Raw genomic sequence first — 100,217 nt, 5'->3', positions numbered from 1 at the left:
GCCGTCGACGCCGATGCCGGCCGACGACTGGAAGTTACGGACCGCGGTATTCGTGCTACGGCCGAAAACGCCGTCCGCCTTGATGTCCGCGCCCGCGGCCTTGAGCAGGTTCTGGAGGCTCACGACCGCATTGCCGCGAGAACCCGGGCGAAGCTTCGGAGTGCCGTTCACCGCGGTGGGGTTGTTCGCCACGAGAGCTGAGCGGGTGCGGGCACCGACAACGCCGTCCACACCGATGCCAGCCGACGACTGGAACGTGACAACCGCATTGCGGGTCTTGCGGCCAAAGGAACCGTCAACGTTGATGCTTGCACCGTGGTGGTTGAGAAGCGACTGAAGTGCCTGAACATGCTTGCCGCCGCTTCCGGTGCGCAGCGGGCTCGTGCCGAGCGCAGAGATGGACGGAAGCTTGGTGCCTGCCTGTGAAACGGGGCCGCGATGCGTGGAAGGTGCAGCATCGGCGGGAGCGAGCCCGAGGCCGGTGGCGGCGGTTGCTGCAACGGCGGTGAGGGCGGCAGCGCCAACGGCACCCTTGGAGACAGGGGCGAGGAGGCTGCTGTAGTCGATGACGGCGGGGCCTTCGGCACGGTGTGTGCCGCGCTGTGCAGTACGAAGCATAGAGAGCAACTTTCCTACCCTCGCGATTGGTGTCCGCACCAATTCCCGCCACAGGGTGCACATCGAGGAAGCTCCCCCCCGAAGTGACGGGAAGCGATCGCGGGGGGCAAGTCACGTGCATGACTCGCGCTCCACATTAGGTGAGGGGTAGGGGGCTCGGGGACTCTCAGGAATCAATCAGAAGCCCAAATTTGCCAAACCTTTACCGATAATTGGCCAAAGTAATGCCGTGGTGGCTTTTCAAAAAAACTCCATCATGGTAGTTACATCGATGTAATTTCGTGGCGTGTATTCGTGCTAAAGGTGCTCGACTAAGGACATGAGGAAACTCGAAATGGGGAAAGAAAAAACCCCCGCCGAAGCGGAGGCTTTTGCTGGTGGTCGGGGTGACAGGATTTGAACCTGCGACCTCTTCGTCCCGAACGAAGCGCGCTACCAAGCTGCGCCACACCCCGAAAATTTCGCGAAAACCTTGAAAGGCTCGCGAACCTCATCAACTATAGCGCCTTCGCGCGTCATGAAGCGAATCGATGTGGCGTGATCGCCACCACCGTGCCGAGCGCCGAGCTCTAGGTCAGGCGAGGCCTGAGGGTGAGGAGCGTGACCTCCGGCCGGTTTGCAAAACGCATGTTGTAGAAGGGGCTCGCTCCAATACCGCCACTGACGTGCAGCGGAACGCCTCGATGGAAACTGAGTCCTTTTGCCTGTGAACGGTGAAGATCGCAATTCGTCACGATCGCGCCAAAATACGGAAGCGCAAGCTGGCCACCGTGAGTGTGCCCCGCGAAAATGAGGTCGCCCCCATCGTCGACAAACTGGTCAAGCACGCGCTTATAGGGCGCATGGGTGACGCCAATCTTGACGGAAGGCCGGGTGCCCCTGGCAGCACACGCCGGATCGACCGGGGGAAACTCGTCGTGCTCAAGGTGAGGGTCATCGACCCCGACAACCTCCACGTCGCAGCCCGGAAGCTCGATGAGGGCTCGAGCGTTCGAAACATTCGTCCATCCGCCAGCGGTCAATTTCGCGACGAGCCGTTCGACCTCGAGCGGCTCATTCTGAACGCCGTCACGGAAGTTCTTTGGCCTGGGATCGCGAAGGAGGTAGCGGAAAATGTTTCGCTTCCCCGCTGCGTATTTGTCGTTGGAGCCGAGGGCCAAAAGCCCCGGGCGTTCGAGGAGAGGCGCGATATCGCGTGCGATGGCATCGATAGCATCTTCGCTGGCCACGTTGTCGCCGGTATTGACGACGAGGTCGGGCTCAAGCGAAGCGAGGCTTCGCAAAAATTCACGCTTCTTCGTTTGCTCTGGAAGCAAGTGTGCATCCGACATATGGAGCACGCGGATTGGCTGAGCCCCGGAAGGGAGAACGTGCAGGTCGAGTGCGCGGATTTCGAAAAGGTTAATCTCGATGTGGCGGGCCCACACGTGGGCTGCCGCAGCGGTTCCGACGGCTGCAAGCGCGCCGGCGCCGCCAATGAGAGCGAGTGGCTTCGCGCTAGTCACCGGGGTAGAACTCCTCGTACTCGGTGTAGTCGTCATAATCAGGATCGCCAGGGTAGACGTAAATATAGCCGTCGCTATCGGGGACGCGCTCTTTCACCGGCGCCGTTTCCGCACGCGCAGCATTGGTGTCACTATTTCCCTGGTTAGTGTCATTCCCGTTTCCCTGGTTGGTGTCATTCCCGTCAGGCTGCGCGGGAGCTGGAGTTTTCGGGGCCTGCGGCTGCTCCGTTGGACCCTCTTCGCTTGAGCCCCCGGAATCCCGCGTTGGCGGGGCGGATTGGACGCCCTGGGGCTTCGGCGGGAACGGAAGCGAGGGAAGCCCCTCGTGGGCTTTGATCATGAACTCTTGCCACGTGGGAAGCGAGACCGTACTGCCCCACACGTTGCCTACGAGGCGCTGCCCATCGACCTTCACGCCGGTGGGCCGACGGTTGGAGGTGGGGTTGCCGAACCACACCGCGGTGGAGAGGTTCTTCGTGAAGCCTACGTACCACGTGTGATACTGCTTCCCCGAGGTTCCGGTCTTACCGCCGGCATCGTGCCCGGGGATCGTCTTGCCCTTGCCCGTACCCTTCGGGTCCGAAAGCCCCTGCATGAGGGTCCATGCCACGGCGTTCGCAACCTCGGGCTTGATGGCTTGAGTGCATTCCGAGCTCGTGAACGGAAGCTCCTTGCCGTTGCGGTCAATCACCGCTTCAATCGGCTGCGGCTTACAGTACTTACCTTCGGCCGCAAACGCGGCGTATGCAGCGGCCATGCTCACGGCGGGGATGTTAATCTCGCCGATGACCTGCGATGCCGGGGAGAGGTTCGTTCCGAACATATCGTTAACGGACTTTTCCTTGAGCTTCGGGTCCGCGTCGTCCCAGTTACCCGGGACCGCGCCGAGGGTACGCGCGGTATCAGCGATGTTGCACAGATCGGTGCGCAGCGCGATGTTGGCGTACGCCGTGTTGATCGAGAACTTGGTGGCGTCGAGAACGCTCATGGAGCCGTGGATGTCTCGACCGGCGTCCTTAAGACGCCACCCCGTGCCCGAGCGCCAGCGACCTTTCTTGAGGCAGTGCGCCGGGAAGTTGTTGAACGTGTTCGAGCCGCGCGGCACGGAGTTCCAGATCGAGCCGCCGTCGCTCAAGAATGTCGTGAGAACGAATGGCTTGAAGGTCGAGCCCACAGGGAAGCCGTTTCCGCCGCCAAGATAGCTGGGGGCCGTGTAGTTGAGTGAAGTCTCGCCGGGCTTAGCGTCCTTGTAGGGGTTGAAGGTGCGGTTTTGTGCCATGACCCGCACCTTGCCCGAGCCTGGCTCGACGCTCACGATCGCGTGACCGAATCCCGACTCGGAATCCGCGGGAACCTTGCGGTTGACGATGTCTTGGGCGATCTTCTGGCGGGCGGGATCGAGGGTCGTTTTGATCGTGAGACCGCCGCCATAGAGGAGCCTGCGGCGTTCCTCTTTAGTCTTGCCGAACTTCGGGTCGCGCATGAGCGTGCGCGTGACGTAATCGCAGAAGAAGCCGTTGCCTCCGGCGGTCGAGCAACCCGCGCGTGCGTCGGTAATCTTGAGCATGTCCTCGATCGGCTGCTCTTTGGAGGTTTCGTATTCCTCCTTGTTGATGTAGCCAAGCTGGTACATGTCGTAGAGCACTTGGTTGCGCCGTTTGAGGGCGTTTTTCGGATGCTTGACCGGGTCGTTTCCGTTCGGGGAGTTGGTGATGCCGGCAAGCAGGGCTGCTTCGCCCGGCGTCAAATCTTCCGCGCTCTTGGAGAAGTAGTGCTGGGCTGCGGTCTCGACCCCATACTGAGAAGGTCCGAACTGCGCTACGTTGAGATAGCCGTTGAGGATTTCGTCCTTGCTCCACTTTTTCTCGAGGGAGATGGCGATCTTGGCCTCGCGGAGTTTCCTAATGAGCGAGGATTCGGTCGCTGCCTTAATCGCCTCGTCATCGCCGCGCTGGAATGCGTCCATGAGCAGAGCGTTCTTCACGTACTGCTGGGTGAGCGTCGATCCGCCCTGAAGGCTCTTTCCGGAAAGGTTGGAGACGAGGGCGCGGAACGTTCCCTGCGGGTCGAACCCGTTGTGCTGGTAGAAGCGGCGGTCCTCGACCGCCACTACGGCGTGCTGAAGATCTTCGTCGATCTTGTCGAGCGGCACCATGACGCGGTTCTCGGAGTAGAAGGTCGCGAGCAGGCTGCCATCGGCCGCCTCGATGCGTGAGGCCTCGTTGAGGGGCGCGACGTCGAGCTCACTCGGGAGGGAGTTAAAGAGGTTCGCGCCATCTTTCGCGGCGGCCGACATCGCGGTCACGACAGGAAGGAAGAAGGCGGCAAGCAGCACGCCGGCGAGAAGACACACGGCGAGCAAGCCGCCCACGCCCGTGACGGCTTGGGTGAGAGTGGTGGTCGGTTCGTTCGAATTCGACCGAACCATTGGCTCCTGCTGAGACTGAGGCATGTCCACACCCTACTAAGGCGGGCGCCCAAAGGGCAGTATCGCGCGTGTGAAAGTTGTGGGGAGACCTCGAATTGGGGGTCGCGTCACACTTTTATTAGTATGGAGTCACGCCAAAATTCGAAGTGAGTCAATCCGGGAGGTGCGGCAGTGAGCGTGGGCAGCGTTGACACGATTCACGACACGCGGCATTGGGCGGCCCAAGGGGCGTGTGCGAGCCTCAATCCCGAAGAATTTTTCGTGCAGGGTGCCGATCAACACAAGGCCAAAGTGGTGTGCCGTTCATGCCCCGTGCTCAACCAGTGCCTTGCCGACGCGCTCGACAACCGCATTGAATTCGGTGTGTGGGGCGGCATGACGGAACGCGAACGGCGCCGCCTCCTTCGCGAACACCCGGGAGTCACATCGTGGCTGCCCGTGCTCGAGAACCGGAAAGGTTCAAGCGCCCCCCGCTAAGCTGGGTGCATGGCTACGATTCACAAGTGGGAATACCTCACGACACCGCTGCTGATCCACAACACCAAGGCGATCCTGGACAATTTCGGCTCCGATGGTTGGGAGCTTGTCCAAGTCATCCAAGGGCCGCAAGGGCCCGAATCTCTCGTTGCTTATTTCAAGCGACCCATCACCGAAGGAGCCTGATTTTCTATGAGTACCGTCGAACAAAAGCTTAGCGAGCGCGGCCTTTCCCTCCCAGAGGTGGCAAAGCCCGTTGCCGCCTATGTTCCCGCCGTTGTGACCGGGAATTTCGTGCAGACTTCCGGCCAGCTGCCGCTAGTGGGCGGCAAGCTCGAGGTGACCGGCAAAGTGGGTGCCGAGGTTGAGGCTGAGGAAGCGAAGAAGGAAGCTGAGAAGGCCACCCTCAATGCCCTGGCCGCGATCAAGGCTGAGATCGGGGATCTCGACCGCATCACGCGCGTCATCAAGGTGACGGGTTATGTCGCGTCGGCTCCCGACTTCACTGCCCAGCCCGGCGTTATCAATGGCGCGAGCGAGCTGCTCGGTGACGTCCTCGGTGAGGCTGGTTCGCATTCGCGCGCGGCCGTCGGCGTTGCGGCTCTTCCGCTCGATGCATCCGTTGAGGTGGATCTTCTCGTGGAGTTCCGCTAGTCATGCAGCGCGAGCCCGATTCTTCCGGCGTGCACCTTTCGTGGGTGCTCGCTCCGAATGCAGGGCCGCGAACGCTTGATGGCACGCGCACGTACATCTTTACTGCGGGGCGCACCGTGTGGATCGTCGATCCCGGTCCCGCAGCGCGTGCACATGCGCAAGCTGTCGTCGACGCGGTGGTCGCTACCGGCGCCCGCCGCGTCGGCGGCATCATTGTGACGCATCATCACGAAGGGCACACTGGCGCGACGTCGATGGTGCGGCGAGCCCTTAGTTCCGCAACCGGCATCACCGTTCCCCTGTGGGCTGCGGAACCCGCCCTGGTACCCGGCGCGGCGCCGGTTCCGAGCGAGATTTCTCTCGACGGGCGCGTCGTGGCCGATGTTCTCCATCTCCCGGGGCACACCGCCGATTCGATCGGCCTACTCCTCGAAGGCGGAGAATTCCTCACGGGAGACACGCTCCTCGGTGGGGCGCCAAGTGTGGTGGGCGAGGACTGCACGCTCCACGAGTACCTCCAGTGCCTCAACATCATTCGCGTGATGTGCATGGACGGCCGCATTTCGGGCCTCTATCCCGGTCACGGTGACCCGATCGAGGCTCCTCACGAGGCGCTCGTTGCGTCGCAAGAGGCGCTCGCGTACTGGCGCGAACGGCTCGAGCGCGTAAGGCAGGTGCGCGAGCGCGGGGTTCTTACGGTGCGACGCATGTGCAACGAGATCTACGGAGGCGAGCTCGCTGCGTTGAAAGACGATGGCGCGAGCGCGGACGATGTCGCGTTTTACCGCGAAGGCGCTGAGCGCAACATTCGCGCGGCGCTCGAATACATCACGGGCACGGACCGGTAGGAGCGAAAAGACGAACACCGAGCTGCCCAAGGGGCGCGCCAGATAGCACGAAGGGAGCGACCCGCGAGTGGGGCCGCTCCCTTCGTGCTGTCTGTGCCGTGTGGCAGTGAATGCTTAGCGTGCGCGGCGGCGCAGACGCTCGATGTCGAGGAGCAGCACTGCGCGGGCCTCGAGGCGAATCCAGTTGCGGTGTGCGAAGTCGGCAAGCGCCTTGTTCACGGTTTCACGCGAAGCGCCAACGAGCTGCGCGAGCTCTTCCTGCGTAAGGCCGTGGGAGACCATGATGCCCTCGTCGCTCTGGCGGCCGAAGCGCTGAGCGAGGTCGAGCAGGTTCTTGGCGACGCGACCGGGGACGTCCGCGAACACGAGGTCCGCGAGCGAGTCGTTGGTCTTGCGCAGGCGGCGTGCAAGCGAAGCGAGGAGGTGGCGGGCCACCTCGGGGCGCTGCGCGAGAACGCGGTACAGATCCTGCTGGGAGAGGGAGTAGAGGGTCGTCTCGGCGACAGCGGTTGCCGTGGCATTACGCGGGGCCGGATCGAAGAGGGAAAGCTCGCCGAGGGTTTCGCCCGGGCCGAGCACGGCGAGGAGGTTTTCACGGCCATCACCCGAAGCGTGGCCAACCTTGATCTTGCCGCTCGCGATGATGAACAGGCGGTCGCCCTGATCGCCTTCGCGGAACACGACGGAGCCTCGGTGGAAATCCTCCTGAGTCATCGAGTCAAGGACAGCCTGCTTGCCGTCGTCATCGAGCGCGGCAAAAAGCGGTGCTGAACGAACGATGTTCTCGTCCACGGTTCCTCCTGGGGTTGCGCTGGTGTAGCGGAAAATTGTGGGGTGTGCGACGTGCACACGCGTGCTCCTTAACAGTAATACCTGATCTGTGACGGGGCCCAGGGAATTCCCGAAACTGCCCGTGCTATTTCTGCTTGGCTGGACACACGTGCACAATGGCAGCATGAATTCGGGACTCAAGGACCACGCTGTGCCCGCGGTAAAGCGCGTTGATGAGGAACTCGCAAAGCTCTACCCCGACGCGCGTTGCGAGCTCAATTTTTCGAGTGCCTTTGAACTGCTAGTCGCGACGGTTCTCTCGGCACAGACCACCGATGCGCGAGTGAATTCTGTGACTGCGGAATTGTTCAAGCGCTGGCCGAGTCCAGAGGTCATGGCGTGCGCCCCCGAAGCAGAGGTTGAGGCCGTTGTGCGTCCGCTCGGAATGGCTGGAAGGCGCACCGCCCACGTGCGGGAGCTTTCTGCACGCCTAGCTGCGAACTTCGGAGGCGAAGTCCCCGATGACCAAAAGGCGCTCGAATCCCTTGCGGGCGTTGGTCGCAAAACCGCCCATGTGGTGCGCGGAACGTGGTTCGGCCACTCGCTACTCACGGTCGATACCCACGTGGGCCGGCTCGCGCGCAGGCTCGGCTGGAGCGAGAGTTCCGCTCCGCGGACGGTGGAGGAAGACGTGGTGGCGCGCGCTGGGGCCGACGGTTGCCAGGTTCCCGTCGACCTCACGATGCTGTCGCACCGGCTGATCTTTCACGGGCGGAATCTATGTACGGCACGAAAACCCGCGTGTGGCGAGTGCCCACTCGCGGCCCTCGAGGTTCCGTGCCCGAGCGCCTTTCGGGACTAGCCGGAAGGAGCAACAAAAAGCCAAGAGACGGCGGGGTGAAGCCGACGTCGGACACCGCGCCGCGGGTGCCCGCGTGAGCCGAGCGGGGAGGGTGACCCAGGCCGCGGATCTTTCGTCCAGCGAAGGGCGCACGATAGAATGGAGCCTGTTTCATGCGCGTGAGCGCTCGAGAGTAAAGGCAGGAATCACTGTGCCGAACGGCAAGGTCAAATTCTTTGACGCTGAAAAGGGCTTTGGCTTCCTCGTAAGCGAGGATGGCCAGAGCGTGTACGTGCACGCGTCGACCCTCCCCGAGGGGGTTCAGCAGCTCCGTAAAGGCCAGCGCGTCGAGTTCGACATGGTCGACGGCAGCCGCGGCCCCCAGGCGCTGACGGTACGCCTCCTTGATCCTGCACCCAGCATCGCCCGTGCGCGTCGGGTCAAGCCGGAAGACATGGCCGTTATGGTCGAGGACCTCATCCAGCTTCTCGACGGCGCCTCGAACGGGCTCCGCCACGGTCGTTATCCCGATAGGGGCCACGCGCAGAAGGTTGCGGCCGTCTTGCGCGCCGTCGCCGACAACTTTGAGGCGTAGTCGATGACTTCTACCGCTCCCGCGAAGGCGCGCACGCGCGCCCCGAAACTCGATGCCGTTTGTGCGGCGGCGATCGAACAGGCTGCCGCCGCCGTGATCGAGGTTGCCGAGCCCGATCAGGTCGGCGCGCACGTACGCGCCGAAGCGAGCGGCGAGCGCCTTGTCACGCACTTTTTTGAGGCCACGATGCCCGGTTACGCGGGGTGGACCTGGATCGCGGTGCTTGCGCGCGCCCCGCGCGCGAAGGTCGCGACCGTCTGCGAGACCGCGCTCATTCCGGGCGAGGATTCCCTTCTCGCACCCGAGTGGGAGCCGTGGGCGGAGCGTCTTCGCCCCGGTGATGTCGGGGAAAACGACGTCCTGCCCTACAGCGCCGACGACTCTCGCCTGGAGCACGGTTACGAACAGACCGACGACGAAGAAGCCGATCGAGTGGCCATGTGGGAGCTCGGCCTCGGTCGCAAGCGAGTGCTGTCGCGCGAGGGCCGCGAAGACGCCGCAAAACGCTGGATGAGTGGCAATTTCGGCCCGCGCGAGGTCAGCAAGCGCGGCCGCAAAGGCACCGTGAAGGCCCAGTGCCGCTCGTGTGGCTTCCTCTCCCTGCTCAACGGTTCGCTGCGCCAGGAATTCGGTATTTGCACGAATGAGTGGTCGCCTGCCGATGGGCGCGTAGTGTCGCTACAGTACGGCTGCGGCGCGCATTCCGAGACCGACGCCGAGAAGCAGAACATCGCGGGGGACCTGCCCGAGAAGGTTCTCGACGAAGAAGCCGTCGACTACGAAGATCGCTTCGAGGAAAAGTCGATCATCGACGAGGCTCTTTTGAAGAAGGAGCAGGAGAAACTCGCGGCGAAAAAGGCCAGCGAAGAGAAGTAGCGTCTCCTAGCGGGCGGCGACGACCGAGGCGAGCAGCGCCTCAAGTGCGAGCTGTGGTGGCACGTTCATGCCCACCCGTTTGCGGGCCGTCCCCACGGCATCGAGTAGAGCGAGCGTGGTCTGCGCCGAGTGCACGCGCGTGCGCTCGGTCAGCTCCCGCTCGATGCCGGGATTGACGAGCGTCGCACCCGTGTCGAGTTGGAGTGCGAGAACGTCCCTGAACACCGAGTGAATGTCGAGCAGAAAGCGGTCGATGACGTCGCGCACGAGGCGGGTCGCGCGTCGCTTCGCCTCGTCGTCGAGGGCCTTGACCTGGGCGCGTAGTGCCGGAGGGATGCGCCCGCCGGGTTCGATGCCTGCTCCGCGCATGAATGCTTCGCGCTCGCGGGCGCTCGTCTCGTCCGCTTCGGCGTGCGCCTCGGTTTCGGCGCGTTCGATGAGAGCCTTCGCGAAGGCGATCGCGTGCCCAACACTCGTGAGGGCGAGAAGCCTTCGCGCAGACTCTTCGCGTTCCTCGAGGGTTTCGGGGTGCAGGCCGTAGCGGCGGGCGATCCCGATATGCCCCTGCGCGCTCGCCGCGGCTCGATGCGCGAGTTCGGGTGCAATGCCATCGCGGTTGATGAGGAGCGTCGCGACAGCGTCCGCTGGTGGCACCTGGAGGTTCACCACTCTGCAGCGTGAGCGAATCGTCTGTGCGAGATCCTGCGGCGAGGGAACGCACAGCAGCCACACGGTTCGCGGCGGCGGTTCCTCGATGGCTTTAAGGAGCACGTTGAACGTGCCCGGGCTCATGCGGTCGGCATCCTCGATGATGAGAACGCGGTGGCGCCCTGATGCCGGTGCGCGCTGCGCAGTCGCCACGAGCTCACGAACGTCGTCCTTCGAGATCGTGAGCGTCTCGGTACGCACGGCGGTCACGTCCCCGTGGGTTCCCGCGAGAACGGTGCGGCACGGCTGGCACTGTCCGCAGCCAACACCCTCACGCGGGGCGTCACACAGGAGACTCGCCGCGAACGCACGCGCGATGCTTGAGCGACCCGATCCCGGCGGGCCGGCGATGAGCCACGCCTGGGCGAGAGAGCCGCCCGGTGAGGCAGCGCGCGAGAGCTGTGCGACCGCGGCGGATTGGCCAACGACCGTGTCGTAGACGTTCACAGGAGCGAATCCGGGGTCGTGGTGCCCTCGACCGGGTGTTCAGCGGCGCCCGTGAGGGTGTGGGCATTGACGCGAACCCAATCGGCGAAACGTTGCGTGATCTCCGCGTGGACGTCCTCGACAGACCGTGAGGCGTCGATGACGATCCACCGCTCGGGCTCGCGCCGCGCGAGATCGAGGAAAGCCGCGCGCACGGCCTCGTGGAACTCGCGGCCCTCCCGTTCGAGACGGTCCAGGGACGCGGCTTCGCGTCGCTGTGCGAGGGTCTCGGGCGAGACGTCGAGGAGAATGGTGAGGTGGGGAAGCAGCCCTTCGGTGGCCCACATCGACAGCTCGTACACGTCGTGTGGGTTCAGTGCGCGGCCTGCGCCCTGGTAGGCGACGGAGGAGTCGAGGTATCGATCGGCGATCACGATCCCGCCCGAGGCGAGCGCCGGACGTACGACGCTCTCGACGTGGTGGGCGCGATCAGCGGCGTAGAGCAGTGCTTCGGCACGATCGGAAACGTGATCCGAATGGAGGATCAGCTCCCTGATCTGGGCACCGAGCGGGCTCCCGCCCGGCTCTTTCGTCACGGTGACGTCAGCACCCGCAAACGGGGAGCCCTCGCCACGAAGCCACTTTTCGAGCAGCGGGATCTGCGTGCTTTTGCCGCCGCCGTCGCCGCCCTCGAACGTGACGAAAAGGCCCGTTTCCGACGGTGAGGCTGAGGCGGTCGTCAGAGGCGTACGCGGTGCAGTGGAATCGATGCTCGACATGACGCCATTGTCTCAGGTGAGGATGAATGCGCCCCTATTTTGCCTCGCTCGGGTAGCGCACACCGACAATCTCACGTACACGATCCATGACCTCGAGGACCGCGAGCGTGTCGCGCGCACCCCATCGCGGTGATTCGAGAAGGCCGGCGCGAATGTTGCGCGCCGCCTCCGCGATTTCGAAGGCCATGCCGTAATTGCCGCCATCGGGATGAGCAGGCAGGGAGTAGGGTAGCGAGTCCTCGTACGTGAACCGCTCGGTCACGTCCTTGCCGTTTTCCCCCGCTTCGAACTGGGTCACGGTAAAGGAATTCGGAACGAAGAACCACGAGTCCACGTCGATTTTGCCGCGCGTGCCGAGTACGTGCGCCTCGACTGAACTGCGCGCACCAAGCCCCGTCTGCACGGCGTATACGGTGCGGCCCGAGAGGCCCGAGATCGAGACCATCTCGTCGACCCCCGTTGCGGTGAGGGTTCCCGTCGCGTGCACCTGCGTGGGCGATCCCGCGGCCCAGTGCGCAAACGCGAGCGGGTATACGCCGAGGTCAAGGAGTGCCCCGCCGCCAAGTTCCGGGGCATACAGCCGGTGCTCGGGGTCGAAGGGGAAATACTGGCAGTGATCGGCGATTACCGCGGTGACCTCGCCAATCACGCCGGATTCGATGACCTGGCGGATGACGTCGTAGTGCGGCATGAAGCACGACCACATCGCTTCCTGCACGTATGCGCCCGTGCGTCGAGCAGTCTCGAAAAGCTCGCGCGCCTGGGCGGCGTTGAGCGTCATCGGTTTTTCGATCACGACGGGAATGCCAGCCTCGACGACCTTTGTCGCAAGCGCGAAATGCTGAGCGTGAGGCGAAGCGACATACACGACCTCAAGGCCCTCGTGGGCGAGGAAATCGTCAACACTCGCATAGGCGTGGGCGAGGCCGGCGTCGGATTCGAAATCCTCCGCGAAAGCCTGCGCGCGCTCGAGCGAACGCGAGCACACGGCGGTGAGGCGGGAAGCGGTCGCCGCGTGCATCGTACCGATGAAGTTCCTGGCAATCCCGCCGGGGGCGATCACACCCCAGCGGAGGCCCGGCGCCTTGGCGGGATCGGGAACGGACGTCGTGGGCAGCGTCAACGGTGCAGTCATGACACCACCGTACGCGAGCCGCCGCTACTTTTTCGTGGACTTCGCCCGCGAGCTGGACTTTCGCGTCGTTTTCCGCTTTGCAGGGCCCTTCGCGCGCTTCTCCGCAAGACGCTCGACGGCGCGCTCGTGAGTCATCGTCTCGGGCGACTCATCCTTGCGAAGCGTGACGTTCGTCGTGCCGTCGGTGATGTACATGCCGAAACGACCGTCTTTGATCACGATCGGTTTCTCGCTCGTAGGATCCACGCCAAGTTCCGCGATCGGGGGTTTTGCCGCCGCGCGCCCGCGCCGCTTGGGCTGGGCGTAAAGTGCGAGGGCCTCTTCCTCGGTGATCGTGAACAGCTGTGCTTCGGTTTCGAGCGAGCGCGAATCCGTGCCCTTCTTGAGGTACGGGCCATAGCGGCCATTCTGCGCGGTGATCTCGACGCCCTCCGCGTCCTTGCCGACGACACGGGGGAGCGAGAGGAGTTTGAGGGCGTCCTCGAGGGTCACGGTCGCAAGGTCCATGTCCTTGAACAGCGAAGCCGTGCGGGGTTTCGGCTGTTTCGTTTTCGGGAGGGCCTTTGTGGCCTCATCAAGCTCGAGGTTTTCCGTGACGTAGGGGCCGTAGCGACCGTCCTTTGCGAGGATTTCAAAGCCCGAATCGGGGTCGCGGCCAAGCACGCGACCGTCGTCCTTTGCGCGTGCCATGAGCTCTTCGGCCTTCTCGAGCGTGAGCTCATCCGGTGCGAGATCGGCGGGAACATTCGCTCGCTGAGGCGTATCGGAACCCTCGACCGCCCTTTCGATGTAGGGGCCGTACTGGCCCATGCGAAGGTCGATGCCGTTGCCGATCGGGACGGTGTTGATCGCGCGCGCGTCGATATCGCCGAGGTTGTCGAGGGTCGCCTTGAGACCGTCCTCGGCGGGGGTGTCGAACGAACCGGACTTGCCGTAGTAGAAGTCGCTCAGCCAGTGCACGCGGTCCGTGTTACCCGCGGCGATTCGGTCGAGCCCCGCTTCCATATCGGCCGTGAACTCGTAATCGACGAGCGTCCCGAAGTGCTCCTCGAGAAGCTTCACGACGCTGAACGCGAGCCAGCTCGGCACGAGGGCCGAGCCCTTCTTTTCGACGTAGCCGCGATCCTGGATCACGGAGATCGTCGCCGCGTAGGTCGAGGGGCGGCCGATCCCGCGCTCCTCGAGTGCGCGCACGAGTGACGCCTCTGTGTAGCGCGGCGGTGGCGTTGTTTCGTGACCGTTCGGCGTGTACTGAGCGGCCGTGAGCTGCTGCCCCTCCTTCATTTGGGGCAGGCGCTTGTCCTTGTCATCGTGTTCCGCATACCGCGACTGGTCGCGGCCTTCCTCGTAGGCCGCGAGGAAACCGCGGAACGTAATGATCGTGCCCGAGGCGCCGAACTGGGCGGTGCGCCCCTTGCCTTCAACATCGAGCGTGACCGACGTGGTCGTTCCCTTGGCGTCGGCCATTTGAGACGCCACGGTGCGCTTCCAGATCAGTTCGTACAGGCGGAACTCGTCGCCACTGAGCTGGCGAGATACCTGCGCGGGTGTGCGGAAGTTCGAACCCGCCGGGCGAATTGCCTCGTGGGCTTCCTGCGCACCCTGCGACTTGTTCGTGTACACGCGAGGGCGATCCGGAACGTACTCCGCACCGTACATTTCCTGGATCTGTGCGCGGCTCGCGCGAATCGCCTCACCGGACAGCACCACGGAGTCGGTACGCATGTAGGTGATGTAGCCGTTTTCGTAGAGCCGCTGCGCGGTCGACATCGTGTGGCGGGCACCCATGCGCAGTTTTCGGCTCGCCTCCTGCTGGAGGGAGCTCGTCGTGAAGGGGGCGGCGGGCCGCCGCGTGTAAGGCTTGGACTCGAGATTTCCGACGGTGGCCTTCGCTCCGTCGAGGGCGTCGATGAGAAGTCGCGCGCTTTCTTCGGTCAGAACGGTGACGTTTCCCTTGAGGCTCTTTTTGAGTTCGCCCGTATCGGTAAAGTCACGCCCCGTGGCGACCCGCTGGCCGTCGAGGGTGCGTAGCTGCGCGGTGAAGGCGGGGGTGTCGACGCTTCGATTCTCCAGTTCAGAGGTGATGAACTCGCCCGTCACATCCCAGTACGAAGCGGCCTTGAACGCCATGCGCTCGCGCTCGCGGTCGACGACGAGGCGTGTCGCCACCGACTGGACGCGGCCTGCGCTCGTGCCGCGGCGAACCTTGCGCCACAGCACGGGGGAGAGCTCGTAGCCGACGAGTCGGTCGAGAATACGGCGGGTTTCCTGGGCATCGACGAGCGGCATGTCGAGCTCGCGCGTCTCGGTGAGCGCCTTTTGGATGGCTTCCTTCGTGATCTCGTGGAACACCATCCGGTAAACGGGAAGCGACTTCTTGGGTTTCAGTGCCTCGAGGAGGTGCCAGGCAATCGCTTCACCCTCGCGGTCCTCATCGGTTGCGAGGTAGAGAGCATCGGCCTCTTTGAGGAGCTTCTTGAGCTCGGAGACAGTCTTTTTCTTGTCGGGATTGACGACGTAGTAGGGCTCGAAGCCTTCTTCGACGTTGACGGCGAAGCGGCCGTAGGGGCCCTTCTTCATGTCGGCGGGCAGCTCTTTGGGCAGGGGAAGGTCACGAATGTGTCCCACTGACGCGGCGACCGTGAAGTCGTCCCCGAGGTATTTCCCGATGGTCTTTGCCTTCGCGGGGGACTCGACGATCACGAGGTTGCGAGCGCTCACTCGATGTACTTCCTTACTGCGGTGTGTGCGTGGCGGGGGTGTGTCCCCGCGTGGTTTACCCTGCCCCGTACGGTAGCACTAGGCGGGGTTTGGCTGCTCAACGATGTGGAGAAACCCCCATTCGACGAGGACGCGGAGTGTGCGGTTGATGCTCGCGCGTGCGCCCGCGATTTCAGCGCCTTGATCGGCGGCTTCGAGAAGTGAGGCGTAGGCCGTGAGGAAAATATCGAGCGGGTATTCCCCGGTGAGGGGGCCGACGATGGCCGCGGTGTGGGTGTCGATCTGAATGGTGCGGCCGAAGCCGCCGCCCTGAACGAGGTCGATCACCATGGGGTCGTCGTCGCCGGGCGTGTAGTGGCGCCGCTCGATGACGTCATCGGCGCGTGCGAGTGTGAGCGAGGCGAAGGCCTCGTCGTCGAGCTGCGCGAGGCGCGTGCGCGCGCGAAGCATTTCGGCATAGCGGGGGCCGAGAGGGCCCGCTCCCGTCGTTTCGACGTGGGTGAAGTCGACGAAGCGCTTTTCTCCCTCGCGCGGTTGCGCGAGGAGCACGTGGCCGAAACCGATGCCGCGGACATCGCGCGAGGCGAAGTCGTCGAGCCACGCGTGGGTCATCGGTTCCCAACGCTCGTCGCGGTCGGTGACGCCTCCGTCGCGAAGCCAGGTCGAGGCGTAGGAGGCCGGGTCCTCGATGTCGCGCTGGACGACGAGTGCGCTCGCACTCGAGTTCGCGAGCCACGTGCGTGGGCGCGCATCCCATTCGGAGCCGCGGGTGATCTCCCAGTTCGCCAGCATGGCGGCGACGCCGCCGGGGGCGAGGTAGGCATCGATCTCGGCGAGGAGGTTCGCGACGAGTGCGTCGCCTTCTGCTCCGCCGTCGCGATACGTCCAGGTCTCCGCATCCTTCACACGGGGTGTGATGACGAACGGAGGGTTGGAGACGATGAGATCGAAAGTCTCGCCCGCGACAGGTTCGAGCATTGAACCCTGGCGCGTTTCGATCGTGTGTCCTTCGGGCAGCGTTTCGCGATTGAGGGCGACGTTGAACTCGGTGATTGCGAGAGCGCGTTCGGAGATATCGGTCGCGACAACGCACCGGGCGTGACGCGCAGCGTGGAGCGCCTGAATGCCGCACCCCGTGCCGAGGTCGAGCGCGCGGGCGACCTCGTCGCGAGGCGTGATCGAGATGAGCGTTGAAGTCGCCCCGCCGATGCCAAGCACGTGTTCACCGTCGAGCGCGCGGCCAGTCGCGAGTTCCCCGAGATCGGAAACGATCCACCAGAGGATCTCGCCGAAATCATCGGTGGCCTGATATGGGCGAAGATCGACGGTCGCGGCGAAGGCGGAGGTGGCGTCGGAACCCGTCCCTTCTGCTGGCGCCACGAGGCCGAGGGCGAGAAGCCCGTCCGTACCGAGGTTAGGGAGGGCGCGGTCGAGTTCGGCGCGCGTGGCGGTGCGGCCGAGCGTGAAGAGGCGCATGAGAGTCGCGGCCGCATTGCCCTGATCGGCGAGCGGATCAAGTTCGCGACGTGCGGGCAGCGGATTTTCGCGTTCGAGAGCTGTGCGAGCGGGAGCGCTCAGGAGATCCTCGATTCCATCCGCCGTGTATTGCGCGTGAGCGAGATCCGCGCGCAGAACCGCGAGAAGATCGGTATCGGGCGTGGGCGTCGGGAAAAGCTCGGTGGTGTGGCCTTGCGTGCTCATGCCTACCATTGTTGCCTACGACGCGAACAGATCGAACATGAGTGGAGGCGGCACGTGAGGAGCGAGGCTTTCGATGCCGAACGGGCGCTCGCGCGCCTCACTACGCCCCCGCATCGCACTGACTCCCTCCGGCATATCGAGCGCCGGCCCGCTCGCGAGGCACGCTTCGCTGAGTGGCCGAGATGGACAAACCCCTCACTACGCGCCTACCTCGAAGACAGCGGGATCGAACGCCCGTGGTGGCACCAGGTTGAGGCCGCCGAGTTTGCGCACGCGGGTCGCGACACGGTCATCGCTACCTCTACCGCTTCGGGAAAATCGCTCGGTTATCTCTTGCCCGCGCTGACCGATATCCAGGCACGCCGAGAGGATCCGTCGGCCCGGCGCGCGAGCGCCCTCTACATCGCCCCCACAAAAGCGCTTGCCTACGACCAGTACACGTCGATCTGCCGGCTTGCGGACGGGGCCGGCCTCGGGGACGTACGCGCCGCCGTATTCGACGGCGACACCCCGACCGAACAGCGTCGCTGGGTGCGCCGCCACGCAAATTTTGTGCTCACAAACCCCGACATGCTGCATTACGGGATCCTTCCCGGTCACGAGCACTGGATTCCGTTCTTTCGAACGCTGCGATACATCATCATCGACGAATGCCACGTCTACCGTGGCGTGTTTGGGGCACACGTTTCCATGCTGATGCGACGCCTCGCCCGCATCGCCGAGTACTACCGCGCACGGCCCACCTTCGTGCTCGCGTCGGCAACCTCGGCGAGCCCGGAGGTGAGCGCTTCCCGGCTCGTGGGTAGGAACGTCACGGCTGTCACCGAGGACGGTTCGCCGAAAAACCCCCTCACGATTGCGCTGTGGGAGCCGGGAATCGCCGATCTCGACGAGGGCGAGGACGCGCGCGAGGCCGCGCGCAGGGCGAAAGAGGAGCGCGAGCAGGCGGAAAAGGCCGGGGTGAAAGCCCACGTGGAGGTCCGACGGCGGCCTGCCCCCACCGAGGCCGGCGCTCTACTCGGTGACCTCGTATGCGAGGGGGCGCAGTCGCTCGTCTTTACTCGCTCGCGGCGTTCGAGCGAGCTCGTCGCGAAGGGGGCGCAGCGCGCCGTCAACGCTGCCGCGGAAGCGACCGGATCCGCCATGCTTGCCGATCGGGCCACGCGCATCGCCGCCTATCGCGGCGGCTATCTTCCCGAGGAGCGCCGCGCACTCGAGGCCGCGCTTCGTTCGGGACAGCTTCTCGGCCTCGCCTCGACCAACGCCCTCGAGCTTGGCATCGACATCTCCGGTCTCGATGCCGTGCTCGTGACGGGGTGGCCGGGGACGCGCGCGTCCCTGTGGCAACAGTTCGGGCGCGCGGGCCGGGCCCACGGAACTCAGTCGCGCGAGGCGCTTGCAATGTTTATTGCGCGCGAGGATCCCCTCGACACGTACGTTGTGCGTCACCCCGAGATGATCCTCGAAGCCGACGTCGAGGCCGCTGTGTTTGACCCCTCCAATCCGTATGTGATGACTCCTCATTTGTGTTCCGCCGCTGCGGAGATTCCCATTCGCGACGGCGAGGAGGAGCTTTTCGGGCCCACGAGCCGGGAGCTTCTCGAGAACCTTGCCGGGAGGGGAATCCTTAGGCGTCGCCCTCACGGGTGGTACTGGACCCTTGACGAGCGCCCCCACGACCTCACCGATTTACGTGGAAGTGGAGGTGAGAGCGTGCGGATCGTCGATCAGGCGAGCGGGCAGCTGATCGGCACGGTCGATGCCGCGAGCGCTCACCAGCACGTCCACGACGGCGCCGTCTATCTCCACCAGGGAGTCTCGTACGTCGTGAACCACCTCGATGTCGAGAACGCCGTCGCGATGGTGCGTCGGGAGAGCCCGCAGCACACCACCCAGCCGCAAGAGACCTCGTCGATCAGCGTGCGCCAGGTCGAGCGCAGCGAACGGTGGGGTGACATCGCCGTGTGCTTCGGGCAGGTCGAGGTCACCGACCAGGTCACCGGTTACCAGGTGCGCGACATCTACACCTCCGCCGTGCTCGGCGAACACCCACTCGATCTGCCCGCGCGCACCCTCGTCACCAAGGCCGTGTGGTTCGAGATCCCCGCAGACGTCCTCCACGCATGGAGCCTCGAGGAAGCCGATTTCCCTGGCGCCCTCCATGCGGCCGAACACGCACAGATCGCGATGCTTCCCCTCCTTGCCACGTGCGACCGCTGGGACATTGGCGGCGTGTCTACCGCCCTGCACGCCGATACCGAAAAGCCCACGATCTTCGTGTACGACGGCGCTCAGGGCGGCGCCGGCTTCGCGGAGCGCGCCTACGAGAGCGCCTCCGCATGGGTTCGCGCGACCGCCGACATGATCGAGGCATGCGGATGCGAGGCGGGCTGCCCCGCATGCGTCGTCTCTCCGAAGTGCGGCAACGGCAACGAGCCCCTCAGCAAGAAGGGCGCCCTCACGGTTCTGCGGGAGCTGGGCCGGCACGTGCCAACTTGGTGAGAGGTCCAAGGGTCGTCATTTTCAATGTCGCTCGATACGCGAGAGCCGCACCTCTGTGCCTGTAAAAGTGCCCCTGCTCAGATGATGAAATTTTTTGATGTGAATATTTGAGTTTTCGCAGGTGATCGTCACTATCTGACTATGCTTTTAAAGCGCGGGTCACCGGTTGACTCGCGTCGACGTGAAGGTGGATGACAGTGTTTGGTATGCGTTCTCGACTCCGTAGGGTTGCTGGTGGGCGTTCGTCGGTTGTGGATCCCAATCTTGATCGGGCCGCTCTCACGGCACGAGCCGGGGAGGTGCCGGAGAAGGAAAGCGTCGCCATCGCCCGCCATCTCGCAAGGCTGAGGAATTTCCGAGCAGCTTCTGACGTGATCTTGAAAACTGATCTCGAGAGGCTGTCTTTACTGGATCAGTGTTTTGCCGGAACGACCCTGCTGCAGTCCCATCACGGTCTCGTCTCGGATGAGCTTCTGGTTGAGCGCCTCGAAACTCTCGGTGCTCAAACGCTGCAACCGGCTGAGGCAGTGAGGCTCGCGGAGTGGGGCCAGCTTTCAGGGCTGCCTGTTGAAGAAAAGCTGAATGTCCTCGACAAAATGCGGATCAATCGCACGAACTCTGACGCTGCCGCGAGCGCTCAGAGGGACTTGCGTTTTCGCGCCTTTCGGTTGCGTGCAGACGCATTAGAAGACGTCGACGTGCTCGCATTTTTTGAGGGAGAGGACGAAGACCCTCTCCAGAGAAAAGACAATCTTCGCTATGTCACGGCGCTAATCACTCACGGGCACGCCGACACGGCCCGAGTTCTGGTGGAGACGCAATTAAGTCGGCACGGACTGGCGGACCGTGCAGTTCTCGAAGCAGCGATGCGTTTTGACTCCGGTTCGCTACTCGACGACCTCTCTGCAGTCCCTGCTGCGCATCGGGCCGCCCCGGGGGTACTCGCTCTCGCTCATGATTTGCGGTCAGAGGGTGAGTCCTACGAGGCCCTATTTCAATCGTGCCGCAACGCGACCGCTGCGGCGTTCCCCTCCGCGAATGTCTATCAGAAAGACGCGCTTTTGCGTGTACTGACTGTGAAAGACCTCCTCCCCGAGTTAGATTTCCTGGTGCCGGATCTGCGTGGAGTCCCTGACACCGTTCTTGGCGCTCGTTGCGGCCGTGGCCTCATCGCTATGGAGAAGGGTGCGAATCAGGACTCCGCAGACCTCTTGCGTTCGGTACTCCGTGAAGATCCAGGATTCACCGCTGCCGCAACCGGGTTACGATTCGTTCTCGCTAGGCTAGATAACGACGAAGACGTCATTGGGCTGCGAAACGAGGTCGGCTACGGAGCGGCTAGCGCCGGCAGGGCGGGCGTTCGCACAGGCGATCGGGACCAAGCCACATCTCTTCTGCTCACAGGTGATTACCTGAAGAGCTGGAGAGTCCGCCGGACAGCGCCGCAGTGGCGGATTCTTAAGCGAGAGCTCGGTAGCCGTTTTTTAAACTACGAGGAGCTGCCGGAGAAGCCTGGATCTTCGCTCTTTCTCATCGCGGATGATGGCGTAGGTGACGAGATCCGTGGTGCGCAGTACCTTGGTGCGCTTGCTGAGCGGTTCGACGTGACCGCTACTTGTGACCCCCGTTTACGTACACTGTTGGAGCGAAGTTTCCCGACGATTCGCTTCGTTGACGTTCCTCGCAGAATCAGGGGCACGTTGAACCCCATCTATGACGGCAGGTATTCCGATTTCATTCTCGCGAGCCATCTTCCAGCGCATTGCGATCCGTACGTCAAGGCTGCTGATTATGTGACCTTTGGTCAAAACCTCACCTTTAACCGCTTTGCTGGTGTCCTGCCCAGGCTAGATACCGGCGTCTACCTCATTCCTGACCCAACTCGAGTAGTACCGCGCAGCCAGGAAAAACTTAAGGTCGGGCTTGTGTGGAAGAGCCATCTTGCAAGCGCCTCCAGAAAAATGATGTACCTCGGTGTCGAACAGCTGACTCCGCTGTTAGACGTCCCAAGTGTCGAATTTTGGTCTGTGCAACATGCCTCCAATGCTGAGGAGGCAGCATTCTGCGAAGAGCACGGGATTCGCCAAATTGAGAATGTGGACCTTTTTGATGACTTCGAGGGTCTTGCGGGGCATCTGTCATCGATGGATCTTGTGATCGGTATCAGTACCGTGCCGATGGAGCTTGCTGCCGCTGTAGGAACACCCACATGGCTTCTCGGCTTCTCGCCGGAAAACTATTACTACCGGACCGCTGGCGGCGAGACGGAAATTGATCAGCTCTCCCGCAACTCCACTGTTATTGCGCCACGCTGGATCGATTTCAGCTCCTCATACGACGAATGCGTGGAACAGGTGATGGTGGAGTGCCGAAAGCGCTTGGAGCGTTTCACCCATGATCGGGTTGACGGAATTAAATAAGAGCAGTCGTTCGGCTGGGGGCAGTACTTGTGTAGGTCTCCGGGCGATACCAGCGCGCTCACGGTTCTGCGGGAGCTGGGCCGGCACGTGCCGCTTCGGTGAGCAACTGGTTGCCGAGTAGCGGCACGTGCACTCTTACGGTGACCGTCACGTGCGCCTCAAGCCCGCTCACGTTGCAGCTCTGAAGAAGGGCGCCGTGCCGTTCGGCGACCTCCAAAGCGATCTCGCAGGCCCCGCTCGTGGCGCCGCCGCCGGCCAGTGCATCCGCAGCCGAGAGCGCGGAGAGTTCAGCGGCTGAGGCGGCAAGGGAGCGACCGTGGTGGACGATCCCGAGCCCCACGAGGACCGTGAGGATCGCCGAGACAATTGCGATCGCTCCGAGCGCGGTGGCTGTTGCGTTACCGCGCTCCTCGCAAAACCCCGCCCTCACGGCCCGTTCCTTACGAGGTGTGGTTCGAGGCGCGTGTGGGCACTCGCCTCGAGCGGAAATGTGGCCCCGAGGATTGGCCCGCCGACGTGCCACGTTGCGTGTGCTTCCACGGTGACCCACTCACCGCTCGTGCTCACGGTGAACGTGGCCTCCTTGCCGCTTACAACTTTCGCTTTTGCGACCGCGGTATTTGGGTCAGCCGAAATCATCATTTCGCGTGCGGCGGTACGTGCCCCCTCCGCGAGACGCGCGTGGCTGATGAACAGGCCGCCCAGTGACATGACCAGTGCGAGGAGGGCGAAGACGGCGATGAGGACCACCGCCGTCTCCGCCGTGGCCGCACCGGAATCCGCACGAAGCGCACGCCTCAAGGTGCGCGTACGTGTCTCGGCTTCCGGTGTCATGCTCAGCCCGCCGAGTGGAGGGCGCCCTGAATGAGGCTCGTAAGGATGCCCTGCATCTCGCCGCTCGTGAGCACGGCGAACAACAGCGCGGCAAAGGCGCACGCGGCGACGATCGTCACCGCATATTCCGCGGTTGTCGCGCCAGTGTCATCCGCGAGGATGTCGCGGGTTCGTAGTTCCGTCTTTTCTGTCGTGTGGTTGTCGATCATTGATGTATCCCCCTTCAAGGATGTGTGTGGTGCTGCACGCGGCGGATGCCGCGCGCCTACGGCCACAGTTGGCCGAAGTGTGTGGTGACGAGATCCGTGATGATCGGGACGATGCCGAGTAGCACGAACGCCGGCAGAATCGTGAGGCCGGTGGGGAGCACGAGGCGCACCGAGAGTCGCGCGGCGGCTTCATCGACCTGGCGCAACCGCGCACGGCGACGGTCGCGAGTGACGGCCGTCAGGATCGGCGCGAGACGCGCTCCCGTCGAGTGAGAGAGACTTGCCGCACTCGTGAGTGCTGAAAGGTCTCCCTCGAGCCTCGATAGTGCCTCGGCGGGGGCCATGCCTCGAGCGAGAGCATGGCCGGCCTCGAGGAGCGCGGGCCCCGGCTGCGTGTTTTCAAGGGCTTCGCCCACGCGCGTGCACGCCGATGCGAGTGGGATCCCAGAGTGCACAACACTCGCGATCAAATCGATCACGATCAACGGATCGATGTCCGCGCCCTCTCCGCGCGCTGCGGCGAGCATGCGGTTCATCCACGCGAAACCGGCCGCGGTGAGTACGATTCCGGCCGCGAGCATGAGAAATCCATGCGGCGACGCCAGGAGCACGCGCAAAGGATTCGCCCCCATTGCATACCCGAGAGCGATAGCGAAAAGCGGCAGCGCCATGAGCACTCGGGCCGTCGTCTTTGCGCCCGCGAAGGCTGCTGTGCGTGCCCTGGTGGCGTCGGAAGAATCGCGAAGTCCACCGGAGAGTGAGGTGAGTAGACCGGAAAGCGGAGCCCCCGTGCTCTCGCACATGACGTGGCACAAAACGACCGCGCGCACCGCCTCGCGAGGCGCGTTGAGGACCCCGTTCATGCGCTGCACCAGTGCGGGAGGAATGCGCGCCATAGTTTCGGCAAAATGCTTTTCCCGAGGCGTGGATGTGGCATCTGCGACGGCGGCCCACGCCTGCGGTGCCGTCACCCCCGCGCCGAGAGCCATCGCCACGTGGTCGAGAAGGCCGGCGAGCGCATCGTCCGATAGTCGAGCGTGGCCTTTCACCTCGCACCCCCGTGCCCGAGGCGTGCCTCAAGCGCATCGAAGGCGGGAAAGCGCCGCTCACGGGTCCCAAAACTGACTGCGGGCACGCATTCGAGCCGCCCATCCTTCCCGCGCTGTAGGAGGGAAATGGTTGAGAGGGCACGTCCCTCGCGCGAACGGTGCATGTGGAGAACGACCGTGATTGCCGAGAGTGCTTGCGATGCAAGCGCAAGTGGATCGAGGCCGGCGAGCGCACCGAGGGCCTCAAGCCTCGCGGGGACATCCGCCGCCGTATTCGCGTGGAGCGTTCCGCACCCGCCCTCGTGCCCCGTATTGAGTGCCTGGAGGAGCTCGCGGATGTCTGCGCCTCGGCATTCGCCGACGATGATCCGATCGGGCCGCATGCGCAGGCACTGCCTGATGAGGGTCGCGAGGCTGATCTCTCCCATGCCCTCCGCATTAGCGTGGCGCGCCTGAAGGTGCACGACGTGGGGATGAGCGGGTCGAAGCTCGGTGGAGTCTTCGACGATAATGATGCGCTCGCGGGGATCGACGGCGCCGAGCATCGCGCCGAGCAGGGTCGTCTTTCCGCTTCCGGTTCCGCCACTCACGAGGAAGGATAGGCGCGCGCGAATGATTGCATCGACGAGAGCGCGGCCCGTGGCCGTCAGCGTTCCCGAGTTCTCGAGGTCATCGAGGCAATAGGGGAGGGTGGCGGCGCGCCTAAGGCTGATGCTCGCTCCGCCCACAGATAGTGGCGGCAGCATTCCGTGGAAGCGAAGGTTTCCGGGCAGCTGCGCGTCAGCCCACGGCATCGCGTCATCGAGCCGGCGGTTGCCGAGTGAGGCGAGCCTGGTCGCGAGGGCCCGCGCATCGTGCGCGGAAAGAGTAAGGCTCGTACGCTCGAGACCGTTGAGTGAATCGATCCACACGCTGCCGTCGGGGTTGACGAGGATGTCACTGACACCGTCGGTCGCGAGATCATGGAGCGGGCCGAGACCCTCGAGATGATGCCGCACCTGATCGGTGAGATCGAGGAGGCTCGCGCGGTCGAGGATGAGCCCGTGCGAGTGAGCGACGCGCGCGATGCGGCGCGCATCGATTTCCCCCGGTTCTTCGCGAAGCGATTCATGAATTCCGGTGAGGAGCTCGTCGCTGAGAATCATGCCCTACCCCCGCCCATTCCGGAATCGGCGAGCTTTGCGAGAAAACGTTTGCAGGCGGCTTCGATGCCCTTGCGGTCTCGATCAAGACCGGGAACGAAGCCCTCGCGGGCACTTCGGTACTCGAGCACGATGGGCGCGCCGAGCTGCTCGGCCACGTCGCGCGCCCGATAGCTCTCGCCGCGCCGGCGCGTACGTAGAGCGATGCCGATGCGGGTGCGCGGATGCACCCCGCGAAGCACATCGAGGGTTCGCGCCGTCGCGGCGAGTGCGTGTTCGCTCGGATGGACCGAGACGAGAGTGATGTCGGGACTCACGTGCGGTTCGATCCCCGCTCCGAGCGGCGCGTCGAGAACAAGAGTGCCGGGTGCATTCGCAAGACTCGCGATGACCTGGGGATTCACGGATTCCTCTCGCGTTCCCGAAAAGGTGAGCAGGCGGTAGCCGTCGATGAGAGGAAGAGCGTCGAGGAGCACCTCGGCATCCGTCGTGCCACTTGCCGCTCCCAGATCACTCCACCGCGCGCCCGCCACGTGCCGGGCCTGCACGAGCGTGTCGATTCCGCCGCCGAAGGGATCGGCATCGACGAGTGTCGCGGGCATGTTTCGGCTTGATGATGCGAGGGCGAGAGCGATCGCGAGAGACGTCGACCCTGCGCCTCCATGTCCCGAAAGGCACGCGATCACACGGCTTCGGCCGCTGCTCGTGGCGAGAGAGGAAAGGTCGCTAATAAGCTCCGAGGATTCCTCCGGAAGAAAACGAAGTGAGCGCGCTCCGTGGGCAAGCGCTTGCTGGTAATCACGCTGTTCGGGCTCGTTCTCGCACACGGCGAAGAGGGGGAGTGCTGGGTATGCCTCCGCTGCGCTAGCGAGGAGCGACGTCTCGCACACGACTGCACGCACGTGCCCGCGAGGCGTTTTCGCCGTGGCGACGTCGAAGCCGGCCGCTTGAACGCGGTCGCGCACGAGGGTTTCAAGCTCGCCGCTGTTGCCGAGCCACGCGATCGTGGCGCTCGCATGTTCGTGCGGGGAGGGCGGAGCGTCAAGCGGAATGCGGCTCACGAAGGTCGAGGGATCGCGACGACCATGCTCAACTCGGGGAAATACGTGTGTCATGGCTCCATGTTTTGCCGCTCCCGGGGCCCATTCCAGTGCCCGGTCATTCTTGGGGGTAGAGGCGGATTGTGGGGTCAGACCGGAGGCGAAAAACACGAAGCGAAATGGGGGGTTGCGTGGCTCACATCGAGTGTGTAAAGTGGGGGACATCACAAGCAAGGGAATGATTCGAAACCCACGTGCGAGTGGTCCTCGTTCGGACCGGTGCGGATTCGCCGAAAGCGGATGCCACACCACCAGGTGCACGCTTGATCCCGGATCGGCCCCGGGGAGGCGCTCGAAAGGGCGCCTCCTTTTTGGCCCGGATCCCATCCCCCGCACACGCCTCTTCTTTGCTGATCATCGCCGCGCCCATTAATGAAGGAGGAACGCGCCTATGCTCGAAACAACGCTCAAGCGCCCATCACCACCCTCCGTTCCCGGCGCCGAAGCGGGCTGGCACATTGACCCCACGACCCTGCGCCCCGTGATCGATGACGTCGAGGCGTTCGATCGGGAATTTGCCCACGACGACGCGCACGACATTATTCGAGCGCTCTGGAGCGGCGATCCCGTGACGGCGCTCGAGAGGTGTGAGGGCAGGCTCGCTAAGGAACCTTCATCGGTGCGCTTACGCGCGATTTCGGCTGATTGCCACCGGGATCTTGGCGAAACCGATCGAGCGATCGCTGAGTACCGTGTGCTGCTCGAAGAGTGCCGCGGCACCTCGTGGGAGGCCGTTCTCCACCAGCACCTCGGGAAGGCGCTATTCGCGGCTGGCCACTACGACCTTGCCCTGAATGCCTTCGCGCAGGCATACGAGATGCGCGTGTTCACGGGGGCTGATCCGAGTCTCATTGATTCGAGTATGGCGGCGATGTCACGCACGCAGCACATGCTCGAGATCCAGCATCGCGCGCGGCGCCGCCGCTAGACCCAACCGTCTGGCTATTTCCGACGCCTGCCGGCGCTCAGGCGCTCCCTAGAGCTCAACGTCGACGATCACGGGTGCGTGATCGCTCGTGGATTTCTGCGCCCGTTCGGCAAGGTCGATCATCGCCCCGGTTGTTGCCGCGCGCACTGCGGGCGAGCCAAACATGAAGTCAATGCGCATACCCTGCTTCTTCGCGAACTTGAGGCCCTTGTAGTCCCAGTACGTGTAGGTCCCGGGGGCATCGAGCCAGTCGCGTGTGAGGTCGGCGTAGCCCGCGTTCTCGAGCGCCGCGATGGCGTCACGCTCGGGCCCGCTCACGTGGGTTTTCCCCTCGAATGCCGCCATGTCCCAAACGTCGGCGTCGGTGGGAGCGACGTTGAAGTCACCTGCGAAGAGGGTCGCCGAGTCTTCGCCGGGCGCTTCGCCCGGCCCGCCGACATCGAGGCGCGAGGCCGCGTAATTGCGCACGGCCTCGAGCCACGCGAGTTTGTACGGATAGTGCGGGTTGTCGAGTTCTCGCCCGTTCGGGACGTAGAGGCTCCACAGCTCAAGAGGTGCGCAGTCGCTCGAGGCGTCTCCCACGACGGCCCCAATGGCGCGGGCCTCCACGACCCCATCATCCCCTTCGCCCCAGGCGGGAATCGAGGGGATCTCGCGGTGCACCTCGCGAAGGCCCACGCGCGAGGCGATTGCGACGCCGTTCCACTGGTTAAAGCCGTGGGCGGCGACTTCGAATCCGCGCTCGGTGAGCTCGCTGAGGTCGAGCTGCTCGGGTTTGGCTTTGATCTCCTGAAGTGCAATGACGTCGATATTGCGGGCATCGATCACCTCGAGGAGGCGGGGCATCCGTGCGCGAAGGGAATTGATGTTCCAGGTGGCAATTCGCATGCGTCCATCCTATGGGTGCGTGAAGGTTCGCGTGGATACGCTTAAGGCATGACTCTCGCGCTCATCACCGGCTCAACCTCCGGCCTCGGCCTCGAATTTGCGTGGCAGCTCGCAGGCAGCGGTCACGACCTCGTGCTCGTGGCGCGAAACGAGGATCGCCTCGCGGCAGTGGCCGCGCAGATTGAGGCGGTGTCTGGCACTCGCGTCAGCATTCTCCCGGCGGATATTTCGGTCCAGGCCGATGTGGAGCGCGTGGCCCGCCGCCTGCTCGACCCCGTTGATCCCATTGGTTTGCTCGTCAATAACACCGGGCATTCGGTGCGCGCCTCGTTTCTTGAAGGAGAGATCGAGGAGTTTCTCGAAGAGGTCGATTTCGATGTGCGCGCGACCCTGATCCTTGCACACGCAGCGGCGACGGCGATGACACGTAAGGGCGCCGGGGCGATCCTCAACGTCTCGTCGATGGCGGGATTCACCGCGACAAACCTCTCGGCGGCGGCGAAGAGCTGGGTCGTTATTTTTACGGAGTACCTCGCGCAGGAACTCGAAGGAACGGGCGTGAGCGCGACCGTGCTGATCCCGGGTTTCGTGCACACCGAGAGCCACCACAACGCCGCCGTCAACATGGAGGGCGCGCCGCGCGTGACGTGGCTAAAGGCCCCGTTCGTCGTGCAGCATGCCCTCAAAGACGTGGCGGCGGGAGAGGTCGTCTCGGTGCCATCGCTGGCCTACAACCCCGAAGCGCTCGGGCGGGCGACGCCGGGGGCGCTCAGGCGTGCACTCCAAAGTGAGGCGATTGCGCATGCGATGAGTAAGGCGCGTATGCGTAAGGTCGAGCGGGCTGCAGCGCGCAGATCGATGTTCGATCGATTGCTGCGCAAACGTCGGGACTGAACCCACGCCTGAAGGCGGAGAAAACGCCCCGACGGCGCCGGGATTGTTACGGCTGCTCAACCGCGAACGTGTCGCACGCCTTGTAGGTGCCCTCGTTGTAGCCCTTCACGAACCAGTTGCGACGTTGCGCTGAGGAGCCGTGCGTCCACGTGTCAGGCATGACCTGCCCGCCCGTCACTTCGCCCTGAATGTGGTCGTCGCCCACGGCGCTCGCGGCGCTGAGCGCATCGTCGACGTCCTTGTCGGTGAGGGGTTCGAGCATCGTCGTGCCGTTATCGTCGACCGTTGTCGCGGCGTGGTGAGCCCACATGCCGGCGTAGCAGTCCGCCTGAAGCTCAAGTCGCACCTGATCCGAGTCGGGGCCCGTTCCCGAACGATCGATTGCATTCATGGTGCCGTCGAGGCGTTGAATGTGATGACCGTATTCGTGCGCGACAACGTAGGCCTTCGCGAGCTGACCGCTGCTCGCCCCGAAGCGCGAGCTGAGCTGCTGGTAGAACGAGGTGTCGACGTAGATCGTGGAGTCGGCGGGGCAATAGAACGGGCCCGTCGCAGAGGTGGCGGGCCCGCAGCCCGTGTTAACCGAGTCGGTGAACACAACCGCCTGTGGTTCCTGAAACTTGAAACCGGCATTCTTAGCCTGGCCTTCCCACAGGGAGTCGGCGGACTCGACGGTGGCCTGCACGAGGCAGTCGTCGTTGTCGTTTGCGTCGGCGCCGGTTTGGCATTCCTCGAGAACGGTGCCCTGCTGAGGCTGCTGTGCACTTGGGGCGGGGCCGGCGCCGCCACCAAGCAGCATCGACGGATCGACTCCGAGGAAGAGCAAGACGATCACGAGGACGAGCGTGCCGAGGCCACCGCCACCGAGGGCGATTGCGCCTCCGCGGCGCATGCCGCCCCCGCCGCCGGAGCTGCGGCGGGTGTTGTCGGAGCGGATCTCGGAATTGGGGTTGAAGGTCATGCCGCCAATCTACCGTTTCATGCCGGATTTTCCCCGGGGTTTGCGACCCGGAGGCGACGTGGCGATGTGATTCAGCGTCTAACCTTTAGACTGGTTACGGTTCCGTAGCCTGCGGTTCCGTATCCGACGCGAAAGCACCTGTTTATGCCCACCTCTTTGCGCGAATACACGAGCCCGCTGCTTGTCGAGTCGAACGATAGTGAGCGCCTCACCGACCTCTTCGTGAAACGGGATGCCGAGGCCCCCGAGCACATCGCCTTCCAGGTCCCTGCCGGCACCGATGCTGCGGGAGCGACCGTGTGGAGCGACGTGACCACGCGGGAGTTCTTCGATTCCGCTCGCGCCCTGGCGCGTCATTTCATCGCTGCAGGCGTGAGGCCGGGTGACGCGATTTCGATCATGGGGCCCACGCGCTACGAATGGGTACTCGCCGACGTCGCTGCGCTGTGGGCGGGTGCGGTCGTCGTGCCGATCTACGATACGAGCGCCCCGGCCCAGGTGGAGGCGATCGTCGAAGACGCGGGGGTTACGCGCGCCATTGCCGGCACCGCGCAGCAAGCCGAGTCGCTCACGCATGCCCTTGGCGGGGCGGATCGCGTGTGGACGATGGAAGAAGTGAGCGGCTACGAATGCGTGAGCGCGCTCGCGGCACGCGACCCCGAAACACGGGTGAGCGAGGCTGATCTTGAGCGTGCGCGCACCTCCCGCACTCTCGAGGACGTCGCCACGATCGTCTACACGTCGGGAACGACGAGCGACCCGAAGGGCGTGCAGCTCACGCATGGCAATTTCGTGGCGCAGCTGCAAAACATTGGCGTCTCCCACGGGGAGGTGCTCAACGAGCACGGGTCAACGATCCTTTTTCTCCCGCTTTCGCACGTGCTCGCGCGCGGCGTGCAACTCATTTGCCTTGCGCTCGGGATGCGCGTCGCCCACCTCTCTGATACGTCACGCGTCATCCCCACCTTCGCGGAGATCCGCCCGACGTTCGTCATGGTCGTTCCGCGCGTGCTCGAAAAAATCCTTAACGCGGTCGCCGCGCAGGCCGATAAAAAGCATGTGGGGCGCCTGTGGAAGGACGCGCGTGAAACAGCCGTGCGGATCGGCATGATTGGGGAAGGTTTTCACGAGAGGGAACGGCCGAAGCTTCCGTTCCGCCTCGCGGCGAAGCGTGCGCTTTACGAGCGCGTCTTCTATCGAACCATTCGCACGCTTTTGGGTGGGAACATTCAGTACATCCTGTGCGGCGGCGCGAAACTTCACCCCTCGCTTGCGCTCGCTTTTCGCGGCTTCGGTATCCCGATCATCGAGGGGTATGGCCTCACGGAGACGACCGCCCCGATCGCCGCGAACCGCCCAGGTGATCTTACGGCGGGCAGCGTGGGTGTCCCCGTTCCCGGCACGACGATCCGCATCAGCGAGGAAGGTGAGGTGCTTGCGAAGGGGCCCGGGGTCTCGCCTGGATACCGCAATCCCGAGCACACGGCGGCGGCATATTCCGATGGTTTCTTGCGCACCGGTGATCTGGGAAGTCTCGATAGTTCCGGCCGCCTCACGCTGAGCGGACGCTCGAAGGATGTCATCGTGACCTCCGGCGGTAAGACGATCGAGCCCGCCGGCTGGGAGGGCGCCGTCGAACAGCATCCGAGCGTGGCGTACGCGGTCGCCGTCGGCGATGATCGTCCCTACCTCACGGCGCTTCTCATCGAGCACACGGAGGACGGCGAGGTCTTGGGTGACGACATCGAGATCATTGAAAATCCCAAGCTCATCGCGGAAATCCTGCCCTATCTCGAGAACGCGAACCTCGATGTGTCGCGCACGGAGCGCATCAAGAAGTTTGCGCTCGTGCGGGCGAATCTCGCGGACCCGAACCTAGTGACGCCTTCGCTCAAACTGCGTCGCGCGGCCTTCCTCGAGAAGGCGAAAGCGGCGATCGAGGAGCTTTATGAGAAGGCGCCGAAGGCGTCGATTCACGAGATCGTGAAGCGTGAGATCGTCGAAAAGGCCTCGGAGATCAAGGCGAAAAGGGCGGACAAGCCGGAAAAGAGTGATTCCCCTGGTGAGTAGTGCCAGCTAAGGGGTAGTACGTACACTTGGACGGCCGAACATGCGCTTCGGCCCGCGCACGAAAAGAAGGGTTTTTCCGTGAACGTTGTTGAATGGGCGATCAGCATCATGAGCTCGATGGGGGGCTTCGGCGTGATGCTCCTGCTGCTGCTCGAATGCGTGTTTCCGCCGATCCCCTCGGAAGTGATCCTTCCGCTTGCGGGCGTAACCGCGGGAACGGGCGAACACTCGTTCTGGGTGTTGCTGATCTGGTCGGTGATCGGCTCGACGCTGGGCGCCTACATCCTTTACGGACTCGGGCGAATTCTCGGTCCCGAGCGCACGCGCGCCCTGTTCATCAAGCTCCCGCTTATCAACGTCGAGGATTACGAAAAGACGAACACCTGGGTCGACAAGCACGGGATGCAGGGCGTTTTCTTCGGGCGTTTCATTCCGGGCATCCGCTCGCTCATCTCGATTCCCGCGGGCATGTTTGCGATGAAACTCCCCATGTTCACATTGCTGACGGCCCTGGGAAGCGCGATATGGAACTCGATCTTCCTCGCGTTCGGCTACTTCCTTGGCACGCAATGGCACGTGATCGAGCCTTACACGGACATCTTCTCGAAGGTCTGCTACGTGCTCGTCATCCTCGTGGTGCTCTACTTCTTCGTGAAGCTCGTTCGCCGTGAGCGCCGCCGCAAGAGCCTCGGCCTTCCCGACCCAGACGACGCCGTCAAATAATGTCTGGCGAGCGCGAAGTCGGCGTGGGGCCCTGGCAGGGGGACTGGCCGAAGGAACCTCACTACGATCCGGCACTGCTTGAAGCAGGCGACCGTCGGAACGTTCCCGACCGATACCGGTACTGGCGCCGCGAAGCGATTATCGCGGACCTCGACGCCCACTACCGCAACGGCCTGCACGTCGCGATCGAGAACATCGACCACGACTTCAATATCGGCTCGATCGTGCGCACCGCGAACGCGTTCGGGGTCGCAGCCTTCCACATCGTTGGAAAGAAGCGGTGGAATCGACGCGGAGCGATGGTCACGGATCGATACCAGCACGAGTTTCACCACGCGAGGCCCGAAGACTTCCTTCAGTGGGCTCGCGACAACGATCGCGCGGTCGTCGCGGTCGATATCGTCCCCGGCGCCGTCCCTCTCGAACACACGCGCTTGCCGAAAAACGCCGTGCTCGTGTTCGGCGAAGAAGGCGGGGGAGTGTCGAAGCCGCTTATCGATGCGGCTGCGCTCACGGTCGCGATTTCTCAGTTCGGCAGCACGCGCTCGATCAACGTCGGGCACGCCGCCGCGATCGTCATGCACACGTGGGTGAGTCAGCACGTCGAGATTCCGCGCGAACTCACGCTGTAGCTGCGGGAGCGACGAGGCCCGTCAGAGATGTTTCTGACCTGGGAAGTAGGGTGAAAGGGCAACGGCGCAAACCGCTGAACACCCGATCCATGGTTAGGAGCACACCATGAGCATTACCGTGAAAGCCCTGCAAAAAACCGGCCCGGATCAGCCCTTCAAGGTCGTCGCCATCGAGCGTCGTGAGCCACAGGGGACCGACGTCCTCATCGACATTAAGGCCGCCGGCGTGTGCCACAGCGATATCCACACGATTCGCAATGAATGGGGGCCCGCGAAGTTCCCACTCGCCGTGGGCCACGAGATCGCGGGAGTGGTCGAGGCCGTCGGCCCCGACGTCACGAAGTACAAGGTCGGCGACCGCGTTGGTGTCGGCTGCCTCGTCGGGTCGTGTGGCGAGTGCGAGCAGTGCAACAAGGGTTTCGAGAACAACTGCCTGAACGGCGCGATCGGCACCTACAACGCGATCGATGAAGATGGAACGGTCACTCAGGGCGGCTACTCGCAAAAGGTCACCGTGCGCGAGCGTTTCGTGTGCCGCATTCCCGACTCACTCGACTTTGATGTGGCCGCACCGCTTCTGTGCGCAGGTATCACGACGTACTCACCACTCGCGACGTGGGAGGTAGGCGAAGGACAGAAGGTCGCGGTCGCGGGTCTCGGCGGGCTCGGCCACATGGGCGTGCAGATTGCCGCGGCGAAGGGCGCCGAGGTGAGCGTCATTTCTCGCTCGCGTAAAAAGGAAGAGGACGCCCTCGCGCTTGGCGCGAAGGAACTCCTCGCCACCGGGGAGGACGAGAACTTCTTCGAGACCCACAAGGGCAAGTTCGATTTCATCCTCAACACGATCAGCGCCGAGTTCGACCTCCCGGGCTTCATGGATCTGCTCAAGCCGGGCGGAAAAATGGTGCTCGTCGGTCTTCCTCCCGAGGGCATGCCGATCCCCAGCCGTGCCCTCACGGGCGGCCGCAAGGTCCTCGCAGGCTCGAACATTGGTGGGCTCCCCGAGACCCAGGAGATGCTCGACTTCTGTGGAGAGCACAACATCGGCGCGAAGATCGAGGTCATCGGCGTGAACGACGCTGATGCGGCCTACGATCGCGTCGTCAAGGGGGATGTGCACTTCCGTTTCGTCATCGATACCTCGACGTTCGACGACGCAGAGGTTGAGGAGGCCTGAGCCCCGCTCAGTCTTCGCCGATTTCCACGAGTCCCGACTCGTAGGCCGCCACGACGATCTGCGTGCGGTCGCGGAGGCATAGTTTTTGCAGGATGTGGGACACGTGGGTTTTCACGGTGGGCTCCGCGAGAAACATCGTGGAGCCCACTTCGGCATTAGAGAACCCTTTCGCGATGAGTTTCGCGACCTCGCGCTCGCGATCCGTGAGGGCAGCGATGGCCTTGGTGAGGGCGGGATCGGTCCGACGCTGGCTGCGCGAAAGTGCCCCAAAATCTTCAATGACTTTCCGCGTGATGGAGGGGGAGAGGAGGGCCCCACCGCGGTAGACCTTCCGCACGGCATCGACGAGTTCCTCGACTTCGGCGTCCTTGAGCAAGAAACCGCTCGCGCCTCCCTTGAGGGCCGTGAACACGTAGTCGTCGGCGTCGAATGTGGTGAGGATGATGATGCGCGGCGCGGGATCGAGGCCAGCGCGGAAGATTTCCTCCATCGCGGCGAGCCCGTCGAGGTTCGGCATGCGGATGTCCATGAGGATGATGTCGGGCCGATTCTTGAGCGCGGCGTCGATGGCTTCGCGGCCGTCGGCGGCGGTGGCGACGACGTCGATGTCTGCTTGCGCTGCGAGGAGTGCCTCGAAGCCGGCGCGCACCATGGGCTGGTCGTCAGCGATGATGACGCGGATGGGGGAGTTCTGGCTCATGTCTTAAGCCTAGGTCACAGGGCGCGCCCTCACGCGAATAACGGCTCATCCATAAGTATTGCCGTGATCAAGACCGGGGAGTGATGCCGAGTTCTGTCGGGGCCTCTACGGTTAACCCATGGCAGAAGTGGGAGAGAACGCGCCCGGCGCGCACACGGTCGCGCCGTGGTCGAAAGCGCCGCTCAAAGCGCACGCTAAGCAACTGGGACGCGACTTCCTCTACGTGTTCCCAAGTCTCGTGCTTGGCCTTCTCGTGGGTGGCGCGCTCTTTACACTCGGCTTTCTCAGCGTCTTTGCGCTTGCCTTCCTCCTCATCGGTCTTCTGTTCTTGCCGGGCATCCTGCTCGCGGGCGGCTTCGCTGCTGACCTCACGAGAGTCCGCTCCAATGTGTGGAGCGGTGAGAAGGCACTTCGCCCCCGCACGAAAGTCCCCGAGTTCCACTCGTTCGCCGAGTACTTCCGTCTCCTCGGAAACCTGCGACTGTGGCTCGACTTCATCAGCGAGGCCCTCGTTCTTAACACCGTGCGCGTGACTGCCGCGATGGTCCTGGGTGCCCAGGCTATTTTCACGCTTCTTTGCGGTCTATTCTTCCCGTTCGTCACGCTCATCGATTTCACGTACGAGTCGGGAATGGCCAGTTTTGTTGTGCATAGGTTCAACCCAACCGTGGGCCTCGAGCCATACGCGCGCACACTCGCCTTAGTTGACTCAGCACTCTATGTAGGCCTTGGCCTCGTGCTCCTCGCCCTGTTTCCCTTCACCGTGCACATTGCCGCGCGTCTTGAGAACGGCCTCGTGCGCGAGATTCTCGAGGGGGACTCCTTCGCGACGATCAGCTTCAAGGGATGGGCGACTGCGGTGATCGCGGTCATCGCGCCGATGCGCATCGCCATTTCGGGTGACGGTGCCCTGTGGGAGCACATCGTGCCGCGGTACCTTCCCTTCGGCCTGTTCACGATCCCGGTCGCGGGGCTGTCCTTTTCTTTGCTCGCGCTCACCTGGACGCTCGCGTTTATCTTCCTCGTGCGGCGGCCGAAGCTCGGCTCCGTGCTCGCATGCGTCTCGTTTGTGGTGTCCTACGGCGGGATCATCACGCTCACCATCGTGAAGTTCAATGGCCAGGTGGTCATGCCCGGCACGGAGGTTCCGGTTCTACTCGCCGGGCTCGCCCTCTTCACCCTGAGCCTTCACCGGAACGTCAAGCACAGCACCGGAGTGTTCGGCGCCTTTAGCGTGATCGCGCTGACGGGAACGATTGCGAGGTGCGTGGTGACGCACGGGCGTGCCTCCACCTCCGTGGACTTCATCCAGTGGAGCTTCCTCATTTTGGGCGTCATGCTCGTCATGTGGATCGTCGCGGCGGCCTTCGGATACGGGCTTCGCTGGCTCGCCGATTCAGCTCGCGACGTCTCGCGTGAGCGGGCGGCACGCCGCGATGCCGAAGAGCGCCAAGAGCGCGCCTTCGCCGAAAGCGCCGAGCTCAGCGAGAGAGCCCGCATCGCGCGCGAAATGCACGACGTGGTCGCCCACTCGATGTCGGTCATCAGCGTCCAAGCGCAGACCGCTCCCTACCGCCTCGCAGAATCACAACTCGACGAGGCGACACGCGCCGAATTCGCCTCGATCGCTGCGACTTCTCGCAACGCCCTTCAAGAAATGCGTGCCCTCCTCACGATGCTGCGCGGAACCGGTAGCGAAGAGGATGCCGCGAGGGCCCCGCAGCCCGAGCTCAAGGATCTCCCCGCGCTCGTGCAACGCTCGCGCGATGCCGGCGCCCACGTGAGCCTCACCGTGCCAGAGGCGGGCATCCCCGCAGTCCCCGCAACCGTCGGACTCGCCCTTTACCGCGCCGCCCAGGAGGGACTCGCCAACGCGCTCAGGCACGCACCCGGAAGCGACATTCACATCACGCTCATGACGAGTGAACATGTCACCGGCATCGACGTCGTCAATACCGCACCGCCCGAGGACTTCGAGCCTGCGCCCGGCTCCGGAATGGGGCTGCGCGGCGTTCGCGAGAGGGCCAACGCGCTCGGCGGCACCGTGAATGCGGGGGCGCATGCCGACGGTTCCTACAGCCTCATCGTGCGAATTCCGCACGCCGGAACGTGGGCACCCGTCGGATAGCCCACGCGCCAGTGACCACTCGTGTGTCCCAGATCTCACGTTTTGTGCTGGGAGTGGCCCGTCCCCGAGCGTCCCGAACGACGTGTGGAAGAATGAAAGGGCAAACGCAACGTGGATCTGCGAGGTACACGGGTGCCCGCGATCCCCACTCGAAGGAGCACACATGCCTGTTGCAACCCCGGAACAGTTCAACGAAATGATCGACCGCGCGAAGGAAGGCAAGTTCGCCTACCCCGCGATCAACGTGTCGAGCTCGCAGACTGCGATTGCCGCACTCCAGGGCTTCGTCGAAGCCGAGTCTGACGGCATCATTCAGGTGTCCGTCGGCGGCGCCGAGTACCTCTCCGGTTCGACCGTGAAGAACCGCGTTCGCGGCTCGATCGCTCTTGCGAAGTTCATCCACGAGGTTGCCGAGGACTACAACATCACGGTTGGCGTTCACACCGACCACTGCGCGAAGGAAAACCTTCCCACCTGGGTTGAGCCCCTCATTGAATGGGACCTCAACGAGCGCGTCAACAAGGGCCTGAACCCGCTGTTCACCTCCCACATGTGGGACGGCTCGGCCGTTCCGGTCGACGAGAACCTTGAGATCGCCAAGCGCCTCCTCGAGAAGACCGTGGAAGCGAAGAAGATCCTCGAGATCGAGGTTGGCGTCGTCGGCGGCGAGGAAGACGGCTACTCGGCGGACGTCGACGAGTCGAAGCTCTTCTCGACCCCTGAAGACGGCCTCAAGACCGCTGAAGCCCTCGGCCTCGGCGAAAACGGCCGCTACATCACCGCCCTCACCTTCGGTAACGTGCACGGCGTGTACAAGCCGGGCAACGTTCGCCTCACCCCGTCGATCCTCCTCGACATCCAGAAGGCCGTTGGCGAGAAGTACGGCAAGGACATGCCGTTCGACCTCGTGATGCACGGTGGCTCGGGCTCGACCCTCGAAGAGATCCAGGAAGCTGTCGACAACGGCGTCATCAAGATGAACGTTGACACCGACACCCAGTACGCCTTCTCGCGCCCCGTTGCGGGCCACATGCTCGAGAACTACGAGGGCGTCCTCAAGATCGATGGCGAGGTCGGCAACAAGAAGATGTACGACCCGCGTTCGTGGGGCAAGAAGGCCGAGGCCGGCATGGCAAAGCGCGTCGTCGAGGCGTGTGAGAACCTCCGCTCGGCTGGTCACAAGATGTGATCCTCGCCTGAGGTAGCGAAAGCGCCCCTCCCCGAATCGCGGGAGGGGCGCTTTCGTATCCCAGGTGTTTAAAGGCGGGTGCTCAGATCACGCGTGAGTCGCCAGTCGTGACGATCTCCTTGCCGAAGGGGAAGCAGGTGATGGGGATGAGCTTGAGGTTTGCCCACGCGAGCGGAAGGCCGATGATCGTCACGGCCTGTGCAAGCGCGGTCGCGACATGGCCTGCCGCAAGCCACAGGCCCGCGATGAGGAACCACACGACGTTGCCGAGGGTTCCCACCGCGCCAAGGGGCCGCACCTGCACGGCTTCGCGACCGAACGGGAAGATCACGTAATTCGCGATGCGGAAGCTCGCCACGCCAAACGGAATCGTGACGATGAAGATGCACGCGATGATGCCCGCGAGGATGTATCCGAGCCACAGCCAAAGGCCGGCGGTAATAACCCAAATGATGTTGAGAATGACGTTGATGATGGTGCGCATACCACCAACGTACTCCCCGAAAAGGAAGAGTGCGAGGGCCGTCCGGGCCAGAGCGCTACGGCATTAGCGAGCGCCGTCCGTAGCCTCGAGCGCAACCCACGGATCCGGCTCGTGAGTGAAACGATTGCGAAGGTCGCGACGCACGATTTCAATACTCCACATCCAGATGATGTGGCCGAAGAACTCGCTCACGTGCTCCTGCCACGGCTGATCCCACGGCGCGGGCACCGTGCCGAGTGCAGGCATGAGCAGAACGTGGAAAACGACGTGGATGACGATGCCGAACGCTGCACCCTGCCACAGAGTGATCTTGGGGAAACGCTCGGCAACAACGCAATAGAGAACCGCGAAGACAATCGCAAAGCTGAAGTGGACGATGAAACTCATGATTGGCAGGCCATTGCCATTGAAATGAACGAGCGTGTGGGTGAAGTCCTCGCTGAGTCCCAGTTGCTGTAGGAGCTGCTGCGGCGGGTTGGTGGCGTTGCGCTCGGGTGTGCGCGGAGGGAAAGGCACCTCCCAGCCAAACTTCACGATTGCGGAGAACAGGCCGCCGATGAGGCCCACGAGGAGGGCGGTCGCGTAGCGGCGGCGAGAAGGATCTGTGGTCGAAGGAAGTGCCATGATTGCCTTTCGAATGTGGCCCGACGGTTGCCAGGCCACCGTCGGACTCAAAAGCGCACCCTGGGCGCGCGCCCTTTACCCTAGCCACCCATGCGCCCGGTAGGGAGGTCGAAAGTCCGCACGCCGTGAACCTCCGCGGATCAGCCACGGAAGCGGTCTCACAATGTGGGGGAAGCGCCCTTCGCCCTCGCATCGAGAGCCCGCGCGACTAGACTAGATCCGTTTTCAGCGATCCGGAGGGCGAGGAAGGCGGAGCACGCGTGTCACAGTCGCAGGGCCTCTTGAGAGGAACGCCGTGGAAAGCGATCGTGCTCTTCTCGGTGCCGCTTTTGATCGGCAACGTCGTGCAGCAGCTCTACCAGTTCGTCGATGCGATGGTCGTCGGCCGCCACCTCGGGGTCCTCGCTCTTGCCTCGGTGGGTGCGAGCATGAGTCTTCTGTTCCTCATCACGGGGTTTGCGTGGGGCATGACGAGTGGTTTCGCGATCCCCGTCGCGCAAGCGTTCGGCGCGAACGACATCAAGGGGCTCAGGCGTTCGGTCGCGGCCGGAGCGATTCTCTCTGGCGCCACGAGCCTCCTCATGACGCTCGTCGGCACTATTTTCATTCGCCCGCTGCTTCAGCTCATGAAAACCCCGCCAGAGCTCATCGAGGACGCCGCGACGTTTGGGTTCTGGAGCTTTCTGTTCATGTTCACGCTCGTGTTCTTCAACTTCCTCGCGGCGATTATCCGCGCGGTGGGGGACTCGCGCACACCTCTCGTGTTTCTCGCGATTGCGTGCCTTCTCAACGTCGCCCTCGTGATCGTCTTTGTGGCGGTGCTCGACTGGGGTATTGCCGGCGCGGCGTTCGCCACGGCGGTCTCGCAGCTCACATCGGTGCTTCTCTGCGTCACCTGGGTGCGGTGGCGCATCCCCGTGCTGCACATGAGCCTCGACGACTGGAAAGTGACGATGCCTGAGCTGCGAGAGCATTTGAACCTGGGCCTTCCGCTCGGCTTCCAGACCTCGGTGATTGCGATCGGCACGATCGCCGTCCAGGTGCGCCTCAACGACCTCGGTCCCAACGCGGTCGCTGCTTTCACCGCGGCAGGAAGGGTCGATGGCATCGCCGTCACCTTCCTCGCGTCCCTCGGGCTCGCAACCTCGACCTTCGTCGCGCAGAACTACGGTGCGCGCCAGATCGATCGCGTCAAGCACGGTGTGCGGCAATCGCTCGTCGTGAGCATCATCGTGTCGATCGCGATCGGCCTTGCCCTGTTCCTCCTCGGCGCAGTGTTCGTCGAGCTCTTCATCGGGAATGAACAGCCCGTGGTGCTCAACCTTGCCCATGACGCCCTCAAGATCTACTCCGTGGCCTATTGGACCCTTGGAGTGCTGTTCGTGGTGCGCGGCGCGCTTCAGGGACTCGGTCATATGAAGCCTCCGTTCTACTCGGGCATCGCCGAGCTCGTCATGCGCGTCTTCACCGCCGTTGTGCTCGGCGCTCTTTTTGGCTTCATCGGTGTTGCGTGGGGCGCGCCGCTCGCATGGATCGGGTCGATCGCGCTGCTCATTCCCTCCTACATTGTCATTAGCCGAAAGCTTGATGAACGCACCTACCGCTCAGGGCCGCGCACCGAAGAGATTGAGGTTCTCTCCGCGCCGTTGCTCGCCGAGAAAGGCGTCGTGGCCGACCCGACGATCCTTCAGGGCGAAAGCTTCGAGGACGTGCGCACGGGCCCGATCCCGATCGTCCGTGACCGCGGTGAAACCGGTCAGTTCCCCGCTCTTGACGAGACCTATGTCCTCACGGACGACCAATCCGCATCCGAGAATCCGGAGGATGAACAGCGGTAGAACCACGAGTGACGCAAGAGTGAGTTTCTGCCAGGTTTGATGGTGCATACTTGCCTGTGCCCCGCGCGGGAAGAGTGCCCGCTGCCGAGCAGGAAGGTTCACCGTGTCCGCACAAGGCCGCACATTGACACCGCTCGTCGAGATCATCGACGAGATGCTGCTTATTTCGCGCCGAATCCAGGCTCTCGACGTTGACATTCCTGGCATGCGAGGGCTCTCAACGGTCGAAGCGATGATCCTTCGACATATCGGCCGGACCCCGGGTATTACGCCGGGAAAGGTGGCCGAAGACATCATCCTGCGGCCATCAAACGCGAGCGCCGCGATCCGCGACCTCGAGAGCAACGGGCTCGTCGGCCGCGTGCCAGACATGGTTGATCGCCGCTCCAACCACCTGTTCATCACCGAAAAGGGCGAGCGAGCCGTCGCAGCTATGCACGAGGCATGGGAACAGTACTACTCGGGAACGCTCGCTGCCGATGACGTTGAGGACGCCCGCGCCCTCGTGCGTGCGATGGGTGAGCGGGTGCGCGCCACGATGACGGGCGAGGACGCCGAAGAGGAAGGGGCCTAGCGCGAGCCTCGCCCCTGCGCGTTACCCATGACCTGGCGCAACGCGGGAAGAACATCGGCAAGGAATACGCCTGCCATGACGAAACCGATGATCTGAAGCATGATCGTGAAAGGCCCCACGCCGCGCCCGGATCCTGTGACGACACCGATCACGAGCGCGCCAGCGGTCATGAGCGCCCAGAACGTCTTCGTCCGCTTAAAAGCTGCGTCGTAAGCCCTCGCTGGGAAACGCAGGGCATTCACGAGTGCCCACGCCTCGATCGCCACAAAAGCGATGGCGAGGGCGAGCGACAGGTAGTACGCGATGGTGTAGGTAATCACGGATTCATTCTACGGTCGGGATCGGTGCGGTCGGTGATGAGAAGCTCGAGCGCTTCGGTCGAGGCGGGAGGCTCAACCGCCTTCATTTCGCGCGTAATGGGGCGCGGGCCCACGATATCCGCGTCGGCGACGACGATGAGGGACGGCAGGAAGCGGCGCGCGTCAGAGCTCGGAAGGCCGGTCGCCTCGAGGAGATCGACCGCGAGGGCACGCAGCTGAATGACGAGGGAGATCCCCTCAAAATGGCCGAGGCGCCCGACGGTCCCCTCCGCCGTAGCGAGCAGAGTTTCGGGAGTGAGATGCGCGCAAAAGAGGCGAAGCTTGCGCCGAGCCTTCGTGAAGTCCGCCTCCGTGTCGACACCGGCCTGGATCTCGTCGATGGCGTCGACTGCCGCGGTGAAGGCCTCGGCCAGATTTGGAAACGTGTGGGGCTGCGTGACACGCAAGAATTCGGCCTCTCGTCGCGCGATCACGCGGGCGTTGCGCATGGCGCGGTCGCTTCCCACAAGCAGGTGCTGCACGCGGTTGACGTGCTCGTGATGGCGGTGGAGGGTCGGCGAGTAACTCGTGAGCTCATTAGCCGTTTCGTTCGCGAGGGTCCAGGCATCGGTGTGAAGCTGCGATGTGTTCCTGAGGTGCGTGAGCGCCTTTGTCGCGAGCCGCGTGTCGCCTATGCGCGCCGCCTCTGCGAGCTGCGTGAGAGTGTCTTTGAGCTCGATAAAGAAACTATCGGCAGCCTTTCGCTGCTCCCGGCGAGGGTCGCGTGAGAACGCGATGTGGACGACAAGCCCGAGCGAGATGCCCGTAATCGCATCGAGTGCTCGCCCCTGCGGTGTCATGGTCGGGGTTTGCGGCAAAAGCAGCACGATCATCGACTGGATTCCCACCTGGATCGAGAAGATGACGCTGGCCTTGATAAAGCGCGAGAACATCAGCGACACGAGGAGTGTGACGAAGAGTTGCCATGTGCCCGAGCCAATGAAGAGGCGGGCGATTTCGCCGAGGATGATCCCCGTGAACACGCCCGTGCTCATGTCGATGCTTTTGCGGATTTTCGTTTCGAGCGTGAGCCCGATGATGAGGAAAGCGGTGATGCCGGCGTAGAACGGCGCGACGTGGCCCCACAGATGCTGCGAGAGCCAAAAGGCGGCCGAGGCAGTGAATGCCGCAAGCAGAATCTGCCAGGCGCCGTCGCGGGCGCGGTTAGCACCCGAGCGCGCCCATTTTCGATACCGGGACTCCTTCACTCCTTCACCCTCCTCGCGGGGGCGACGGGTTCGCGAAGGCGCAGCTCAAGAAGCTTATCGATCTCGAACCACTCCCCGTCACGACCGCCGCGGCCCACGATGAGAGGAGCGCTCTTTGGCTCGAGCGTCGCCCCTTTGAGACGCGTGAGGAGGTCGCCCGGGGCTGAAAGGATGTAGTAGTTGCCGTCGGTATCGATCCCGACCGTGCGATCCGACTTCAGGTACCAACCGACGTGAGTGGTTTTCACGGGACGCGAGCCCTTGTAGGGGAGTGCTCGCAGGGGGTGCGGTTCGATCCCGGCATCGCGCAGGCGTGCAATCCCGTCGCGGATGATCGCCGTGGCCTTCTCGTGCTCCTCGCGCTCGGCTCGGCGCAAGTTACGTTCCTGGACCTCGAAGATCTCTGCTTTGCGGGACTTCCACTCCTCGTCCACGTGGGACTCCTTTTGACTATCGGCGAAGCTGCGCCGTTTTCGGGCGTTGGCCGTGGTCGCGTTCGGCAACGATCGTGACTTGCGAGGCGTCGAGCCGCACGGTTGCCTCACCGACCTCGAAGGCAACGATGAGGGCGGCATCGTGGGGGACCGCGCGCTTGAGAACAGCCAGTGCAACCGGCCCTTCGTCGGCATGGAGCGCACTCGAGGTGAGCTCTCCCACCTTCTTGGATCCGAAGAAGACGTCCGCTCCAACGGGGGCGGGCATGTCCTGAGAGCCGTCAAGGTGGAGGCGCACGAGCCTCCGGGGCGGCTGACCAAGATTGAGAACCTTCGCGACCGTCTCTTGGCCACGATAGCAGCCCTTAGCCGTGTGAATGGCGGTGCGCAAAAGATCGAGCTCATGCGGGATCGTTTTTTCATCGACCTCCCGCACGAGACGAGGGCGATGATTCACGATGCGCAGCGCCTCCGCTGCCCACAGTCCCGCGAAGAGTTCGGGTTTTCTCAGTGGCGCGTCCGGCTTGCGAAGCTCGGCGTCGCTCACGAGCGACAGCCGCCAAGGCTCGGGAAACTCCGGATCGGGACCATAGGCCACACCGCCGACAGCGACCTTAGGCCAGTGCTGGATCCACACGGCAGCGGGGGCGGGCGCCTCGCCGCAGACGTCCGCAAGCGGAGCGCACGATCCGAGCACGTGGAGGTCGTCGCGGTCGACGAGGTCGATACGGTTGGCGAACGTCATGAGCTCGAGGTACGCGCGAAGACGCTCGCGCGTGCCCGGATCGGTGATGAGGAAGAATGAGTCGCCGCCAGTTGCCACCTGCATGAATGCTTCCACTCGCCCCTGTGGGCTGAGCACGCATGCCTCGAATGAGTCGCCCTCGGCGCGATCGGTAAATACCTGGGAGGTCACGGTCGTGAGCCACGGGGCGCGATCTTCACCTCGCACTTCGAGAACCTCGAAGTGGCCAAGATCGACGATGGCCCTGCCCGCTACAAGCCGCCGCTGCTCACGCAGGGGAGCACCGTAGTGCGCGGGGACCGCGGCATCGGGCCCGGTCTCCTCGTGGATCGCGCGAAAACTGATGAGGGGAGCGGGGCTCACGCCTCTGCCTTACCTTCATCGGCGGCACGGTCGAGCTCGACCGAAAGATACGGGCGCAGCGACGCGGGGGAGGAGCCGACCTCTTGAAGCCACATGAGGCGCCCGCCCACGAGCCCAAACATGCGCGCACCGTGAGAATCGGCGCCGTTTGCCCCACCGAGGTCTTGGGTCGCGAGCTGGATGCGCGGGCCGCGCACCTCTCCCGCCCAGTGTTCTGCGGGCGTGAGGCCAAATGCGCCTCGGCGCTGCATGGTCAGGCTCACGCCGTGAGACAGATAGCTCTCGGGGCTTCCGGGCTTCGCGTTTTGCGCGGCCTCTTCGTCCTGGCCGGGAAGCACTCCCGTCGTGCGCCACGTGCCCTTTTCCTCAAGGAGAAGCTCGCGCACAAGCTCGGTCGCGTTCGTTGATTGGGAGGCGTCGGGCCCTTCCTCACCCTTCTCGTAGAACGCCGTTGTTGGCGGTTCGGGAGCAGGCGAGTCGAGAACCCACGTGCGCATCGACCATGCGAGCCCACCGGAGGAATCCGGGGCCACGGTGAGACGCTGCTCGATCGCGCGACCGACCTCGTCGCCGTTTTCTCCCCTGAGCTGTACGGCGCCGGTGCCCTCCCAGGCGCCCACGAGCCACGCGAGCGGGTAGAGCGACGGGTCGAGATTCTCATCGATGACGATGGGCACAAGAACTCCCTACTGACTAGTGGTGAAAGAACACGTCATTAACGTTTCGCGCGGTGGGCGTATTCCCCGGTACGCACATCCCTACGCGGTGGGGATGACGGTGAGTCCGAGGTCGGCGGGGACGTAACTGATGGCGACCTCGAGGAACAGTAGCGCGAGGATGCCCGTAAGGGCGATTGGCGCGATGGCGACGGCGAGGGACTGGCGCGGATCAGACGCCCCGATCACGCGTGAGAGCAGGAAAAACACAAAGAGCGCAGCGATGCACAGCACCGCCCCCGCGAGTGCCGACATCGCAATGATCGATAGGGGGTAGTGAAGAGCCCACCCGAGGAAGCCGGAGGTGAGTGCACCAAGCGCGATCGCGCCGCTGACACGCGCCGGGGCGAGAAGCGGAAGCGCGAGGAACAGGGTGCCGAGCGCGAGTCCCATCGTCATAGCAAGGAGGAATCCGACGGTTGCGGGCCCGTTCGTCGAGGCGAGGGACCAGCATTTCAGCCAGATGACGGTGAGGGTCGTGATGAGGGCGCCGCTTGCCGTTCCCGAAATGGACAGCGTGAGGCGTGAGCGCTCGCGGCGAAGCATTTCGTGGGCGAAACTCAGAAGGAGTGAAACGGCGATGACGATGACGAGCTTCGATGCGAGGCCCGTCGTGCCGAAGATAAGTGCGAGGGCGAGCGAGCCCAGGCCTGCGAGGGCCATGATGATCGCGCTGCCCGTTCGACTCGGGAGTTCGAGCAGGCGCGGCCAGCTCACGCACATGAGCACAACGAAAAGAGCGAGGATGCCGGCGAGGGTCTCGCCGCTGTAGACGGGAAGGGCCATGGCGGCGGCGAGTGCGAGTGCACACGCGCCCGTGAGGGGTGCTCGCTCACTCGGTGTCATGCTTCAACCAATCATTTCTATGGATTACGCCTCATGGAAGTCTACGGTCCCGCGTGCGCCAAACGCACATAGGAGGGGCGTACTACACTTGGGGAGGCCCTGAGCTGTCGTTTCGAGGAGAGTCAATCCCGTGGCACGCGAACAATCCCCGATCCTCGCGGCAGGAGCGCTCGTTTGGCGTGAAAAGCGCGGTAAGCTGCAGGTTCTTCTCGTGCATCGGCCGAAGTACGCAGACTGGTCGATTCCGAAGGGGAAGCTTGAGGCGGGCGAGTCCTTCGTCGCGGCGGCGATTCGCGAAGTGGAGGAGGAGACCGGGTACCGGATCCGTCTTGACCGCCCTCTTCCGACGGTTGACTACCGCACGAACGGCCGACCGAAAACGGTGCGGTACTGGGTAGCGCGGGTTCGCGCCCAGGCGGGCCCGGGCCCTAAGAATCCCAAGGAGATCGATAAGGTCGAGTGGGTCGAGGCATCAAAAGCTCTGGGAATTCTGACGCGCAAATCCGATCGAGACCTCCTCACCCGCCTTCTTGATTTCGCGAAGGAGGGTGAGCTCGATACGACGCCGGTGATCGTCCAGCGTCACGCCGCCGCGCAGTCGCGTGCGAAGTGGCGCAAGGGGGATGAGAGAACGAGGCCGCTCAGGCGCAAGGGACGCAAGCAGGCGGCGGCGCTGCCCCCACTACTTGGCGCGTACGCCCCGAAGACCGTCGTGACCTCGCCTTGGCGTCGCTGCCTCGAAACGATCGAGCCGTTTGCGCACGAGGGTGGGATTGACATCGTTGAGAAACCCGAGCTCACCGAACACGCGCATGAGAAGCGGCCGGCGCGTGCTGCCGCGGTCATGGAGCGAGCGATTGCCGAAGCGGCACGTACCGTCGTCTGTACTCACAGACCCGTGCTGCCGACCATTATTGCGGCTGCGAAGCACGCGTGCACGAAGGAGGCGCGGGGGAAGCTCCCTCGCGAGAACCCGTACCTCGCGCCGGGGGAGATGCTCGTGTTGCACACGAGTGAACGCGGTCGCATCGTTGATGTGGAAAGGCACCTTCCCAACATCGGTTAGAGCCCATGACAGCGGTGATGTGCCCCACGTTGAACGGGCGCAATTAGTGGCAAAGGATGCCTCTGAGCAGGGAAAAGTCTGTTATACGAGACGCCTGGCTGAAAATTCTCGCATGAGTTCACCGTTTGTTCACCTAGGAATACTCGCGGCGTCACTTGGGGCTTCTACGTTCGTTGTGTCCACCTACGACCCGTATCCCAGGCTTAGCAGCCTCGAAAGGACACTCGTGAACCTCAAGAAGAAGTTCGTTTCCGCAACCGCCCTCGGCCTCGCAGGCGCCTTCGCTCTCGCAGCGTGCGGTGGCGACTCCTCCGACAAAGGCAAGAGCGAAGGCACCAAGGGCTCGTCGAGCGCATCCGGTGACGTCTCGGGCACCCTCGCAGGCGCCGGCGCTTCCTCGATGGAAGACGCACAGGGCGCGTTCATCGGTGGCTTCATGGCTCAGAACTCGGGCGCCACGGTGACCTACGACGCTGTTGGCTCGGGTAAGGGTCGCGAGCAGTTCCTCGCTTCCGCCACCAACTTCGCCGGCTCGGATGCCTACCTCAAGGATGAAGAGGTTGCCAAGTCGAAGGATCGTTGCTTCGGCGGCGAGGCTTTCGACATCCCCGTCTACATCTCCCCGATCGCGGTTGTCTACAAGCTCGACGGCGTGAAGGACCTCCAGCTCTCGCCCGACACCCTCGCGAAGATCTTCGCTGGCGACATCAAGAAGTGGAACGACGAGGCCATCAAGGCTGACAACCCCAACGTTGAGCTCCCTGACCTCGACATCGTTCCGGTGCACCGCTCGGACAAGTCGGGCACCACCGAGAACTTCACCGAGTACCTCGCTGCCGCCGCCCCCGATTCGTGGAAGCACGGCGCTATCGAGACCTGGTTCGAGGATGGCGGCCAGTCGGGTGAGAAGACCTCGGGCCTTATCAACACCGTTCAGGGCGGCAACGGCACCATCGGTTACGCCGACGCCTCGAAGGCTGGCGACCTCGGCACCGCCAAGATCAAGGTCGGCGACGAGTACGTCGGCTACAGCGCTGATGCTGCTGCCAAGGCCGTTGAGGTTTCGCCGAAGGTTGAGGGCCGTAGCGAGAACGACATCGCCCTCGAACTCGCTCGCGACACCAAGGAAGCCGGCTCGTACCCGATCGTCCTCGTGTCCTACATGGTCATGTGCGACACCTACGAGAAGAAGGAAGATGCCGATCTCGTCAAGGCTTACGCTTCCTACGTGATCTCGGAGCAGGGCCAGAACGACGCTGCTCAGGCTGCCGGCTCGGCCCCCCTCTCGGCTAAGCTCCGCGAGGACGCCCAGAAGTCGATCGACGCCATCAAGGCTAAGTGATCCGCAGCTGACGCCTAAGGCGTAACGGTGCGCCGCCGAGCCCACCAGGGTCGGCGGCGCACCTGTCGTTCAGTCCATTCTTTCCATCCCCTACCGTCAGGAGCGTGCGCGTGAGCACAGCGGCTGCCGAAAACAGCACACCCGCCAAGGGCGCCCCCGAACCTCCGGGCAACGAGAAGAAGGCGAGCTTCAAGAGCTCGGGTGCGCGTCCAGGCGACGCAATTTTCTCGTCGTTGAGTGTCGGGTCTGGCCTCATCATTTTTGCCGTGCTCGCGGCAATCTTCATCTTCCTTCTTATTCAGTCGCTCCCGGCGATTGAGAACTGGAATGCGATCCCCACCAACTCGGGCAAGCAGAACCTCCTTGAGTTCGTCGGCCCACTGGTGTTCGGCACGGTGCTCGCCTCACTTCTGGCGCTGATTATTGCCGCCCCGATCGCTATCGGGATTGCGCTCTTCATCTCCCACTACGCGCCACGCAAGCTCGCGATGCCAATCGGATACGTGATCGACCTCCTTGCCGCGGTGCCGTCGGTTGTCTTCGGTCTGTGGGGTGGCGTGTGGCTCGTGCCGCTCATGCAGCCGCTCTACACGTTCCTCAATACCAGCCCATTGACGAGCTGGATCCCGTTCTTTCAGGGCAACCCGCACGCCCCGATGCGTAACGTCATGACCGCCGCGATCGTCCTCGCCGTCATGATCCTTCCGATCATCACTGCCGTGAGTCGCGAGGTCTTTCTCCAGACCCCGGGTCTCCAGGAAGAAGCCGCGATTGGACTCGGCGCCACGAAGTGGGAAATGGTGCGCATGGTCGTCCTTCCCTTCGGGCGCAACGGCGTCGTATCGGCGTGCATGCTCGGCCTCGGCCGCGCACTCGGTGAAACCATGGCTGTGCTCATGGTGCTCAGCCCCGGCTACACCTATTCGCTCCACCTCCTTGAGGTCGGTAGGCACATGACGATCGCCTCGTTCATCGCCTCGCAGAATGCCGAATCCACCGGCATTGACATGGCAAAGCTCATTTTCGCGGGTCTCGTCCTGTTCCTCATCACGTTCGTCATCAACGCGCTCGCCCGCTGGATCGTGGCCGCTAGCGCACGTAAGAAGTAGGGGGATCAGAAATGAGTGAAGCAACCGCAACCCTCAATGCCTCCAACCCCGGCCCGAAGGGCAAGAGAAGCTCGAGCTTCCTGAACGCTGGCGAGCGCCGCTTGCCCTGGTGGCACATGGTGCTCACGGGCGTCGTCGCCCTCGTACTCGTCTCGATCCTCCTGCTTGTCACGAACTCCTTCACCCTTCCGGCCGTCATCGTCCTGGGCTTCTTCGCCCACCTCGTGATTGGCTACATCTACTCGCGAGTGCGCGAGGGTGAGCGATGGGCGAAGGATCGCCTCATGACGCTCATTCTCATTGGCGCCTTCGCCACCGCGATGATCCCGCTCGTGTCCCTCCTGCTCGAGGTGCTCTCGAAAGGTGGGCCGCGCCTGCTCACGCCGGGCTTCCTCACGGGAGACATGCAGGGCTTCAATGGCGGCGCTGACGGCGGTGGCATTCTCCACGCCATCGTCGGAACGCTCATCATTACTCTCGGGGCGTCGATCATCTCGATCCCCATCGGCCTTCTGACCGCCATCTTCCTCGTGGAGTACGCCCAGACCGGGTGGCGGAAGACCCTCGGCAAAGGCATTACCTTCCTCGTCGACGTTATGACGGGTGTCCCGTCGATCGTCGCGGGCCTGTTCACGCTCGCGCTTTTCACGACGCTCACGGGCGAGGCCGGCCTGCGTATGGGTGCCATGGGTTCCGTTGCCCTGTCGGTTCTTATGATCCCGACCGTCGTTCGATCGAGCGAAGAAATGATTCGTCTCGTTCCCCTCGAACTGCGCGAAGCCGCCTACGCCCTCGGCGTACCGAAGTGGCTTACGATCGTTCGCGTCGTGCTCCGTACCGCGATCGCCGGTCTCGCCACTGGCGTTACCCTCGCTATCGCTCGTGTCATCGGCGAAACAGCGCCGCTCATGTTCACGATCGGCGTGGTCCAGATGCTGAACCCCAACCCGTTCAAGGACCGCATGATGGCGCTGCCCACCTACATCAACCAGCAGTACAGCTTCGGCCATGCTGTGTGCGGCAAGTCTGGCGAGAAGGTCCTCAACTACTTCACGCGTGAAGAATTCGCGTGTAATCCCGATATCAACTATCAGAGGGCGTGGGCTGCTGCGCTGACGCTCATCATTATCGTGATGGTGCTGAATATTTTCGCCCGCCTCGTTTCCCACTACTTCTCGCCGAAGACCGGCCGCTAAGCCCTCACAGGCTGATCTTTGAAAGGATCTCAGATGTCACAGAGCATTGACGTGAAGAACCTCAACGTCTATTACGGCGACTTCCTGGCCGTCGAGGACGTCAACGTCAAGATTGATTCCCGTAGCGTCACCGCCCTCATCGGCCCCTCCGGCTGCGGCAAGTCCACCTTCCTGCGCACCCTCAACCGCATGCACGAGGTCATTCCCGGTGCATACGCCGAGGGCGAGGTCAACATCGGTGGCGAGAACATTTACGGCCCCGGTATCGACCCCGTGAACGTTCGTCGCCGCGTCGGCATGGTCTTCCAGAAGGCGAACCCGTTCCCGACGATGTCGATCGCCGAGAACGTTCTCGCGGGCGCCAAGCTCAACAACAAGCGCCTCTCGAAGAGCGAGGCCGATCAGCTCGTTGAAGAGTCACTTCGCGGCGCGAACCTTTGGGAAGAGGTCAAGAACCGCCTCAACAAGCCCGGCGGTGGCCTCTCCGGTGGCCAGCAGCAGCGCCTGTGCATTGCCCGCACGATCGCCGTGAAGCCGGACATTGTTCTTATGGACGAGCCGTGCTCGGCGCTCGACCCGATCTCGACTCTCGCGGTCGAGGATCTCATTCATCAGCTCAAGTCTGAGTACACGATCGTCATCGTGACTCACAACATGCAGCAGGCCTCGCGTGTGTCCGACAAGACCGGCTTCTTCAACATTGCCGGCACAGGTACCCCGGGCAAGCTCATCGAGTTCGATGAAACGACCAAGATCTTCAACAACCCAGCGATGGAAGAAACCGAGCGTTACATCTCCGGTAAGTTCGGCTGATCGGCACGCCCCACATGGGGCGCCACTCGCAACGCAAGGCGCGGTGACGGGGTAACCCCGGGCCGCGCCTTTCGCCTACCCGGCGTATCGCGCCGAAAGTATGAGGGCTGATCCGTCTGGGGGCGGAATCGACGCGGCGCATCGTCGCGAAACATCCTCCCAGCGACAGGGATGAATGGTCCCGAGGGTCGATGCGTGAGCGCCCGCCTCCGCGAGAGCGTAGAGGCATGACAACACCACACAATATTCAGCCTTCCTCTACTGTCCAGCCAGCCGTCGGAACCGTCCCCGGCGCTCGCCCGATCGTCCTTTCTGCGCGCAACCTCGCGCTTGCCTATGACGCGCATACTCACGCCCTGAGAGGCGTGGATCTTGATATCTACTCTGGTCAAAGTCTCGCCATTATGGGGCCGTCGGGCTGCGGCAAGTCGACGCTGCTGCACTGCCTCGCAGGCATTCTCGCGCCGACGGGCGGCCGGGTTCTTTACGGCGAGCGCGATCTGCGCGACATGCGCGATGCTGCACGAACGAAACTGCGCCGCACCGATTTCGGTTTCGTGTTCCAGGATGGCCAGCTGCTCCCTGAACTGAGTGCCCTCGAGAACGTGATGCTCCCGCGGATGCTTGCGGGCGTCTCGCGGCGGAAGGCAAAGGGAATGGCGAAGCATTGGCTCGCCGCGCTTGGGCTTTCGGGGCTCGAGGAACGCCGGCCCGGTCAGCTCTCGGGCGGCCAGGCGCAGCGTGTCGCTATTGCCCGTGCCCTTGCGGGGGAGCCATCGGTTGTGTACGCCGATGAGCCCACCGGGGCGCTCGATCAGCAGACCGGCCAGGAGGTTCTCCATCTGCTCCTGCAGGCGACCGCTGATGCCGGTAGCGCGCTCGTGATGGTGACACACGACGAGGGCGTTGCGGCTGCGTGTGCGCGCACGATCGTGATGCGCGACGGCCAGATCGAACGGGAGGTTGCCCGATGAGCGCCCTGCTCATGCTTGTGCGGGGGAGACGATCTCTCGCGAACGCCCTCCCGGTGATCGCGTTCGCGGCGGCGACGGCGATCGTGTGCACGGTTCTTGCGGGCACGGGCGCTTTCTATGGGCGGCTGGGTCCGAGCGGTTTTGAAGCGACAGATCCATCGGCGTCGCCCGAAGCACAGATCACACCGCTGCTGGTGATCTGTGCGGTCTTCGCGTGCGTGCTGCTCGTCCCGAACGCGATCGCCCTCGGTGGGGCGGCGGCTCGACTGTCCCTCGCGCGCCGCGAAAAAGACTTGGCTGCGGTTCGGCTCGTTGGGGGCACGCGCGCGCAGGTGGCGGGGGTCGCGGTGTCCGACGTCGCCTGGCAGTCCGTCGTAGGTGCGGTGATCGGCGTAGCCTGTCACATTGCACTCGCGTGGCCGCTTTCGCATCTCGATTTCGGGATCCGGAAATTTACGGCTGCGGAGCTCATCTTGCCGTGGTGGGCTCTCGTTCTTACCCCTTGTGCTCTTGCACTGTTTGCCTCGGTCTCCGCGTCGATCACCCTCACGGGGGTTGCCTTGAGTCCCCTCGGAATTGCCCGAGGTGCGCACAAGATGCGCATGTCGGTCATGCGCCTTCTCGTATGGGTGTTGAGCATCATTGTGTTCTTCGCGGTGGCGCAATTCCTTCCCCGCATCCAGGGCGTGTCGCTCGGCGCTGTGATCGTGGCGGTGGTGTTGACCGTGGGAATAATGGTCTTCTCCGTGAATCTCGCTGGTCCGTTTATCGTGTGGGTCATCGCGCGCATCGTTGCGTCCCTCGCGCCGACACCGAGTCTCCTCGTGGGGGCGCGGCGTCTGTGCGCCGATCCGCGCGCGGGCTGGAGGGCGGTCTCGGGCGTGACGATTGCGCTTGTCGTTTCCGGCTTTGCCTCGATTGTGACTTCGCTGCCGAGCGTGGATGAGTCCTCGCGGCTCATGAACCAGGCGATCTTGACGGGTGCTGTGCTGACGGTGGGGATCGCGACGGTGCTCGCGGCTGTGAGTACCGGTGTCACCCACACCGCGCGAGTGATCGATCAGGCGTCGAGGTACCGCTCCCAGCACGTTGCTGGCGCGAGTATCAGCCAGCTGCACCGTGCACGAATCGCGGAGATTGCGATTCCCGTCGCGATCTCCCTCGCGGTCTCCGTGTTCATGGCGGCGCTCGTTCTTTTCTCGCTCATGGGCTCGGCAGCATCGGATCCTCTTGTCGCAGTGGGGTTCGTCGTGAGCGTCGTGGCCGCACTCGGGCTCGTGTCGGCGTCGGCCCTCGTGAGCTCCCCGCTCGTGGCCCGGGCGGCGCGCGCCCGCGTGCGCGCAGCCGGCTGAAACCTGCCGTGGGCGAAAATGAGCACCGGCACGTCGGAACTTCCCGAAGTGCCGGTGCTTGTGGTCAACACGGAGCGAATCCCTCTAGGCTGAACGCATGGATTTCGAAACCGTTGACCCGCTGAGCGTCCCCGAGGGCGCCCTCCTTTTCGACATACGTGAGCAGGATGAGTGGGACGCGGGGCACGCGCCAAGCGCTCGCCATCTCCCCGCGAGTAGCCTCGCCGCACATCTCGATGAGCTCTTTGTGGAGGATGACGAGGGAGGCGAGCGGGACATTTACCTCGTGTGCCGCTCGGGTGGGCGCTCCTCGCAGGTCGCTCAGTGGCTCGCCATGCAGGGAATCGAGGCGATCAATGTGGGCGGTGGAATGGATGCGTGGCTCATGCAGGGGCTGCCCGTTGTCACCGATGAGGGGGAACCCGGGCGCGTGCTTTAGCCCCGAGTGTTCCGAGGGCAGGCCTCCTCGAGGCGAACGTGACACAGTGGGGTTATGACGAATTCGAAGCCCCGCATCCTGATCACGGGCGCGACGCGCGGCATCGGCCGCGCAACCGCCTTCGCGCTCAAAGACTTCGCCCACCTCGTGCTCGTGGGCCGCGACGAAAAGGCGCTCGAAGCGCTCGTCGCCGAGCTACCGTCGGCCGAATATGTCCTGGCGGACCTTTCCGACTCGCAGAAGATTATCGACGGCATGCACGAGGCTCGCGAGAGCGGCGCCCTCGGAACAGGCAGCGGCGGGCTTGACGGCGCCGTGCTGAGCGCGGGCGTTCTCGCCGGCGACACGGTCGAAAACACCAAGCCGGGCGACTGGGAGTTCGCTCTCCACATGAACGTGACAGCGCAGGCCGTTCTCACCGCCCAGATCCTCCCGGAGCTTCGCGAGGCGCGCGGCACAATCGTGTTCGTGAACTCCGGCTCAGGCTTCACGTCGAAGCCCGGCAACGCCGTGTACTCCGCGACGAAGTTCGCCCTTCGTGCCCTTTCCGATTCGCTCCGCGAGGAGGAACGCGAGAGAGGTGTGCGCGTCGTATCGCTCCACCCGGGGCGCGTCGCGACCGACATGCAACGCGAACTGCGCGCCTACGAGGGTGGCGAATATGTGGAGAGCGACTACATGAAGCCCGAAACGATCGGCGAGGCCGTGCGCTACGCGCTCACGGCCCCGCCCGAGGCGAACGTCGACGTGCTCTCCATCCGCCCGCGCTAGTGGCTCATCTCGAAGTCATCCACGCTGAGTGTCGCGCGCCCCGCCTCGAGGCGCGCGACGGGCACGCGGAACGGTGAGCACGAGACGTAGTCGAGCCCGAGCCAGTTGAAGAAGTGAATCGAGCTCGGGTCTCCACCGTGCTCGCCGCACACGCCGACGTGGAGGTCCGGGTTGACGGCGCGGCCGCGTTCGGTGCCGATGCGTACGAGTTCACCGACGCCGAATTGGTCGATCGACTCGAACGGGCTCGTGAGGAGGATGCCGTGCTCCTTGTAGGTGAAGAAGAAGCCGGCCTCGACGTCGTCGCGTGAAAAGCCCCACGTGGTTTGCGTGAGATCGTTCGTGCCGAAACTGAAGAATTCGGCTTCTTCGGCGATCTCGTCGGCACGAAGGGCTGCGCGCGGCAGTTCGATCATCGAACCGATCACGGTGGTGAGCTTGAGGCCCGTTTCCTGCGTGACCGCGTCGCGAACGGCGAAAATTTCCTTCTTGATCTCACGCAGCTCACGCACGGAGCTTACGAGCGGGATCATGATCTCGACCTGCGGATTCAGTCCCTCGGCGCGGGCCTGTGCCTCGGCCTCGAGGATCGCGCGGGTCTGCATGCCGAAGAGGCCGGGGATAGAAAGCCCGAGCCGCACACCGCGAAGGCCGAGCATCGGGTTCTGCTCGTGCAGGCGCTTCACGGCCTCGAGCACTTTGATCTCGTGATCGTTGTGCTCGCCGCGCTCTTCAGCCTTCGCGATCCGCACCGAGAGTTCGGTGAGGTCGGGGAGGAACTCGTGCAGCGGCGGATCGAGGAGGCGCACGGTCATGGGCAGGCCGTCCATCTCGCGGATCATCTCGAGGAAGTCTCCGCGCTGGAGGGGCAGGAGCGCGGTGAGCGCTTCCTCGCGTTCCTCGGGGCTTGCGGCGAGGATGAGGTTCTCGACGAGCGTGCGGCGGTCGCCGAGGAACATGTGTTCGGTGCGCGTAAGCCCGATGCCCTGGGCCCCCATGCGGCGTGCCCGTGCGGCGTCCTCGGGGGTGTCGGCGTTGGCACGGACGAGGAGAGCGCGTTCGCGATCGGCGATGCGCATGAGCCGGTCGACGCTTGCCACGAGCTCTGCTTCTCCTTCGTCGAGGCTCTCGAGCGGCTTACCGGTAGCGCCTTCCAGGCTTGCACCGGATTCGAAGTAGGCGGCGACGGCACTCGGCTGCACGGGGACCTCTCCGAGGAATACTTCACCGCTTGTGCCATCAATCGACACGAGATCCCCGTCGCGCAGCACCACTTCACCATCGACGCGTACTTCGCGGGCGGCCTCATCGACGGTGAACGCCTCGACACCGCACACGCACGTGCGGCCGAGGCCGCGGGCAACGACGGCCGCGTGGGAGGTCTTCCCGCCGCGTGCCGTGAGCACGCCTTCGGCGGTGATCATGCCCGCGAGGTCGTCGGGGTTGGTCTCGCGGCGCACGAGGATCGACCGCGTGCCCTCTTTAGCGCGCGCGAGCACGTCCGCGGTGGTAAAGGCGACGTGACCGGTAGCGGCCCCCGGGGAGGCGTTCATGCCGCGGGCGAGGAGTACGCGCTCGGAATGAGAATCGAAGGCGGGGAACATGAGGCGCGAGAGTTGGTCACCGGTCACGCGCATGAGCGCCTCGTTCTCGGTGATCGCTCCCTCGTCGAGGAGGGCGGTGGCGATGCGGAACGCGGCAGCGGCGGTGCGCTTACCCACGCGGGTTTGAAGCATCCATAGCTTGCCCGATTCGACCGTGAACTCGATATCGCACAGGTCGCGATAGTGTCGCTCGAGCTTTTCCATGATGCCCACGAGCTCGCGATAGTTCTCGGGAAGCAGGTTCTCCATATCGGGAAGGCTCAGCGTGTTGCGAATGCCCGCAACGACGTCTTCGCCCTGAGCGTTGAGGAGGAAGTCGCCATACACGCCGCGAGCGCCCGTCGCGGGGTCGCGCGTGAAGGCGACACCGGTCGCGCTCTGGTCATCGAGGTTCCCGAAAACCATCGAACACACGTTGACGGCGGTGCCGAGGTCGTGGGGGATGCGCTCGGTGTTGCGGTACACGATCGCGCGCGGCGAATTCCACGAGTCGAACACCGCGTGGATACTCATGGTGAGCTGCGTGAACGGGTCCTGAGGGAAGGGCGAGCCGGATTCTTGCTCGATGATCTCTTTAAAACTCGCGACGACCCGCTCGAGGTCGCCTTCCGAAAGCTCGACATCGCTCGCGGCTCCCGCAGCCGACTTAGCGTCGTCGAGAACCGCCTCGAACAGTTCGGCATCGATATCGAGCACGGTACGCCCGAACATCTGCAGAAGGCGTCGGTACGAGTCGAGCGCGAATCGCCGTGAATGCGAGAGCTCCGCGAGCCCCTCGAGCGTCTCGTCGTTGAGGCCGACGTTCAGAACCGTCTCCATCATGCCGGGCATCGAGACCTTCGCGCCCGAGCGCACGCTCACGAGCAGGGGGTTCTTCGGATCGCCGAACGTGCGCCCGAGTTCCTTCTCGACACTCGCGAGTTCGCGTTTGACCTGGTCGGCAAGCACGCTCGGCTCATGGCCGTAGCGCATGTAGTACCGGCAGGCGTCGGTCGTGATCGTAAAGCCTGGTGGTACGGGAAGCCCAAGCTGGGTCATTTCGGCGAGATTCGCGCCTTTACCACCGAGCAGGTCGACCTGCTCGCGCGAGCCGGCGCTGAAAGGGTATACGTACTGATCACTCATAGCGGACCGTCCTCAAACACATCATTGTGGGGCTGGGGTGGCACCATTGTGCGCCCGGGTGAGCCAGAGCGCGAGGACTTTAGGGCGCGCGGAATCCGGTGGGCCGGAATTTTGGGTCCGACGGTTACCGGCAACCGTCGGACCCTTTACATCAGGCGTTTGACGGCCGTGAGCACCTCGGTGAGTTTGGCGTCGATGACGGCGGGGGAGCCGTCGGCGGCCGCATCGCGCACGCAGTGGCGTACGTGGTCCTCGACGAGCTCGAGCGAAACCGACTCAAGGGCGCGCTTGACGGCACTGACTTGCGTGAGGACGTCGATGCAGTACGTGTCGTCCTCAAGCATGCGCTGGAGTCCCCGCACCTGCCCCTCGATGCGCCTCAGGCGGCGTACGTAGGCGTCCTTGTCGGCGTGATAGCCAGGCGTGGTCCCGTGCGGGGTCGAGCAGCAGTCGTTCATGCGCAGATCAGCCCTCGAGGTAGTCGACAAGCGAGGAGGCGAGCCCCACGTAGGTCGCGGGGGTAAGAGCGAGGAGTCGCTCGCGCTCCTTCTCGGGCAGGCCGAGCGACGTGATGAACTCTCGCATCGCGTCGCCGTCGACGCGCTTGCCGCGCGTGAGTTCCTTGAGGCGTTCATACGGTGAATCCATACCCTCGACCCCCTGAATGCCGAGGGTACGCATGACGGATTGGACGGCTTCCCCGAGGACCTCCCAGTTGGCGTCAAGATCGCGTGCCATCTGCTCGGCGTCGGTATCGAGGCCGGCGAGCCCGCGCTTGAGGTTAGAGATCGCAAGGAGCGAGTGCCCGAAGGCGGGCGCGATGTTGCGCTGCGTTGTCGAATCAGTGAGGTCGCGCTGAAGGCGCGAGGTCACGAGGGTCTGGGCGAGGACGTCGAAGAGCGCCCCCGAGATCTCGAGATTGGCTTCGGCGTTTTCGAAACGGATCGGGTTCACCTTGTGCGGCATGGTGGAGCTTCCCGTGCCGCCCTGGGCGCTCAGGCGCTGGCGGAAGTAGCCGAGCGAGATGTAAGTCCACATGTCGGTCGCGAGGTTGTGCAGGATCCGGCCCGCACGCGCGACATCAGAATAGATCTCTGCTTGCCAGTCGTGGCTCTCGATTTGGGTCGTGAGCGGGTTCCACGTGAGGCCGAGGTGCTCCACGAAGCTCTTCGCGATCGCGGGCCAGTCGGTGTCGGGTACGGAGATGACGTGGGCGGCCCACGTGCCGGTCGCACCGTTGATCTTTCCGAGGATCTCGTCGCCCCTCAGACGCGCGATCTGGCGCTCGAGGCGGTAGGCAAACACGGCGAGTTCCTTGCCGAGGGTCGTGGGGGTCGCCGCTTGGCCGTGGGTGCGGCTCAGCATGGGGATGTCGGCGCATTCGCGTGCAAGCTGTGCGATGTCGGCCGTCAGGTCCGTGAGCGCGGGCAGCCACACGTCGTGAAGGGCGCCCTTGACCATGAGGGCGTAGGAGAGGTTGTTGATGTCTTCGCTCGTGCAGTAAATGTGCACGATTTCGGCGAGGGGCTCGAGGCTCGTGCCCGCGAGGCGGCGTTTGATGTAGTACTCGACGGCCTTGACGTCGTGCACGGTTTCACGTTCGATCTCGGCGTGCTCGGCGATGCCCTCGGCGCCGAAGTCCTCGGGAATTCGGCGAAGGAGCGCGCGCTCGTCGTCCGTGAGCGCGCGAAGGCCGGGAATCGCACCCTGGTCGAGGAGGTGGATCATCCATTCGGTCTCAACGACGATGCGGGTCCGGTTGAGGGCTGCTTCGCTGAGGTGGTCCACGAGCGGGGCGACCTGGGCGCGGTAGCGTCCATCGAGTGGGGTGAGCGGGAGGGCGGGGTCAATGTCACTAAGGCGCATGCTGCCATTTTGGCACGGACCGCGCGTGAGTGCCCCCGGCACGTACCATTCGTGCATGGCCGAAAACATTCACGTGCGCGCAACCCTCGAGTCAATTCCCTCGTACGTTCCGGGCAAACCGGCGCCGGCGGACGCCTTTAAGGTGAGCTCAAACGAATCGCCTTTCGCGCCTCTCGCGCAGATCCGCGAGGCGCTCGAGAGGGAGCTCGCCGGTCTCAACCGCTATCCCGATATGTCCGCGACCCGGCTTCGCGAGGCCCTCGCTGCCCTCCACGGTGTCGTGCCGGCCCAGATCCACGTCTCAACGGGTGCCTCGGCCGTCCTCGGCGACCTCGTGCGAGCGCTCGCCGACCAGGGGGATGAGGTGGTCTTCCCGTGGCGTAGCTTCGAGGCCTACCCGATCCTCGTCCAATCTCATGGCGCGAAAGCCGTCCCGGTCCCTCTCAACGCGCGCTACGAGCACGATCTTGAGGCGATGGCCTCGTGCGTCACCTCGCGCACGCGCCTGATCCTGTTGTGCTCGCCGAATAATCCGACGGGAACGGTGCTCGGAACTGCCGAGCTCGAGGCGTTTCTCGAGTCCGTACCCGATACCGTCACGGTCGCGCTCGATGAGGCCTACATCGAGTTCGCGGATCCTGACGTGCGCGCGGACTCGGCGAGCCTTTTCGAGCGCTTCGCAAACCTCGTGCGCGTGCGCACGTTTTCGAAGGTTCACGGCATCGCGGGACTCAGGCTCGGCTACGCGATCGCCCACCCGCGGCTCGCGGGTGCGCTGAATAAGGTCGCGATTCCATTCGGCGCCTCGAGCCTCGCGCAGGTAGCGGCGTGTGCGGCACTCGAGGAGCCCGCGTGCAGCGAACTCGAGCGGCGAGTCTCGTGGATCCGTGCGGAGCGCGCGCGAGTCGAGAGTGCGCTCGCGGGCCTCGAGCGTGGCTGCGCGTACGTGCCTTCGCACGGCAACTTCGTGTACCTCCCGCTTGGACAGCGCACGGGCGAGTTCGTGGAGTTTGCGCTTGAGCGCGGCCTCGTGGTGCGTGGCTATGGGTCCGACGGTTGCCGGATCACAATTGCGGAGGAAGCCGCGAACTCGCGCCTAATCGATGTCGTGAAGGAGTGGGGGACCAGACAGGCTGAAACCTACGCCACCGTAGGTTAGGCTTGGGACCGTGAGTGTTTTCCAGACAGCGATACCGACCCCCGCCTCGAGTGAACCGACGCTCCAGCTTCTTTCGCCCGATGGCACGCGCACGCCACACGATGAGCTCGATGCCGCGCTCGCGCACCTCGACTTCGACGACCTGCGCGGTTTTTACCGTGACATGGTGATCGTTCGCGCCGCTGACCACGAGGCAACCTCCCTCCAGCGCCAGGGGCAGCTCGGCCTGTGGGCGAGCGCCGTGGGCCAGGAGGCCGCGCAAATCGGTGCTGGGCACGCGGCCCGTGCGCACGACTACCTCGTCCCGACCTATCGCGAACACGGCGTCGCGTGGGCACGCGGGATCGAGCCGTGGAAGCTTCTCGAGGTATGGCGCGGAATCAACCATTGCGGCTGGGACCCGCGCGAGCTCATGACCCACCCGTACATGATCGTGCTCGGCGCTCAAGCCCCCCAGGCTGTTGGCTATGCCATGGGTATTACACGTGACGGCGCATGCGGCACGGGCGACCCGGAGGTCGACACCGCGGTTCTCGCGCTCTTCGGCGATGGCGCGAGCTCCGAGGGCGAGGTGTCCGAGGCTTTCACGTGGGCCGCGAGCTTCGAGGCGCCGATCGTGTTTCTCACGCAAAACAACCAGTGGGCGATCTCGACCGCAACGAGCGTACAAACGCGCGTACCGCTCGCGCAGCGCAGCCGCGGCTGGGGCATTCCCTCGGTTCGCGTGGATGGCAACGACGTGCTCGCGAGCTACGCCGTGAGCCGCCTTGCGCTCGATGCCGCGCGTGGAGGGCAGGGGCCACACTTCATCGAAGCTCTCACTTACCGTATGAACGCGCACACGACGAGCGATGAGCCGCGCATCTACCGCGGCGAAGACGAGGAGAAGCAGTGGGCTGCGCTCGATCCGATCGCGCGGTTTGAGGCGTACTTGCGGCGCGAGGACCAGCTCGACGACGCATTCGTGTCGCGCTGCGAGGAAGAGGGGCACGATCTGTCGATGAGCCTTCATCACCACATCCACGCGCTCGAGGATCCGGATCCGGTCCAGATTTTCGATCACGTGTACGTTGACGAGCATCCTCTCGTGGCAGAAGAGCGCGCCGAGTACATTCGCTATATCGAACAGTTCGAAGAGGAGGGCGAGGGCAAGTGAGCGTCGAAAAGCTTCCGATCGCCCGAGCGATCAACCTGGGGATCCGCGATGCGATGCGTGCGGACGACAAGGTCATGCTCATGGGCGAGGACGTTGCTCGTCTCGGCGGCGTGTTCCGCGTGACGCAGGGGCTGCTCGACGAATTCGGTGCACTGCGTGTCGTGGACACGCCGCTCGGCGAGGCCGGAATCGTCGGCACTGCGGTCGGACTCGCCTATCGCGGCTACCGGCCAATCTGCGAGATCCAGTTCGACGGTTTCGTCTTTCCCGCCTACAACCAGATCACAACTCAGCTTGCGAAGACTCACTACCGCACCGAGGGGCGCGTGCGCATGCCCGTCGTTGTCCGCATTCCCTACGGAGGGGGCATCGGTGCGGTTGAGCACCATTCGGAGAGCCCCGAGGCGCTCTTTGCTCACACCGCTGGCCTGCGAATCCTTACCCCGTCGAACGCGAATGACGCCTACTGGCTGACGCGCCAGGCGATCGAATCCGACGATCCCGTCATCATGTTCGAACCCAAGCGCCGCTACTGGGTCAAGGGCGAGGTCGACACCGACAACCGCCCCGCCCTCAAGCACTACGAGGCGAATGTCGTGCGTGAGGGTGCGGATCTTACGCTCGTGTCGTGGGGTCCGACGGTTCCCGTGGCTCTCGAGGCTGCCCAGGCGGCAGAAGAGGATGGCCTGTCGCTCGAAGTGATCGACCTGCGAAGCCTCAACCCGATCGATTTCGACTGCATTCAGCGCTCCGTGACGAAGACGGGCCGGCTCGTCATCGTGCACGAGGCGCCCGTGTTTGGCGGCCTCGGAGGAGAAATCGCGGCGCGCATGACCGAACGCTGCTTCTATCACCTGGAGGCGCCCGTGATGCGCGTGGGCGGATACCACACGCCGTACCCGCCGGCGCGCATGGAGCACGCCTACCTCCCCGACCTCGAGCGCGTGCTCGACGCCGTTGACCGTTGCCTCGATTACTGATTCACCGAGCACTGATTCACCCCGAAAGGTTCCCTCATGAGCAGCATCACCCAGATTTGCCTCACCGACCCCGGCGAGGGCCTCACCGAGGCTGAGATCATCGAGATCAAGGTCAAGGAGGGGGACCGGGTCGAGATCAACGACCCGGTCGTGACGGTCGAGACGGCCAAGAGCGCGGTCGAGCTTCCCTCGCACGTCGCAGGCATCGTCGCCAAGGTGCACGTGAAGGAAGGCGACGAGCTCAACGTGGGCGAGCCCATGTTTGATATTGAGATCGATCCGGAGGCTGGGCAGGCGTCGGAACCCGACGCTCCCGAAAAGGCCGATGCTTCCGAAAAGCCCGAGGAGACCGAACCGAAAACCCTGGTGGGCTACGGCGCGCGCGAGACGCCCACACCGCGTCGCAAGAAGCGTGCGATCGCGCAGAGCGGTGCGGAACCGCAGGTCCCGATCGATCGCATCCTCGCGAAGCCACCCGTTCGCAAGCTCGCGAAGGATCTTGGCGTTGCCCTCCACGACGTGCTCGCGACTGGGCGCGGCGGAGTTGTGACTCGCCAGGACGTGATCGCGGCTTCCCAGCGCTCGCTCGACGGCGCCCCCGAGCAGGCGGGCAGCTACTTCCCGAGCGAGGAGAAGCAGGCGCCCGACAACCTCGCCGGCCACATGAAGACCCCGAAGAGCCAACCGTTCCCCGGCGTGACGAGCGACGAGGAGACGACGCGCGTCCCGATCCGCAGCGTGCGTAAGCGCACCGCGGAGGCGATGGTGAGCTCGGCGTTCACGGCCCCCCACGTCACGGTGTTTAACGAGGTCGATATGACCGAGACCCTCGAGCTTCTCGACACGCTCAAGAAGAGCCGCGAGTGGAAAGACGTCAAGATCTCCCCGCTCGTCGTGCTGGCGAAGGCGCTGCTCGTGGCGATCCGCCGCAATCCCGAGGTGAACGCGTCGTGGGACGAGGACAACCAAGAGATTGTCTATAAGCACTTCGTCAACCTCGGTATTGCCGCGGCAACCCCGCGCGGCCTCATCGTGCCGAACATCAAGGATGCGCATCTGCTCACGCTGCGCGAGCTAGCGGTGAGCATCAACGATCTCGCCCAGACGGCACGCGCGGGCCAGACGCCGCTTTCGGCAACTCGCAACGGCACGATTACGATCACGAACTTTGGCGTGTTTGGCATTGATTCGGGCACCCCGATTCTCAATCCCGGCGAATCCGTCATCCTCGGCTTCGGTGCGATCAAAGACAAGCCGTGGGTCGTCGATGGCGAGATTGTCCCGCGCAAGGTGTGTTCGCTGGCCTTGAGCTTCGACCATCGCCTGATCGATGGCGCGCTCGGCTCCGAGCTTCTTCGCGACGTTTCTGCGGTTCTCGAAAACCCGAGCCTCGGGCTTGTTTGGGGCTGACGTACGCTAGAGCGGTGATGGACGACCAAGAAAGGCGCGAACGCCTCCGCCGCGAAGACCCGCTCATGCGCACGGCCGAGTTTTCGGCCGTCACGAGCTCTGAGACGACCGCGATTCGCGCCGTGCGCGTGCCGCCCAAAGCCCTTCCTTTCCGCAGGGGATTGTGGTGGGTGGCACTCGGCGGCGCTATCGGCGCGGTTATACGTTACGCCCTCGCCGTCATCCTCCCCACGACGACGACGCTCACGCTCGTTGATCTCCCGTGGGGAACACTCGCTGCCAACATCCTCGGTTGCCTGATCCTCGGGGCGCTCACCGGGTACTGGGATGAGAACCCTCCGAAATACGCGCAGCTCCAGCTCGTGCTCGGCACGGGCTTTTGCGGTGGATTCACGACGATGAGTACGTTCACGGGGGAGATTGCCGCGATCATTGGAGCGGGCTTTCCCCTCGAGGCCTTCAAGTACGTGACCGCGAGCGTCCTCGTGTGTGTGCTTGCGGTCGTGGGTGGGTTGCTTGCCGGCGCTCGCGTGGGCGCGATGAGTGCACGCGAGCATATCGAAAGGGGTGAGGAGTCATGATGACCGCGTTGATCGTCGCGTTCGGTGCCGCCGTCGGCTCCGTCGTGCGGTACGGACTCACGTTCATCCCGGCCCTCACGCGCCCCTCGGGTCCCGATCAGGAACCTTCTCCCATCCCGTGGCCGACGTTCGTCGCGAACGTCATCGCCTCATTTCTTCTCGCGATTGTGTTGCGCCGCCTCGGTGGCAGCACCGACTTCGTGTCCGCGAGCTTTGCGGCGCTCTTCGGCACGGGCTTTTGCGGGGCACTCTCGACCATGTCGACCTTCATGCTCGAAGTTGTGAAGCTCGTGCGGTCGCGTGCGACGGTGACCGCCCTTGGCTACTATGCGCTCAGCCTCGGGTCGGCGCTCGCGGCGTTCTGGCTCGGCATCGTGGTGACCGCGTGAGCCGTGCGCACTCGCGCGCGGTGCTCGCCGCGCTCATTATCGCTCTCGTCGCCCTCGCGGGCGGCACAGCTCTAGCGCTGGCCGGTGCCCGCTACGCGGCGGGCGACGCAGAGATTCTCCTCGTCAACGCTGGCCGCGCGACCGAGGCCCTGCTTCCCGTAAGCGCAGCTCTTGCCGCGGTCGCGGGTGCGCTCACGCTCGGCGGGTCGATTCTTGCGGGGTGGCTGCTCGATACTTCGCCGGACAGTGGTGCGTGGTCGGCTCGCGCACGAGCGCGCGCCATGACAATCGCATTCACGAGCGCTATCGTGTGGACGCTCCTGCTCGTTGTGCAGTTCATTCTCGCGTACTCGCTCTCGTCTGGGCAGCCGCTCTTTTCCGCACATTTCGGCTCCGACATCGGCGTGTTTGCCGCGAGCGACCTCGGAGTCTGGAGCATGACCGCGATCGTCGCTGCGGCCCTCGCAAGCGCGGTCGGGGTCTCGGGGACAAGCGCGCGCACGGCGCGCGCAACGACGCTCACGGCCCTCGGGGCGATCGTCGCCAAGGGGATGACGGGGCACGCCGCGGGAAGTGTGAGCCACGAGAGCGCGACGAGTTCCATGTTCTTCCACCTTTTGGCGTTTTCGGCCTGGGTGGGGCCGCTACTCGTGCTCCAGTTTCTTCCCGCCCTTGAGCCGGGAGACGAGCCTGCAATGCGCCGCACGATCGGGCGCTTCTCCTCGCTCGCCCTCGTCGCGTGGATCGCCCTCGCGGTCTCTGGACTCCTCGCGATCCTCGCGCGCCTGAGCGCCATCAGTGAACTCCTCACCCATCCATACGGCCAGCTGGGCCTTGCCAAGGCGCTGTTGCTCCTCGCGCTCGGTGCGTGCGGTTATGCTCAGCGCCGCGTCCTCGCCCGGCGCACCACGCTCGGCCGCTCCGGCTTCCGCGAACTGGCGCTCTTTGAAATTCTCCTCATGGGTGCGGCGATTGGGTTGGCCGCGGCGATGTCGAGCGCGCCACCACCCGCACAAAACATTCCGCCGCCCGCCACCCCCGCGGGGATCCTCACGACCTATGCGCTCCCGCCCGATCCGCGCAGCCTTGCAGTGCTTGCGCAGGTGAGGCCCGATATTTTTGCGATAGGCGCCTCGATCCTCGCGCTCACGTGGCTTTTCATGCGCGGCATTGCCTGCGGAGTAAGCGCCACTGAGCGTCGCTGGCGGATCCTTGCGCTCGTCTTCTACCCGCTCCTCGCCTCGAGCGCACTTGCGGTCTATTCCCGCGTGCTGTTCAGCGCGCACCTCGCGCTCGCGCTTGCGCTTGCGATACTGCCCGGAAGCGCTCTTGGAATGGGGGTGGACGATGCCGCGCTCGCGAAGGTTCGGGGTGTGCTCAGCAAGCGTCGGGCCCTCGCGTTTGCCCTTTCGCTGGTGCCAGCGCTCACCCTCGCGTGCGCCTACCTCATCCCGGCGCTCATGCGGCGGCTTCTCGAATCCCACCCGGCGAACCTCGGGCTTGATCTCGCGATGATCGCGTGCGGCGCCCTGCTCGTCGTACTTGTACGCGCAGGGCAGAGGTGGGCCTTTGGAACCGGACTCGCGGGGATTGTCCTTGTTCTCGCCGTCATGGCACTCACGCCGTACGCGATCGCACCGAGCTGGTTTGGCGCGACCGGCCGCACGTGGCTCGCCGATACGCTCCGCGACCAGCATTGCGGCGCGAGCGTCGCCGGAGTCATCATCGTGCTCTACGGCGCCGCGGTTTTCGCCGCTTTAGCCCTTACTTCTCGAAAATCGCGCGCGCGGTCGACAGGCGCGCCAGCAGGCGTTCGCGGTCGGTGAGCGGGAGACGAATCGGCTGATCCTCGGGCAGTGAGTCGAGTGCGTTCTGCTCGGCCCACGGCGAAAGCTCCGCGATGCGCGTCGAACGGGTGGCGGTGCGCACGCGCGAGGCAACCCCTGAGAATGCGCCGCGAAGCCCCTTTTCGCTCGAGCGGGGAGCGGTGCGGCGCACGTCGGCGTCGGCGCGAGACTTGAGCTTTTCAAAGCGTGCGAGAGCGGGTGAGGCCGCGCCGGTCTCGATTTCCTCGAGGAATTCCTTCGTGGCATAGGCCGCGATGTCGGCCTGTTGCGTGAGGATCGGTGTGATGCCGCCAAGCACGCGCACCTGGCCAAGGACGGCGAGGTCGCGGCGCGAACGCGGGAAGGCGCCAAGGAAAAGGTCGCTCGTGTATTCGGGATCGAGGTAGTCGGCTCCAGGCTCGTAACCGGTCGCGAACACGATCAGCTCGAAGCGGTCAAACGGCAAGTGAGCCGGGTCCTGAAGGATTTCGATACGGCGGTCGTTGACGAGTGTGAGGAACGAATCCGACACGATCGGTTCATCCTCCATGACCGAGACCTCGGGCTTGGGAAGCCCCACGTTTTCGGGGCGGCCGATCGCGCGCTCGATGAGCGTTTCGGCGACCGTGTCATTAAAGGCTCGGCCGAGGAAGGTCGGCTCGAGGCGGGCAAGGGAATCGCCCGCGAACGGACCCCACGTGCGCGGAACGACCCAGTGCGCTTCGGTGGGATGAAGGGCCACGCGACGGTTCGCCTTCGCGAGCTCGACGGCGATGTCGGCCGCTTCTTGACCGCCACCGATCACGAGTACGTTCTTTTCAGTGGTGTCGTCGCCGCCCAGGAAGTTCTTCGAGTGGATTGTGCGAACGCCGGACTCGCGAGCCTCGTGCCACAGCGGCGGCAGGAAGGGGCGCTGCGAAACCCCGTGGGCCGCGATGATCGCCGTGTACGGGCGCACCTCGCCCGAGGAGAAATCTACTTCCCACTCGCCCTCGCCGAACGAGCGGATGCTGCGCACAGCTTTGTTGGGTTCAAACCGTTCCGTGAGGCCGTGATGGGAGGCGTAGGCGCGAAGGTAGGTCGCGTATTCGTCGGTCGAGGGGAACGAGGGGAAGCTGACGGGCATGCGAAGATCCTCGAACTGCGTATGCGACTTCGAGGTGGCAAGCTTCATGTTCGGCCAGGTCGGGGCGTCCTCGTTAGCGATGTTCCACACGCCACCCACGTGGTTTTGCGCATCCACAAGGTCGAAATCCACCCCGAGGGAAGAGAGGGCGGCAGCGGCCGCGAGACCCGAGGGGCCGGCTCCGATCACGAGAACGGATCCGCGTGTGAGTGCAGTCATGGCGGGGGTTTGCCTTCCAAGGACGACGCAAGATTAACGTTCCACATGTTAGGGCGCTCGCGTGCAAAAAAGCTGTGATGGGAACGGTCTCCTTTCAGGGCCGCTGCGTATGGTGGGGGCACTATGAGCGACTATCAAGAGCCTCTCTCGCCCGGTCTCGCACCCTTCCGTGAAACCTTCGGCACGTTCACCCCCGAAGCGATTGTTTTTGACTGCGATGGCGTTCTCCTCAACACGCAAAGCCTGTGGGAAGAAACCCAGGTCGAATACCTCGAGGCCCGGTCCCTCGCGATGGAGGAGGCGCGTCGTCGTTGGCTCGTGGGCCGTGACGTGATCGACGTCGTCGTCGCGATCGCGGAGCTCACGGGGGAGAAGCCCGAAGACGTTGGCGAAAGTCTCAAGCGGAGCTACTTTGCAAAGCTTGCCGAAGACATCCCCGTGCTTCCGGGCGCAGCGGAACTGCTGAAGGCCGCGAGTTCGCGGATCCCCGTTGCCGTGGCATCTAACAGCAACCGCGCCCCGCTCCTGAGCGAACTTGCCGACGTCGGCCTCCTGCCGTATGTCGATCACGTCGTCTCCCTCGACGACGTTGCAAACCCCAAGCCCGCCCCCGACATCTACGTGCGCGCGTGCGAACTGCTCGGCGTCGCCCCCGAGCGAGCCCTCGCGATTGAGGATTCGGAAACGGGCGCGCAGGCCGCCGCAGCCGCCGGATGCCGACTCATCGTTGCCCCTACGATTCCCGGGCAGCGACCCGAAGGCGAGCTTGAGATCGCTGCGATCGGCGACCCGGGGCTGCGCGAATGGGTAGCGACGTGGCCCGACCGCCGCGGTGGTTATTCGCCCGTGTACAACGCGCTCGGTCTCGTGCGCCACGAGATTCCCGACGCGATCGTCACCGACTGCGACGGCCTCCTCCTCGACACCGAGGCGCTATGGACCGAGACGCAGCTCAAGGTCTTGTACGACGCGGGCGTGACGCCAACCGAAGAGGACCTCGGCGCGCTCATGGGCACGACCCTCGAACAGACCGCCGAAATTCTCGGCGACATGACGGACCAGGATCCGGCTCGCGTCGAGCAGATCGTGACCGACGACTTCCAGTCGCGACTCGGAGTCAATGTGCCGACCATGCCGGGCGCACGCGAATTCCTCGAACTTGCCGCGACCAAGGTGCCGATCGCGGTCGCCTCGAACTCGTGGCACGAGATTCTCGAGAAGAAACTCACGGCCGCTGGGCTCCTCGGGTATTTTGAGAGCCTTCAAAGCTCGAGTACCGTCGGAAACCCCAAGCCCGCCCCGGACATGTACGAGGCTGGCGCGAAAGCCCTCGGGTGTGAGCCCTCGCGGTGCCTCGCCTTCGAGGATTCCCCCCTTGGGGCGCGCGCGGCGAAAGCGGCGGGTATGACCCTCATTGGGATTCCCTCGACGGGGCAACCGATCGACGTCGCCGACGTAACGCTCTCCTCGTTGAGCGATCCCGACCTCCTCGCGTGGGTGAAGAGCTGGCCGAACCGAAAGCAGGACTGACATGACGAGCGAGAACTTTCGCGAAAATGCACGCCCCCACGCGTCCGAGTTGCTCGGCCGTTCCTGGCTTAACACCGGTGGGGTCGAGCTAAGCCTCGAGGATCTTCGCGGCAAGATCGTGGTCCTCGATTTTTGGACGTTCTGTTGCGTGAACTGTCTGCACGTGCTCGACGAGCTGCGACCGCTCGAGGAGAAGTGGTCCCAAGAGATTGTCGTGATCGGTGTGCACTCGCCGAAATTCTCGTTCGAGCGCGACCACGACGCCCTCGTCGCCAACATCGAACGCTACGGCGTCGAACATCCCGTTCTCGACGACCCCGACCTACGCACGTGGAGCGAGTACGGCGCGAAGGCCTGGCCGACCCTCATGGTCCTCGACACGCACGGGCGCATCGCCGCGTCGATGTCGGGCGAAGGCCACGCGGCGAATCTCGACTCGACCATCGCGCGGCTCGTGAGCGAGGGGGAGTCCGACGGCACCCTCGTGCGCGGCGATGCCCCTATTGTTCTCGAGCAGTCCGGACTCCACACACTGCGTTTCCCCTCGAAAGGCGGGCTTTTGCCCGACGGTCGCATCGTCGTGAGCGACGCGGGGCAAAACCGTATCGTCGTGTTCGAAGCCGACGGCGTGAGCGTCGATGAGGTGATCGGCACGGGTGTGCGCGGCTGGGCCGACGGTGACGCGGCCGAGGCGCAGTTCTCGCAGCCGAACGGCATCGCGGTTCTTCCACCCGAAGTTGCCGACCAGGTGGGCTACGACCTCGTGATTGCCGATACCGGCAATCACCGCCTGCGCGGTGTGCAGCTCGGCAGGCGTCGGCTCCTGCGCCCCCGGATCGAAAGCCACGTGTTCACCCTCGCCGGGAACGGCGAGCAGTGGATGCAGGGGCAGAGCCTTCCCACGGGGGTTGGCACTCCGATCCAGTTCGCCCTCTCGACACCGTGGGATGTCGAATGGGACGACGTATCCGGGCAGATCATCATCGCGATGGCGGGAATCCACCAGATGTGGACCTACCGGCCGGCGGCGCTCAACGACGACGGCGAGTTCGTTGACGAAGGCGCGCTCGCGGTTCTCGCGGGAACGACCCAGGAGGGCCTCGTAGACGGCGCTCTCGTGCGCTCGTGGTGGGCGCAGCCCTCGGGTGTCACGGTCGACGCCAACGGGACCGTGTTCGTTGCCGACGCCGAAACGAGTGCGGTGCGCGTGATTGCCGCGGATCGCAGCGAGGTCACGACTCTCGTGGGAGAGGGCCTCTTCGATTTTGGTCACGTCGACGGTCCTCTCGACAAGGCCCGCCTGCAGCACCCCCTCGGCATTACGGTCCTTGCCGATGGCCGCCTCGCGGTCGCCGATACCTATAACGGCGCGGTGCGGATCATCGACCCGATTCACGACTCGGTCGTCACCGTTGCGACCGGACTTTCGGAGCCGAGCGACCTCATCGTCGTCGACCCGATCGATGGGCTCGCGCAGCTCATCGTCGTTGAATCCGGCGCGCACAAGCTCACGTGGGTGTCCATTTCGCCCGCTGCCGAGCAGATCATCGACGAGGGCCCGCAGCAGACCGAACGCCCCGCGACCGCGGTCTCGAACGCCGGCCCACTCACGGTCACCGTCGCGTTTACGCCGCCCGAGGGGCACAAGCTCGACGACTCCTTCGGCCCGGCAGTCCAGGTGAGCGTCTCGACGACGCCACCGGCGATGCTCGTGAGCGGAGGCGGGACCTCGAGCGAACTCGAGCGCGAGATTGAGCTCGACCCGAACTACAGCGAAGGCGTCATTCACGTCAGTGCGCGCGCTGCCTCGTGCGACGCCGACCCGAGCGTAGAGTTCCCCGCGTGCCACATGCACCAGCAAGACTGGGGCGTGCCGATCACGCTGACCGAGGAGGGCACGCGCGCGCTCGTCCTCTCGCTTCTCGCATGAGCGCCTTCGCCTTGGGGGCCGACACCGCATGGATGCTCGTTGCGGCCGGGGTCCTCTCGCTCGTAGCCCTCGCCCACCCGTGGTTATGGATCGCGCGCGGTAGAGCCGGCGTCGATGATCGCGCGCCGCGGATCGGCACGCTCGTGACGGCCGCATCGCATTCGGCCCTGTGGGGCGGGTTCGGCGCGGGAATCCTCGTGGCCCTTGCGCCCGGCGATGCCGGTGATCGGGTGTTGCGCGGCGGTTCCGTTTTCTTCGGCAGCATCCTCGCGGTCGCCGTGGCGGCCCTCGGGGCGCTGCTCGTCGCACGGGCGAATGTCGATGGCCCCGATCCGGACGCCACTGATGAACCGCGAAAGCCACGCCTTTCTGCGGCGAGAGCTCTGCCCGGGAGCGTGCGTGGAATCGGCGTGGGCGCCGCAACGCTCATGCTCATTGCCCTCATCGTGGTGAAGCATGCCGATGCGGGGCCGCTCCTCCTCCTTGTCGCGCTCGGCCTCGCGATCGGTGGGGCGTCGCTGCGCTCGGGCGTGGCGCTCTCCTCACTGGGGGAGACCGGTGCACGGATTGACGTTGGCACGCTTGAGCAGTCCCGAGACCGGGACGATCTCCCACTCGAGCCCCTGTCACCGCCGCTCGCGCGCGGTCCGCTGCGCGCGGTCGATTCCGCTGCGCTCGCGGCTCTCCTCGCGGGCGCCGTCATGACGCTCGGTGCGCCCATCGTGGGACTCGCCGGTCTCGTTTCCGCCATTGTGCTGGCGTGCGGTGCGCTCGTCGCCCTGATTGGCTCTGCGTTTGTGCCCGCCGGATCGACGCGCTCCTCGCGCTTCGTGAGCGCCGGGCTCACGGGGATCATTCCGCTCGCTCTCGTCGGCTCTGTGCTCTCCCTGTGGCTGCCCACTCGCTACGCGAATCTCCGCATGGCCGAAGTGGGGCTCGGAAACTTCAACGACCCCTTGCTCGTGTCGCTCTTCGTCGACTCGGATACCCAGCAGGCACCCGCGTCCGTCGCGCGCGACGAGGTCGAACCTCTGATCGAGAAAATCGCTGCGCAGTTCTCCGGCTTCTACGCAAACGTGGGCGACGCCCCCGAAGCGCAAAGCGTTGCCGACACGATCATGCTGCACGCGATCAACCCCTCGTTCGTGACGGGCCTCGCGCTCGTCATTGGAGGCGCACTCGCCCTCCTTGCGGGCCTTGCGATCGTGTGGCCGCACGTGCGAACCGAGACCGCCATGGGAGCAGGCCCTTCCCGCGGGATAGTTGCCGCTCGCTTTGGGCGCATCAGCCCGTCGTCGGTGGGTCTCGGCTCCAGTCGCGCACTCGCGCTGCTCGCCATTGCCGCTTTGCTCGGTATCGCAGCGGCGTGGGGCCTCGCGACTGCCGCCGCCGGCATTGCCTACCTCGGCTACTACCTTCTCGCGCTCGCCGCGGCAGGAGCCGCGGCTGTGTGGGGCGGCTTCTCGGCGATCGCGGGCGCCGGGTATTCTCGCGAAACCGCCGTTTCGGTGCGCGACGGTGACGCCACGGAGCAGTCCTCTCACGAGGCGCTCGCGGGCTCTCTTCTCGCGCTGCTCTCGAGTGCGGCTGCCCTCCCGCTCGTGGCACCGATTGCGGGAGCGATGCGCGCGGCGCCGCAGCAGGGTGTGCTGTGGGCCGACAGGCAGCTACGCGTGTTGAGCGTTGATTCGCCAACGGTCGTTCTTGGTTTCGCGTTCGGTGTTGTGGCCGTTCTGGCCGTGGTCGCGTTCATCGCGACGCCCACGCGCGCTGTTCTTGCCAATGCCGTGACCGAGGCGCGCATTGCGCTCGCCGAACAGTCGAGCGCTCGAGGTTCATCCGACGGCCCCGATGATTGTGGCGACGAGGTGCTCTTTGAGGGGCTCGAGAGCGCGCTTCGGCGCACGTCAGCGATCGTGGTGATGTGTGCGTTGCTCGCTCCGGCCGTATGTGGCTTCGGGATCGGAGCGGCATCGCTGCCCGCCTTCGCCGTCGGTGTTGTGGTGGCTTCCGGTGTAGTTGCGGCGGCTGCGCACATGCGCGTCGCCTCAAGTGAAGCGGCCCTCGCGCGGGTTGAGTCAGGGGGGGCCGGTGGCACCGCGTCGCTTGCCTACTCGTCTGTGCTCACCGAAGTATCGGAGGCCCGGGCTCGGGTGGCGCTCACGTCTTCGCTTGCCGGCGCGTCTGGCTTCGGTGCCATCGCGGTGCTCATGACGCTCGCGGCCGCTCCCGCAGTCGTCTCCCTCACGGGGGATGAGGCCACGCATCCTCTCGTGCGGGTCATCATCGTGGTTGCCGCGCTCATGGTGCTGGTCGTGCCGATCGTGCTTTCGCGAGGGCTCGAGCAGGTCGACCTCGCCGACAATCTGCGAGATGCGACTGATCGGGATGACCAGGATTCCCGCGCCTCGACCACGGTGCGCGAGAAGACCTCGAGTGCGCAGGCACAGTCGAAGAAACGGGCGGCGCAATCCAAGCGAAACTCGGATGCCCGCGAGGAAAATCGGCCCGAATCCAACGATCTTGTCGACGACATTTTCGGCGAGTCTGAAGTCTCGAAGAAGAAGCGTGGGCGCAAAAGGAAGTAGGGATAAAGGGCGGTTTCCAGCGTAAGTCCCACCTCGACGTTCTTGTTGAGGCGCGAGCGTCGACGTGAGCTTCCCGTGCTCCAAAAGTACCGGTGCTGGGTGCTCAAGAGATCTTTCCTCTCAAGCGCCCAGCACCGGTTTTCCTCACTGTGATGAGCTCAATGTTGTGAGTATCGCTCTATTGCCATTCGGCCTTGGCGGGATCGACTCCGTGTTTTCGAGCGTTCTCGTCGATCGCGAGCTTGAGCCATTCCGCCATGCCCGATTGACGCGCCTCAAACCTTTCGCGAAAGCGGGCGTCCTCAACGTACCCTTTCGCGATCAGAACATGCTTGGCAGGCGTGACGTCGTACCAGGTCAGTGCTCTGCGGTACTCATCTGCGAGGCTAATAGCTTCGGCACTTCGCGGATCTACATCACGCTGAATAGCTGCGGCGATTTTCTCTTCGACAGCATCGATTCGAGCCTTGTCACGCTCCAGGTCTTCAGCTGTTTGGGATTCTTGGTATTGACGAGATGTTGCCCAGTCCTCGGTGTGCCCCCATTTGTTTTTCGCTTCGTCGTCCCATTCGGGATTCCAATCCTTTCCCAGGATTTCTGCGCGTTGTTCGGGGGTAATTTTCTCTCCCATATCAATCCTTTCGATCAGTGAATCTACTGCCCGCAGCATGCGGTGCAGGTGATCGACTTTGCCCAGCAGTGCTTCGCGTTGCTGAACGAGCCGTTCCCGCTCCGAAGCGACCTCATAAGCCGTTCCAGCACGTGCATCAGTCATCCCACGACTCAATCCTTGTGCGGCGAGGAGGTCGCGAACCTCTGCGAGCGACATCCCGGTTTCCCGGTAGATGAGCACCGCGTGGAGACGTTCGAGATCTCGCTCGCTGTAGAGGCGATACCCCGCCCGGGACCGTGCGCTTGGACTTACCAAAGCGATTTCGTCCCAGTAGTGAAGAGTTCGCACGCTCACCCCAATGAGCGCGGCTGTTTCGCCAACGGAGAGGTCTTGATGCGAGCTTTGGTTCGGTTCAGGAGTGTTCGGCATGTCGTTCACGCTACCGATCCTGGTGCCTCACGTGACGTGAGGGTCAAGTCCTTTTCGCGGTGGCGAACCCGCGAGATCGGTTCCGAATTCGTAAAGCTAGTCGAGCAGCCCCTCTTCGCGCGCCCGCGCGAGCGCCGCCGTCCGGCTCGACACCCCAAGCTTTCCGTAGAGCCGCGCGAGGTGAGTCTTGATGGTGGTGGGGGAGAGGAATAGTTCTTCGCTAATCTCGCGATTGCTCAAACCGCGGTCGAGCGCATTGAGCACGTCCCTTTCCCGGCCCGTGAGCGTGATGCGGTCCTTGCGCATCTCGCGCAGGAGCTTGCCCGCGACGACGGGCGCGAGCACCACCTCGCCGCTTGCGGCACGCTGCACCGCGCTCGTGAGGTCGGCTGGCGCGGAGTCTTTCAAGAGGTAGCCTTGGGCGCCGGCCTCGACGGCGGCGAGAATCTCCGAATCGTCGTCATAGTTCGTGAGCACGAGAATCCGCGGGTGATCCCCGCGGGAGCGGATCTCTCGAATCGCCTGCACGCCGCTCATGCCGCCGTCGGCGAATCGAAGATCCATCGTTACGAGATCCACGTCACCCTCGCTTGCTCTTCTGACTGCCTCTTCAGCGCTGGGGACTTCGGCGACGACGGTGAAGTCCTCGTGGCTTTCGAACACGGCGCGCAGCCCCGCGCGCACAACGGGGTGGTCGTCGGCGATGAGGATCGAGATCATGCGTGCGCTCCTTGAAGGGTTGGAGAGGTGGAGTGGGTAGCGTCCTGGGACTCGGGGGCGGGTTTCACGAGGCTGGAGCGGGCTCGGTCAGGGCCGACGGTTCCTGCGCCACTGGGATCGCCACGCTTACGAGCGTGCCGTCGCCGGGCGAGGCGATGATCGCGGCGTTTCCGCCGAGTTCTCGCGACCTCTTCACGACGAAACCGAGGCCGTAGCCGCCGCTGTCGCAGCGCGGGCCGAGCAGCGCCTCGTCCACGTCGAAGCCGCGGCCGTCGTCTTCGATATCGACATGCAGCTCGCCACCGTCAGCGTAGGCGCGAACCTCGATGCGTGAGGCGCGTGCGTGGTCGAGGGCGTTGGCGAGCGACGATTGGACAATACGCACGAGACTCGTTGCTGTCGTCATGTCGAGCTCCGGCAGGTCGTGAGAGACGTGGCATTCGATGACCGGGGCTGCTTCACCGGGAACGGCGACCACTCTGGACCGAGCGGTGTCAACAACACGGGTGAGAGCCGTCTCGAGGCGCGCGGGTCCCGATTCGTGTGGCGTGAGGTGGGAGATCGCGCTGCGAAGCTCGCTCAGGGCTTCCGAGGTGGCGTCGGAAGCGGAACGTACGTGATCGAGCGCAAGTGGTACCTCACCCGAACCGAGTGCCTCGTCTGCGAGCCCGAGTCGCAAGATGACGCTCGAGAGTGACTGGGCCGTGGTGTCGTGAAGGTCGCGACCAAGCCGCTCGCGCTCGGTTATGCGTGCTTTTTCGCGTTCGGATTCGACGAGCTTGTCTTGGGCGCTTCGGAGTTGCGCGATGACGGTATTTTTCTGGAGCGCCTCGGAGCGCATAGCGCGATACATGTGCATGAACGCGAGCATGAGCACGGCGATGAGCAGTGGCCCTACGACCGTGCCCGTCGAGGCGCCATGGTGGAAAACCTGCCCGGCGATCGTAAAAGCAGTAAGGCCGAGCGTTACGAAAGCTCCGGTGTGCTCAGGCAGAAGCCACTGGGCGATGCCGATAAGTGCAAAGAGGAAGTAGGTCGCGTGGGGTGTTTCTGCAATGACCATCGCCCATGCCGAGGCGAGCACTGCCACGTACACGAGGGGGCGCCACGAAAAAACTGATGATGGCTCCGCACTAATGTCGCCAACGCGCACGAGCCACGCGCCGCCTCCGAGCATCACAAAGAGCGTCACGAGGCTGAAGATCACGACGCTCGTGGTGTGTGGCGCCGCAGTGAGAGTGCTTTCGAAGACGGGGATCGCAAGGAGAACACATGCGAGTGCGGCTGCCCCCACGACGTGTGAGGTGCGGGCTGAAGTGGGCATGTCTTCGATCCTAATTCCCGCACCCGAAGAGCTGTTCCTCCAAAAGGATGAACGAAGTGGGTACCGGCAGGAGGTACCGGGGGAGAGCCGCTGATCGGCACAGTGGAGACATCATCAATCGTGCATAAGGAGTTCGCCTCATGTTTCTTGCCATCCGCGACCTACGCTTCGCGAAGGGACGTTTCTCCCTCATCGTCGCTGTCGTGTCCCTCATGACGTTCCTCGTGACATTCCTGGCCGGCCTCACGGGCGGCCTCGCGATGCAGAACATCTCGGCGATTCTCTCGTTGAATCCCGACAAGGTCGTCCTGTCGGTCGACGATGGCGAGCAGGAGCAATTCGCGAACTCGACCATCACCGAGGAGCAGTACACAGCCTGGGCTGACAAGGCCGGAAAGGACGCCGTCACCCCGCTCGGCATTTCGAGTGCGCTGCTCGATACAGGTGAGAAGACCGAGTCGGTGGTCCTCATGGCCGAGCCGTTCGGCCAGGACGACCGCGTCCCCGAGGCCGGCAAGCTCGTGCTTAGCGAGACCACTGCCGAATCCCTCGGAGTGAAAGCCGGCGACACCCTCGACGTTTCGGGGGAGACCCTCACGGTCTCACGCGTGCTCAAGGATAAGTTCCATTCACACCGCCCGGTCGCCTTCGCTGACCTGACCACGTGGCACGACTACCTCGAGCGCACCCATCAGCCGCAGGATTACGCGACCGCACTTCTCGTGGGGGAGGGAGGGTCCGACGCTTCCTCGGCTCTCACTGATTCCGAGGTCAAGACCCTCGATAGCGATCAGTCCACGACCACGAAGTCGCTTCTCCCGTCGCTTCTCGCGATTGGCTCGTTCCGCTCAGAAATCGGCTCGCTCGCGATGATGATCGCTCTCCTCGTCGTGATCTCGACGCTCGTGATCGGCGTGTTCTTCCTCGTGTGGTCGATGCAGCGTCAGCGCGATATCGCCGTGCTCAAGGCGATCGGCGCGCGCACGAGCTGGCTCGCGAGCGACTCGCTGTGGCAGGCGCTCATCGTGCTCGGCATCGGTTCGCTCATCGGCGTTGGTCTCACCGCTGGCCTGGGTGTTCTCGTCGCCAACGCGATGCCGTTTGTCATGAACGTGGCGACGCTCGTGGGCGTCCCCATCCTCATGCTTCTCGCGGGTCTCGTGGGCTCGCTCGTGTCGGTCCGCACGATCACGAAGGTGGATCCGACGAAGGCCCTGCAAGCGTCTGCGGCCTAGCCACTCCGGAAGACTCCGCGCCCCTCACACTTTGATGAAAAGGACAAAGCCATGCTGAACCTCAACGACATCACCCTCACCTACCCCGATGGTGGCTCGACCGTCACCGCAATCAACCACGCGAACCTCGCCGTGAACCCCGGTGAGTTCGCTGCAGTGACCGGCCCCTCCGGTTCGGGCAAGTCGAGCCTGCTGTCGGTCGCCGCGACCCTCACGAGCCCCGATTCGGGAAGCGTGACAATCGCCGGTATCGAAACAACAACGCTTAACCAAAAGCACAAAAGCGAGGTGCGCCGCGACCACATCGGCATCGTGTTTCAGTCGCCGAACCTCATCCCATCGCTCACCGTTGCCGAGCAGCTCGAGATCGTCGCACGTCTCGGTGCGGGCACCTTGAAGCGCGTATCGAAGAAGGAACGCCAAGAGCGCATCGAGGCGGCCCTCGATGCCGTGGGCATGCTCGACCGCGCCCATCACCGCCCGGGAGCTCTCTCCGGTGGTCAGCGCCAGAGGGTCAACATTGCCCGCGCGATCATCCACCAACCCGAGGTTCTGCTCGTGGATGAGCCGACGAGTGCCCTCGACCAGGAGCGCTCCAAAGCGATCATCGAACTGCTCGCGGAGACCACCCGTAAGCGCGACCTCGCGACCGTCGTTGTGACCCACGCGCAAGAGCAGCTCGACGAGTTCGATTCTGTTTATCGCATGGTGGACGGCGTTCTTTCGCGCGAGCGAAACTGAATTCCCGAGGGTTTGTGGGGGTTATTCCGGTCGTGAAGGCTGGGATAACCCCCACAACGTCTATGCAATTCGGTGAAAGTGGAGCGGGTGACGGGAATCGAACCCGCGCTGTCAGCTTGGGAAGCTGAAGTTCTACCATTGAACTACACCCGCGAATGTGCCTCCCTAGTGTAGCCGCCGCGCGGCGCACCTCCAAACCGGCGTGAGGGAAGCGACCACGCGTTAAGATAGAGGCGTGCTTCTCAGTGATCGTGATATTCGCGCGGAAATCGAGGCGGGCCGCATCGGCATCGCCCCCTTTGGTGACGAGTTTATTCAGCCCGCGTCAGTGGACGTGCGGATCGATCGATTCTTTCGCCTCTTCGATAACCACAAGTACGCGATGATCGACCCTGCGAAGGAGCAGGCAGAGCTTACGCGCCTCGTGGAGGTGGCCCCGGATCAGCCCTACATGCTGCATCCGGGCGAATTCGTGCTCGCGTCGACGTATGAGACGGTGAGCCTTCCCAACGACATTGCGGCGCGCCTCGAGGGGAAGTCGAGCCTCGGCCGCCTCGGGCTGCTCACGCACTCCACTGCGGGCTTTATCGACCCCGGGTTTGAAGGGCACATCACCCTCGAGCTCTCGAATATGGCAACCCTCCCGGTCGCGCTGTGGCCGGGCATGAAGATCGGCCAGCTGTGTTTCTTCCGGCTTAGTAGCGAGGCAGAAAGCCCGTACGGCTCGGAGGGGAACCTCAACAGGTACAGGGGTCAAAGGGGGCCGACGGCTTCCCGCTCCTACATGAACTTTCACCGCACGCAGATCCCCGCAACCCCCTTGGAGGAGACCCCGTGACGCACACCCTTGTTCTCGACCGGAGCTACGGGCTCGACGATCTCTTCGCGCTCACGCTCAACCGTTACCCGCTCGCGCGGAAGAAGAAGAAAACGATCCGGGTCAGTGACACGACTTCGCTTGTGTGGAACCCTTCGGCGAACGAAGCAACGATCGAGGTTCCCATGCATCGCGATGGCGGACCTTCGGAGATTCCCGATGGATTCGGCTTCGATACGGCCTTCCCGAACGGTGCCCCCGCCGGTGAGGAGCGCGAGATTCTCGAGTTCGCACTCAACGCGGTGCGTCGCCTCGGTGGGAAAGTCGTGACCGACACTGGCCACGAGCTCGCCCCGCATCAGTTCATGCAGCCGAGCCTCCACGTGATTGCCGCGTATGAGCTCGCGCCGAAGGACCTGCTCGAGATCGTGCAGAAAATCGTGAAGGAGTCGGAGCTTGTGGGAGAGGGCGAGGGCTTCCCGTACATGATCTCGGCCCCGATTTTCGCGCACGCCGACCTCGTGGTCGAAGCAACGACGCTCGAGGAAGACATCCCCGCGATTGAGCACGTCGAATGGGTCAAGGAAGGCGCGGCGCTGTACACGGTGGCCTATCGCCCCGACGATCCCTCGAGCCTCGTTGCCGAAAACCCGGAGAAGCCGCAAATTCGTGAATGGCGTGAGGCTTACCTCGGGTGCAGCGCCGTGGCGCGCGCAATTTGGGACGAGACCGGCGGGTTCGTGCTCGACTACGAGAATTTCCTCGTGAACCCGAACGAGCTCTTCTAACAGCCTTCGCCAAGCACTTCACGCGAGCGAGGGTCTGGTTGACGCTGGAGGCGTGCATCCCGTGACGTGGGATGAACGTATGGCGAGCCCTGCTCGGTTGATAGAGTTAAGCGTCCCCGCACCGTAGTCACGAGGACGGAACCACCTGCATGATTATCGCCATCGCCGCGCATTTCGCGATGGCACTTGCGGCGCCCTTTTTCGTGAAGTGGTGGAAACAAAGAGCATTTCTACCGATCGCTCTCGTTCCCGCGGGAACCGCCGCGTATCTGCTTGCGCACTCACCCGCCGCCCTCGCTGAGGCGCCCCTCGTCGAGTCCCACCCGTGGATTCCCCAGTTCGGCATCACTCTGAGCTTCGCACTCGACCCACTCGCGTGGCTGTTCGTCCTCATCGTTTCGGGTATCGGAACGGTCATCATGCTGTACTGCTCGCGGTACTTCAAGGAAACGGAGCCGTCGCTCGCGCGTTTCGCGGGTGTGTTCACGGCGTTCTCCGGAGCGATGCTCGGGCTCGTGCTCGCCGACGACGCGATGATGCTGTTCGTGTTCTGGGAGCTCACGACCGTGTTCTCCTACCTGCTCATCGGCCACTACGTCACGAAGCAGGCCTCGCGCCGCGCAGCGATTAACGCGCTCATTTCTACGACTGCGGGCGGCCTCGCCCTCATGGTGGGACTCATCATGCTCGGCGTTGAGGCAGGCAGCATGAGGATCTCCGAGATCCTCACGTCGCCCGCGTTCGCCGCAGTCTCCCCGTACCTCGTTGTGGCCCTCGTGCTCGTGCTCATCGGAGCGGCAACGAAATCGGCACTTGCCCCCGGGCACTTCTGGCTCCCCGGTGCAATGGCCGCCCCCACGCCCGTGTCGGCGTATCTTCACGCCGCGGCGATGGTGAAGGGGGGAATCTATGTTCTCTTGAGGTTCGCCCCGCTCCTGGCAACCGTCGGACCCCTCACGATTACAGTTTCCGCGCTCGGTGCCGCGACGATGCTGCTCGGTGGGTGGCGCGCCCTCAGACAAACCGATATCAAGCTGCTGCTCGCGTACGGCACCGTGTCCCAGCTCGGATTCATGGCGTCGATCGCGGCTGTCGCAACGCGCGAGGCGGTGTTTGCCGCAGCCATGCTCACCCTCGCACACGCGCTCTTCAAGGCGCCGTTGTTTATGAGCGTCGGCGTCGTAGACAAGTGCTACGGCACTCGCGACCTGCGCGAACTCAGCGGAGTGTTCAAGGACCTGCCGATCATCGGGATCGTCGCCTTCGTGAGCGCGGCCTCTATGGCGGCGATGCCGCCGCTATTTGGATTCGTCGCAAAGGAAGCGGTGTTCTACACCTTCGCCGAGGGTGAGCCGTGGGCTCGTGCGATCCTCGCGGCGACCGTCGCTGGGTCCGTACTGACAGTCGCGTATTCCTGCCGCTTTTTCTTCCACGTGTTTCCCGGTAAGGGCGGGGCACCGCACAAGCAACCCACGCTGCGATTCCAGCTCATCCCAGCGATCGTCGCGGCCGCGAGCCTTTCCGCTCTCGCGCTCACTCCCCAGCTTGAGGTACTCGCGACGCTCATCGCGGGCGGCCCCGGCGCCGCCGTGGGGGAGGTCGGTCACCTCGCCGTCGTTCCCGATCACGTGTCGCTTCCGCTCATCTGTTCGCTCCTCGCACTTACCCTCGGTGCTGCCCTCGCGGTGTGGCACGCCCCGTTTGAGCGCTTCCAGAAGGCCGTGAGCCCCCAGCGCACGGCGCTTGGGCGATGGTGCGATGCGGAGCGCCTGTTCCGCGCTTCCATGCGCCAGGTGGACTCGCTCGCCGTGCGCACAACCGCCTTCTTCCAGCGCGGCTCGCTCCCGGTGCACCTCGGCGCGATCTTCCTCGTGTTCGTCGTGATGCTCGGTGGCGCACTCGGCTTCACCGGTAAGCTCCCGGACACGGTCGTCCTGTTCGCACATCCCGCAGAGTTTGCCGTGGTCGGCTTCACGGCGCTCGCAGCGCTCGGCGCGGCGCGCGCCCGTCGCCGGCTGAGGGCCGCGCTTCTGATTTCCGGCACGGGCTTCGGCGCTGCGCTCCTGTTCATGATGTACGGCGCCCCCGATGTCGCCGCGACCCAGCTTTTCGTCGAGACGATGATGACCGTCGTGCTAATCCTCGTGCTGCGACGCCTGCCCGCGCACTTCTCGATTCGCCCGCGCCGCTTCGACCAAGTCGCGCGCTGGTCAATCGCCATCTGCACGGCCATCGTGATCGTCACCGTCTTCGCGTATGCGGCGGGAGCGCGCCTCACCGCCCCGGTCGGCCCCGAGCTCATCGAGGCCGGTTACGAGATCGGCAAGGGGCACAACGCGGTCAACGTCACCCTCGTCGACGCGCGTGTGTGGGACACGATGGGGGAGATCGCCGTAGTCCTCGTCGTTGCCTCGGGAATCGCCTCCCTCATCTTCGTGCAAAAGCGTGAGCAGCAGATCGTGCGCGTAGGGGACCTCGAGGGAGAGCTCTCGATCTGGCGACGAACGTCCGACGCCTCCATCCCCGAAAATACGCTCCGGTTCCACGACGAGAGCGGGGACCTCGAGGGCAATCGCGGCTCCACGTGGCTCCTCGCGAGCCGCACCCTCGCGCCCGAACGCCGAATGGTCGTCCTCGAAGTCATCACGCGCCTCACGTTCCCGATGCTCATGGTGCTGAGCGTCTACCTGCTGTGTGCAGGCCATAATTTCCCCGGTGGCGGATTCGCCGGTGGCCTGGTTGCGGGTCTCGCGATCACGCTTCGCTATCTCGCCGGCGGCCGCTACGAACTTAACGAGGCCGCGCCCGTGCAGGCCGGGGCGCTTCTTGGCATTGGCATGGTGCTCGCCCTTTTCACGGGCATCTCACCGCTCCTCTTCGGCGGCACGGTGTTCCAAAGCTACGTGTGGATCGGGCACCTCCCCGTTCTCGGCGAGATCGAACTCGCGAGCGCACTCATCTTCGATATCGGCGTGTACCTGATCGTCGTGGGCCTCGCCCTCGACGTCTTGCGCACTCTCGGCGAGCAGATCGACCGGCATCAGGAGGCGGAACTCGATGCACGTTAGCCTCCTCATTCTCCTTCTCGCGGCAGTCTTGATCGCGAGCGGAATCTACATGCTGCTCGAACGCACCCTCTCGCGCATCATCATGGGCGCGGTCCTCGCGGGCAACGGCATCAACCTGCTGTTTCTCCTCGCGATCGGGACCCCCGGAACGCCGCCATTTGAAGGCTCGGGCGCGCTTGAGGCCATGAGCGACCCGCTGCCCATGGCGATGGTGCTCACCGCGATCGTCATCTCTCTCGCCCTCACGGGCTTCGGCATGGCGCTCTCCTACCGCTCGTGGCAACTATTCGGCCACGACGAGGTTCCCGACGACGTCGAGGACCTCCGCGTCGCCGACCGCTCGCGCAGGCTCGTCGAACGTCACCGCCACGAAGTCATCGAGAAGGTCGGATTCGAAGCCGACGAGCGACGCAAGGAACGCGAACACGCGCGCTTGGAGGAAGAGGCCGAAAAGGCACGCGCGAACGCGCGCGAGGATGCGGACGACGATATTTCCGACGACTTTACGTCCGACGAAGAAGTCGAACAGAGCCCGACAGAAAGCGACAGCGACGAGGAGGAGACGCCATGAGCCCCGAGATTCTCCTCGCCGCGCCCGTGATGCTTCCGCTCCTCGGCGCCGCCGTCGCCCTGCTCACGCGTCACCGCGCTGGACTCCAACTCATCGTCACGATCGGCACCCTCAGCGTCAACCTCGTGACCGCGGCGCTCCTCATGTACTGGATCAACGAGAACAGCATCCTCGTGCTCCAGATTGGCAAATGGACGCCCACGCTCGGCATCGTGCTCGTTGCCGACAGACTCACGGGCCTCATGCTTTTAGTCTCGTCCTTCGTGACCCTCGCCGTGCTCATCTACGCGAGCGCCCAAACGATCTCCGAGCACATCGAATCCACCCCCATTGCGATCTTCCACCCCTCCTACCTCCTGCTCGTCGCGGGCGTCTCAAACGCGTTCCTCGCGGGCGACCTCTTCAACATGTACGTGGGCTTCGAGATCCTGCTCGCCGCGTCATTCGTGCTGCTGACGCTCGGGGGATCCGCAAGCAGGGTTCGAGCCGCGACGACATACGTGATCGTGTCGATGGTGAGCTCCATGCTGTTTCTCGTGGGGATCGCCAGTTGCTATGCGGCCGTCGGAACCGTGAACCTCGCGGAGATTGCCGCGCGCATGGACCACGTGGACCACCACGTGCGCCTGCTCATCGAGTTCGTGCTGCTGATCGCCTTTGGGCTCAAAGCAGCGATCTTCCCGCTGTCAGCCTGGCTGCCCGACTCCTACCCGACGGCGCCCGCCCCCGTGACGGCCGTGTTCGCGGGACTGCTGACCAAGGTGGGGATCTACGCGATCATCCGTCTCGAAACCCTCATGTTCCCCGAGTCGGAGATCTCGACCGTCCTCCTGGTCGCGGCCGGTTTGAGCCTCGTGATCGGCATCCTCGGGGCTATCGCCCAAACTGACCTCAAGCGTGTGCTGTCGTTCACGCTCGTCAGTCACATGGGCTACATGATGTTCGGCATCGGGATTTCTTCGCAAATCTCCATGACGGCAACCGTGTTCTACGTTGCCCACCACATCACCGTGCAGTCCACGCTGTTCCTCGCGGCTGGACTCATCGAGCACGTGGGAGGAACAACGAATCTCGCGAAGCTCGGTGGGCTCGCGAAGGCCGCGCCGTGGCTCGCGATCCTCTTCTTCGTGCCGGCCATGAACCTCGCGGGTGTGCCGCCGCTCAGCGGGTTCATCGGGAAAGTTGGTCTCATTATTGGCGGTATTCACCGCGGGAGCGCACTCGCGTGGATACTCGTTGCGCTGAGTGTGATCACCTCGCTTCTGACCATGTACGCGATCGCGAAGGTGTGGAACCGCGCGTTCTGGCAGGAAACTCCCGAGCAGATCGTGGTGGAGAAGCCCGTCACACCGCTGCTCATGAGCGGTTCGACCGCGGCGCTCGTCGCGTTCTCACTCGCCCTCACCGTGTTCGCCGGGCCCCTCATTGCGTACAGCGAAACGGCCGCGTCCTCGCTGCTTGAGCGAGCCCCCTACGTGAGTGCAGTGCTCGGTGACGACGCTGCCGATCGCCTCGTGTACAACATCGACGACGCCGGTGGAGGGCAGGTGGCGCCCGAATGACCCGCTTCACCGATCGAATCCGTGACCTTCCTTCGCACACGCTCGGCATCCTCGGAGGTGCCCTCACGTGGTGCCTCCTGTGGGGAGAATTCAGTGTCCTGAGCGTCCTCGGCGGACTCCTCCTCGGCGCCCTCATCTACGTTATTTTCCCCGCGCCACCGCTGAGCCGCGAAGTCACCCTACACCCCGTAAGCGCGCTCGTGTTTCTCGCCGTTTTCGCGAAAGACCTCGTCGCGGGCAGCATCCAGGTGGCGCGCTTCGCGCTGCGCCCCTCCGGTAGCCCGGGCTCGAGCGTGATCGCCGTGCAGCTACGGTCACGAAGCGACCTGTTCCTGTCGTTCACGGGTATTCTCGCAACCCTCATTCCCGGCTCGGTTGTCGTCGAGGCGCAGCGCGCCACGGGAACCCTGTTCTTCCATGCGATCGGCGTGACCACGAAAGAGCAGATCAAGGCGCAGCACGAGAGCATTCTTCGCCAAGAAGAACGTTTGCTGCGGGCCTTCGCCGCGCGCGACATCCTCGAAAGCGCCGGATACGGGATGAGAAGGAGGCACGGCTGATGTTCGAGACGATTCTGCTCTGCGCCGCGATCGCGCTCGGCCTGATCTCGATCCCGATCGTCTACCGGATGATCGTGGGCCCCACCGTTCTCGACCGCGCCGTCGCGCTCGACATGCTCGTTGTGCAAGTCATCATGGGGCTCGCGCTCTACTCGGCATGGACCGCAACGACCTTCGCGATTATCCCCGCCCTCGCCCTCTCGGCGACGGCCTTCATTGGCACGCTCGCGCTCGCCCGTTTCGTGGCCCGCGCCGACGTCCCGGAGCGAAAGGACGCCGAGCAGTGAGCATCCCCGAGATTATCGGCTCGATTCTCATCGTGATCGGCGTGATCGTCGCCGCGATCGCGATGGTTGGCCTCATTCGCTTCAACGACGTTCTCTCGCGCATGCACGCCGCGTCCAAACCTCAAACTCTCGGTCTGGTGCTCGTGCTTGCGGGGGCGGCGATTGCCTCGCAGTCGTTGGCAATCGCGGGCATGCTGGCCCTCGTGCTCGCCGCTCAATTCCTGACCATGACAGCCTCGAGCGCGATGCTGGGTCGAGCCGCATTCCGCCGCGGCTTCCTCCTAGGAAGCGACTACGCCTTCGACGAACTCACGCCGCGACTGTCGATCGGTGGCGAAGGCGACGACGATGACGACGGCTTCATCGATCCTGAGGCGGACGCCCACCCCGATACCAAGACCGAGAACGCCCTCCCCTCGAACGTTCTCACGCACACGATGGGGCTTGAACTCGCCGGCCTCAAGGAATACTTCGACGAGGAAGAAGTCAGCGAAGGCGACGAGAGCGACGCCGGTGCACACCCCCGCACGGGAGAGTACGGCGGGAAACAGTAGCGCCAGTAGGGCGGTAAAGGTTCCGACGGTTGCCGGGTTAACGAGGGAGCGGGGGCGGCCCGGTGGCCACCCCCGCTCCCTTACGCGTGGGAGTCGATAGTCCCTTAGAAGAGGCCGATCGCGTTGCCGTCCTCATCGACGCCCATGCGCAGAGCCGCGGGCTCCTTCGGCAGGCCGGGCATGGTCATGACCGAACCGGTGAGAGCAACGACGAACCCTGCGCCGAGGCGGGGGATGAGGTCACGAACGTGGAGCACGTGGCCCTCGGGCGCGCCGAGCTTGGTCGGGTCGTCGCTGAACGAGTACTGGGTCTTCGCCATGCAGACGGGAAGCTTGTCCCAGCCGTTCTTCTTGAGGCGGCGAAGCGCAGCGGGGGCACCGTCGACGTACTGGACTTCGGAAGCACCGTAGACCTCTTTGGCGATGGTCTCGATGGCGTTTTCGACGCCGTCTTCGGTCTCGTAGAGGTGGTGGAAGTCGCCGGCCTCTTCGATCGCGGCGAGCACCTGGTCGGCGAGGTCGAGAGCGCCTTCGCCGCCCTTGGCCCACACCTCGGAGAGGGCTGCCTTGTAACCGTTCTCCTTGGCCCAGTCGAGAACGGCGTTGAGCTCGGTCTCGGTGTCCGACGGGAAGCGGTTGAGGGCGATCACGGGCTCGAGGCCGAACTTGCGGATGTTCTCGAGGTGCTTGCGGAGGTTCGAGGTGCCCTCGAGGGCTGCCTCGACGTTCTCGGTTTCGAGGTCGTCCTTCTTGACGCCGCCGTGCATCTTGAGCGCGCGTACGGTTGCGACGAGCACGACCGCGTCAGGCGAGAAACCGCCGAAGCGCGACTTGATGTCGAGGAACTTCTCGCCGCCGAGGTCCGAGCCGAAGCCGGCCTCGGTCACGGCGATCTCACCGAGCTCGCGGGCGAGGTTCGTCGCGATGATCGAGTTGCAGCCGTGCGCGATGTTGGCGAACGGGCCACCGTGAACGAGGGCGGGGGTTCCGCCGAGGGTCTGCACGAGGTTCGGGTTGAGGGCGTCCTTGAGGAGCATCGTGATGGCGCCTTCGACCTTGAGGTCGGCGACGGTCACGGGCTTGCGATCGAACGTGTAGCCAACGACGATGCGCGAGATGCGCTCCTGGAGGTCCGCGAGGTCCGTCGCGAGGCAGAGGATCGCCATGATCTCCGAGGCAACGACGATGTCGAAGCCGTCTTCGCGTGGCATGCCCTGGGCGGGGCCGCCGAGGCCGACGACGATCGAGCGAAGTTCGCGGTCGTTGACGTCGAGGACGCGCTTCCACTGGATGCGGCGCGGGTCAATGTTGAGGGGGTTGCCCTGGTGAATCGAGTTGTCGATGAGGGCCGCGAGGGTGTTGTTGGCGATCTGGATTGCGTGGAAGTCGCCCGTGAAGTGGAGGTTGATGTCTTCCATGGGGACGACCTGGGCGTAGCCGCCGCCGGTCGCGCCACCCTTGACGCCCATGACCGGGCCGAGGGACGGCTCACGCAGGGCCACGACGGTCTTCTTGCCCTTGAGGGAGAAGGCGTCGGAAAGGCCGACGGTCGTTGTCGACTTGCCTTCACCGGCGGGGGTGGGCGAGAGGGCCGAGACGAGCACGAGCTTCGCCTTCGGCTTGTCGCTATTGCGGTCGATCTTCTTCATGTCGACCTTGGCCTTGGTCCAGCCGTAGGGGATGAGGGCGTCGTCGGGAATACCGGCGGCCTCGGCGATCTCGGTGATCGGCTTGAGGGTGTGTGCCTGGGCGATCTTGAGATCGGGGTTTTCGCTTGCCATGGGGCAAATCTCCTTTGATTCTTCTCGGTTCCTGCGGGGGCGTTCGTCCCTCACTGTGACCTAGCAAACGGGAAATTCCCTGAGCGTGCCAGCGATTCGCCGGCTCGTGCGGTGTTCCGGCGCGCTCGCGTGACCGAGATTTCGGAAATATGGTGCGGGCAAGGGGCATACAAAAATCCCCCGCCCGGTACGACCCGGCGGGGGATTGCTGTGGCTCCGACGGGCGTCGATCCCGTGACCTCTCGATTTTCAGTCGAACGCTCTACCAACTGAGCTACAGAGCCTTATGTTCCAGAAGGAACAGCGAACAGCCTACCAGTGCACGCGAGCGCGTGCGAAATCGACGGGGGAGGGGGAGAGGTAAGACACGTTCGTTCGGGTGTGGGCGCAAAGGGTGGGGGGCATGGAAAAACCCCCTCGATTCTTCGAGGGGGTTTGTCGCTTTTTGCGACCCTGACCGGGCTTGAACCGGCGACCTCCGCCGTGACAGGGCGGCACTCTAACCAACTGAGCTACAGGGCCTTTTTTGTCGCGCTCTCGCTTCGACTCGAATTACTTTACACACCCTGTGCATCAAATGCCACCTGAGAGCGGAGAGGCTCGTCACATTCGTGATTCCGCTGGTCTTCGCATGCTTGGCACAATGGATGGGGTGAGGAGCAGAGCACAGTCCGACGGTTCATCAGTCGCCTTCGATCTCGAGGCAATCGGCGCGAATCTCGCCTTCGCGAGCGTCGCTGCCGACCTCGCCGAGGCGATCGCGTCGCCCGGTGCGAGCGCGGTCGTCCAGGCGCCTCCGGGATCGGGCAAGACGACGCTCGTGCCGCCCATCGTCGCGAACGCTCTCGCGCGCGAGCGAGGAGCGGGTCGCGTGATTGTTACGCAACCGCGGCGCGTCGCCGCGCGTGCCGGCGCCTCCAGGCTTCGTGCCCTTGCTTCACAGACCACCCCGGCGCTCGCGCGCCGCGTCGCCTATACGGTGCGCGGTGACTCTACGCTCACGCGCGACTCCCTCGTGGAGTTCGTGACACCGGGTGTCCTCGTGCGACGCTTCCTCGCCGATCCCGAGCTGGCGGATGTGTCGGCGATTGTGCTCGACGAAGTGCACGAACGCTCCCTTGATTCAGATCTCGCGCTCGCCTTCGCGCTCGACGTGCGTGACCTGCGTGGAGATCTGAGGCTTCTCGCGCTGTCGGCGACCCTCGATGCCGAGCGCTTCGCGGGCCTCATGGGGGAGGGCGTGCCAGGACCGGTGCCGGTGATCGACTCGCCAACGGCGCTATTTCCCGTCGAGACGCGACGAGAGCCCTTCGCCTCGCGCATGAACGAGCGCGGGGTCTCGCGCGACTTTCTCGACTACGCCGCGCGGGTGGCGGTTGAGGCGCTTGGTGAGCCCGGCGAGCTCGCTGACTGCGACGTTCTCGTGTTCCTGCCGGGGGCGTGGGAGGTCGAAAACGCGGCTTCGGCGGCGCGGGATCTGCTCGCGCGTCGTGGCGCGCGGGTCGACGTCTGTGAACTTCACGGCCGCATCGATGCGCGTGAACAGGATCGGATTGTGCGGGGCCGCGGAGCCGGCGAGCCGCGCAGGATCATCTTTTCCACGAACCTCGCCGAGTCGTCGCTCACCGTGCCGGGCGTGCGGATCGTCGTGGATTCGGGGTTGAGCCGAGAGGTGCGCCGCGATGCCGCAAGGAAAATGAGCGGCCTCGTGACCGTCACGGCGTCGCGTGCGAGCATGGCGCAGCGCGCCGGTCGCGCGGGCCGACTCGGCCCCGGCCTCGCGATTCGCCTCTTCGACGACCTCGCCTACGCCGGCGCGCGAGACTTCACCCTCCCGGAAATCGCGAGCGCCGACCTCACCGATACGGCACTGCTCATGGCGGCATGGGGGACGCCCGGCGGATCAGGCCTTCGACTTCCCGACCCGCCCCCGGCGGACGCGCTCGGCGACGCCCACGAGACACTCCACGCCCTCGGAGCCCTCGACGCCAATGGTTCGCTCACACCCCTCGGCCGCACGCTCGCCTCCATCCCCACCGACCCGCGGCTTGCCCGGGCGCTGCTCGCTTCAACACCGGTCGTGGGTTCCGACGCCGCCTCGCGCACCGTCGCCGCCCTGTCCCTTGAGGCGCCACTCCCGCTCGACGGCCGCAGCATCGACGGCCCGCGCGCGAACCGCGAGCGTCTCGCGAAAGAAACCGAGCGTTTCGCCCGGATCGCTCGCCGCCATGCAGGCGATGCACGCCCCGAAACGAGCGGCGAACTGGAGGGGCTCGAGGCGCCGCATGATCCGGCGCACGCCGCCGGAATCGTCGTGGGCCTCGCCTACCCGGAGCGCCTCGCGCGGCGCGTCGAGCCGGGAATCTACGAGTGCGCAGGCGGGACCCGCGCCGGCACGGACGAGACGAGTCTCGGCGAATGGATCGCGATAGCCGAGATGCAGCGATCGAACGCGAGGGCCGCCCTCGGCACGGGCGCGATCATCCGCTCGGCCGCACCCCTCACCGAAGAGGAAGCCCTCGCATGCGCGGGCGCCCTCAGGCGCGAGAGAACCGAAATCGACTTCGGCGAGAGCGGCGCGAAAGCGCGCCGCGTGCGCGCGCTGGGCAGCATCGTTCTCTCCTCGACCCCCACGAAAGCCGAGGGAGCAGGTGCGCGAGAGGCTGTTCTCGCGGGCATTCAACGCGCCGGACTCGGCATGTTCACGTGGAGCCCGAGCGCCGCAAACCTGCGCTCCCGCCTCGCGCTTCTTCACCGCGAGCTCGGCGAACCCTGGCCCGACGTGAGCGACGCGGCGCTACTGTCACGCCTCGAAGAACTCGCGGGTCCCGAAATCGACGCGCTCGCCGGCATCGGCAGAAAAAACCCGCTTCCCCCCTCAAAAATCGACATGCGCCCCATCCTCGAGCGCGCCCTACCGTGGCCCGAAGCCGCGCGACTCGAAGAACTCGCGCCCGAGAGAATCCAGGTGCCGTCGGACTCCAAAATTCGCCTTGACTACCCGAGCACCGACCAGATTGCGCACGACGATGAGAGCGGCGCGGACGAGGCGCCCGTGAGGCTCAAGGTCAAGCTCCAGGAAATGTTCGGGCTCGAAGAGACCCCGCGCATCGTCGAGGGCAGGGTGAGCGTGCTCATCGAGCTGCTCTCACCCGGTGGCAAATCCCTCGCGATCACCAAGGACCTGCGCTCATTTTGGGCGGGGCCGTACGCGGAGGTCCGCAAAGAAATGCGCGGCCGCTACCCGAAACACCCCTGGCCCGAGGACCCGATGGCGTTCGAAGCGACCGCGAAAACGAACCGCGCACTCAGGCGCGGCCCGCACTAGGGACGGGACTACTTCTCGAGTGCCCGCACGCCCTTCCAGGCAAGAGGAATCAGCCCAGCGGCGATCGCGGCCTTCACGATCCCGCCCGGAATGAACGGGATGAGGCCCGCGTTCATGATGCCCGCGAAGTCGAGGCCGAGGCCCATGATCGAGTTGAGCACCCACGCCATGTACGGCACGCCCACGACGAACGGCAACGCGCTCGCGGCAATAAAACCGAGAAGCGCGAGGGCGAACTTACGATCCCACGCGCGCTCCGCCATCCAGCCCGCCACAAAGGCCGAGGGGATAAAGCCGATGATGAAGCCGAAGCTCGGCTCGAGAACCATGCCCGGGCCGCCGCCAAACTCCGCGAAAATCGGGGCGCCCGCAAGACCCGCCACGAGGTAGGTGGCAAGCGACGCCGCGCCGCGCTTCGAGCCGAGTGCCGCGCCCACGAGAATCACGCCGAGGGTCTGGCCGGTGATCGGCACATACGGAAGCGGAATCGTGACCTGCGCGAGGAGCCCCACCACAACGACGCCGGCCGCGATGAGCGAGAGATCGGTGAGCAGCGTGCGGTGTTTGACGAGCGAATCGGCGAGCACGGGGCGAGCGCCGGCAACGGATGCGGTGGACATGGATCTCCTTCGTCTCACGAATAGGGCCGCACTAATACTAGGCCCCGCTCCCGTTCAGGGTGGAGAAAAGCGCAGTCGCCTACACCTGAATCTGGGCGAACGTGGCGCTCTATAGGGTGAGATCATGCCACCACGATCCTTTGCCCCCAGTACTCGCACTGAGCGCGCCCGCCTCATATGTGCGCGCCTGAGTGCACAAGGACTCGCCCTGCCGAGGCACCGCAACGCCGGGAATCTCGTGCACGCGATCGGCGCGATGCAGGGGCAGGATCTGCCCGGCCTGCTCTCCTCGATCGCCCTTCGGCTCGATGCGGAAAAGGTCGGTGAAGCACCAGACCAGGATCAGGTTCCGACGGTGGCTCCGCAAGCGTCGGCCCCCGAAGCTTTCCCGAGCGACGCGCGCATGCGTGAAGTACTGCGCGCGTTTGACGCAGGCGAGATCGTGCGCGGCTACCCGATGCGAGGGACCGTTTTCGCCATGGCCGCTCGCGATGCGCGGTGGATGACCGAACTGTGTGCGAAGAAGGGAGAGTGGGAAGCAAGACGCCGCCGCTCGCGCAATCTTTCCGACGCACAGGTCGAGCACGCGCTGAACCTCGCCCTCGAATTCCTCGCGGGGAAAGTGCGAGGTGTGACTCGGGCGGAACTCCTCGAGGCGTGGAAAAGCGGCGGCATTGAGACGGACGGCGGTCGCGGCTACCACCTCATCACCTACTTCATGGCATCCGGCCACCTGATCTACGGGCCGATCGACGGTGCGGAACAGCGAATCGCGGACGCCGCGACGTGGCTCCCCGACGGGGCGGGACTCGAGGAGCGTTTCGGGGGAGACAAAGTGGCGGCAACCGCGGCACTGCTTGAGCGCTACCTCGCAAGTCATGGGCCCGCGACGCTGCGCGATTTCGCGTGGTGGACGAAACTCCCGCTTCGCCAGATCCGCGCGGCTGCCCTCCAGATCGGCGACGGAATCGAGGAATGGGGCAGTGACGCCGCAGGCGAGACGCTATTCTGCCGCGCGGGGCTTGCCGATGAGGTCAGCTCTGCCGCCGCACGCGTTCGGGGCACCTTCCTGCTGCCCGGTTTCGACGAGCTCGTGCTCGGATACCCCGACCGCCTCGCTCTCATGACCGAACAAGAGCACGCGCTGCTCGTGCCCGGAAACAACGGGGTGTTCCGGCGAGGAATCGTGCGCGGCGGGCGCATGGTTGCCCTGTGGCGCACCGTCAAGCGCAAGAGCGGTCGTGCGCTCGTGGTCGATGCCTTTGGTGAGGAACTCTCCGCTGCGGCCTCGCGCGACATCGACAATGTCTTCGCGGCTTTTCCGCATCACGACCAGTAGGTGGCGCCCACGCTCGGCGTAGGGGTGTCGGAGCTCACCGCGTGGAGTGTGCGGAAGGTGTACCAAGGTCCCGTGAAAAAGGGAGCGGGCGCAGGTAATTAATTATCTAGCGTCCAACGCCGTTGGCAGAACCCCCACCGATCATTCACGGAGAAAGCGCCATGGGAAAATTAGCGAAGAATCGCAATGGCATTAAAAAAGGCGGCATTGCCGCAGGCTCGTGCTGTGGCTGCACGGGACTCGGAGTTGTGGGGCTGCTCGTCCTCGGCGCTATAGGGTCGCTCGCGGCTCCAAGCGAACAATCGCCGACACCGGTCGCATCCTCTTCCGCTGCTTCCTCCACAACGTCTGCACCTTCTTCGGCGGAAGATGCTCACGAAGCTGGTTCGGTGCCAGTAACACCGGATGCATCGCCCGCACTCAACTCAGACGTGAATGCCGCCTCCGTGCCCGGTGAGAACAATGCCACCGTCGCCCCTGCCGGCCAGCAGGCGGCCCCCACCGGTACCGCTCTCGCCCAGCTCCGCACGCTCGAGGTGAAAGGGAGGGCCCCGAAAACGGGGTATGACCGTGAATCCTTCGGTTGGCGCGACGACGTCGACCGCAACGGCTGCGATACGCGCAACGACATTCTTCGACGCGACCTGAAAAACATCACCACGAAAGCGGGCACCCAGGGCTGTGTGGTGCTCTCGGGCCGAGTCGACTCGCCGTATAGCGGTTCAAGCTACGACTTCGTGCGCAACCCCGGTAACACGGACATCGACCACGTCGTTGCCCTCTCGGATGCGTGGCAAAGTGGCGCCTCTAGTTGGGATGCACAAAAGAAGATCGCCTTCGCGAATGATCCTCTCAATCTTCTTGCCGTCGAGTCGACGCTGAACCGGCAAAAAGGCGACGGCGATGCCGCGACGTGGCTACCGCCGCACAAGCCCTATCGCTGCGAGTATGTGGCGCGCCAAGTAGCGGTGAAAGCGAAGTATGGACTCTGGGTGAAACCGGCTGAGGCCGAAGCCATCGAGCGCGTACTGGCAGAGTGCCCCGACATGAAGGCGTTTGACCAAAACGTTCAGCCGCCCGCCACCGACTCCACCACGGAAGCAAAACCGGCGCCGACCGAAAAGCCTCGACGGGCGGAAAAGCCAAAACAGGCTGACAAGCCTCGGCAGGCTGACAAGCCCGCGCCCCTCGTCAGGGAAGTGGAGAGGGAGGCGCCCAAGAAGGAGGCGCCTAAGAAGGAGGCTTCGAAGAAGGCCCACACCAAGAAGAGCGCCCCTAAGACAGAAGAGCCCAAGAAGAGTTCTTCGAAGAAGAAATCTTCTGGTCGCGGTGGCTTCCGTAACTGCACGGAGGCTTGGGAGAACGGTGCGGCACCGCTCCACAGGGGGGATTCCGGCTACGCCCCGAAGCTTGATAGAGACGGCGACGGCGTCGCGTGTGAGGTGCGGCCGCGGTACTAGGCCCCAACGGCGATGTTTTTGCCTGGGGCGTGGCTCAGCCTTGCTCTCGCCGCGCCCTCTCGATTCACCAAAGTGGTGAAATTTGGCCGCCAACCCCCGAATTTCTGCGTTAGGTGGCGGTTTTTCACCACTGCCGAGGCGGGGTAGGCGGGGGAGTAGTAGTGCTGTACCGCCGAAAAGGTCCGACCGGTCGATGGGTGCTGACGTTTGAACTGCCTGGAGAAAAGCGCTCGCTGAGGGTGTAGTTCGTTTTGCAATCGGATCGATTGCCGTAGTTGCTGCCTCCGGTGGGGGAAGCGTCCTAGTAGAACGCGAACCACATGGATACTTGAGTTATGGATATTGACCAGTGGGCGACTGTCGTATCTGCCGGGGCGGCAGTCGTATCAACCGTGTTTGCTATCGCGTCAGCGGTTTACTCGCGTGTGTCGAAGCGTGCGCGAGCGCAAGCCGAGGCTCATGAGCGGCGCGCGAATGAATCGTTAGCTTCAATGAAGCGGCTCGCGGCGGCGGTCGAATATGCGCCTTTTCAGGCAGTCGAGGAACAGGACTTGGTGTTTCGTCTCACGAACCGGCGGGCCTTCGATCAGGAAATCGAGACGGTGGAGAATCGGGACGAGTTCACGAGGCTGCTTTTCGAGACGCCTGTAGTGGTGCCTGCGTATGGGTCTGAGACTTTCTATGTTTTTACCGCTTGGGGTTCGAGTTGTCCGAGTGACCTCGTTTTGCGGGTCGATGGTCGGATGGTTCATGTGCCGCTCGTTCGTCGCGCACGAGATTGACGAACACGAGGATTGAGAACAGTGCACCCACGACGGCGATAGCGGCGCAGGCGACAGTAAAAACGTGAGCATCAGGCAGCTCCTTTCGAGTCGGAGGTGTCGGGTGATAATGGTCGGCATGGACGTAGATATTGCTGGCTGGGCCGGTGCTGCTCTAACGGCGATCACCTTGGGTTTCGTGGTGCTTGAGAGGCAAGAGCGGAAGCGTGAAGCGGCATCCGCTTTCCTCTGTGTTGACAGCTACAAGACGGTCAGTGAGCTCAACGGGGGAGTAGCGCCGATTCTGACCATCACCAATACGGGTGCCGTCGCGGCGCATATCAAGATGATGGCAATAGCGGGAGCCTCTGAAATCCGTCACCAAGACAATCCTGCTTTCGAAGTGAAGTTTGCGCTCGGCCCAAACCAGTCCTTCGACATGGTTCTCGACGAGGGGGCTCGGAAGGACGCCTGGATTTTATTCATGTACCTGGCTGGCACTCAGCCCTACGTCGTCTTTTCTTGGCAGCGATGCTTCATCCCCTATGAACCTGGCGACTACCCGAAGCGGGGTAGGGTCGCTAACTTCTTTTTCCGCAGGTGGGCATACTGGACGAAGCGCCCGCTTAGCGTCGGTCCAGGAGCAGAAGCGGGCCTGCGGTTACGGCACTCGCGAGCGACAGACGCCCAAATGAAAGCTGCGCAGGAAAAGTGGCGGGAAGCTGAGCCGCGATTCCTAGTAACAAGCCAAGTGACGCCACAGCTACCGGGATGGCCGGAAGAGGCTGACTAGCAAGAGCTTTCGTAGTGGCTTCTTGATGCTCGATTTCGCTCCTCCTTAGGCGCTTACCCATATGTGCTGGGTCTGTGCCTCTGTTCTGGTCGGTGCAGGCGCGCTCACAGGGTGTGCTGTCGACGGCTTTTGCGGCATCTTGTTGCGGTGTGTTCCGGGGAGCACGCCGTCACCGCCTGCGCGAGGACGCGGGGGACGGCTTGTTCGCCGGTGGGGTCGATGTGGGCGGTGGTTTTCGCGTTGAGGCCGTTCCACCAATCGAGGTAATGGATGGCGTGGGTTCGTAGTTGACGCTTGGAGAATCGCAGGCTTTCGCGAGTCGCGATCTCCCTGACGTAGCGCATGGCGTCGCTGAGCGACATGAGGGCTCCTAAGGGGAGTGCTGTGGGAAGTCACAGGCTTGGAAGGGGGTGAGGGCTAGGCGGCGGTTGGGAGTAGCTCGGAGATGTCCGCGCGCAGGACGCGGGACAGGGCCCTCAAGTTAGCTCACCTTGAAGTCGCCCGTCGCGAGATGGCGACGGAGAGTTACTTCAGGAATTCCCGCCTCGCGCGCTACTTCTGGGATATTGCTGATTCGTTCTATTTCTCGGATCGCGTTTCGTGCAATCTGTTCGGAGTAGGTGTTCATGGCGAACACGTTATGCAACCGTGTGGTGCGCTATCCGTCCAAAAGGGGACAAACGGGACATGCGTTACATTGAAGTGGATCAGGGGACTGAACGGTTACATTTGTTGCTATTCGGTTATGCTTTAGGTATGGAAACTGAAGCGTTCGTGAGAGCCCTTGGCGCAGAAGTGCGCACCGCCGCCACAGTTGCGCAGGTGAAGATCGGAGATCTTGCCGAAGCCGTAGGCGTAAGTCGAATGTCGCTCACGCGATACTTGAACGGCGAGCGAGAGATGACCGTTCCGACACTTTGTCGCATCGCGGATGAGCTTGGAGTCTCAGCCGCCACGCTGATTGAACGCGCCACGCGCCGCGCCGAAGAGGATGCGCACCCAACTCAGGCAGACTTCGCCCTCGCCGCCGACAAATCCCCCAACCAGGGCGCGACGATGCGCGATGCTCTCGATACTCACCAAGAATCACCAGAGCCGTTTTACGACGGTGACGATCCCGCCTAACAAGAAAGAGTAACCCTCATGAAGAAAACCCTTGTCCCGATTGTATGCGTCGTTCTCGCGCTCGCGGGCTGCTCAAAAGGTGGCGATGAAGCTGCACCATCGAAAGAAGCAACCACCGCAGCAGCAAGCACCGAAGCGGCCACCAAAGAAGCGCCAGGCGATGAAGCCCCCGCTCCCACAGATTCGTTCAAGCCGGGGGATACTTTGTCGGTCACTGACGATAATGGCACTGTGGTAACCGTCCACCTGACCGATGTTGGCATTCCGAACGACTTCAAGGAAGTGCATGATTCACTCCCTGCATTCAAGGATGATCCCATCGAGGGTGTGACACTAACGATGGACGTAGATAACCGTAAGAGCGATCAAG

General features: G+C 64.0%; 92 protein-coding genes, 4 tRNA genes and 1 pseudogene (1 of these 97 cut by a window edge). 55 read left to right on the top strand and 42 right to left on the bottom strand.

Annotation, left to right across the window (positions count from 1 at the left end):
- The 4 genes from HMPREF3176_RS07270 to HMPREF3176_RS07255 form a co-directional block, all read right to left on the bottom strand.
- Positions 1-618 (bottom strand): peptidoglycan-binding domain-containing protein (locus HMPREF3176_RS07270; protein ID WP_168161961.1); only part of this gene is annotated, 618 nt, incomplete at its 3' end.
- Positions 619-996: 378 nt separating this feature from the next.
- Positions 997-1,073, bottom strand: a tRNA-Pro gene (locus HMPREF3176_RS07265).
- A gap of 114 nt (positions 1,074-1,187) precedes the next feature.
- Positions 1,188-2,123: a metallophosphoesterase gene (locus HMPREF3176_RS07260; RefSeq protein WP_070459187.1), complete on the bottom strand. Its 936-nt coding sequence runs from the start codon at positions 2,121-2,123 to the stop codon at positions 1,188-1,190.
- Positions 2,116-4,575: a transglycosylase domain-containing protein gene (locus HMPREF3176_RS07255; protein WP_070459185.1), complete on the bottom strand. Its 2,460-nt coding sequence runs from the start codon at positions 4,573-4,575 to the stop codon at positions 2,116-2,118. Before HMPREF3176_RS07255 ends, HMPREF3176_RS07260 begins: the two co-directional genes overlap by 8 nt.
- 147 nt (positions 4,576-4,722) lie before the next feature.
- On the opposite strand from HMPREF3176_RS07255, the gene HMPREF3176_RS07250 reads away from it, so the two are divergent.
- The 4 genes from HMPREF3176_RS07250 to HMPREF3176_RS07240 are packed head-to-tail and all read left to right on the top strand — an operon-like array spanning position 4,723 to position 6,530.
- Positions 4,723-5,028 (top strand): WhiB family transcriptional regulator, encoded by a 306-nt coding sequence (locus HMPREF3176_RS07250; RefSeq protein ID WP_016663301.1) that lies wholly within the window; start codon positions 4,723-4,725, stop codon positions 5,026-5,028.
- A 9-nt stretch (positions 5,029-5,037) separates the two neighbouring features.
- Positions 5,038-5,214 carry a Sp36 family protein gene (locus tag HMPREF3176_RS10240; RefSeq protein WP_016663300.1) on the top strand — a complete coding sequence of 59 codons (177 nt, stop codon included), beginning with the start codon at positions 5,038-5,040 and terminating at the stop codon, positions 5,212-5,214.
- Positions 5,215-5,220: 6 nt separating this feature from the next.
- Positions 5,221-5,682, top strand: a complete 462-nt coding sequence (locus HMPREF3176_RS07245) for a RidA family protein (RefSeq protein ID WP_070459183.1) — start codon at positions 5,221-5,223, stop codon at positions 5,680-5,682.
- Between the two features lie 2 nt (positions 5,683-5,684).
- The gene (locus HMPREF3176_RS07240; RefSeq protein ID WP_016663298.1) at positions 5,685-6,530 is read left to right on the top strand and encodes an MBL fold metallo-hydrolase; all 846 of its coding nucleotides are present in this window, start codon (positions 5,685-5,687) and stop codon (positions 6,528-6,530) included.
- 114 nt (positions 6,531-6,644) lie between these two features.
- Here the strand turns inward: HMPREF3176_RS07240 and HMPREF3176_RS07235 are convergent, their stop codons facing one another.
- Positions 6,645-7,322 (bottom strand): Crp/Fnr family transcriptional regulator, encoded by a 678-nt coding sequence (locus HMPREF3176_RS07235; RefSeq protein WP_016663297.1) that lies wholly within the window; start codon positions 7,320-7,322, stop codon positions 6,645-6,647.
- 163 nt (positions 7,323-7,485) lie between these two features.
- Here HMPREF3176_RS07235 and nth point away from each other — a divergent pair, with 163 nt between their 5' ends.
- The 3 genes from nth to HMPREF3176_RS07220 all read left to right on the top strand — a co-directional run bounded on the left by nth (position 7,486) and on the right by HMPREF3176_RS07220 (position 9,613).
- Positions 7,486-8,163: an endonuclease III domain-containing protein gene (gene nth / locus HMPREF3176_RS07230; RefSeq protein ID WP_051120595.1), complete on the top strand. Its 678-nt coding sequence runs from the start codon at positions 7,486-7,488 to the stop codon at positions 8,161-8,163.
- A gap of 190 nt (positions 8,164-8,353) precedes the next feature.
- Positions 8,354-8,737: a cold-shock protein gene (locus HMPREF3176_RS10640; protein WP_016663295.1), complete on the top strand. Its 384-nt coding sequence runs from the start codon at positions 8,354-8,356 to the stop codon at positions 8,735-8,737.
- Positions 8,738-8,740: 3 nt separating this feature from the next.
- A complete protein-coding gene (locus HMPREF3176_RS07220) occupies positions 8,741-9,613 on the top strand; it encodes a DUF3027 domain-containing protein (protein WP_016663294.1) in 873 nt (290 codons plus the stop codon).
- Positions 9,614-9,619: 6 nt separating this feature from the next.
- Here HMPREF3176_RS07220 and HMPREF3176_RS07215 read toward each other — a convergent pair whose 3' ends face one another.
- From HMPREF3176_RS07215 to HMPREF3176_RS07195, 5 genes are all read right to left on the bottom strand, one after another.
- Positions 9,620-10,768 carry a DNA polymerase III subunit delta' gene (locus HMPREF3176_RS07215; RefSeq protein ID WP_070459180.1) on the bottom strand — a complete coding sequence of 383 codons (1,149 nt, stop codon included), beginning with the start codon at positions 10,766-10,768 and terminating at the stop codon, positions 9,620-9,622.
- Positions 10,765-11,526, bottom strand: coding sequence for a dTMP kinase (gene tmk / locus HMPREF3176_RS07210; RefSeq protein ID WP_070459178.1), 762 nt, complete (start codon positions 11,524-11,526; stop codon positions 10,765-10,767). The genes HMPREF3176_RS07215 and tmk overlap by 4 nt, the downstream gene beginning before the upstream one ends.
- A 34-nt stretch (positions 11,527-11,560) precedes the next feature.
- On the bottom strand, positions 11,561-12,661 hold the full coding sequence (locus HMPREF3176_RS07205; RefSeq protein ID WP_070459176.1) for a Gfo/Idh/MocA family protein: 1,101 nt from the start codon (positions 12,659-12,661) through the stop codon (positions 11,561-11,563).
- Between the two features lie 24 nt (positions 12,662-12,685).
- Complete coding sequence (gene topA, locus HMPREF3176_RS07200) at positions 12,686-15,382, bottom strand: type I DNA topoisomerase (protein ID WP_070459175.1); 2,697 nt, start codon at positions 15,380-15,382, stop codon at positions 12,686-12,688.
- Between the two features lie 78 nt (positions 15,383-15,460).
- Complete coding sequence (locus tag HMPREF3176_RS07195) at positions 15,461-17,083, bottom strand: DUF7059 domain-containing protein (RefSeq protein WP_070459174.1); 1,623 nt, start codon at positions 17,081-17,083, stop codon at positions 15,461-15,463.
- A gap of 54 nt (positions 17,084-17,137) precedes the next feature.
- On the opposite strand from HMPREF3176_RS07195, the gene HMPREF3176_RS07190 reads away from it, so the two are divergent.
- Positions 17,138-19,585, top strand: a complete 2,448-nt coding sequence (locus HMPREF3176_RS07190) for a DEAD/DEAH box helicase (RefSeq protein ID WP_070459172.1) — start codon at positions 17,138-17,140, stop codon at positions 19,583-19,585.
- Positions 19,586-19,836: 251 nt separating this feature from the next.
- Positions 19,837-22,005, top strand: a complete 2,169-nt coding sequence (locus HMPREF3176_RS07185; RefSeq protein WP_141742383.1) for a glycosyltransferase family 9 protein — start codon at positions 19,837-19,839, stop codon at positions 22,003-22,005.
- 58 nt (positions 22,006-22,063) lie between these two features.
- Here HMPREF3176_RS07185 and HMPREF3176_RS07180 read toward each other — a convergent pair whose 3' ends face one another.
- Genes HMPREF3176_RS07180 through HMPREF3176_RS07155 form a run of 6 tightly spaced genes read right to left on the bottom strand, consistent with a single transcriptional unit; the run spans position 22,064 to position 26,354 of the window.
- A complete protein-coding gene (locus HMPREF3176_RS07180) occupies positions 22,064-22,435 on the bottom strand; it encodes an Rv3654c family TadE-like protein (protein WP_070459168.1) in 372 nt (123 codons plus the stop codon).
- On the bottom strand, positions 22,432-22,839 hold the full coding sequence (locus HMPREF3176_RS10345) for a TadE/TadG family type IV pilus assembly protein (RefSeq protein WP_070459166.1): 408 nt from the start codon (positions 22,837-22,839) through the stop codon (positions 22,432-22,434). Before HMPREF3176_RS10345 ends, HMPREF3176_RS07180 begins: the two co-directional genes overlap by 4 nt.
- 2 nt (positions 22,840-22,841) lie before the next feature.
- The gene (locus tag HMPREF3176_RS07170) at positions 22,842-23,048 is read right to left on the bottom strand and encodes a DUF4244 domain-containing protein (protein WP_016663285.1); all 207 of its coding nucleotides are present in this window, start codon (positions 23,046-23,048) and stop codon (positions 22,842-22,844) included.
- A 56-nt stretch (positions 23,049-23,104) separates the two neighbouring features.
- A complete protein-coding gene (locus HMPREF3176_RS07165) occupies positions 23,105-24,097 on the bottom strand; it encodes a type II secretion system F family protein (RefSeq protein WP_070459164.1) in 993 nt (330 codons plus the stop codon).
- Positions 24,094-25,242, bottom strand: coding sequence for a TadA family conjugal transfer-associated ATPase (locus HMPREF3176_RS07160; protein ID WP_016663283.1), 1,149 nt, complete (start codon positions 25,240-25,242; stop codon positions 24,094-24,096). Before HMPREF3176_RS07160 ends, HMPREF3176_RS07165 begins: the two co-directional genes overlap by 4 nt.
- Positions 25,239-26,354 (bottom strand): CpaE-like family protein, encoded by a 1,116-nt coding sequence (locus HMPREF3176_RS07155; protein ID WP_070459162.1) that lies wholly within the window; start codon positions 26,352-26,354, stop codon positions 25,239-25,241. Before HMPREF3176_RS07155 ends, HMPREF3176_RS07160 begins: the two co-directional genes overlap by 4 nt.
- A 376-nt stretch (positions 26,355-26,730) precedes the next feature.
- Between HMPREF3176_RS07155 and HMPREF3176_RS07150 the strand changes: the two genes are divergently transcribed.
- On the top strand, positions 26,731-27,267 hold the full coding sequence (locus HMPREF3176_RS07150) for a tetratricopeptide repeat protein (RefSeq protein WP_083286303.1): 537 nt from the start codon (positions 26,731-26,733) through the stop codon (positions 27,265-27,267).
- Positions 27,268-27,315: 48 nt separating this feature from the next.
- On the opposite strand, the gene HMPREF3176_RS07145 is transcribed toward HMPREF3176_RS07150, so the two are convergent.
- Positions 27,316-28,155 carry an exodeoxyribonuclease III gene (locus tag HMPREF3176_RS07145; protein WP_070459160.1) on the bottom strand — a complete coding sequence of 280 codons (840 nt, stop codon included), beginning with the start codon at positions 28,153-28,155 and terminating at the stop codon, positions 27,316-27,318.
- A 48-nt stretch (positions 28,156-28,203) separates the two neighbouring features.
- Between HMPREF3176_RS07145 and HMPREF3176_RS07140 the strand changes: the two genes are divergently transcribed.
- The gene (locus HMPREF3176_RS07140) at positions 28,204-29,049 is read left to right on the top strand and encodes an SDR family NAD(P)-dependent oxidoreductase (protein WP_016663279.1); all 846 of its coding nucleotides are present in this window, start codon (positions 28,204-28,206) and stop codon (positions 29,047-29,049) included.
- A gap of 46 nt (positions 29,050-29,095) precedes the next feature.
- On the opposite strand, the gene HMPREF3176_RS07135 is transcribed toward HMPREF3176_RS07140, so the two are convergent.
- Complete coding sequence (locus tag HMPREF3176_RS07135) at positions 29,096-30,010, bottom strand: KPN_02809 family neutral zinc metallopeptidase (RefSeq protein WP_016663278.1); 915 nt, start codon at positions 30,008-30,010, stop codon at positions 29,096-29,098.
- A 144-nt stretch (positions 30,011-30,154) separates the two neighbouring features.
- Here HMPREF3176_RS07135 and HMPREF3176_RS07130 point away from each other — a divergent pair, with 144 nt between their 5' ends.
- From HMPREF3176_RS07130 to HMPREF3176_RS07115, 4 genes are all read left to right on the top strand, one after another.
- Positions 30,155-32,080 carry an AMP-dependent synthetase/ligase gene (locus HMPREF3176_RS07130; RefSeq protein ID WP_070459158.1) on the top strand — a complete coding sequence of 642 codons (1,926 nt, stop codon included), beginning with the start codon at positions 30,155-30,157 and terminating at the stop codon, positions 32,078-32,080.
- 78 nt (positions 32,081-32,158) lie between these two features.
- Positions 32,159-32,803, top strand: a complete 645-nt coding sequence (locus HMPREF3176_RS07125; protein ID WP_016663276.1) for a DedA family protein — start codon at positions 32,159-32,161, stop codon at positions 32,801-32,803.
- Complete coding sequence (locus HMPREF3176_RS07120; RefSeq protein WP_070459157.1) at positions 32,803-33,435, top strand: TrmH family RNA methyltransferase; 633 nt, start codon at positions 32,803-32,805, stop codon at positions 33,433-33,435. The genes HMPREF3176_RS07125 and HMPREF3176_RS07120 overlap by 1 nt, the downstream gene beginning before the upstream one ends.
- 106 nt (positions 33,436-33,541) lie before the next feature.
- Positions 33,542-34,612: an NAD(P)-dependent alcohol dehydrogenase gene (locus HMPREF3176_RS07115; protein WP_070459155.1), complete on the top strand. Its 1,071-nt coding sequence runs from the start codon at positions 33,542-33,544 to the stop codon at positions 34,610-34,612.
- A 7-nt stretch (positions 34,613-34,619) separates the two neighbouring features.
- Here HMPREF3176_RS07115 and HMPREF3176_RS07110 read toward each other — a convergent pair whose 3' ends face one another.
- A complete protein-coding gene (locus HMPREF3176_RS07110; protein WP_016663273.1) occupies positions 34,620-35,312 on the bottom strand; it encodes a response regulator in 693 nt (230 codons plus the stop codon).
- 118 nt (positions 35,313-35,430) lie between these two features.
- Here HMPREF3176_RS07110 and HMPREF3176_RS07105 point away from each other — a divergent pair, with 118 nt between their 5' ends.
- Positions 35,431-37,440 carry a sensor histidine kinase gene (locus HMPREF3176_RS07105; RefSeq protein WP_070459154.1) on the top strand — a complete coding sequence of 670 codons (2,010 nt, stop codon included), beginning with the start codon at positions 35,431-35,433 and terminating at the stop codon, positions 37,438-37,440.
- 163 nt (positions 37,441-37,603) lie between these two features.
- On the top strand, positions 37,604-38,629 hold the full coding sequence (gene fbaA, locus HMPREF3176_RS07100; protein ID WP_016663271.1) for a class II fructose-bisphosphate aldolase: 1,026 nt from the start codon (positions 37,604-37,606) through the stop codon (positions 38,627-38,629).
- A gap of 82 nt (positions 38,630-38,711) precedes the next feature.
- On the opposite strand, the gene HMPREF3176_RS07095 is transcribed toward fbaA, so the two are convergent.
- Together HMPREF3176_RS07095 and HMPREF3176_RS07090 are read right to left on the bottom strand one after the other, a co-directional pair.
- On the bottom strand, positions 38,712-39,113 hold the full coding sequence (locus HMPREF3176_RS07095) for a YccF domain-containing protein (protein ID WP_061211543.1): 402 nt from the start codon (positions 39,111-39,113) through the stop codon (positions 38,712-38,714).
- 63 nt (positions 39,114-39,176) lie between these two features.
- Entirely contained in the window at positions 39,177-39,737 is a 561-nt protein-coding gene (locus HMPREF3176_RS07090; RefSeq protein WP_070459152.1) for a YagU family protein, read from the bottom strand.
- Positions 39,738-39,997: 260 nt separating this feature from the next.
- On the opposite strand from HMPREF3176_RS07090, the gene HMPREF3176_RS07085 reads away from it, so the two are divergent.
- Positions 39,998-41,575 (top strand): MATE family efflux transporter, encoded by a 1,578-nt coding sequence (locus HMPREF3176_RS07085; protein WP_070459151.1) that lies wholly within the window; start codon positions 39,998-40,000, stop codon positions 41,573-41,575.
- 103 nt (positions 41,576-41,678) lie between these two features.
- A complete protein-coding gene (locus tag HMPREF3176_RS07080; protein ID WP_016663265.1) occupies positions 41,679-42,149 on the top strand; it encodes a MarR family winged helix-turn-helix transcriptional regulator in 471 nt (156 codons plus the stop codon).
- On the opposite strand, the gene HMPREF3176_RS07075 is transcribed toward HMPREF3176_RS07080, so the two are convergent.
- From HMPREF3176_RS07075 to HMPREF3176_RS07050, 6 genes are all read right to left on the bottom strand, one after another.
- A complete protein-coding gene (locus tag HMPREF3176_RS07075; RefSeq protein WP_246826693.1) occupies positions 42,146-42,469 on the bottom strand; it encodes a DUF2516 family protein in 324 nt (107 codons plus the stop codon). The two genes, HMPREF3176_RS07080 and HMPREF3176_RS07075, sit on opposite strands and share 4 nt — an antisense overlap.
- Positions 42,466-43,716, bottom strand: a complete 1,251-nt coding sequence (locus HMPREF3176_RS07070) for an FUSC family protein (protein WP_034370817.1) — start codon at positions 43,714-43,716, stop codon at positions 42,466-42,468. Before HMPREF3176_RS07070 ends, HMPREF3176_RS07075 begins: the two co-directional genes overlap by 4 nt.
- The gene (locus HMPREF3176_RS07065; protein ID WP_070459149.1) at positions 43,713-44,150 is read right to left on the bottom strand and encodes a hypothetical protein; all 438 of its coding nucleotides are present in this window, start codon (positions 44,148-44,150) and stop codon (positions 43,713-43,715) included. Before HMPREF3176_RS07065 ends, HMPREF3176_RS07070 begins: the two co-directional genes overlap by 4 nt.
- Before the next feature lie 16 nt (positions 44,151-44,166).
- Complete coding sequence (locus HMPREF3176_RS07060; protein WP_070459147.1) at positions 44,167-45,258, bottom strand: CAF17-like 4Fe-4S cluster assembly/insertion protein YgfZ; 1,092 nt, start codon at positions 45,256-45,258, stop codon at positions 44,167-44,169.
- Complete coding sequence (locus HMPREF3176_RS07055; protein WP_016663260.1) at positions 45,255-45,935, bottom strand: heme-binding beta-barrel domain-containing protein; 681 nt, start codon at positions 45,933-45,935, stop codon at positions 45,255-45,257. Before HMPREF3176_RS07055 ends, HMPREF3176_RS07060 begins: the two co-directional genes overlap by 4 nt.
- Before the next feature lie 81 nt (positions 45,936-46,016).
- Positions 46,017-46,820, bottom strand: a complete 804-nt coding sequence (locus HMPREF3176_RS07050) for a hypothetical protein (protein ID WP_070459146.1) — start codon at positions 46,818-46,820, stop codon at positions 46,017-46,019.
- A 130-nt stretch (positions 46,821-46,950) separates the two neighbouring features.
- Between HMPREF3176_RS07050 and HMPREF3176_RS07045 the strand changes: the two genes are divergently transcribed.
- The 9 genes from HMPREF3176_RS07045 to HMPREF3176_RS07005 all read left to right on the top strand — a co-directional run bounded on the left by HMPREF3176_RS07045 (position 46,951) and on the right by HMPREF3176_RS07005 (position 55,882).
- Positions 46,951-47,886, top strand: a complete 936-nt coding sequence (locus tag HMPREF3176_RS07045; RefSeq protein ID WP_070459144.1) for an NUDIX hydrolase — start codon at positions 46,951-46,953, stop codon at positions 47,884-47,886.
- Between the two features lie 226 nt (positions 47,887-48,112).
- Complete coding sequence (gene pstS, locus HMPREF3176_RS07040; protein ID WP_016663257.1) at positions 48,113-49,228, top strand: phosphate ABC transporter substrate-binding protein PstS; 1,116 nt, start codon at positions 48,113-48,115, stop codon at positions 49,226-49,228.
- 110 nt (positions 49,229-49,338) lie between these two features.
- Entirely contained in the window at positions 49,339-50,337 is a 999-nt protein-coding gene (pstC, locus tag HMPREF3176_RS07035; protein WP_070435944.1) for a phosphate ABC transporter permease subunit PstC, read from the top strand.
- Between the two features lie 11 nt (positions 50,338-50,348).
- The gene (gene pstA, locus HMPREF3176_RS07030; RefSeq protein ID WP_016663255.1) at positions 50,349-51,533 is read left to right on the top strand and encodes a phosphate ABC transporter permease PstA; all 1,185 of its coding nucleotides are present in this window, start codon (positions 50,349-50,351) and stop codon (positions 51,531-51,533) included.
- 33 nt (positions 51,534-51,566) lie between these two features.
- Positions 51,567-52,346: a phosphate ABC transporter ATP-binding protein PstB gene (gene pstB / locus HMPREF3176_RS07025; RefSeq protein ID WP_016663254.1), complete on the top strand. Its 780-nt coding sequence runs from the start codon at positions 51,567-51,569 to the stop codon at positions 52,344-52,346.
- Positions 52,347-52,573: 227 nt separating this feature from the next.
- Complete coding sequence (locus HMPREF3176_RS07020; protein ID WP_070459142.1) at positions 52,574-53,320, top strand: ABC transporter ATP-binding protein; 747 nt, start codon at positions 52,574-52,576, stop codon at positions 53,318-53,320.
- The gene (locus HMPREF3176_RS07015) at positions 53,317-54,672 is read left to right on the top strand and encodes an FtsX-like permease family protein (RefSeq protein WP_070459140.1); all 1,356 of its coding nucleotides are present in this window, start codon (positions 53,317-53,319) and stop codon (positions 54,670-54,672) included. The genes HMPREF3176_RS07020 and HMPREF3176_RS07015 overlap by 4 nt, the downstream gene beginning before the upstream one ends.
- Before the next feature lie 97 nt (positions 54,673-54,769).
- Positions 54,770-55,111 carry a rhodanese-like domain-containing protein gene (locus HMPREF3176_RS07010; protein WP_070459138.1) on the top strand — a complete coding sequence of 114 codons (342 nt, stop codon included), beginning with the start codon at positions 54,770-54,772 and terminating at the stop codon, positions 55,109-55,111.
- Between the two features lie 54 nt (positions 55,112-55,165).
- A complete protein-coding gene (locus tag HMPREF3176_RS07005) occupies positions 55,166-55,882 on the top strand; it encodes an SDR family oxidoreductase (protein ID WP_070459136.1) in 717 nt (238 codons plus the stop codon).
- Here the strand turns inward: HMPREF3176_RS07005 and ppdK are convergent.
- The 3 genes from ppdK to purB form a co-directional block, all read right to left on the bottom strand.
- Positions 55,879-58,611: a pyruvate, phosphate dikinase gene (gene ppdK / locus HMPREF3176_RS07000; protein ID WP_070459135.1), complete on the bottom strand. Its 2,733-nt coding sequence runs from the start codon at positions 58,609-58,611 to the stop codon at positions 55,879-55,881. The two genes, HMPREF3176_RS07005 and ppdK, sit on opposite strands and share 4 nt — an antisense overlap.
- Before the next feature lie 146 nt (positions 58,612-58,757).
- Positions 58,758-59,099, bottom strand: a complete 342-nt coding sequence (locus HMPREF3176_RS06995) for a metal-sensitive transcriptional regulator (protein ID WP_246816547.1) — start codon at positions 59,097-59,099, stop codon at positions 58,758-58,760.
- Entirely contained in the window at positions 59,077-60,477 is a 1,401-nt protein-coding gene (gene purB, locus HMPREF3176_RS06990; protein WP_016663247.1) for an adenylosuccinate lyase, read from the bottom strand. The genes HMPREF3176_RS06995 and purB overlap by 23 nt, the downstream gene beginning before the upstream one ends.
- Positions 60,478-60,532: 55 nt before the next feature.
- Between purB and HMPREF3176_RS06985 the strand changes: the two genes are divergently transcribed.
- The 7 genes from HMPREF3176_RS06985 to HMPREF3176_RS06955 are packed head-to-tail and all read left to right on the top strand — an operon-like array spanning position 60,533 to position 67,978.
- Entirely contained in the window at positions 60,533-61,636 is a 1,104-nt protein-coding gene (locus tag HMPREF3176_RS06985; RefSeq protein WP_040386364.1) for a histidinol-phosphate transaminase, read from the top strand.
- A 10-nt stretch (positions 61,637-61,646) separates the two neighbouring features.
- Complete coding sequence (locus HMPREF3176_RS06980; RefSeq protein ID WP_070459133.1) at positions 61,647-62,792, top strand: thiamine pyrophosphate-dependent enzyme; 1,146 nt, start codon at positions 61,647-61,649, stop codon at positions 62,790-62,792.
- The gene (locus HMPREF3176_RS06975) at positions 62,789-63,772 is read left to right on the top strand and encodes an alpha-ketoacid dehydrogenase subunit beta (RefSeq protein WP_070459131.1); all 984 of its coding nucleotides are present in this window, start codon (positions 62,789-62,791) and stop codon (positions 63,770-63,772) included. Before HMPREF3176_RS06980 ends, HMPREF3176_RS06975 begins: the two co-directional genes overlap by 4 nt.
- 36 nt (positions 63,773-63,808) lie before the next feature.
- Entirely contained in the window at positions 63,809-65,182 is a 1,374-nt protein-coding gene (locus HMPREF3176_RS06970) for a dihydrolipoamide acetyltransferase family protein (protein WP_070459130.1), read from the top strand.
- 17 nt (positions 65,183-65,199) lie between these two features.
- Positions 65,200-65,763 (top strand): fluoride efflux transporter CrcB, encoded by a 564-nt coding sequence (crcB, locus tag HMPREF3176_RS06965; RefSeq protein WP_052126711.1) that lies wholly within the window; start codon positions 65,200-65,202, stop codon positions 65,761-65,763.
- Positions 65,760-66,152 carry a fluoride efflux transporter FluC gene (locus HMPREF3176_RS06960; protein WP_081976377.1) on the top strand — a complete coding sequence of 131 codons (393 nt, stop codon included), beginning with the start codon at positions 65,760-65,762 and terminating at the stop codon, positions 66,150-66,152. The genes crcB and HMPREF3176_RS06960 overlap by 4 nt, the downstream gene beginning before the upstream one ends.
- The gene (locus HMPREF3176_RS06955; RefSeq protein WP_070459128.1) at positions 66,149-67,978 is read left to right on the top strand and encodes a copper resistance D family protein; all 1,830 of its coding nucleotides are present in this window, start codon (positions 66,149-66,151) and stop codon (positions 67,976-67,978) included. Before HMPREF3176_RS06960 ends, HMPREF3176_RS06955 begins: the two co-directional genes overlap by 4 nt.
- Here the strand turns inward: HMPREF3176_RS06955 and HMPREF3176_RS06950 are convergent.
- Positions 67,917-69,323, bottom strand: coding sequence for an NAD(P)-binding domain-containing protein (locus HMPREF3176_RS06950; protein ID WP_070459126.1), 1,407 nt, complete (start codon positions 69,321-69,323; stop codon positions 67,917-67,919). The two genes, HMPREF3176_RS06955 and HMPREF3176_RS06950, sit on opposite strands and share 62 nt — an antisense overlap.
- A 123-nt stretch (positions 69,324-69,446) precedes the next feature.
- On the opposite strand from HMPREF3176_RS06950, the gene HMPREF3176_RS06945 reads away from it, so the two are divergent.
- Genes HMPREF3176_RS06945 through HMPREF3176_RS06935 form a run of 3 tightly spaced genes read left to right on the top strand, consistent with a single transcriptional unit; the run spans position 69,447 to position 75,371 of the window.
- The gene (locus HMPREF3176_RS06945; RefSeq protein ID WP_070459124.1) at positions 69,447-70,853 is read left to right on the top strand and encodes an HAD family hydrolase; all 1,407 of its coding nucleotides are present in this window, start codon (positions 69,447-69,449) and stop codon (positions 70,851-70,853) included.
- 1 nt (position 70,854) lies between these two features.
- Positions 70,855-72,783: a thioredoxin-like domain-containing protein gene (locus tag HMPREF3176_RS06940; RefSeq protein ID WP_070459122.1), complete on the top strand. Its 1,929-nt coding sequence runs from the start codon at positions 70,855-70,857 to the stop codon at positions 72,781-72,783.
- Positions 72,780-75,371, top strand: coding sequence for a hypothetical protein (locus HMPREF3176_RS06935; protein ID WP_070459120.1), 2,592 nt, complete (start codon positions 72,780-72,782; stop codon positions 75,369-75,371). The genes HMPREF3176_RS06940 and HMPREF3176_RS06935 overlap by 4 nt, the downstream gene beginning before the upstream one ends.
- A gap of 178 nt (positions 75,372-75,549) precedes the next feature.
- On the opposite strand, the gene HMPREF3176_RS06930 is transcribed toward HMPREF3176_RS06935, so the two are convergent.
- The 4 genes and pseudogenes from HMPREF3176_RS06930 to HMPREF3176_RS06920 form a co-directional block, all read right to left on the bottom strand.
- A complete protein-coding gene (locus tag HMPREF3176_RS06930) occupies positions 75,550-76,146 on the bottom strand; it encodes a TipAS antibiotic-recognition domain-containing protein (protein WP_246826699.1) in 597 nt (198 codons plus the stop codon).
- Positions 76,147-76,176: 30 nt separating this feature from the next.
- Positions 76,177-76,413: pseudogene (locus HMPREF3176_RS10565) on the bottom strand (MerR family transcriptional regulator); the annotation flags it as partial.
- Positions 76,414-76,509: 96 nt separating this feature from the next.
- On the bottom strand, positions 76,510-77,133 hold the full coding sequence (locus HMPREF3176_RS06925) for a response regulator (protein WP_070459118.1): 624 nt from the start codon (positions 77,131-77,133) through the stop codon (positions 76,510-76,512).
- Between the two features lie 64 nt (positions 77,134-77,197).
- Positions 77,198-78,457 (bottom strand): sensor histidine kinase, encoded by a 1,260-nt coding sequence (locus HMPREF3176_RS06920; RefSeq protein WP_070459116.1) that lies wholly within the window; start codon positions 78,455-78,457, stop codon positions 77,198-77,200.
- A gap of 140 nt (positions 78,458-78,597) precedes the next feature.
- Between HMPREF3176_RS06920 and HMPREF3176_RS06915 the strand changes: the two genes are divergently transcribed.
- Positions 78,598-79,692, top strand: a complete 1,095-nt coding sequence (locus HMPREF3176_RS06915; protein ID WP_070459115.1) for an ABC transporter permease — start codon at positions 78,598-78,600, stop codon at positions 79,690-79,692.
- A gap of 51 nt (positions 79,693-79,743) precedes the next feature.
- On the top strand, positions 79,744-80,433 hold the full coding sequence (locus HMPREF3176_RS06910; protein ID WP_070459113.1) for an ABC transporter ATP-binding protein: 690 nt from the start codon (positions 79,744-79,746) through the stop codon (positions 80,431-80,433).
- A gap of 79 nt (positions 80,434-80,512) precedes the next feature.
- Here HMPREF3176_RS06910 and HMPREF3176_RS06905 read toward each other — a convergent pair.
- Positions 80,513-80,586: transfer RNA gene (locus HMPREF3176_RS06905), tRNA-Gly, on the bottom strand.
- Positions 80,587-80,668: 82 nt separating this feature from the next.
- Between HMPREF3176_RS06905 and dcd the strand changes: the two genes are divergently transcribed.
- From dcd to HMPREF3176_RS06865, 8 genes are all read left to right on the top strand, one after another.
- The gene (gene dcd / locus HMPREF3176_RS06900) at positions 80,669-81,271 is read left to right on the top strand and encodes a dCTP deaminase (RefSeq protein WP_070435926.1); all 603 of its coding nucleotides are present in this window, start codon (positions 80,669-80,671) and stop codon (positions 81,269-81,271) included.
- Entirely contained in the window at positions 81,268-82,038 is a 771-nt protein-coding gene (locus HMPREF3176_RS06895; protein ID WP_070459111.1) for a hypothetical protein, read from the top strand. The genes dcd and HMPREF3176_RS06895 overlap by 4 nt, the downstream gene beginning before the upstream one ends.
- Positions 82,039-82,187: 149 nt before the next feature.
- Positions 82,188-85,106 carry a Na+/H+ antiporter subunit A gene (locus HMPREF3176_RS06890; RefSeq protein ID WP_070459109.1) on the top strand — a complete coding sequence of 973 codons (2,919 nt, stop codon included), beginning with the start codon at positions 82,188-82,190 and terminating at the stop codon, positions 85,104-85,106.
- A complete protein-coding gene (locus HMPREF3176_RS06885; protein ID WP_070435922.1) occupies positions 85,096-85,677 on the top strand; it encodes a Na(+)/H(+) antiporter subunit C in 582 nt (193 codons plus the stop codon). Before HMPREF3176_RS06890 ends, HMPREF3176_RS06885 begins: the two co-directional genes overlap by 11 nt.
- Positions 85,674-87,239, top strand: a complete 1,566-nt coding sequence (locus HMPREF3176_RS06880) for a Na+/H+ antiporter subunit D (RefSeq protein ID WP_070459108.1) — start codon at positions 85,674-85,676, stop codon at positions 87,237-87,239. The genes HMPREF3176_RS06885 and HMPREF3176_RS06880 overlap by 4 nt, the downstream gene beginning before the upstream one ends.
- Complete coding sequence (locus tag HMPREF3176_RS06875) at positions 87,236-87,799, top strand: Na+/H+ antiporter subunit E (RefSeq protein WP_070459106.1); 564 nt, start codon at positions 87,236-87,238, stop codon at positions 87,797-87,799. Before HMPREF3176_RS06880 ends, HMPREF3176_RS06875 begins: the two co-directional genes overlap by 4 nt.
- A complete protein-coding gene (locus tag HMPREF3176_RS06870; RefSeq protein WP_070435919.1) occupies positions 87,799-88,086 on the top strand; it encodes an MrpF/PhaF family protein in 288 nt (95 codons plus the stop codon). Before HMPREF3176_RS06875 ends, HMPREF3176_RS06870 begins: the two co-directional genes overlap by 1 nt.
- Positions 88,083-88,640 carry a cation:proton antiporter gene (locus tag HMPREF3176_RS06865; protein WP_070459104.1) on the top strand — a complete coding sequence of 186 codons (558 nt, stop codon included), beginning with the start codon at positions 88,083-88,085 and terminating at the stop codon, positions 88,638-88,640. The genes HMPREF3176_RS06870 and HMPREF3176_RS06865 overlap by 4 nt, the downstream gene beginning before the upstream one ends.
- Before the next feature lie 104 nt (positions 88,641-88,744).
- Here the strand turns inward: HMPREF3176_RS06865 and HMPREF3176_RS06860 are convergent, their stop codons facing one another.
- From HMPREF3176_RS06860 to HMPREF3176_RS06850, 3 genes are all read right to left on the bottom strand, one after another.
- Positions 88,745-90,421 carry a formate--tetrahydrofolate ligase gene (locus tag HMPREF3176_RS06860; RefSeq protein ID WP_070435917.1) on the bottom strand — a complete coding sequence of 559 codons (1,677 nt, stop codon included), beginning with the start codon at positions 90,419-90,421 and terminating at the stop codon, positions 88,745-88,747.
- A 211-nt stretch (positions 90,422-90,632) separates the two neighbouring features.
- Positions 90,633-90,705 (bottom strand) — tRNA-Phe (locus HMPREF3176_RS06855).
- Between the two features lie 164 nt (positions 90,706-90,869).
- Positions 90,870-90,943 (bottom strand) — tRNA-Asp (locus tag HMPREF3176_RS06850).
- 55 nt (positions 90,944-90,998) lie between these two features.
- Here HMPREF3176_RS06850 and hrpB point away from each other — a divergent pair.
- Positions 90,999-93,749 carry an ATP-dependent helicase HrpB gene (gene hrpB / locus HMPREF3176_RS06845; protein ID WP_246826691.1) on the top strand — a complete coding sequence of 917 codons (2,751 nt, stop codon included), beginning with the start codon at positions 90,999-91,001 and terminating at the stop codon, positions 93,747-93,749.
- A gap of 8 nt (positions 93,750-93,757) precedes the next feature.
- Here the strand turns inward: hrpB and HMPREF3176_RS06840 are convergent, their stop codons facing one another.
- Entirely contained in the window at positions 93,758-94,369 is a 612-nt protein-coding gene (locus HMPREF3176_RS06840; protein ID WP_034370611.1) for a biotin transporter BioY, read from the bottom strand.
- Positions 94,370-94,493: 124 nt separating this feature from the next.
- Between HMPREF3176_RS06840 and HMPREF3176_RS06835 the strand changes: the two genes are divergently transcribed.
- The 4 genes from HMPREF3176_RS06835 to HMPREF3176_RS06820 all read left to right on the top strand — a co-directional run bounded on the left by HMPREF3176_RS06835 (position 94,494) and on the right by HMPREF3176_RS06820 (position 98,722).
- On the top strand, positions 94,494-95,708 hold the full coding sequence (locus tag HMPREF3176_RS06835; RefSeq protein WP_070459101.1) for a winged helix DNA-binding domain-containing protein: 1,215 nt from the start codon (positions 94,494-94,496) through the stop codon (positions 95,706-95,708).
- A 389-nt stretch (positions 95,709-96,097) separates the two neighbouring features.
- Complete coding sequence (locus HMPREF3176_RS10560) at positions 96,098-97,168, top strand: GmrSD restriction endonuclease domain-containing protein (protein WP_246826689.1); 1,071 nt, start codon at positions 96,098-96,100, stop codon at positions 97,166-97,168.
- 335 nt (positions 97,169-97,503) lie between these two features.
- The gene (locus tag HMPREF3176_RS06825) at positions 97,504-97,950 is read left to right on the top strand and encodes a hypothetical protein (RefSeq protein WP_070459099.1); all 447 of its coding nucleotides are present in this window, start codon (positions 97,504-97,506) and stop codon (positions 97,948-97,950) included.
- A gap of 118 nt (positions 97,951-98,068) precedes the next feature.
- A complete protein-coding gene (locus HMPREF3176_RS06820) occupies positions 98,069-98,722 on the top strand; it encodes a hypothetical protein (RefSeq protein WP_141742381.1) in 654 nt (217 codons plus the stop codon).
- 104 nt (positions 98,723-98,826) lie between these two features.
- Here the strand turns inward: HMPREF3176_RS06820 and HMPREF3176_RS06815 are convergent, their stop codons facing one another.
- Both HMPREF3176_RS06815 and HMPREF3176_RS10340 read right to left on the bottom strand, forming a co-directional pair.
- Positions 98,827-99,084, bottom strand: coding sequence for a hypothetical protein (locus HMPREF3176_RS06815; protein WP_070459096.1), 258 nt, complete (start codon positions 99,082-99,084; stop codon positions 98,827-98,829).
- Positions 99,085-99,203: 119 nt separating this feature from the next.
- The gene (locus HMPREF3176_RS10340; RefSeq protein WP_168161960.1) at positions 99,204-99,350 is read right to left on the bottom strand and encodes a hypothetical protein; all 147 of its coding nucleotides are present in this window, start codon (positions 99,348-99,350) and stop codon (positions 99,204-99,206) included.
- A gap of 128 nt (positions 99,351-99,478) precedes the next feature.
- Here HMPREF3176_RS10340 and HMPREF3176_RS06810 point away from each other — a divergent pair, with 128 nt between their 5' ends.
- Together HMPREF3176_RS06810 and HMPREF3176_RS06805 are read left to right on the top strand one after the other, a co-directional pair.
- Complete coding sequence (locus tag HMPREF3176_RS06810; RefSeq protein ID WP_070459095.1) at positions 99,479-99,847, top strand: helix-turn-helix domain-containing protein; 369 nt, start codon at positions 99,479-99,481, stop codon at positions 99,845-99,847.
- An 18-nt stretch (positions 99,848-99,865) separates the two neighbouring features.
- Positions 99,866-100,217 carry the 5' portion of a hypothetical protein gene (locus HMPREF3176_RS06805; protein ID WP_070459093.1) on the top strand. The gene runs 299 nt beyond the window's last position, so 352 of the gene's 651 nt are visible here — the first part of the coding sequence; it begins with the start codon at positions 99,866-99,868; the stop codon falls past the right edge of the window.

Source organism: Dermabacter sp. HMSC08H10 (assembly GCF_001807585.1).
Classification (GTDB): Bacteria; Actinomycetota; Actinomycetes; order Actinomycetales; family Dermabacteraceae; genus Dermabacter; species Dermabacter hominis.
The sequence above is the reverse complement of the archived record's forward strand: the minus strand, read 5'-3'. Positions and strand labels throughout refer to the sequence as shown.

Excerpts from the sequence above, each read along its gene's own strand:
- HMPREF3176_RS07255 (WP_070459185.1), bottom strand. The coding sequence starts at position 4,575 with ATGCCTCAGTCTCAGCAGGAGCCAATGGTTCGGTCGAATTCGAACGAA.
- HMPREF3176_RS10240 (WP_016663300.1), top strand. The coding sequence starts at position 5,038 with ATGGCTACGATTCACAAGTGGGAATACCTCACGACACCGCTGCTGATC.
- HMPREF3176_RS07245 (WP_070459183.1), top strand. The coding sequence starts at position 5,221 with ATGAGTACCGTCGAACAAAAGCTTAGCGAGCGCGGCCTTTCCCTCCCA.
- HMPREF3176_RS07240 (WP_016663298.1), top strand. The coding sequence starts at position 5,685 with ATGCAGCGCGAGCCCGATTCTTCCGGCGTGCACCTTTCGTGGGTGCTC.
- nth (WP_051120595.1), top strand. The coding sequence starts at position 7,486 with ATGAATTCGGGACTCAAGGACCACGCTGTGCCCGCGGTAAAGCGCGTT.
- HMPREF3176_RS07220 (WP_016663294.1), top strand. The coding sequence starts at position 8,741 with ATGACTTCTACCGCTCCCGCGAAGGCGCGCACGCGCGCCCCGAAACTC.
- tmk (WP_070459178.1), bottom strand. The coding sequence starts at position 11,526 with ATGTCGAGCATCGATTCCACTGCACCGCGTACGCCTCTGACGACCGCC.
- HMPREF3176_RS07205 (WP_070459176.1), bottom strand. The coding sequence starts at position 12,661 with ATGACTGCACCGTTGACGCTGCCCACGACGTCCGTTCCCGATCCCGCC.
- HMPREF3176_RS07195 (WP_070459174.1), bottom strand. The coding sequence starts at position 17,083 with ATGAGCACGCAAGGCCACACCACCGAGCTTTTCCCGACGCCCACGCCC.
- HMPREF3176_RS10345 (WP_070459166.1), bottom strand. The coding sequence starts at position 22,839 with ATGACACCGGAAGCCGAGACACGTACGCGCACCTTGAGGCGTGCGCTT.
- HMPREF3176_RS07170 (WP_016663285.1), bottom strand. The coding sequence starts at position 23,048 with ATGATCGACAACCACACGACAGAAAAGACGGAACTACGAACCCGCGAC.
- HMPREF3176_RS07160 (WP_016663283.1), bottom strand. The coding sequence starts at position 25,242 with ATGATTCTCAGCGACGAGCTCCTCACCGGAATTCATGAATCGCTTCGC.
- HMPREF3176_RS07155 (WP_070459162.1), bottom strand. The coding sequence starts at position 26,354 with ATGACACACGTATTTCCCCGAGTTGAGCATGGTCGTCGCGATCCCTCG.
- HMPREF3176_RS07150 (WP_083286303.1), top strand. The coding sequence starts at position 26,731 with ATGCTCGAAACAACGCTCAAGCGCCCATCACCACCCTCCGTTCCCGGC.
- HMPREF3176_RS07145 (WP_070459160.1), bottom strand. The coding sequence starts at position 28,155 with ATGCGAATTGCCACCTGGAACATCAATTCCCTTCGCGCACGGATGCCC.
- HMPREF3176_RS07140 (WP_016663279.1), top strand. The coding sequence starts at position 28,204 with ATGACTCTCGCGCTCATCACCGGCTCAACCTCCGGCCTCGGCCTCGAA.
- HMPREF3176_RS07135 (WP_016663278.1), bottom strand. The coding sequence starts at position 30,010 with ATGACCTTCAACCCCAATTCCGAGATCCGCTCCGACAACACCCGCCGC.
- HMPREF3176_RS07130 (WP_070459158.1), top strand. The coding sequence starts at position 30,155 with ATGCCCACCTCTTTGCGCGAATACACGAGCCCGCTGCTTGTCGAGTCG.
- HMPREF3176_RS07120 (WP_070459157.1), top strand. The coding sequence starts at position 32,803 with ATGTCTGGCGAGCGCGAAGTCGGCGTGGGGCCCTGGCAGGGGGACTGG.
- HMPREF3176_RS07115 (WP_070459155.1), top strand. The coding sequence starts at position 33,542 with ATGAGCATTACCGTGAAAGCCCTGCAAAAAACCGGCCCGGATCAGCCC.
- HMPREF3176_RS07110 (WP_016663273.1), bottom strand. The coding sequence starts at position 35,312 with ATGAGCCAGAACTCCCCCATCCGCGTCATCATCGCTGACGACCAGCCC.
- HMPREF3176_RS07105 (WP_070459154.1), top strand. The coding sequence starts at position 35,431 with ATGGCAGAAGTGGGAGAGAACGCGCCCGGCGCGCACACGGTCGCGCCG.
- fbaA (WP_016663271.1), top strand. The coding sequence starts at position 37,604 with ATGCCTGTTGCAACCCCGGAACAGTTCAACGAAATGATCGACCGCGCG.
- HMPREF3176_RS07095 (WP_061211543.1), bottom strand. The coding sequence starts at position 39,113 with ATGCGCACCATCATCAACGTCATTCTCAACATCATTTGGGTTATTACC.
- HMPREF3176_RS07090 (WP_070459152.1), bottom strand. The coding sequence starts at position 39,737 with ATGGCACTTCCTTCGACCACAGATCCTTCTCGCCGCCGCTACGCGACC.
- HMPREF3176_RS07050 (WP_070459146.1), bottom strand. The coding sequence starts at position 46,820 with ATGACACCGAGTGAGCGAGCACCCCTCACGGGCGCGTGTGCACTCGCA.
- pstA (WP_016663255.1), top strand. The coding sequence starts at position 50,349 with ATGAGTGAAGCAACCGCAACCCTCAATGCCTCCAACCCCGGCCCGAAG.
- pstB (WP_016663254.1), top strand. The coding sequence starts at position 51,567 with ATGTCACAGAGCATTGACGTGAAGAACCTCAACGTCTATTACGGCGAC.
- HMPREF3176_RS07020 (WP_070459142.1), top strand. The coding sequence starts at position 52,574 with ATGACAACACCACACAATATTCAGCCTTCCTCTACTGTCCAGCCAGCC.
- HMPREF3176_RS07015 (WP_070459140.1), top strand. The coding sequence starts at position 53,317 with ATGAGCGCCCTGCTCATGCTTGTGCGGGGGAGACGATCTCTCGCGAAC.
- HMPREF3176_RS07010 (WP_070459138.1), top strand. The coding sequence starts at position 54,770 with ATGGATTTCGAAACCGTTGACCCGCTGAGCGTCCCCGAGGGCGCCCTC.
- HMPREF3176_RS07005 (WP_070459136.1), top strand. The coding sequence starts at position 55,166 with ATGACGAATTCGAAGCCCCGCATCCTGATCACGGGCGCGACGCGCGGC.
- ppdK (WP_070459135.1), bottom strand. The coding sequence starts at position 58,611 with ATGAGTGATCAGTACGTATACCCTTTCAGCGCCGGCTCGCGCGAGCAG.
- purB (WP_016663247.1), bottom strand. The coding sequence starts at position 60,477 with ATGCGCCTTAGTGACATTGACCCCGCCCTCCCGCTCACCCCACTCGAT.
- HMPREF3176_RS06985 (WP_040386364.1), top strand. The coding sequence starts at position 60,533 with ATGGCCGAAAACATTCACGTGCGCGCAACCCTCGAGTCAATTCCCTCG.
- HMPREF3176_RS06970 (WP_070459130.1), top strand. The coding sequence starts at position 63,809 with ATGAGCAGCATCACCCAGATTTGCCTCACCGACCCCGGCGAGGGCCTC.
- crcB (WP_052126711.1), top strand. The coding sequence starts at position 65,200 with ATGGACGACCAAGAAAGGCGCGAACGCCTCCGCCGCGAAGACCCGCTC.
- HMPREF3176_RS06960 (WP_081976377.1), top strand. The coding sequence starts at position 65,760 with ATGATGACCGCGTTGATCGTCGCGTTCGGTGCCGCCGTCGGCTCCGTC.
- HMPREF3176_RS06950 (WP_070459126.1), bottom strand. The coding sequence starts at position 69,323 with ATGACTGCACTCACACGCGGATCCGTTCTCGTGATCGGAGCCGGCCCC.
- HMPREF3176_RS06945 (WP_070459124.1), top strand. The coding sequence starts at position 69,447 with ATGAGCGACTATCAAGAGCCTCTCTCGCCCGGTCTCGCACCCTTCCGT.
- HMPREF3176_RS06940 (WP_070459122.1), top strand. The coding sequence starts at position 70,855 with ATGACGAGCGAGAACTTTCGCGAAAATGCACGCCCCCACGCGTCCGAG.
- HMPREF3176_RS06935 (WP_070459120.1), top strand. The coding sequence starts at position 72,780 with ATGAGCGCCTTCGCCTTGGGGGCCGACACCGCATGGATGCTCGTTGCG.
- HMPREF3176_RS06930 (WP_246826699.1), bottom strand. The coding sequence starts at position 76,146 with ATGACTGATGCACGTGCTGGAACGGCTTATGAGGTCGCTTCGGAGCGG.
- HMPREF3176_RS06925 (WP_070459118.1), bottom strand. The coding sequence starts at position 77,133 with ATGATCTCGATCCTCATCGCCGACGACCACCCCGTTGTGCGCGCGGGG.
- HMPREF3176_RS06920 (WP_070459116.1), bottom strand. The coding sequence starts at position 78,457 with ATGCCCACTTCAGCCCGCACCTCACACGTCGTGGGGGCAGCCGCACTC.
- HMPREF3176_RS06915 (WP_070459115.1), top strand. The coding sequence starts at position 78,598 with ATGTTTCTTGCCATCCGCGACCTACGCTTCGCGAAGGGACGTTTCTCC.
- HMPREF3176_RS06910 (WP_070459113.1), top strand. The coding sequence starts at position 79,744 with ATGCTGAACCTCAACGACATCACCCTCACCTACCCCGATGGTGGCTCG.
- HMPREF3176_RS06890 (WP_070459109.1), top strand. The coding sequence starts at position 82,188 with ATGATTATCGCCATCGCCGCGCATTTCGCGATGGCACTTGCGGCGCCC.
- HMPREF3176_RS06885 (WP_070435922.1), top strand. The coding sequence starts at position 85,096 with ATGCACGTTAGCCTCCTCATTCTCCTTCTCGCGGCAGTCTTGATCGCG.
- HMPREF3176_RS06880 (WP_070459108.1), top strand. The coding sequence starts at position 85,674 with ATGAGCCCCGAGATTCTCCTCGCCGCGCCCGTGATGCTTCCGCTCCTC.
- HMPREF3176_RS06875 (WP_070459106.1), top strand. The coding sequence starts at position 87,236 with ATGACCCGCTTCACCGATCGAATCCGTGACCTTCCTTCGCACACGCTC.
- HMPREF3176_RS06870 (WP_070435919.1), top strand. The coding sequence starts at position 87,799 with ATGTTCGAGACGATTCTGCTCTGCGCCGCGATCGCGCTCGGCCTGATC.
- HMPREF3176_RS06860 (WP_070435917.1), bottom strand. The coding sequence starts at position 90,421 with ATGGCAAGCGAAAACCCCGATCTCAAGATCGCCCAGGCACACACCCTC.
- hrpB (WP_246826691.1), top strand. The coding sequence starts at position 90,999 with ATGCCACCTGAGAGCGGAGAGGCTCGTCACATTCGTGATTCCGCTGGT.
- HMPREF3176_RS06840 (WP_034370611.1), bottom strand. The coding sequence starts at position 94,369 with ATGTCCACCGCATCCGTTGCCGGCGCTCGCCCCGTGCTCGCCGATTCG.
- HMPREF3176_RS06835 (WP_070459101.1), top strand. The coding sequence starts at position 94,494 with ATGCCACCACGATCCTTTGCCCCCAGTACTCGCACTGAGCGCGCCCGC.
- HMPREF3176_RS06825 (WP_070459099.1), top strand. The coding sequence starts at position 97,504 with ATGGATATTGACCAGTGGGCGACTGTCGTATCTGCCGGGGCGGCAGTC.
- HMPREF3176_RS06820 (WP_141742381.1), top strand. The coding sequence starts at position 98,069 with ATGGACGTAGATATTGCTGGCTGGGCCGGTGCTGCTCTAACGGCGATC.
- HMPREF3176_RS06815 (WP_070459096.1), bottom strand. The coding sequence starts at position 99,084 with ATGTCGCTCAGCGACGCCATGCGCTACGTCAGGGAGATCGCGACTCGC.
- HMPREF3176_RS10340 (WP_168161960.1), bottom strand. The coding sequence starts at position 99,350 with ATGAACACCTACTCCGAACAGATTGCACGAAACGCGATCCGAGAAATA.
- HMPREF3176_RS06810 (WP_070459095.1), top strand. The coding sequence starts at position 99,479 with ATGGAAACTGAAGCGTTCGTGAGAGCCCTTGGCGCAGAAGTGCGCACC.